General features: G+C 63.3%; 109 protein-coding genes and 1 pseudogene (1 of these 110 running past the window's edge). 50 read left to right on the top strand and 60 right to left on the bottom strand.

Annotated elements, in window-relative coordinates:
• A protein-coding gene (locus ACVWZA_RS11105) for an aldehyde dehydrogenase family protein (protein ID WP_457311261.1) crosses the window boundary here: on the top strand, nt 1-875 show its 3' portion. It extends 556 nt beyond the left edge of the window; only the last 875 of its 1,431 coding nucleotides appear in the window; its start codon lies off the left edge, out of view; its stop codon occupies nt 873-875.
• Nucleotides 876-954: 79 nt separating this feature from the next.
• On the opposite strand, the gene ACVWZA_RS11100 is transcribed toward ACVWZA_RS11105, so the two are convergent.
• Nucleotides 955-1,752, bottom strand: coding sequence for a sterol desaturase family protein (locus ACVWZA_RS11100; protein WP_457311260.1), 798 nt, complete (start codon nt 1,750-1,752; stop codon nt 955-957).
• Nucleotides 1,753-1,862: 110 nt separating this feature from the next.
• Nucleotides 1,863-2,966 (bottom strand): helix-turn-helix domain-containing protein, encoded by a 1,104-nt coding sequence (locus ACVWZA_RS11095; RefSeq protein ID WP_457311259.1) that lies wholly within the window; start codon nt 2,964-2,966, stop codon nt 1,863-1,865.
• A gap of 102 nt (nt 2,967-3,068) precedes the next feature.
• On the opposite strand from ACVWZA_RS11095, the gene ACVWZA_RS11090 reads away from it, so the two are divergent.
• The 10 genes from ACVWZA_RS11090 to alr all read left to right on the top strand — a co-directional run bounded on the left by ACVWZA_RS11090 (nt 3,069) and on the right by alr (nt 13,386).
• Entirely contained in the window at nt 3,069-3,620 is a 552-nt protein-coding gene (locus tag ACVWZA_RS11090; RefSeq protein WP_457311258.1) for a hypothetical protein, read from the top strand.
• Nucleotides 3,605-4,105: a hypothetical protein gene (locus ACVWZA_RS11085; RefSeq protein ID WP_457311257.1), complete on the top strand. Its 501-nt coding sequence runs from the start codon at nt 3,605-3,607 to the stop codon at nt 4,103-4,105. The genes ACVWZA_RS11090 and ACVWZA_RS11085 overlap by 16 nt, the downstream gene beginning before the upstream one ends.
• Before the next feature lie 64 nt (nt 4,106-4,169).
• Entirely contained in the window at nt 4,170-5,315 is a 1,146-nt protein-coding gene (locus ACVWZA_RS11080; protein ID WP_457311406.1) for an acyl-CoA dehydrogenase family protein, read from the top strand.
• Complete coding sequence (locus tag ACVWZA_RS11075) at nt 5,312-7,066, top strand: PHA/PHB synthase family protein (protein ID WP_457311256.1); 1,755 nt, start codon at nt 5,312-5,314, stop codon at nt 7,064-7,066. The genes ACVWZA_RS11080 and ACVWZA_RS11075 overlap by 4 nt, the downstream gene beginning before the upstream one ends.
• Before the next feature lie 23 nt (nt 7,067-7,089).
• The gene (locus ACVWZA_RS11070) at nt 7,090-8,160 is read left to right on the top strand and encodes an enoyl-CoA hydratase/isomerase family protein (RefSeq protein WP_457311255.1); all 1,071 of its coding nucleotides are present in this window, start codon (nt 7,090-7,092) and stop codon (nt 8,158-8,160) included.
• Between the two features lie 4 nt (nt 8,161-8,164).
• On the top strand, nt 8,165-8,941 hold the full coding sequence (locus ACVWZA_RS11065; protein ID WP_457311254.1) for an enoyl-CoA hydratase: 777 nt from the start codon (nt 8,165-8,167) through the stop codon (nt 8,939-8,941).
• A 130-nt stretch (nt 8,942-9,071) separates the two neighbouring features.
• Nucleotides 9,072-9,953 carry a 3-hydroxyisobutyrate dehydrogenase gene (mmsB, locus tag ACVWZA_RS11060; protein WP_457311253.1) on the top strand — a complete coding sequence of 294 codons (882 nt, stop codon included), beginning with the start codon at nt 9,072-9,074 and terminating at the stop codon, nt 9,951-9,953.
• An 87-nt stretch (nt 9,954-10,040) separates the two neighbouring features.
• The gene (locus ACVWZA_RS11055) at nt 10,041-10,595 is read left to right on the top strand and encodes a DUF1579 domain-containing protein (protein WP_457311252.1); all 555 of its coding nucleotides are present in this window, start codon (nt 10,041-10,043) and stop codon (nt 10,593-10,595) included.
• A 96-nt stretch (nt 10,596-10,691) separates the two neighbouring features.
• Nucleotides 10,692-12,314 carry an MFS transporter gene (locus ACVWZA_RS11050; RefSeq protein WP_457311251.1) on the top strand — a complete coding sequence of 541 codons (1,623 nt, stop codon included), beginning with the start codon at nt 10,692-10,694 and terminating at the stop codon, nt 12,312-12,314.
• A 40-nt stretch (nt 12,315-12,354) separates the two neighbouring features.
• On the top strand, nt 12,355-13,386 hold the full coding sequence (gene alr / locus ACVWZA_RS11045) for an alanine racemase (RefSeq protein WP_457311250.1): 1,032 nt from the start codon (nt 12,355-12,357) through the stop codon (nt 13,384-13,386).
• Nucleotides 13,387-13,427: 41 nt separating this feature from the next.
• Here alr and ACVWZA_RS11040 read toward each other — a convergent pair whose 3' ends face one another.
• Together ACVWZA_RS11040 and ACVWZA_RS11035 are read right to left on the bottom strand one after the other, a co-directional pair.
• The gene (locus ACVWZA_RS11040) at nt 13,428-14,600 is read right to left on the bottom strand and encodes an acetyl-CoA C-acetyltransferase (protein ID WP_457311249.1); all 1,173 of its coding nucleotides are present in this window, start codon (nt 14,598-14,600) and stop codon (nt 13,428-13,430) included.
• A 34-nt stretch (nt 14,601-14,634) separates the two neighbouring features.
• Complete coding sequence (locus ACVWZA_RS11035; RefSeq protein ID WP_457311405.1) at nt 14,635-15,714, bottom strand: alpha/beta fold hydrolase; 1,080 nt, start codon at nt 15,712-15,714, stop codon at nt 14,635-14,637.
• A 19-nt stretch (nt 15,715-15,733) separates the two neighbouring features.
• On the opposite strand from ACVWZA_RS11035, the gene phaR reads away from it, so the two are divergent.
• Together phaR and ACVWZA_RS11025 are read left to right on the top strand one after the other, a co-directional pair.
• A complete protein-coding gene (gene phaR / locus ACVWZA_RS11030; protein WP_457311248.1) occupies nt 15,734-16,324 on the top strand; it encodes a polyhydroxyalkanoate synthesis repressor PhaR in 591 nt (196 codons plus the stop codon).
• Between the two features lie 17 nt (nt 16,325-16,341).
• Entirely contained in the window at nt 16,342-16,530 is a 189-nt protein-coding gene (locus ACVWZA_RS11025; RefSeq protein WP_457311247.1) for a hypothetical protein, read from the top strand.
• On the opposite strand, the gene ACVWZA_RS11020 is transcribed toward ACVWZA_RS11025, so the two are convergent.
• From ACVWZA_RS11020 to ACVWZA_RS10980, 9 genes are all read right to left on the bottom strand, one after another.
• Complete coding sequence (locus tag ACVWZA_RS11020; protein ID WP_457311246.1) at nt 16,508-18,001, bottom strand: ArnT family glycosyltransferase; 1,494 nt, start codon at nt 17,999-18,001, stop codon at nt 16,508-16,510. The two genes, ACVWZA_RS11025 and ACVWZA_RS11020, sit on opposite strands and share 23 nt — an antisense overlap.
• 2 nt (nt 18,002-18,003) lie before the next feature.
• The gene (locus ACVWZA_RS11015) at nt 18,004-19,164 is read right to left on the bottom strand and encodes an aspartyl protease family protein (RefSeq protein ID WP_457311245.1); all 1,161 of its coding nucleotides are present in this window, start codon (nt 19,162-19,164) and stop codon (nt 18,004-18,006) included.
• A gap of 120 nt (nt 19,165-19,284) precedes the next feature.
• The gene (locus tag ACVWZA_RS11010) at nt 19,285-20,811 is read right to left on the bottom strand and encodes a CpaF family protein (RefSeq protein ID WP_457311244.1); all 1,527 of its coding nucleotides are present in this window, start codon (nt 20,809-20,811) and stop codon (nt 19,285-19,287) included.
• A gap of 53 nt (nt 20,812-20,864) precedes the next feature.
• A complete protein-coding gene (locus tag ACVWZA_RS11005; protein ID WP_457311243.1) occupies nt 20,865-21,770 on the bottom strand; it encodes a phosphatase PAP2 family protein in 906 nt (301 codons plus the stop codon).
• Nucleotides 21,771-22,210: 440 nt separating this feature from the next.
• Nucleotides 22,211-22,462: an ATP synthase F1 subunit epsilon gene (locus ACVWZA_RS11000; protein WP_457311242.1), complete on the bottom strand. Its 252-nt coding sequence runs from the start codon at nt 22,460-22,462 to the stop codon at nt 22,211-22,213.
• A gap of 131 nt (nt 22,463-22,593) precedes the next feature.
• Nucleotides 22,594-24,120, bottom strand: coding sequence for a F0F1 ATP synthase subunit beta (gene atpD / locus ACVWZA_RS10995; protein ID WP_457311241.1), 1,527 nt, complete (start codon nt 24,118-24,120; stop codon nt 22,594-22,596).
• Nucleotides 24,121-24,140: 20 nt separating this feature from the next.
• A complete protein-coding gene (locus tag ACVWZA_RS10990) occupies nt 24,141-25,022 on the bottom strand; it encodes a F0F1 ATP synthase subunit gamma (RefSeq protein ID WP_457311240.1) in 882 nt (293 codons plus the stop codon).
• Nucleotides 25,023-25,046: 24 nt separating this feature from the next.
• Nucleotides 25,047-26,576: a F0F1 ATP synthase subunit alpha gene (gene atpA, locus ACVWZA_RS10985; protein WP_457311239.1), complete on the bottom strand. Its 1,530-nt coding sequence runs from the start codon at nt 26,574-26,576 to the stop codon at nt 25,047-25,049.
• 33 nt (nt 26,577-26,609) lie between these two features.
• Nucleotides 26,610-27,179, bottom strand: coding sequence for a F0F1 ATP synthase subunit delta (locus tag ACVWZA_RS10980; RefSeq protein ID WP_457311238.1), 570 nt, complete (start codon nt 27,177-27,179; stop codon nt 26,610-26,612).
• 220 nt (nt 27,180-27,399) lie between these two features.
• On the opposite strand from ACVWZA_RS10980, the gene ACVWZA_RS10975 reads away from it, so the two are divergent.
• From ACVWZA_RS10975 to ACVWZA_RS10955, 5 genes are all read left to right on the top strand, one after another.
• On the top strand, nt 27,400-29,196 hold the full coding sequence (locus ACVWZA_RS10975) for a methyl-accepting chemotaxis protein (RefSeq protein ID WP_457311237.1): 1,797 nt from the start codon (nt 27,400-27,402) through the stop codon (nt 29,194-29,196).
• A 67-nt stretch (nt 29,197-29,263) separates the two neighbouring features.
• Entirely contained in the window at nt 29,264-29,941 is a 678-nt protein-coding gene (locus ACVWZA_RS10970; RefSeq protein ID WP_457311236.1) for a dienelactone hydrolase family protein, read from the top strand.
• Nucleotides 29,941-30,825, top strand: coding sequence for an alpha/beta hydrolase (locus ACVWZA_RS10965; protein WP_457311235.1), 885 nt, complete (start codon nt 29,941-29,943; stop codon nt 30,823-30,825). The genes ACVWZA_RS10970 and ACVWZA_RS10965 overlap by 1 nt, the downstream gene beginning before the upstream one ends.
• Nucleotides 30,826-30,843: 18 nt before the next feature.
• The gene (locus ACVWZA_RS10960; protein WP_457311234.1) at nt 30,844-31,707 is read left to right on the top strand and encodes a hypothetical protein; all 864 of its coding nucleotides are present in this window, start codon (nt 30,844-30,846) and stop codon (nt 31,705-31,707) included.
• 30 nt (nt 31,708-31,737) lie between these two features.
• A complete protein-coding gene (locus ACVWZA_RS10955; RefSeq protein ID WP_457311233.1) occupies nt 31,738-32,901 on the top strand; it encodes a serine hydrolase domain-containing protein in 1,164 nt (387 codons plus the stop codon).
• Nucleotides 32,902-32,974: 73 nt separating this feature from the next.
• On the opposite strand, the gene ACVWZA_RS10950 is transcribed toward ACVWZA_RS10955, so the two are convergent.
• Nucleotides 32,975-35,410, bottom strand: coding sequence for a TonB-dependent receptor domain-containing protein (locus ACVWZA_RS10950; protein ID WP_457311232.1), 2,436 nt, complete (start codon nt 35,408-35,410; stop codon nt 32,975-32,977).
• 238 nt (nt 35,411-35,648) lie between these two features.
• Here ACVWZA_RS10950 and ACVWZA_RS10945 point away from each other — a divergent pair, with 238 nt between their 5' ends.
• The gene (locus ACVWZA_RS10945) at nt 35,649-36,632 is read left to right on the top strand and encodes a LacI family DNA-binding transcriptional regulator (RefSeq protein WP_457311231.1); all 984 of its coding nucleotides are present in this window, start codon (nt 35,649-35,651) and stop codon (nt 36,630-36,632) included.
• Between the two features lie 703 nt (nt 36,633-37,335).
• Here ACVWZA_RS10945 and pgmB read toward each other — a convergent pair.
• Complete coding sequence (gene pgmB, locus ACVWZA_RS10940) at nt 37,336-37,986, bottom strand: beta-phosphoglucomutase (protein ID WP_457311230.1); 651 nt, start codon at nt 37,984-37,986, stop codon at nt 37,336-37,338.
• Complete coding sequence (locus tag ACVWZA_RS10935; RefSeq protein WP_457311229.1) at nt 37,983-40,193, bottom strand: glycoside hydrolase family 65 protein; 2,211 nt, start codon at nt 40,191-40,193, stop codon at nt 37,983-37,985. The genes pgmB and ACVWZA_RS10935 overlap by 4 nt, the downstream gene beginning before the upstream one ends.
• A 148-nt stretch (nt 40,194-40,341) precedes the next feature.
• Here ACVWZA_RS10935 and ACVWZA_RS10930 point away from each other — a divergent pair, with 148 nt between their 5' ends.
• The 4 genes from ACVWZA_RS10930 (at nt 40,342) to ACVWZA_RS10915 (ending at nt 44,481) form a co-directional block, all read left to right on the top strand.
• Nucleotides 40,342-41,613, top strand: a complete 1,272-nt coding sequence (locus ACVWZA_RS10930; protein ID WP_457311228.1) for an MFS transporter — start codon at nt 40,342-40,344, stop codon at nt 41,611-41,613.
• A gap of 397 nt (nt 41,614-42,010) precedes the next feature.
• Entirely contained in the window at nt 42,011-43,045 is a 1,035-nt protein-coding gene (ada, locus tag ACVWZA_RS10925) for a bifunctional DNA-binding transcriptional regulator/O6-methylguanine-DNA methyltransferase Ada (RefSeq protein ID WP_457311404.1), read from the top strand.
• A complete protein-coding gene (locus ACVWZA_RS10920; protein WP_457311227.1) occupies nt 43,045-43,512 on the top strand; it encodes a DUF1203 domain-containing protein in 468 nt (155 codons plus the stop codon). Before ada ends, ACVWZA_RS10920 begins: the two co-directional genes overlap by 1 nt.
• 60 nt (nt 43,513-43,572) lie before the next feature.
• Nucleotides 43,573-44,481, top strand: a complete 909-nt coding sequence (locus ACVWZA_RS10915) for a CPBP family intramembrane glutamic endopeptidase (RefSeq protein ID WP_457311226.1) — start codon at nt 43,573-43,575, stop codon at nt 44,479-44,481.
• Here ACVWZA_RS10915 and ACVWZA_RS10910 read toward each other — a convergent pair.
• From ACVWZA_RS10910 to ACVWZA_RS10900, 3 genes are all read right to left on the bottom strand, one after another.
• On the bottom strand, nt 44,457-45,965 hold the full coding sequence (locus ACVWZA_RS10910) for a S1C family serine protease (protein ID WP_457311225.1): 1,509 nt from the start codon (nt 45,963-45,965) through the stop codon (nt 44,457-44,459). The two genes, ACVWZA_RS10915 and ACVWZA_RS10910, sit on opposite strands and share 25 nt — an antisense overlap.
• Before the next feature lie 130 nt (nt 45,966-46,095).
• The gene (locus tag ACVWZA_RS10905; RefSeq protein ID WP_457311224.1) at nt 46,096-47,676 is read right to left on the bottom strand and encodes a hypothetical protein; all 1,581 of its coding nucleotides are present in this window, start codon (nt 47,674-47,676) and stop codon (nt 46,096-46,098) included.
• A 57-nt stretch (nt 47,677-47,733) separates the two neighbouring features.
• The gene (locus tag ACVWZA_RS10900; protein ID WP_457311223.1) at nt 47,734-49,905 is read right to left on the bottom strand and encodes a primosomal protein N'; all 2,172 of its coding nucleotides are present in this window, start codon (nt 49,903-49,905) and stop codon (nt 47,734-47,736) included.
• A gap of 69 nt (nt 49,906-49,974) precedes the next feature.
• Between ACVWZA_RS10900 and ACVWZA_RS10895 the strand changes: the two genes are divergently transcribed.
• The 3 genes from ACVWZA_RS10895 (at nt 49,975) to ACVWZA_RS10885 (ending at nt 52,002) form a co-directional block, all read left to right on the top strand.
• On the top strand, nt 49,975-50,466 hold the full coding sequence (locus tag ACVWZA_RS10895) for a hypothetical protein (RefSeq protein ID WP_457311222.1): 492 nt from the start codon (nt 49,975-49,977) through the stop codon (nt 50,464-50,466).
• Between the two features lie 77 nt (nt 50,467-50,543).
• Nucleotides 50,544-51,428: a tyrosine recombinase XerC gene (locus ACVWZA_RS10890; RefSeq protein WP_457311221.1), complete on the top strand. Its 885-nt coding sequence runs from the start codon at nt 50,544-50,546 to the stop codon at nt 51,426-51,428.
• 49 nt (nt 51,429-51,477) lie between these two features.
• Nucleotides 51,478-52,002, top strand: coding sequence for a GAF domain-containing protein (locus ACVWZA_RS10885; RefSeq protein WP_457311220.1), 525 nt, complete (start codon nt 51,478-51,480; stop codon nt 52,000-52,002).
• Between the two features lie 6 nt (nt 52,003-52,008).
• Here ACVWZA_RS10885 and ACVWZA_RS10880 read toward each other — a convergent pair whose 3' ends face one another.
• The 3 genes from ACVWZA_RS10880 to ACVWZA_RS10870 form a co-directional block, all read right to left on the bottom strand.
• Nucleotides 52,009-52,608, bottom strand: coding sequence for a DedA family protein (locus ACVWZA_RS10880; protein WP_457311219.1), 600 nt, complete (start codon nt 52,606-52,608; stop codon nt 52,009-52,011).
• A gap of 67 nt (nt 52,609-52,675) precedes the next feature.
• Nucleotides 52,676-53,632 carry a glutathione synthase gene (gshB, locus tag ACVWZA_RS10875; protein ID WP_457311218.1) on the bottom strand — a complete coding sequence of 319 codons (957 nt, stop codon included), beginning with the start codon at nt 53,630-53,632 and terminating at the stop codon, nt 52,676-52,678.
• Between the two features lie 97 nt (nt 53,633-53,729).
• Nucleotides 53,730-54,107: a YraN family protein gene (locus ACVWZA_RS10870; RefSeq protein ID WP_457311217.1), complete on the bottom strand. Its 378-nt coding sequence runs from the start codon at nt 54,105-54,107 to the stop codon at nt 53,730-53,732.
• Between the two features lie 78 nt (nt 54,108-54,185).
• Between ACVWZA_RS10870 and ACVWZA_RS10865 the strand changes: the two genes are divergently transcribed.
• Nucleotides 54,186-54,614, top strand: coding sequence for a hypothetical protein (locus tag ACVWZA_RS10865; protein WP_457311216.1), 429 nt, complete (start codon nt 54,186-54,188; stop codon nt 54,612-54,614).
• 40 nt (nt 54,615-54,654) lie between these two features.
• On the opposite strand, the pseudogene ACVWZA_RS10860 reads toward ACVWZA_RS10865, so the two are convergent.
• Both ACVWZA_RS10860 and rsmI read right to left on the bottom strand, forming a co-directional pair.
• Nucleotides 54,655-54,833: pseudogene (locus ACVWZA_RS10860) on the bottom strand (YraN family protein); the annotation flags it as partial.
• Between the two features lie 47 nt (nt 54,834-54,880).
• Nucleotides 54,881-55,714, bottom strand: coding sequence for a 16S rRNA (cytidine(1402)-2'-O)-methyltransferase (gene rsmI, locus ACVWZA_RS10855; RefSeq protein WP_457311215.1), 834 nt, complete (start codon nt 55,712-55,714; stop codon nt 54,881-54,883).
• Between the two features lie 11 nt (nt 55,715-55,725).
• Here rsmI and ACVWZA_RS10850 point away from each other — a divergent pair, with 11 nt between their 5' ends.
• Nucleotides 55,726-56,922, top strand: a complete 1,197-nt coding sequence (locus ACVWZA_RS10850; RefSeq protein WP_457311214.1) for a penicillin-binding protein activator — start codon at nt 55,726-55,728, stop codon at nt 56,920-56,922.
• A gap of 167 nt (nt 56,923-57,089) precedes the next feature.
• Here the strand turns inward: ACVWZA_RS10850 and hemW are convergent, their stop codons facing one another.
• Nucleotides 57,090-58,280 carry a radical SAM family heme chaperone HemW gene (gene hemW, locus ACVWZA_RS10845; protein WP_457311213.1) on the bottom strand — a complete coding sequence of 397 codons (1,191 nt, stop codon included), beginning with the start codon at nt 58,278-58,280 and terminating at the stop codon, nt 57,090-57,092.
• Between the two features lie 39 nt (nt 58,281-58,319).
• Here hemW and ACVWZA_RS10840 point away from each other — a divergent pair, with 39 nt between their 5' ends.
• Nucleotides 58,320-58,862, top strand: a complete 543-nt coding sequence (locus ACVWZA_RS10840; RefSeq protein ID WP_457311212.1) for a CAP domain-containing protein — start codon at nt 58,320-58,322, stop codon at nt 58,860-58,862.
• Nucleotides 58,863-59,013: 151 nt separating this feature from the next.
• On the opposite strand, the gene ACVWZA_RS10835 is transcribed toward ACVWZA_RS10840, so the two are convergent.
• Together ACVWZA_RS10835 and ACVWZA_RS10830 are read right to left on the bottom strand one after the other, a co-directional pair.
• The gene (locus ACVWZA_RS10835) at nt 59,014-59,409 is read right to left on the bottom strand and encodes a VOC family protein (RefSeq protein WP_457311211.1); all 396 of its coding nucleotides are present in this window, start codon (nt 59,407-59,409) and stop codon (nt 59,014-59,016) included.
• A 100-nt stretch (nt 59,410-59,509) separates the two neighbouring features.
• Entirely contained in the window at nt 59,510-60,880 is a 1,371-nt protein-coding gene (locus ACVWZA_RS10830) for an amidohydrolase (RefSeq protein ID WP_457311210.1), read from the bottom strand.
• Nucleotides 60,881-61,047: 167 nt separating this feature from the next.
• Here ACVWZA_RS10830 and uvrB point away from each other — a divergent pair, with 167 nt between their 5' ends.
• Genes uvrB through ACVWZA_RS10815 form a run of 3 tightly spaced genes read left to right on the top strand, consistent with a single transcriptional unit; the run spans nt 61,048 to nt 64,230 of the window.
• Entirely contained in the window at nt 61,048-63,237 is a 2,190-nt protein-coding gene (gene uvrB, locus ACVWZA_RS10825; protein ID WP_457311403.1) for an excinuclease ABC subunit UvrB, read from the top strand.
• Between the two features lie 30 nt (nt 63,238-63,267).
• Complete coding sequence (locus ACVWZA_RS10820; RefSeq protein WP_457311209.1) at nt 63,268-63,657, top strand: DUF4357 domain-containing protein; 390 nt, start codon at nt 63,268-63,270, stop codon at nt 63,655-63,657.
• On the top strand, nt 63,658-64,230 hold the full coding sequence (locus ACVWZA_RS10815; protein WP_457311208.1) for a HigA family addiction module antitoxin: 573 nt from the start codon (nt 63,658-63,660) through the stop codon (nt 64,228-64,230). It begins immediately after the preceding gene.
• Here ACVWZA_RS10815 and ACVWZA_RS10810 read toward each other — a convergent pair.
• Together ACVWZA_RS10810 and ACVWZA_RS10805 are read right to left on the bottom strand one after the other, a co-directional pair.
• The gene (locus tag ACVWZA_RS10810) at nt 64,201-64,605 is read right to left on the bottom strand and encodes a PRC-barrel domain-containing protein (protein WP_457311207.1); all 405 of its coding nucleotides are present in this window, start codon (nt 64,603-64,605) and stop codon (nt 64,201-64,203) included. The two genes, ACVWZA_RS10815 and ACVWZA_RS10810, sit on opposite strands and share 30 nt — an antisense overlap.
• A gap of 52 nt (nt 64,606-64,657) precedes the next feature.
• Complete coding sequence (locus tag ACVWZA_RS10805; RefSeq protein WP_457311206.1) at nt 64,658-65,932, bottom strand: MFS transporter; 1,275 nt, start codon at nt 65,930-65,932, stop codon at nt 64,658-64,660.
• Between the two features lie 107 nt (nt 65,933-66,039).
• Here ACVWZA_RS10805 and ACVWZA_RS10800 point away from each other — a divergent pair, with 107 nt between their 5' ends.
• The 4 genes from ACVWZA_RS10800 (at nt 66,040) to ACVWZA_RS10785 (ending at nt 69,319) form a co-directional block, all read left to right on the top strand.
• Nucleotides 66,040-66,573, top strand: coding sequence for a hypothetical protein (locus ACVWZA_RS10800; RefSeq protein WP_457311205.1), 534 nt, complete (start codon nt 66,040-66,042; stop codon nt 66,571-66,573).
• 65 nt (nt 66,574-66,638) lie between these two features.
• Nucleotides 66,639-66,788, top strand: coding sequence for a hypothetical protein (locus tag ACVWZA_RS10795; RefSeq protein WP_457311204.1), 150 nt, complete (start codon nt 66,639-66,641; stop codon nt 66,786-66,788).
• Nucleotides 66,789-67,212: 424 nt separating this feature from the next.
• Nucleotides 67,213-67,635 (top strand): hypothetical protein, encoded by a 423-nt coding sequence (locus ACVWZA_RS10790; RefSeq protein ID WP_457311203.1) that lies wholly within the window; start codon nt 67,213-67,215, stop codon nt 67,633-67,635.
• Nucleotides 67,636-67,735: 100 nt separating this feature from the next.
• Entirely contained in the window at nt 67,736-69,319 is a 1,584-nt protein-coding gene (locus tag ACVWZA_RS10785) for an amidase (RefSeq protein WP_457311202.1), read from the top strand.
• Nucleotides 69,320-69,345: 26 nt separating this feature from the next.
• On the opposite strand, the gene ACVWZA_RS10780 is transcribed toward ACVWZA_RS10785, so the two are convergent.
• Nucleotides 69,346-69,801 (bottom strand): DUF2721 domain-containing protein, encoded by a 456-nt coding sequence (locus ACVWZA_RS10780; RefSeq protein WP_183113454.1) that lies wholly within the window; start codon nt 69,799-69,801, stop codon nt 69,346-69,348.
• Between the two features lie 99 nt (nt 69,802-69,900).
• Here ACVWZA_RS10780 and ACVWZA_RS10775 point away from each other — a divergent pair, with 99 nt between their 5' ends.
• Complete coding sequence (locus ACVWZA_RS10775) at nt 69,901-71,016, top strand: GNAT family N-acetyltransferase (RefSeq protein WP_457311201.1); 1,116 nt, start codon at nt 69,901-69,903, stop codon at nt 71,014-71,016.
• Between the two features lie 104 nt (nt 71,017-71,120).
• Here the strand turns inward: ACVWZA_RS10775 and ACVWZA_RS10770 are convergent, their stop codons facing one another.
• From ACVWZA_RS10770 to trmB, 3 genes are all read right to left on the bottom strand, one after another.
• Nucleotides 71,121-71,588, bottom strand: a complete 468-nt coding sequence (locus ACVWZA_RS10770; RefSeq protein ID WP_457311200.1) for an SRPBCC family protein — start codon at nt 71,586-71,588, stop codon at nt 71,121-71,123.
• A gap of 64 nt (nt 71,589-71,652) precedes the next feature.
• Nucleotides 71,653-72,060, bottom strand: a complete 408-nt coding sequence (locus ACVWZA_RS10765) for a GFA family protein (protein ID WP_457311199.1) — start codon at nt 72,058-72,060, stop codon at nt 71,653-71,655.
• 181 nt (nt 72,061-72,241) lie between these two features.
• On the bottom strand, nt 72,242-72,922 hold the full coding sequence (gene trmB, locus ACVWZA_RS10760; protein WP_457311198.1) for a tRNA (guanine(46)-N(7))-methyltransferase TrmB: 681 nt from the start codon (nt 72,920-72,922) through the stop codon (nt 72,242-72,244).
• A 111-nt stretch (nt 72,923-73,033) separates the two neighbouring features.
• Here trmB and ACVWZA_RS10755 point away from each other — a divergent pair, with 111 nt between their 5' ends.
• Nucleotides 73,034-73,300 carry a hypothetical protein gene (locus ACVWZA_RS10755; RefSeq protein WP_457311197.1) on the top strand — a complete coding sequence of 89 codons (267 nt, stop codon included), beginning with the start codon at nt 73,034-73,036 and terminating at the stop codon, nt 73,298-73,300.
• Between the two features lie 39 nt (nt 73,301-73,339).
• Here ACVWZA_RS10755 and metK read toward each other — a convergent pair whose 3' ends face one another.
• Both metK and lnt read right to left on the bottom strand, forming a co-directional pair.
• The gene (gene metK / locus ACVWZA_RS10750; protein WP_457311196.1) at nt 73,340-74,557 is read right to left on the bottom strand and encodes a methionine adenosyltransferase; all 1,218 of its coding nucleotides are present in this window, start codon (nt 74,555-74,557) and stop codon (nt 73,340-73,342) included.
• Between the two features lie 72 nt (nt 74,558-74,629).
• Nucleotides 74,630-76,189 carry an apolipoprotein N-acyltransferase gene (gene lnt / locus ACVWZA_RS10745; RefSeq protein WP_457311195.1) on the bottom strand — a complete coding sequence of 520 codons (1,560 nt, stop codon included), beginning with the start codon at nt 76,187-76,189 and terminating at the stop codon, nt 74,630-74,632.
• A gap of 184 nt (nt 76,190-76,373) precedes the next feature.
• On the opposite strand from lnt, the gene ACVWZA_RS10740 reads away from it, so the two are divergent.
• Both ACVWZA_RS10740 and ACVWZA_RS10735 read left to right on the top strand, forming a co-directional pair.
• A complete protein-coding gene (locus ACVWZA_RS10740; protein WP_457311402.1) occupies nt 76,374-76,793 on the top strand; it encodes a VOC family protein in 420 nt (139 codons plus the stop codon).
• An 11-nt stretch (nt 76,794-76,804) separates the two neighbouring features.
• The gene (locus ACVWZA_RS10735; protein ID WP_457311194.1) at nt 76,805-77,107 is read left to right on the top strand and encodes a polyhydroxyalkanoic acid system family protein; all 303 of its coding nucleotides are present in this window, start codon (nt 76,805-76,807) and stop codon (nt 77,105-77,107) included.
• Nucleotides 77,108-77,217: 110 nt separating this feature from the next.
• Here the strand turns inward: ACVWZA_RS10735 and ACVWZA_RS10730 are convergent, their stop codons facing one another.
• The 17 genes from ACVWZA_RS10730 to ACVWZA_RS10650 form a co-directional block, all read right to left on the bottom strand.
• Nucleotides 77,218-77,703, bottom strand: a complete 486-nt coding sequence (locus tag ACVWZA_RS10730) for a hypothetical protein (RefSeq protein ID WP_457311193.1) — start codon at nt 77,701-77,703, stop codon at nt 77,218-77,220.
• Nucleotides 77,704-77,938: 235 nt separating this feature from the next.
• Nucleotides 77,939-79,267 (bottom strand): PQQ-dependent sugar dehydrogenase, encoded by a 1,329-nt coding sequence (locus tag ACVWZA_RS10725; protein WP_457311192.1) that lies wholly within the window; start codon nt 79,265-79,267, stop codon nt 77,939-77,941.
• Nucleotides 79,268-79,786: 519 nt separating this feature from the next.
• Nucleotides 79,787-82,015 (bottom strand): catalase/peroxidase HPI, encoded by a 2,229-nt coding sequence (gene katG, locus ACVWZA_RS10720; RefSeq protein ID WP_457311191.1) that lies wholly within the window; start codon nt 82,013-82,015, stop codon nt 79,787-79,789.
• Nucleotides 82,016-82,147: 132 nt separating this feature from the next.
• Nucleotides 82,148-83,065 carry a hemolysin family protein gene (locus ACVWZA_RS10715; RefSeq protein WP_457311190.1) on the bottom strand — a complete coding sequence of 306 codons (918 nt, stop codon included), beginning with the start codon at nt 83,063-83,065 and terminating at the stop codon, nt 82,148-82,150.
• Nucleotides 83,066-83,074: 9 nt separating this feature from the next.
• Nucleotides 83,075-83,587 carry an rRNA maturation RNase YbeY gene (ybeY, locus tag ACVWZA_RS10710; RefSeq protein ID WP_457311189.1) on the bottom strand — a complete coding sequence of 171 codons (513 nt, stop codon included), beginning with the start codon at nt 83,585-83,587 and terminating at the stop codon, nt 83,075-83,077.
• Nucleotides 83,584-83,979, bottom strand: coding sequence for a type II toxin-antitoxin system VapC family toxin (locus tag ACVWZA_RS10705; protein ID WP_457311188.1), 396 nt, complete (start codon nt 83,977-83,979; stop codon nt 83,584-83,586). Before ACVWZA_RS10705 ends, ybeY begins: the two co-directional genes overlap by 4 nt.
• Nucleotides 83,963-84,235 (bottom strand): type II toxin-antitoxin system VapB family antitoxin, encoded by a 273-nt coding sequence (locus ACVWZA_RS10700; RefSeq protein WP_457311187.1) that lies wholly within the window; start codon nt 84,233-84,235, stop codon nt 83,963-83,965. The genes ACVWZA_RS10705 and ACVWZA_RS10700 overlap by 17 nt, the downstream gene beginning before the upstream one ends.
• Nucleotides 84,236-84,286: 51 nt before the next feature.
• On the bottom strand, nt 84,287-85,285 hold the full coding sequence (locus ACVWZA_RS10695) for a PhoH family protein (RefSeq protein WP_457311186.1): 999 nt from the start codon (nt 85,283-85,285) through the stop codon (nt 84,287-84,289).
• 372 nt (nt 85,286-85,657) lie between these two features.
• Complete coding sequence (gene miaB, locus ACVWZA_RS10690; RefSeq protein WP_457311185.1) at nt 85,658-86,977, bottom strand: tRNA (N6-isopentenyl adenosine(37)-C2)-methylthiotransferase MiaB; 1,320 nt, start codon at nt 86,975-86,977, stop codon at nt 85,658-85,660.
• A 141-nt stretch (nt 86,978-87,118) separates the two neighbouring features.
• Nucleotides 87,119-88,009: a lysophospholipid acyltransferase family protein gene (locus tag ACVWZA_RS10685; RefSeq protein WP_457311184.1), complete on the bottom strand. Its 891-nt coding sequence runs from the start codon at nt 88,007-88,009 to the stop codon at nt 87,119-87,121.
• A gap of 3 nt (nt 88,010-88,012) precedes the next feature.
• Nucleotides 88,013-88,435 (bottom strand): Fur family transcriptional regulator, encoded by a 423-nt coding sequence (locus ACVWZA_RS10680; protein WP_187760115.1) that lies wholly within the window; start codon nt 88,433-88,435, stop codon nt 88,013-88,015.
• A gap of 176 nt (nt 88,436-88,611) precedes the next feature.
• Nucleotides 88,612-89,028 (bottom strand): MucR family transcriptional regulator, encoded by a 417-nt coding sequence (locus tag ACVWZA_RS10675; RefSeq protein ID WP_457311183.1) that lies wholly within the window; start codon nt 89,026-89,028, stop codon nt 88,612-88,614.
• Between the two features lie 109 nt (nt 89,029-89,137).
• Complete coding sequence (locus ACVWZA_RS10670) at nt 89,138-89,596, bottom strand: GNAT family N-acetyltransferase (protein WP_457311182.1); 459 nt, start codon at nt 89,594-89,596, stop codon at nt 89,138-89,140.
• Between the two features lie 14 nt (nt 89,597-89,610).
• Nucleotides 89,611-90,228, bottom strand: a complete 618-nt coding sequence (gene tsaB / locus ACVWZA_RS10665) for a tRNA (adenosine(37)-N6)-threonylcarbamoyltransferase complex dimerization subunit type 1 TsaB (protein ID WP_457311181.1) — start codon at nt 90,226-90,228, stop codon at nt 89,611-89,613.
• Nucleotides 90,229-90,259: 31 nt separating this feature from the next.
• A complete protein-coding gene (locus ACVWZA_RS10660) occupies nt 90,260-90,853 on the bottom strand; it encodes a malonic semialdehyde reductase (RefSeq protein ID WP_457311180.1) in 594 nt (197 codons plus the stop codon).
• Between the two features lie 32 nt (nt 90,854-90,885).
• Nucleotides 90,886-91,458 (bottom strand): NifU family protein, encoded by a 573-nt coding sequence (locus ACVWZA_RS10655; RefSeq protein ID WP_457311401.1) that lies wholly within the window; start codon nt 91,456-91,458, stop codon nt 90,886-90,888.
• A 101-nt stretch (nt 91,459-91,559) separates the two neighbouring features.
• Nucleotides 91,560-92,423 carry an aspartyl/asparaginyl beta-hydroxylase domain-containing protein gene (locus ACVWZA_RS10650; RefSeq protein WP_457311179.1) on the bottom strand — a complete coding sequence of 288 codons (864 nt, stop codon included), beginning with the start codon at nt 92,421-92,423 and terminating at the stop codon, nt 91,560-91,562.
• Nucleotides 92,424-92,633: 210 nt separating this feature from the next.
• On the opposite strand from ACVWZA_RS10650, the gene ACVWZA_RS10645 reads away from it, so the two are divergent.
• Nucleotides 92,634-95,609, top strand: a complete 2,976-nt coding sequence (locus ACVWZA_RS10645) for a M16 family metallopeptidase (RefSeq protein WP_457311178.1) — start codon at nt 92,634-92,636, stop codon at nt 95,607-95,609.
• Between the two features lie 33 nt (nt 95,610-95,642).
• Here the strand turns inward: ACVWZA_RS10645 and ACVWZA_RS10640 are convergent, their stop codons facing one another.
• The 3 genes from ACVWZA_RS10640 to ACVWZA_RS10630 form a co-directional block, all read right to left on the bottom strand.
• Nucleotides 95,643-97,433 carry an AMP-dependent synthetase/ligase gene (locus ACVWZA_RS10640; RefSeq protein WP_457311177.1) on the bottom strand — a complete coding sequence of 597 codons (1,791 nt, stop codon included), beginning with the start codon at nt 97,431-97,433 and terminating at the stop codon, nt 95,643-95,645.
• 40 nt (nt 97,434-97,473) lie between these two features.
• Nucleotides 97,474-99,141, bottom strand: a complete 1,668-nt coding sequence (ggt, locus tag ACVWZA_RS10635; protein ID WP_457311176.1) for a gamma-glutamyltransferase — start codon at nt 99,139-99,141, stop codon at nt 97,474-97,476.
• A 73-nt stretch (nt 99,142-99,214) separates the two neighbouring features.
• The gene (locus ACVWZA_RS10630; protein WP_457311175.1) at nt 99,215-100,246 is read right to left on the bottom strand and encodes a quinone-dependent dihydroorotate dehydrogenase; all 1,032 of its coding nucleotides are present in this window, start codon (nt 100,244-100,246) and stop codon (nt 99,215-99,217) included.
• A gap of 242 nt (nt 100,247-100,488) precedes the next feature.
• On the opposite strand from ACVWZA_RS10630, the gene ACVWZA_RS10625 reads away from it, so the two are divergent.
• The 9 genes from ACVWZA_RS10625 to ACVWZA_RS10585 all read left to right on the top strand — a co-directional run bounded on the left by ACVWZA_RS10625 (nt 100,489) and on the right by ACVWZA_RS10585 (nt 107,789).
• Complete coding sequence (locus tag ACVWZA_RS10625) at nt 100,489-101,346, top strand: helix-turn-helix domain-containing protein (protein WP_457311174.1); 858 nt, start codon at nt 100,489-100,491, stop codon at nt 101,344-101,346.
• A gap of 90 nt (nt 101,347-101,436) precedes the next feature.
• On the top strand, nt 101,437-101,907 hold the full coding sequence (locus ACVWZA_RS10620) for an SUF system Fe-S cluster assembly regulator (RefSeq protein ID WP_457311173.1): 471 nt from the start codon (nt 101,437-101,439) through the stop codon (nt 101,905-101,907).
• 1 nt (nt 101,908) lies between these two features.
• On the top strand, nt 101,909-103,372 hold the full coding sequence (sufB, locus tag ACVWZA_RS10615; protein ID WP_457311172.1) for a Fe-S cluster assembly protein SufB: 1,464 nt from the start codon (nt 101,909-101,911) through the stop codon (nt 103,370-103,372).
• Nucleotides 103,369-103,878 (top strand): endonuclease domain-containing protein, encoded by a 510-nt coding sequence (locus tag ACVWZA_RS10610; protein ID WP_457311171.1) that lies wholly within the window; start codon nt 103,369-103,371, stop codon nt 103,876-103,878. The genes sufB and ACVWZA_RS10610 overlap by 4 nt, the downstream gene beginning before the upstream one ends.
• Before the next feature lie 8 nt (nt 103,879-103,886).
• Nucleotides 103,887-104,630, top strand: coding sequence for a Fe-S cluster assembly ATPase SufC (sufC, locus tag ACVWZA_RS10605; protein ID WP_457311170.1), 744 nt, complete (start codon nt 103,887-103,889; stop codon nt 104,628-104,630).
• A 145-nt stretch (nt 104,631-104,775) separates the two neighbouring features.
• Nucleotides 104,776-105,525, top strand: a complete 750-nt coding sequence (locus ACVWZA_RS10600) for a SufD family Fe-S cluster assembly protein (protein WP_457311169.1) — start codon at nt 104,776-104,778, stop codon at nt 105,523-105,525.
• Between the two features lie 154 nt (nt 105,526-105,679).
• A complete protein-coding gene (locus tag ACVWZA_RS10595) occupies nt 105,680-106,894 on the top strand; it encodes a cysteine desulfurase (protein ID WP_457311168.1) in 1,215 nt (404 codons plus the stop codon).
• On the top strand, nt 106,891-107,355 hold the full coding sequence (locus tag ACVWZA_RS10590) for an SUF system Fe-S cluster assembly protein (RefSeq protein WP_457311167.1): 465 nt from the start codon (nt 106,891-106,893) through the stop codon (nt 107,353-107,355). Before ACVWZA_RS10595 ends, ACVWZA_RS10590 begins: the two co-directional genes overlap by 4 nt.
• A gap of 77 nt (nt 107,356-107,432) precedes the next feature.
• Nucleotides 107,433-107,789 carry a HesB/IscA family protein gene (locus ACVWZA_RS10585; protein ID WP_457311166.1) on the top strand — a complete coding sequence of 119 codons (357 nt, stop codon included), beginning with the start codon at nt 107,433-107,435 and terminating at the stop codon, nt 107,787-107,789.
• Between the two features lie 352 nt (nt 107,790-108,141).
• Here ACVWZA_RS10585 and ACVWZA_RS10580 read toward each other — a convergent pair whose 3' ends face one another.
• From ACVWZA_RS10580 to ACVWZA_RS10560, 5 genes are all read right to left on the bottom strand, one after another.
• Nucleotides 108,142-108,915: an SDR family oxidoreductase gene (locus tag ACVWZA_RS10580; protein WP_457311165.1), complete on the bottom strand. Its 774-nt coding sequence runs from the start codon at nt 108,913-108,915 to the stop codon at nt 108,142-108,144.
• Between the two features lie 25 nt (nt 108,916-108,940).
• Nucleotides 108,941-109,408, bottom strand: a complete 468-nt coding sequence (locus ACVWZA_RS10575) for an N-acetyltransferase family protein (protein ID WP_457311164.1) — start codon at nt 109,406-109,408, stop codon at nt 108,941-108,943.
• Nucleotides 109,409-109,505: 97 nt separating this feature from the next.
• A complete protein-coding gene (locus tag ACVWZA_RS10570; RefSeq protein WP_457311163.1) occupies nt 109,506-111,491 on the bottom strand; it encodes an acetyl/propionyl/methylcrotonyl-CoA carboxylase subunit alpha in 1,986 nt (661 codons plus the stop codon).
• A complete protein-coding gene (locus ACVWZA_RS10565) occupies nt 111,488-111,973 on the bottom strand; it encodes a nuclear transport factor 2 family protein (protein WP_457311162.1) in 486 nt (161 codons plus the stop codon). Before ACVWZA_RS10565 ends, ACVWZA_RS10570 begins: the two co-directional genes overlap by 4 nt.
• A gap of 61 nt (nt 111,974-112,034) precedes the next feature.
• Nucleotides 112,035-112,511 carry a nuclear transport factor 2 family protein gene (locus tag ACVWZA_RS10560; RefSeq protein ID WP_457311161.1) on the bottom strand — a complete coding sequence of 159 codons (477 nt, stop codon included), beginning with the start codon at nt 112,509-112,511 and terminating at the stop codon, nt 112,035-112,037.
• Nucleotides 112,512-112,676 lie beyond the last annotated feature (165 nt).

The raw sequence follows: 112,676 nt of genomic DNA, 5'->3' as shown, positions 1-112,676 counted from the left end.
CATCGGTCAACAAGACCAATGAACTGATGAAGCAGTGCGACCGCATCCTCGCCACCGGCGGCGGCGCGATGGTCACCGCGGCCTATTCCAGCGGCACGCCGGCGCTCGGCGTCGGTGTCGGCAATGCTGTGATCACGGTCGATGACACCGCCGATCTCGACGATGCGGCGGAGAAGATCCGCGTCTCCAAGACGCTCGATCTCGCCGCGTCCTGTTCGTCGGACAACAGCGTCATCCTGCTCGACGCAATCTATGACGAGATGCTCGCCAAGCTGGAGGCCAAGGGCGGTTTCATCCTCGATGCCGCAGCGAAGCAGAAGTTCGAGGACGTGCTCTGGGTCGACGGGCATATCAACGCCAAGGTGGTCGCGCAGACGCCGAAATTCATCGCCGATTTCGCCGGCTTCGAGATTCCGGACGGCACGCAGTTCTTCATCATCCCGGAGACCGGCTATGGCCCCGACCATCCGTTTTCAGGGGAGAAGATGACGGTGGCGATGGCGCTGTACCGAGCGAAGAACATCGACGACGCGATCCGCCTGACCAACGCGATCCAGTCCTATCAGGGGCAAGGACATAGCTGCGGCATCTATTCGCGTTCCGACGCGAACATCATGAAGCTCGCCAATGCGACGCGCACCAGCCGCGTGATGGTCAATCAGCCGCAATCGGCCTCGAACAGCGGCAATCTGTGGAACGGCATGCGCCAGACTTTTTCGCTCGGCTGCGGTTCCTGGGGTGGTAACGGCACCAACAACAACATCACTTGGCGCGACCTGATCAACGAGACCTGGGTGTCGAAGCCGCTCGCCACGCCCAAGGTACTGGCGTCGGACGAGGAACTGTTCGGCGATGTGATGGCCAAGCTGGCCTGATCCAGCTTGTGGAGGCAGCGGCGATCTGGATCATCGTGCTGGCATATGCGGGCACGATGACTCGTCGCTTGCCCACCCGTTACGCGGCTATCAGTTCGGGTGAAGCCTTCACGCGTGCCGCGACGGCCTCGAACTTCTCGTGGTAACGCGGATGTTCAGTGCCCATCATCCGGTCCCACCAGGTGAAATACAGCCCGAAATTATAACGACCTTCGCTGTGATGCAGGTCATGATGCGTGGTGGTGGTCAGCCATCCGGACCAGCGGCTTTTGGTGAAGCCGCTCCATGCCAGTTCGTGCCCGGAATGGCCGATCGCGTTGCGCGCGATCTGGTGGCCGAGAAAGATGAACACGGCGAGCGGCTGGATCGGCGCGACCTGCGACATGCCGATCAGCAACACCGGCACATAAAGCGACTCGGTCACCGATTCGATCGGCGCGAAGGCATAGGATGCCCAACTGGTCGGGGTGCGCGAGACGTGATGCGCGGCGTGGGCGCGACGGAACATCGCGCGCAGATGCAGGCCGCGGTGCATCCAGTAGAAATAGGCGTCGTGGGCGATGACCATGATGATCAACTGCACGGCCAGCATCGCCAGATCGGGCGTATGACCGATCCGAACGATACCAGCGCCAATCGCCGCGAAGGTGATCAAATTCACCACTCCGAAGATTGCAACCGTTTGCACCGAAAGGCGCAATTCGCGCCGGCGGTCGGCCATCGTCGCGCTTCGTTGCTGGATGCGCCGCGCCGCGGTCCAGCGCCGCAACAACCAATAGGTCAGCGCAACACCCGCCGCACCGATCAGGTAGCGGATCATCTCGATCTGGAAACTGTGCGCCCAGTGCAGGGAAATAGTTTTCAGGATCTCGATCATGGCACGGCTCCGTCGGGGCAGGTCTTCTCGACCGGCGCTACGCTATCGATCGATGGATGGCTGCGCGCGGCTGAAAATCTCCGATCGATTCCGCAATTGATCGGCATTTTTTACCCGGCGATGATTGCCGCACGACGGAATTCGCTCGGCGCCACGCCGGACTCTTCGCGAAACGCGCGATTGAACGGCGCGAGCGAGCCATACCCCAGATCCATCGCCATGGTCAGGATCGGCAGATCGACCCGCGCCGGATCGGCGAGCCACAGCTTTGCCTCGGCGATGCGGTGATGGTTCAGGAACGCCGAGAAGTTACGGTAGCCGAGCCGCTGGTTGATCAGTCCGCGCAGCCGGTGTTCGGGTACGCCGAGCCGTTCCGCGAGGGAACCGATCGACAGCCCCGGTTCGCGGTGGATCGCCCCGGCGATCACCGCATCGAGCTTCTGCCGCAGTACATGCTCGGCGGGACTGAGGTTCGGAACGGGAATCGGCGCTGGCCGGGCCGGATCGAACAGCAGCTCGGGATCGCTCTGCAGCAGGGCGACACCCATTGCGGTGGTCGCGGCGAGGATCGCAAAGGCCTGGCCGATTGCGATGCCCGGTCCCGCTCGCTCGAACCCGAACAGCATCTCCAGCACGACCACCATGAACGCGAGCACGCCGACCACCACCACAAAGCCGACGCGCAAGCGCCGGCGCTTCTCGATCAGATCGTCACCGCGTTCGCGCATCGCGATCAGGACCGCATGACCGATCAGCAACAGCGATACGCTGTGCTGAAGCAATTCGATCCACAAACGCGCTTCGGGCGCCCAGATCGCCGCGAAATAGAATCCGGCCCGACAGCCAATCAGCACTATGAAACCAGCGGTTGCGGCACGCCGGTCGATCGCGCGCTCGAACAGCAAATGCGCGAAGATCCACAACAGCAACGGCACGCTTTGCGCGGCAAGCTGGAGCAGCGCCCAGAATGGTCCACTGATCGGCCGGAACAGTGGCGTCGCAAGCGTCAGATAGCATGCGACACCGGTCAGCAGCAGCGCCGTCGCCACCCGCACCGGTCGCGGGGCGCGACCCCGGCAGATCACGATCGCGATCAGCAACAACTGGCCGATCGCCAGCAACCGCATCGCCGTATCGAGCAGGATCAGCTTGGTCATATCGCACGGGATATGACGTGCCCCGGTCTCGTCGTCCATCGCGACATGGATGGTCATGCGACGTGTGTTGGAGGGAGAGGTTTCGCGCCGGATGCGTTAACAGCCGATGCAATCGGGGCAAAGTTCGCCCTCTCGACATCTGGAGGCACCGTTTTCGCCATGACCAAGAAACTGATCATCCCCGTCGCGCTGGCCTGCATGCTCGCCGCTTGCGGAAAACCGACCACGTCGTCGAACGTCACGATCGATATCGGCGAGACCGACACCGCCAACCAGACCGGCACCGCCACCGCGCCCGATCAGATGACGAACGACAGCGTCGCGATCACCGGCAATGCGACCGCCGGCAATGCGAACGACGTGCCAAGCGCCATGCCGACACCCGTCACGAAAATCGCCAACGCCTTTCCCGCCGCCTATCAGGGTCGCTGGGGCATGAACGCCAATGACTGCGATCCGAAGCGCGATGATAACAAGGGCTTGCTAACGGTGTCCGCCGATGCGCTCAAATTCTACGAATCGCGCGCCAGGATCGCGTCGCTCAAGGCAATCTCGCCTACTCAGCTCATGGCCGATCTCGCCTTCAGCGGAGAAGGCCAGACCTGGAACAGCAAGACCGCGTTCGAACTGGCTGATGGCGGCAAGACGTTGCTTCGCACGGAAGAAGAGCCGGCATCTTCGTATCGCTACATCAAATGTCCGGCGGCATGATGCGCACGCGCTACGTCGCCCTCGCTGCCCTGGCGCTCGCCGGCTGTTCGTCGAATGTATCGGAAGACGCAAAGGAAGTGGCGGCGGCGGCCAATATCGAGGCGGTGGTCGAGCAAAACGAAACTCAGGCCGCGGCGATCGGCCTGCCCCGGAGCGCTACGCCCAGTCCGGCCAGGGCGGCGAAGATGCTGCCCCCGGCGTTCCTTGGTCGCTGGGGTATCACCCCGGCCGATTGCGATTTCAGCCGTACCGATACCAAGGGGCTGGTGACGGTCTTTGCCGACAAATTGAGCTTCTACGAATCGACCGCCAAGGTCGCGTCGCTGACCCCGGTGTCGCAGTACAAGGTGATCGCCGATCTGAACTATACAGGCGAAGGCCAGACCTGGCAGAAGCGCACCACGCTCGAGCTTGTCACGGCGGGCACGGCATTGCTGCGGACCGAACAATCGCCCGATACGACCTTCCGTTACGAGCGCTGCTAGGGCAATCGCGTAGATATGAAGAGGCCCTCTTGAGGGCAGTCGGACACGAGAGACAGTGGAAACCATGACCAACCAGTTCGACCTCACCGATGACCAGCGCGAGATCCAGGACCTGGCGCGCAAGTTCACCGCAGATCGCATCACGCCGTTCGCGGCAGAATGGGATGAGAAGCATATTTTTCCGCGCGACACGATCAAGCAAGCGGCCGAGCTCGGCTTCGCATCGATCTATGTCTCGGAGGAATCGGGCGGGATCAATCTCGGCCGGCTCGAATCCGCGCTGATCATGGAGGCGATGGCTTATGGCTGCGCCTCGACCAGCGCGTTCATCTCGATCCACAACATGGCAAGCTGGATGATCGATCGCTTCGGCGCGCAGGCGGTGAAGGAAAAGTTCCTGCCCAGCCTAGTCACAATGGACAAGATCGCCAGCTATTGCCTGACCGAACCCGGCTCCGGCTCCGACGCCGCCGCGCTGAAGACGCGCGCGGTGAAGGATGGCGACGACTGGCTGGTCACCGGTACCAAGCAGTTCATCTCCGGCGGCGGCGAGAACGAGATCTACGTCACGATGGTGCGCACCGGCGAGGACGGTCCGAAGGGGATCAGCTGCATGGTGATCGAAAAGGATACGCCTGGCGTCAGCTTCGGCGCGAACGAGCGCAAGCTTGGCTGGCATTCGCAGCCGACCGCACAGGTCATCTTCGACAATGTCCGCGTGCCCGGGGAAAATCTCGTCGGGGGGCTGGGTGAGGGGTTCCGCATCGCGATGATGGGCCTCGATGGTGGTCGCCTCAATATCGGTGCCTGTTCACTCGGTGGCGCACAGCGCTGCCTCGACGAGGCGGTGAATTATACCAGGGACCGCAAGCAGTTCGGCACCGCGATCGCCGACTTCCAGAACACGCAGTTCACTCTGGCCGACATGGCGACCGATCTCGAAGCGGCGCGGGCCTTGCTCTATATCGCTGCGGCCAAGGTCACCGCCAATGCGCCCGACAAGACCAAGTTCGCGGCGATGGCCAAGCGCCTGGCGACCGACACCGGATCGAGCGTGGCGGATCGCGCGCTGCAGCTGCACGGCGGCTATGGTTATCTGATGGATTATCCGATCGAGCGTTTCTGGCGCGACCTGCGCGTGCATTCGATCCTCGAGGGCACCAATCAGGTCATGCGCATGATCGTCGGCCGTGAGCTGACCCGCCAGTGACCGATCAGCCTGATACGCCGAGCGTCACCCGATTGTGGCAGGACGCGCTCGCCAACGTGTCGAGCGCGCTCGGTGCAGCCGCGCGCGCGCCGATCCGGACTGGGGCGAGCCAGCCCTATGACCCGCTGGCGCTGTTCCGATCCATCTCTGGCTTCGCCATAGGGCTGGGTTCGAACCCGCAGCAATTGTTCGATGTGCAGCTTCAGGCGGCGCGTGAATGGGGTGATTTCTGGACTCAGGCCTGGCTACCCAACCCCGATGCGGAAAAGCCGCGTGATCGTCGTTTCTCCGCGCCTGATTGGGAAGAGCAGCCCTATTTTCGCGCGCTGCGCGACGCTTATTTGCTCGCCTCCAAGCAGTTGCGCGCCGTAGTCGACGTCGCGGAGGGACCGCATAGTCTGGACAAGGCCGAAGATCGGGCGATGACCGCGTTCGTGCTTGACCAGTATCTCAATGCAATCGCGCCGACCAACTTTGCGATGACCAATCCGGAGGTGATTCAGCGCACGGTCGAAACCGGCGGCGCCAATCTCGCGGCGGGCTTCGCGCACCTCTTGGAGGATATGGCGTCGGGCAAGGGTATCGTGCGCCGCCGCACCGACGAGAATGCTTTCACAAAGGGCGGCAACATCGCCGCGACGCCGGGCAGCGTGGTGTTCCAGAACCATCTGTTCCAGCTGATCCAGTATGATCCCGTCACCCCCGACGTGCATGCCGAGCCGATGCTCTATGTGCCGCCGCTGGTGAACAAATTCTACATGATCGACCTGCAGGCGCGCTCCAGCATGGTGCGCTGGCTGGTCGAACAGGGTCGCACTGTGTTCGTCATCTCCTGGATCAATCCCGATGAGAGCCATCGCGACTGCGGCGTCGGACATTATGTCCTTGATGGCATCGTCACTGCGCTCGGCGAAGCGCGCAAAAAGACGGGTAAGGCCAAGGTCGATTTTTTCAGCTTCTGCCTGGGCGGCACCTTGGTCGCGATCACGCTGGCCTACCTCGCGGCCAAGAAGCGCGCCGATGAAGTTGGCAGCGCGACCTTGATCGGATCGATGGTCGATTTCGCCGATATGCGCGACTGGTCCGCCTTCGTGCATGAGGCGCATCTCGATGCGCTCGAAGAGCATCTCGAAAAGCGCGGTTTCATCGATTCGACCGAGCTGCAGCAATTGTTCGCGGCGGTGCGTTCGAACGACCTGATCTGGTCGTCAGTGATCAACCATTACCTGCTCGACCGCGCCGCGCCGCCGTCCGATCTGCTCTATTGGTTCGAGGATGGCGCACGCATTCCGCAAGCGTTCCTCAAATCCTATAATCGCGGCCTGCTCTTCTCCAATGCGCTGAAGGAAGGCGCTGGCTTCGAGGTTGGTGGCGTCGCGATCGACCTCTCCGCCGTGAAGACCCCAATCCTGCTCGTCGCGCTGAAGGACGATCATGTCTCGGCCTGGAGCGCGGTCTATGACGGCGCGAAACTGTTCGGCGGGCCGGTCACCTTCATCCTTGGAGGGTCGGGGCACAATGCCGGCGTGATCAACCCGCCCGCAGCCAACAAGCACGGCTATTGGACCGCCGACACGATGCCGCCGACCGCCGACGAATGGCTTGCGGATGCCGAGAAGCATCCCGGCTCATGGTGGCCGCTATGGGACGGCTGGCTCAGCGCTGCGGGCTCGGACAAGCGCGTCGCTCCGCGCAAGCCCGCCAACCCGATCGAGCCCGCCCCGGGCTCCTATGTCTCCATCACCCACTGAGTTTGCATGCACCGATGAATGATATGTCCACACTTACCGAAACGCTCGCCTATCGCGATAGGGCCGCCGGGCGTCTGCGCCTCAACCGGCCCAAGGCGCTCAACGCGCTCGACCTGCCCATGGTGCAGCAGATGACCCGCGCCCTGCTCGACTGGCGCGAGGACCGCAGTGTGCGCCTGGTCATGATCGACCATGCCGAGGGGCGCGGTTTCTGTGCCGGCGGCGACGTGGTGACGATCGCGCGCAGTGCTCAAGGGCACGGCGCGGCGGGCCATGCGTTCTTCTTCCAGGAATATCGCCTGAACCATCTGATGTACACTTATCCCAAGCCCGGTGTGGTGTTCATGGATGGGGTGACGATGGGCGGCGGGGTAGGCATTGCCTGTCCGTGCCGTTACCGCGTCGTCACCGAACGCACGATCTTCGCGATGCCCGAAACCGCGATCGGTCTATTCCCCGATGTCGGGGGCGGGCGGTATCTGTCGCGACTGCGTGGTCGCGCGGCGCAGTATCTCGCGTTGACCGGCGCGCGGCTCGACGGCGCGGACTGTATCGCACTTGGCCTCGCCAATTATTATGTGCCGTCCGAGAAACTCGAAGCGCTCAAGGCCGAACTTTGCGCGACGCCGGAAAAGGTCGAATCGATCCTCGCCGGTGCCGCGGCCGTCCCGCCGCCGGCGAAGATCATCGAATATCTGCCCGCGATCGACCGCCTGTTCGCCTCGGACGATTATGAAGAGATCCTCGCCGCGCTCGACGCCGACGGCTCCGACTGGGCAATCAAGCAGCACGAAACACTGCGTCCCAAATCGCCGACTGCATGCAAGGTGTCGCTGCGCATGCTCGTCGAAAGCCCGCGCCAACTGCATTTCGTCGATGAGATGCGGATGGAATTCGGCATCGCCGCGCGCATGTTCCGCCACCCCGATTTCGCCGAAGGCGTTCGCGCGCTGCTGATCGATAAGGACAATGCACCATCCTGGAACCCCGCCACGCCAGAAGGCGTGACCGAGGCGATGGTCGATGGTTTCTTCCAGCCGCTGCCCGCCAGCCAGGCCTGGACCCCGCTTCCTGCAAATGCCGACGGAGACTGATCCCATGGCCACCTATGAAACCCTGCTCGTCGAACGGCGCGACGCCGTCACGCTCATCACGCTCAATCGCCCCCACGCGCTCAACGCGCTCAACAATCAGGTGCTCGGTGAACTGATCGCAGCGATGACCGCCTATGATGCCGATGACAGCCAGCATTGCGCGGTGCTGACCGGCAGCGAAAAAGCCTTTGCCGCCGGCGCCGATATCAAGGAAATGGCCGACCAGTCCTTCGCCGACATGTTCGGCGGCAACTATTTTGCCGGATGGGAGCGTTTCACCGCGACGCGGAAACCCATCATCGCCGCCGTCGCCGGTTTCGCGCTTGGCGGCGGATGCGAGTTGGCGATGATGTGCGACTTCATCCTCGCCGCCGACACCGCCAGGTTCGGCCAGCCCGAGATCAAGCTCGGCGTCGCGCCCGGCATGGGTGGATCGCAGCGACTGACCCGTGCGGTCGGCAAGGCCAAAGCGATGGAGATGTGCCTGACCGGCCGAATGATGGGTGCCGAGGAAGCCGAACGCGCCGGCCTGGTCAGCCGCATCGTGCCCGCCGCCGAACTGCTCGACGAGGCGCTGAAGACCGCCGCCGCGATCTCCGGCATGGCGCCACTCGCCGCGCTTGCCAACAAGGAGATGGTCAACTCAGCGTTCGAGACCGGCCTGACCCAGGGCATCCAGTTCGAACGCCGCCTGTTCCACGCCTTGTTCGGCACTGCCGACCAGAAGGAAGGCATGGCCGCATTCGTCGAGAAACGTCCGGGTAACTGGACGGGGAAGTAACCTCACACCTCATCCCGCGAATAAGCGTCACCCCAGCGCAGGCTGGGGTCTCAACGGGGAGCGCACAACGTCAGCACCGCGGAGATCCCAGCCTTCGCTGGGATGACGATAGTGAATTTGGAGAGAAGAAATGGCACGCGTCGCATTCATCGGTCTCGGCAACATGGGCGGCGGCATGGCCGCCAATCTCGCGAAGAAGGGCCATGACGTCCGCGCCTTCGACCTTTCCGCCGACGCGCTGGTGCGGGCCAAAGAGGCCGGCTGCCTCCCCGCCGGGAGCGTCGAGGAAGCGCTCAATGGCGCCGATGCGGTCATTACCATGCTCCCCGCAGGCAAGCATGTGGAGGGTGTCTATACCGATGCCATTTTCACCGCCGCGCCGCAATCCGCGATCCTGATCGACTGCTCGACGATCGATGTCGCCACCGCGAAGCGCGTCGCTGAAACCGCGACCGCCAAGGGCTACACCGCGGTCGATGCGCCCGTCTCGGGCGGCATCGCCGCCGCCAATGGCGGCACGCTGACCTTCATGGTCGGCGGCAGCGACGCCGCGTTCGAACGCGCCCAGCCTTTCCTCGCCGATATGGGCAAAGCAGTGATCCATGCCGGCGCCAGCGGCACGGGTCAGGTCGCCAAGGTCGCCAACAATATGCTGCTCGGCATCACCATGGTCGGCACGTGCGAGGCGTTCCTGCTTGCGCGCAAACTCGGTCTCGATCCGCAGAAATTCTTCGACATCGCCAGCGTTTCGTCGGGTCAGAGCTGGTCGATGACCAGCTACGCGCCGCTGCCCGGCGTCGGCCCGGACACGCCGGCCGACCATGATTATCAGGGCGGCTTCGCCACCGCGCTGATGCTCAAGGATCTACGTCTCGCGATGGAAGCCGCCGGCATCGCGCATGCCGACACACCAATGGGCGCCAAAGCAGCCGAACTGTATGAGAAATTCAATGCCGAGGGGCAGGGTGGACTGGATTTCTCCGCCATCATCCGAATGCTCGACGGGGACTGACGGTAAATTGTGTAGCGGCGGAATATCCTGACATTCCGTGTCAGGATCAGGCGACTAAACAGGACGTCCACCAATTGAGGACGCCCGATGATCGACCGCCGCGACATGCTCAGCTTCACTGCCCTGGCCGATGCCGTCGCCGCGACCCCTGGCTTCGCCGCTGCCCTTGCCGACGGTGATCACGCGCATGATTTCGATTTCCTGATCGGGTCGTGGCGCGTGAAGCATCGCCGTCTCAAAGAACGGCTGACCGGCAGCGACGCGTGGCAGGACTTTAACGGCACATGCGTCATGCAGCCGACGATGGGCGGTGTCGGCAATGTCGACGACAATTGGCTCGATGTTCCCGCGGGCGCTTACCGCGCAGTCGGCCTGCGCTCCTATGATCCAAAGACCGGGCTCTGGGCGATCTGGTGGCTCGACGGACGCACGCCGCACACGCTCGACGTGCCGGTAAAGGGTAATTTTCAGGGCTGCGTCGGCACCTTCCTCGCCGATGACAGTTTGCGCGGCAAGCCGGTCAAGCTGCGCTTCGTATGGTCGGCGATCGCGGCCAACAGCGCGGAATGGCGTCAGGCTCTGTCGGCTGATGGCGGCAAGACCTGGGAAACCAACTGGGTCATGCACTTCACCCGCGCCTGACCGTTCCGCACATCGGCAGAGTCGATCGAGCCAACACGGGCGCTTGCCGCTCTCGACAATCCCGCTAAACCCTTTGTCGTCCAGGGGGAGAAGACAATGGCCATAACCACGGCAGCCGATATCGCGTCAGAGCCTGACATGACGTCCGAACCGTCGGTGAAGGACATCCGCCTGGTCATCACCGCGTCGTCGCTCGGCACCGTGTTCGAATGGTATGACTTCTTCATCTACGGCACGCTCGCTGCCTCGGGCATCATCGGACGCACCTTCTTCCCGGCGGGTAACGCGACCATGGAGACCTTGCTCGCATGGGCGGGCTTCGCGGTCGGCTTCGGCTTCCGGCCGCTCGGCGCGGTGTTGTTCGGATATCTCGGCGACAAGCTGGGCCGCAAATATACCTTCCTCGTCACCATTACGCTGATGGGTGTCGCGACCGCCGGCGTGGGGCTGATTCCTTCGTTTGCCGCAATCGGTTTTGCCGCGCCGATGCTCGTTCTCGGCCTGCGCATCCTGCAGGGACTGGCGCTGGGCGGCGAATATGGCGGGGCTGCGATTTATGTCGCGGAGCACTCGCCCAAGGGCAAATCGGGCTATTACACCAGCTTCATCCAGGCCAGCGTGGTTGGTGGTTTCATCCTCAGCCTCGCCGTGGTGCTCGGCACCAAATGGTCGATGTCGACCGAAATGTGGGAAAGCTGGGGCTGGCGTTTCCCGTTCCTTTTCTCGCTGTTGCTGCTCGCGGTTTCGTTGTGGATGCGGCTCAAATTGTCGGAAAGCCCGGTCTTCAAGAAGTTGAAGGCGGCTGGCGAAATGGCCAAGAATCCGTTCGTCGAAAGCTTCACTTATCCCGGCAATCTCAAACGGCTGTTCGTCGCGCTGTTCGGCATCGCCGCCGGCCTGACGGTGATCTGGTACACCGCGATGTTCAGCGTCCTGTCCTTTCTGCAGACGACGATGCGGGTCGAAGGAACCGCCGCACAGCTGATCGTCGGCGTTGGCTGCTGCATGGGACTGTTCTGGTTCATCCTGTTCGGCAAGCTGTCCGACAGGGTCGGGCGCAAGGCGCCGATCGTGATCGGTTATGCGCTGACCCTGGTTCTGCTCTTCCCGATCTTCTGGACAATCGGCAGCGCAGCTAATCCCGATCTCGCACGGGCGGCGAAGCGCGCGCCGGTGGTGGTTTCCGGTCCGGTCTGTTCGTACAGCCCGTTCGCGGCCAAACAGACCGACAAATGCGGTATACTGCTCGATTATTTCTCGAAAAAGGGCGTGCAATACACCAAAGCGCACAGCCCGGTGACGGTGGTGATGATCGGCGGCAACCCTATTCCCGACACCAGCCCGGCGGGCCTCGACAAGGCGCTGGCGGATGCGGGGTATAATCTCGACAAGGTCGTGCCATCGCCGCTCAACATCGCCGTGATCCTGTTTGCGATCCTGATCCTCGGCGCGCTGTCGGGGGTGACCTATGGGCCAGTCGCGGCGTTGCTGTCGGAGATGTTCCCACCGCGTATCCGCTATAGCTCGATGTCGATCCCTTATCATCTCGGCACCGGTTATTTCGGCGGTTTCCTGCCCTTCATCAGCCAGTTCATCGTTGCGCGCACAGGTGACCCCTATGCCGGCCTCTGGTACACCATGGCCGTGGTCGCCATGGCGCTGGTCGTGACGGTGTGGGGTCTGTCGGAAACCAGGCCGGGAATGGCGAGCGCCGACTAGGACCTAGCGCGCCCGATCAAGCGACGCTAACCGCAACGGCATGACCTACGCCCCCTTACGGCTCAACCTCGATCGTGCCGGCCTTGTCGACAATTGGCGCGCGCTCGCCGCCATGAGTGGTGGCGCGGCATGCGGCGCCGCGATCAAGGCGGACGGCTATGGGTTGGGCGCGGCACAGGTCGTGAAGCAACTCGCCACTGCCGGATGTCGCGATTTCTTTGTCGCAAACTGGGCCGAAGCAAATGCCATCGCGTCGCTGGATGTGCAGGTCTCGGTGCTGCACGGCGTTCGCGAGGAGGATATGGCACTGGCGCGGGCCGGGGTTGCCCGCCCGGTCCTCAATACCGCAAGCCAGGTCGCGCGCTGGAAACAAGCCGGCGGTGGACCGTGCGATATAATGGTCGATACCGGCATGAACCGCCTCGGCCTGGCGATCGGCGATGTGACGAACGGCCTGCTCGACGGCTTGCAGGTCGAGACGCTGATGAGCCATCTCGCCTGCGCCGACGAGGATCATGCGATGAACGAGCGCCAGCGCATCGCTTTCGCTGCGCTGGCCGGACGCACGCGGGCGAAGCGCCTGAGCCTGGCGAACTCTGCCGGGATCGGGCTCGGCGCAGATTATGCGTTCGACCTGACCCGCCCTGGTCTCGCCCTTTATGGTGGCGTACCGCGGCCTGAGTTCGACGGTATCATCCGTCAGGTGGTGACGCCGGCAGCGCAAATCCTTCAACGCCGCACCGTCCCGGCGGGCGGCACGGTCGGCTACAATGCGATCTTCACCGCGCTTGCCGAGACCGAGGTCGCGATCCTGAACCTTGGCTACGCCGATGGCTATTTCCGCGGCTTCTCGGGCAAAGGCGTGGCACTATCCGATGGACGGCGATTGCCGCTGCTCGGCCGCGTGTCGATGGACCTGATCGCGGTCGACGTATCGCGTACGCCGGACCTCAGCGAAGGCGACTGGCTGTCGCTCGACTATGCATTGCCGGAGGCCGCAGCGCTGTCTGGCATGTCGCAATATGAATTGCTGACCGGCCTGGGCAAACGCTTCGATCGGATATGGCGTTAAGCGCCTTCCTCTCCCTTTCCTTTCAGGGGAGGGGTATAAGACTACCGCTCGATGCACATGGCGATGCCCATGCCGCCACCGATGCACAGGGTCGCCAGGCCCTTCTTGGCATCCCGCTTCTGCATCTCGTAGATCAACGTGGTCAGCACGCGCGCGCCGCTCGCGCCGATCGGATGACCGATCGCGATCGCGCCGCCATTGACGTTGACCTTGCCCGCGTCCCAGCCAAGCTCCTTGCCCACCGACAGCGCCTGCGCGGCAAAGGCCTCATTGGCTTCGATCAGGTCGAGGTCGCCGATCGTCCAGCCGGCCTTTTCCAGCGCGCGTCGGGTCGCGGGGACCGGCCCGATACCCATGATCGAAGGATCGACGCCAGCCGATGCCCAGCTTTTGATCGTGGCGAGAATGGTTGAGCCGCGCTTCTCGGCTTCCTCGCGGCTCATCAGTACCAGCGCGGCAGCGCCGTCGTTCAATCCGCTGGCATTGGCGGCGGTCACCGTGCCGTCCTTTTTGAAGGCGGGTTTCACGGCCGACACGCTCTCCAGCGTCACACCACTGCGGATATATTCATCATCGGACACGATCGTGTCACCCTTGCGACCCTTGACCGTGACTGGCGCGATCTCGTCCTTGAAACGGCCCGACGAGCGCGCCGCATCGGCGAGGTTCTGCGAGCGGACCGAGAATTCGTCCTGCTGTCCGCGCGTCACCTGATATTGCTCGGCGAGATTCTCGGCGGTGATGCCCATGTGATAACCGTTGAACACATCGGTCAGCCCGTCGCTGACCATCGTGTCGACCAGCGCGAGATTGCCCATTTTCTGCCCGCCGCGCAGATTCTGCGCGTGTGCGCTTAGCGACATGGATTCCTGCCCGCCCGCAACGACGATCGTCGCATCGCCGGTCGCGATCGCCTGTGCTGCCAGCGCGACCGCGCGCAGGCCCGATCCGCATACCTGGTTGACGCCCCAGGCCGGGATCTCCTTGGGTACGCCGGCCGCCATCGACGCCTGGCGCGCCGGGTTCTGCCCCTGTGCCGCGGTCAATACCTGGCCGAGAATCACTTCCGAAACATCGGCGCCATCGACACCCGCCTGTTCCAGTGCCGCCTCGATCGCGATCCGGCCCAGTTCATGCGCCGGAACCGAGCCGAACGCGCCGAGAAAGCTGCCCACAGGAGTGCGCTTGGCGGCGGTGATGACGATATCGGTCATGGAGGTTCCTTGCCTTGTCTCTAGTCTGAGCGCGCTATCTAGGCGCGGGCAGGGCAGTAATCCAGTCCGCCAACGGCTCCCACAATTGGGCCCGTGCGCCGCGCCCTACGATCATCCCGACATGCCCCGCGCCCAGGTCGCGACGGTCGGGTAGGTCGGCCGCGCTCGCCGCGGGCACGATCCGGTCGCTGAGCGACACGAACTCGATCGCTGGGCACGTCAGCGCCTTAGGGTCGACGATGCCGCCGCCCACGCGCCACTCGCCGCGCCCGGTGACATTGCCGCCGATGAACTGCTCGAACGTCTGTTCGCCCGCCGCGAAGGGCAGGGGAGCGCCGGCATTGGCCCAATCCTCCATCGCGACGAACATCGACGCGCCGGCGCTGCCCGGCTCCATCGCCGCGAATGCCTCATATTTCGTGACTGTGCGCGCCGGATCGAGCCGCCAGAAGCCCGATTGCAGCACTTCCATCGGCACCATTCCCATCGCTTCACACGCGGGTCGCGCCGCTTTCCACAAATCCACCATGTCGGCGCGGGCCGTCTTGCTGAAGCCGTCGAAGTGCCATGGTGCCGCGATCAGCGCCAGCCCGGCCACAGGTACCGCGCACGCGGCGGCGAGCGCCATCGTTCCACCCAGGCAATAGCCGGCCAATATTGGTGGTTCGGCAAATTTGGCGATCAGCGGCAACAGTAACTGTTCGACATGCGCGGTCACATCCATCCCGCGCGCCTCCGGGCCCGGTGTTCCCCAGTCGAGCAAATAGGGGTGAAAGCCTTGTGCCGCGAGCCAGTGCAGCAGCGACATATCGGGTGCGAGATCGAGGATGAAGGGCGGATTGATCAGCGACGGCACGACGATGATCGGCCGTCCGCCGCTTTCGCTCTTGCCGTAATCCCGCAACCGCGAACGCCCTTTGCGAAAGCGCGCCGGCGCCGTCTTTCGCGCTTCCCCTCGATTCGCCGCCTGGTACGCGCGCAATCCAGCCAGTGCCGCTGCCCGTCGTGCCGGCGATGCTGCGGTTTCGCTGCGCAACATATCCAGAAACAAGGGTAACGGCCGTGGACCGTGTTGCGGTGCGGCATGAAATGGTGTTAGAGCCGAGCCAACCACTTGGGCGGGGACCTTTCCCATGAAGAAGCAGACACCGGGCGATGGCCCCGTCATCATCAAGAAATACGCGAACCGCCGACTCTATAACACCGAGACGTCGTCTTACATCACGCTCGAGCATCTTGCCGCGATGACGCGCGAAGGCCGCGATTTCAAGGTTGTCGACGCCAAGACCGACGAAGATATCACGCACAACGTGCTGACCCAGATCATCATGGAAGAGGAATCGCGCGGCCAGACGATGCTGCCGGTACCTTTTCTGCGTCAGCTGATCGCGATGTATGGTGATTCGATGCAAGCGATGGTGCCTGGTTATCTCGAGGCGTCGATGGACAGCTTCCGCCGCAACCACGAACAGTTCAAGACCGCGGTCGAGGGCGCGTTCGCCAATTCGCCCTTTGCCGAAATCGCCAAGCGCAACATGGCGATGTTCGAGGCCGCGACCACTGCGTTCAAGCCCGGTTCGGGGCCGGCACCGGGCCAGCCGACCAGCGATACGCCTGCCGCCGCCGCCGCCGCCGCCGCTGCGACCAGCAAGGATGACGAGATCGCCGCGCTGAAGGCCGAACTGACCCGGCTCAACGAGAAGATCGAAAAGCTCGACACCTGATCGGCGGTTTTTTCGATATGCCGGGCGCTCCGTTCTGGGTCGCTGCGACCATTGCCGTGTTGGCCGCCATATTGGCGGGCCTGGGCGACCATCGCCGCAAGCGTCGTGCCGATCTCGACCGGGTCGGCCTGATCAATTGGCCGACGCTTCAGATGCTCGCGCTGATCGCCGCCGCCATCTTCGTCATTCTGGCATTCCACGCCTGAACGCCCGGTCGCGGCGCAGATAGACGAGTGTCCGATAATTGCTGCGTGGCGTACTGAACACCAGGCGATAGTCGCTGGCGAGCGCGTTGCTGACCATGGTCGTGCTCTCTCGGTTCCAGATCTGCAGCGGGCGAGACGAGGCGACAATCACCGGCGGGCGATTGGCCAGAATGCGCCTCACCTCGGCCGCTTCATTGATGCCCGTCGCTCCATGTTCCGTGGAATAGACCAACAGATTGGGGAATATATAGGCTGTCGGCAGGCAGGACTCGGCAAGCCGATAGGTGATCGTGTCGCCGATCGCGATCCATGGGCATTCCCCCTTGTTGCTTGGGCCGCTGTTCGCTTTGACGATCCGCGCGACCTCGCGCGCGCCCTCGGCATCGCGCGATTGCATCGCCAGCTTGGTTATGAACAACAGTAATGCCAGGCCAAGCACGCCGATCAGAATGCGCGACGATCGTGCCAGCGCCGGTGCCGCGACGAGCGTCAGCGGCGCGATCAAAGGCAGGGCATAATGGTCGAAATAGGTGCCGATCGCCGCGAAAGCGATCAGCGCTGCGCCCAGCCAGCCCCACGCGATGATCGCACCCTCGCCGACCAGGCCGACCCGCCTGCGCCAACGCCAGGCGATACCGGCCGCCACGATCAGCGGCGACAATTGCGCGGCGATACCCAGCAGCCGCATCCCGATCTGCTCGATCGGATAGCCGGGCCGCAATGTGATCGATGCGAAATTGGCGAACCAGAAGGAATCGAGTGCGGCCGGCCCTTGCCAGGCGTAGCAACCGATCGCAGCAAGGGTCGGCGTCAGCCCCGCCAGTATCCAGATCAGCCCGGCACCGACGGTTATCGGTAGCGGCGCCCTTGCTCGGTGCAGGAACCAGAGATGGACCAGGCCGAAATAGGCGCCCTCGAACGCAGGCGTGTATTTCATCTGGATCGCGATCCCGCTGAGCAGGCACACGATCAGCCCGTTGATGACGATTGCGCGGATTTTCCTTTCTTCGGCCAACGCGGGCAATCGCAGGGTGAGCAGCGCCGCGCCGGTCACGAACAGATTGTAGAACACCGGCGATTGCCCGCCGCGACCATTGAGCAATGACAGCCAGATCAGATAGGCGATCGCCGCCGCCAGCGCGCCGGCACGCGCCGTGCCGAGCCGCATCGCGCCCCGATCCACCATCCAAGCCGTGCCCGCTGCGAACAGCGTCGCGACGATCTGATAGGCGAGGATACCGTCGCCAGGCAGCAGGCGAATGCCCGCGAACAGCAGGAACAGGCCGATCGGCTTGCGGTCCCATATGTCGATATAGGGTATATCGCCCTGCAACATGCGGTCACCGACCAGCAGGTAATATTGTTCATCGACATGGACGACGGGATTGCCGAAATCCCACATCCGCAGCGCCACCGTGACGATCAGCAGAAGGGCCGCCGCCTTCCAGCGCGATGACGGCGACAGGTCCATCGTCAGTAGAAATTCCGCAAAACCAGCGTTCTTCGAGTGCCGTCGCACAGATCGAGCGAAACGACGCGGCCGGGCGCGCCGATCGACCAGGTCGCGATCGGGTTCGACGAATAATTGTCGGGCACCGGCGTGCCGTCGATGACGCAGATCATGTCGCCCGCGCGCCATCCGGCGCGCTCTGCCGGGCCGCCGCGCATTACGTGCAACACGCGCAGCCGGTCGCTCTCGGCGGCGACGAGCAGCCCGCTAGTCGATCGCAGGGTCGGTTGGCGCGCCAACGCGCCGGGCGCCAGCACCATATGCCCGGCCTTGGGATCGAGCAGCACGCGGTATTTCTGCAGGAAACCCGATCCGATCCGTCCGGCCATGCCCATCGACTGTGAAAAGCCGCCTGCCTGTTCGATCTGGACATCGACATAGGGCGCGACCAGCGCACCGGTGCGCAATTCGGGCACGATGATCAGTTCGGTGACGATCGGCCCACCAAGCCCGAACGAGATGGTCGAGGTTCGTGCAGCGGGGATGATACCGGTCGTCGCCCAGGCTTCGGCCGACAGGGTGATGCTGTTGCCGTCACCGGTATCGACGATCATCGGCCGCAACCGCCGCCCGTTGAGCGTCGTTTCTCCGATATAGACGAGCCGCTCGCGCGATACGGAAAGCGGTGCGCTGTCACCCTTGAACGGCATCCGGCCCGAGCGCAGCAAGCGAAAGCGCCGCGCATCATAATCGATATCCAGCGCATAATCGGCGGTCAGGTCGCGACCGACCAGCATTTCGATCGGTTTCGCGCTGCCCGTGGCATTGGCTGGCAGCACCGCAACGCTGATGCTGCCGCCGGTGCGGGTCAATCCGCCGAGGGTGATCGATTGCGTATCGACCCAGCCGAGCGGCACCACGCCGCCGATCGCATTGGCGGTGCCGCCGCTCCGTACTTTCAGCTTCCCCTTGTCGACATAAGCGCGCGACAGCACCGAAAAACTCACCCCGGTGTCGAGGATCGCGCTGACCGGTTTGCCGTCGACATCGAGCGTGAAACGGATCTGGTTGCCCGGCGTCAGGTCGAACGGCACCCAGCGCGCCTCGGCATCGCGCGCCAGGCTGTCGGCCGGTGGCGTCGCGGCAGTGAGCAGCAACAGGAAGAGGGCGGCAATGAAACGCATGTCGTGCTGCCGTAGCCGCATCGGTGGCTTGGGGAAAAGGGTTTACATGCCGACCAGCCGCCACCCCGGAACATGCCCTGAGCGACGGTGCCTAATCGGGCAATTTCCTGATCGAACCTCTTACAGGCACGCCTCGAGAAACGCCTGATCGAAGCCGAACTGCCGCGCCTTTTCCAGCGTATAGGGTCGCAAGCCCATCGAGCGATACTCGCCGACGATCTTGCCGTCCGCGCTTTCGTCGAGATATTCGAACTTGAACAATTCCTGCGTCACGATGACCGGGCCTTCCATGCCGATCACCTCGGTGATGTTGGTCACGCGGCGCGACCCATCGCGCAGACGCTTCACCTGGATGATCAGCTCGACCGAATCGGCTATCTGCCGGCTGATCGCTTCCTTCGGCACCTTGATGTCCGACATCATCACCATGTTCTCCATACGCGCGAGAGCTTCGCGCGGAGAGTTGGCGTGGAGCGTGCACATCGATCCGTCATGGCCGGTGTTCATCGCCGCGAGCATGTCGAAACACTCGGAGCCACGAATTTCGCCCAGGATGATCCGGTCCGGGCGCATACGCAGCGCGTTCTTGACCAGGTCGCGGATCGAGATTTCGCCCTGGCCTTCAAGGTTGGCGGGCCGCGTTTCCAGCGGCAGCCAATGCGGCTGTTGCAGCCGAAGTTCGGCTGCGTCCTCGATCGTCAGCACGCGCTCGCCCGGGTCGATCATCTTCGACAGGGCGTTCAGCATCGTCGTCTTGCCCGAACCCGTACCGCCCGAGATGACCACGTTGAAGCGCGAGGCGCCGGCGATCTTCAGCGCAGTGGCCATTTTCGGGCTCATCGATCCGAAGCCGGCCATCATGTCGAGCGTGATCGGCTTGGCGGAGAATTTACGAATCGAGATCGCGGTACCACGCAAGCTGAGCGGCGGTACGATCACGTTGACGCGTGAACCGTCCTTCAACCGGGCATCGGCGAGCGGCGTGGTCTGGTCGACGCGGCGGCCGACCGAGTTGCAGATGCGCTGCGCGATCTGGAACAGATGCTCCTCGTCGCGGAACTGGATGTTGGCAAGGACCAGCTGGCCCTTGCGCTCGACATAGGTCTGCTCCGGGCCGTTGACCATGATGTCGGTGATCGTCGGATCGGCGAGCAGTTCCTCGAGCGGCCCGAGCCCGAGCAGTTCGTCGACCAGCACCTTTTCCAGCGCGAACTGCTCGCGGCGGTTGAGCGTCAGCTTCAGCTCGGCGAGCACTTCGCCGATGATCGGGCGAAATTCCTCGGCCAGTTCATCTTTGTCGAGCGTCGCGGCGGCTTCGGGATCGACGCGTTCGAGCAAGCGCGGCAGCACCTGTTCCTTGATCTTGTGGATCGAACTTTCGAAACCCTCGACGCGGCTGTTGCCAGCATCGCCCGATGCCGACTGGCGGTCGGCGAGGCGCTGCATCGCGTCCTGGTTGACGCCCGGCATATTGCCCATCGGCTGCGCGTCGGATTCGCCCGGCATTGGCAAGGGCGGGAATTGTTCGCCACCGCTTTCCGCATCGGCCGGACGTGCCGCGCCGCCCTGCATCGGGCGTGCAACACCGAACGCAGGCCGGTTACCGGATGCGGATCCTACCCCTGGACGACGCCCGAATGCGCTCATGCCGTGTCATTCCTCATGCTTGAACGAAATGCTTAACCGCCAAGCTTTGACAATTAGCTAATCGGAGCTGACGGTATGTCGCTTGCCATTCCGACCAGACCGTCAACCGCGGGCGCGGATGACCGGAAGCGCGGTTTCCAGGTACGATCGGGCGAAAAGACTAAAGTTGCCGACGCCACGCCGAATGTGGCGACAGCGGCGCCCGAGATCAGATCGACGATATAATGCGCGCCGAACAAGGGTGAGGCGGCCAGCATCAGGAGGTTGAGCAACAGCACGGGAACGCGCAGGCCACGCGTCGACCAGGCGGTCCAGATATAAAGGCACGCGACACAGGCATGGAAGCTCGGGAAGGTGATCAGCCCGGTCAGGGTTTGCGCGCTGACCTGTCGGAAACTTCCGTCGCGAAGGCCTTCGAGAAATTCGATGTGCTGCAACAGGATGGTGACGTGGGTGTCGCCCTCCGGGGGGTAGATGTTGGTGAGTTGCCGCGCGAGGTCGCCGAAATGGCCATAAGCGGAGACTGCCGGCATGAAAATGAAGATGATCGAGGTCGCCGCCAGCGCAACCGCCATTGCGAGCAGGAAAATCCGCAGTCTCGCGATCTGATTGGACACAACAAGGACCAGGAGCAACAGCAAGGGCTGCGCGTTGAACGAATTATACGCCAGCTCAAGGGTGCGGCAAGCCAGGGGGTAATTGTTGATCGTTCTCGCATAGGCGAGCCAGTCGAACCCCAGCGCCAGGCCGGCCGCCCGTAACTTCGTATCAGCATAAGGGAAGGGGTAGCTGGCCGCTCCGGCGGCATAGGTGATGAGCGTTCCCAGCGAGAATGTCGCCATGAGGATCGCCACCGCCTCGGCCGCCATCGCAAGCTTCGGCGCATCCGTGCGATTGCGATACGCCACCGCGATTCCCGTGCACACGACGATCGGCAGCAGGATCAGCGCAATGCTCACAAAATCTATTGTCAGACCGGTGGCGATATAAGAAAGGATGAGGACGGCTGCCTGAAGCGCAAGGGCGCCATGCAGGATCGGTCGCCCGCTGCGCCATAATTCTGTCCCGCCCATGCGGACATTTTGCAAAAATGATTTTAAGAATTAGTAAATTTGTTTCGCCTGCGTTCCGATATTTCGGATGCAGCTGCGCTCCGCTTCTCAAGCTCAGAACATTGGGAATTACGGCAGGTCGTCAGGCAGAAACGGTCCGACCGCGCGTTCACGGGCGGTGCGTGGCGCATGATTACCCACAGCGCATCCGCTATTGGCGCGAAGGCAAAATTCTCAATGCGAAAATCTCGCTGAGCTATGGCAGCAAGCGGATGCGCTGGAGTTACAGCGCCATGTAGCTGGGCTATCCAGCAAGCTCCGCTGCGTCGCGGGGAACGGCGGGCGCCTCAGGCGGCGCGTTCGGCGAGCACGGTCAGGCCATTGGCGTTGACCTCGGCGAAACCGCCCTCGATTGCGATCGTCTCGGGCTCGCCCTTTTCGGTGCGATAGATCGACAGCGCGCCATCGCGGATCGTCGACATGACCGGCGCATGCCCTTCGAGCACGCCGAAGTCGCCTTCGGTGCCGGGAACGACGACCATATACACGTCCTCGGAGCGGACGAGCTTTTCAGGCGTGACGAGTTCGAAGTGCAGCATCTTCTCTTCCTTCCCCCCTCCCGCTTGCGGGAGGGGCAGGGGGTGGGCTCGCGCTCACCATAATCGTCGCGCCCTGTTCGGGCCGGGCGCCCACCCCTCGATTCCCTCGCGCAAACGGGAGGGGAGGAAGATCAGGCGTCCTGCGCCATCTTCTCGGCCTTGGCGACGACCTCTTCGATGCCGCCGACCATGTAGAACGCGCTCTCCGGCAGGTGATCATACTCACCATCGACCACTGCCTTGAACGACTTCACCGTATCCTCGATCTGCACGAACTTGCCGGGGATGTTGGTGAACACCTCGGCGACGTGGAACGGCTGGCTGAGGAACTTCTGGATCTTCCGCGCGCGGCTCACGGTGCGCTTATCGTCTTCGCTCAGCTCGTCCATGCCGAGAATCGCGATGATGTCCTGCAGCGACTTGTAACGCTGCAGCGTCTCCTGAACGCGGCGTGCCGTGTCGTAATGCTCCTGACCGACGATCGCCGGAGTCAGCACGCGCGACGTGGAGTCGAGCGGATCGACCGCCGGGTAGATGCCCAGTTCGGAGATGGCGCGGTTGAGGTTGGTCGTCGCGTCCAGATGGGCGAACGACGTGGCCGGAGCCGGATCGGTCAAATCGTCGGCCGGCACGTAAATCGCCTGCACCGACGTGATCGACCCCTTGTTGGTCGAGGTGATGCGCTCCTGCAGCGCGCCCATGTCGGTCGACAGGGTCGGCTGATAGCCCACCGCAGACGGAATACGGCCAAGCAGAGCCGACACTTCCGAACCAGCCTGGGTAAAGCGGAAGATGTTGTCGACGAAGAACAGCACGTCCTGGCCTTCGACGTCGCGGAAATATTCCGCAATGGTCAGGCCCGACAGCGCGACGCGGGCGCGGGCGCCCGGCGGCTCGTTCATCTGGCCGAACACCAGCGCGACCTTCGAACCCTCAGGCGTAGGGTTGCCGTCGGCGTCCTTGGCGATAACGCCCGCGTCGAGGAATTCGTGATACAGATCGTTACCCTCGCGGGTACGCTCGCCGACCCCGGCGAACACCGATGTGCCGCCATGGCCCTTGGCGATGTTGTTGATCAGTTCCTGGATCAGCACGGTCTTGCCCACGCCGGCGCCGCCGAACAGGCCGATCTTGCCGCCTTTTGCGTAAGGCGCGAGCAGATCGATGACCTTGATGCCCGTCACCAGGATCGCGCTCTCGGTCGACTGATCGACGAACAACGGCGCCGGTGCGTGGATCGGCATGGTTTGGGTGTGGCCGACCGGGCCACGCTCGTCGATCGGCTCGCCGATCACGTTGAGGATACGGCCGAGCGTCATCGGGCCGACCGGCACACGGATCTGCGAACCCGTATCGGTCACGCGCTGGCCGCGAGTCAGACCTTCGGTCGAATCCATCGCGATCGCGCGTACCGTGTTCTCGCCGAGATGCTGGGCGACTTCGAGCACCAGACGGTTGCCGTTATTATCGGTCTCGAGCGCCGAAAGAATCGCCGGCAGTTTGTCCTGCTCGAACGTCACGTCGACGACGGCGCCGATCACCTGGCTGATACGGCCGACATTGTTGGTCGTCGCGACCGATGCGGTTGCTTCCGGGGTAGCGGCCTTGGTCGCGCGCGGCTTGCGGACGGGCTTTTCGGCGATAGGGGCGGTTGCCATCTTCTCTTCCTCGTATCGAATTACTTGAGCGCTTCCGCGCCGGAAATGATTTCCACCAGCTCGGTCGTGATCGCGGCCTGGCGGGTGCGGTTATACTGGATCGTGAGGCGATTGATCATGTCGCCGGCATTGCGCGTGGCGTTGTCCATCGCGGTCATGCGGCTGCCCTGTTCCGACGCGGCATTTTCAAGCAGCGCACCGAACACCTGAATCGCGACGTTGCGCGGCAGCAGGTCGGCAAGGATCGATTCCTCGTCCGGTTCGTAGGTCACGGCGGCGCCACCATCGTCGACCGGCGCGGCATTGGCGTCAATCGCAACGGGAATGATCTGGCGGCCGGCGGCTTCCTGCACCAGCGCGGACTGGAACTTGGCGTAGAACAAATGGGCGATGTCGAACTCGCCCGCCTCAAAGCGTGCGATCACGTCGTCGGCGACTGCTCGGGCATCCGAAAACGCGACATATTTGATCTGGCCCTGCTCATGATCGTGCAGGATCATTTCGGGGTAGAAGCGGCGCAACACGCGGCCCTTCTTGCCGGCGAGATAGAATTTCACCGTCTTGCCCTGCGCGATCAGTTCCTCGGCCTTGCGGCGCGCGGCGCGCACGATGTTCGAATTGAACGCGCCTGCCAGACCCCGTTCGGAGGTCGCGACGATCAGCAGGTGAACCTGGTCCTTGCCGGTGCCGACGAGCAGCTTGGGCGAGGACTCGCTCAACGCAATCTTCGACGCCAGGCTGGCCATCACGCGCTCCAGCCGTACGGCATAGGGGCGCGCGGCGACCGCCGCTTCCTGCGCACGGCGCAGTTTCGCGGCGGCGACCATCTTCATCGCCTTGGTGATCTTCTGCGTCGACTTCACCGAGCCGATGCGGATCTTGAGAGCTTTAAGGCTGGCCATCGGGCTTTCTGTCTACCGGCTGGGTTACGCGAACGTCTTCGAAAACGCGGCGAGCGCGCTCTTCAGCGCCTCGGTCGTTTCCTTGGACAGGTCGCGCTTCTCGCGGATGTCGGTCAGCAGGCCGGCATGGTTGGCGCGAAGATCGGCGAGCATTGCCTGCTCGTAGCGAACCACCGCATCTACGGCCACGGTATCGAGATAACCGTTGGTGCCCGCGAAGATCGATGCGGTCTGCTCCTCGAACGGCATCGGCTGATACTGGGCCTGCTTGAGCAGTTCGGTCAGGCGTGCGCCGCGGTTGAGCAGCTTCTGGGTCGATGCGTCGAGATCCGAACCGAACTGCGCGAACGCGGCCATTTCGCGATACTGGGCGAGTTCGAGCTTGATCGAGCCCGACACCTTCTTCATCGCCTTGGTCTGCGCGGCGGAACCGACGCGGCTGACCGAAAGCCCGACGTTGATCGCCGGGCGGATACCAGCGAAGAACAGGTCGGTTTCAAGGAAGATCTGGCCGTCGGTGATCGAGATCACGTTGGTCGGAATGTATGCCGAAACGTCGCCGGCCTGGGTTTCGATGATCGGCAGCGCGGTGAGCGAGCCCGAACCATTGTCGGCATTCATCTTCGCGGCGCGCTCGAGCAGGCGCGAGTGGAGATAGAACACGTCGCCGGGATAGGCTTCGCGGCCCGGCGGGCGGCGCAGCAGCAAAGACATCTGACGATAGGCGACGGCCTGCTTCGACAGATCGTCATACACGATCAGGGCGTGCATGCCGTTGTCGCGAAAATATTCGCCCATCGCGCAGCCGGTGTACGGTGCGAGGAACTGCAGCGGTGCGGGCTCCGATGCGGTCGCGGCAACGACGATGGTATATTCCATCGCGCCGGCTTCTTCGAGCGCACGGACGATCTGCGCGACAGTCGATCGCTTCTGGCCGACCGCGACATAGATGCAATAAAGCTTCTGGCTCTCGTCGGTGCCCTGATGCGCCGCCTTCTGGTTGATGAAGGTGTCGATCGCGACGGCGGTCTTGCCGGTCTGACGATCGCCGATGATCAGCTCACGCTGGCCACGGCCGACCGGCACGAGTGCGTCGATCGCCTTGAGGCCGGTCTGCACGGGCTCGTGGACCGATGTGCGCGGGATGATGCCCGGCGCCTTCACTTCGACGCGGCTGCGCTGATCGGTAACGATCGGCCCTTTGCCGTCGATCGGATTGCCAAGGCCATCGACGACGCGGCCGAGCAGGCCCTTGCCGACGGGCACGTCGACGATCGTGCCGGTACGCTTGACGACATCGCCTTCCTTGATCTCCGAATCGGTGCCGAAGATCACGACGCCGACATTGTCGGCCTCGAGGTTCAGGGCCATGCCCTGCACGCCATTGGAGAACTCGACCATTTCGCCCGCCTGGACGTTGTCGAGCCCGTGGATGCGCGCAATGCCATCGCCGACCGACAACACGCGGCCAGTTTCGGAAACTTGTGCCTCGGAGCCGAACGAAGCGATCTGGTCCTTGATGACCTTCGAAATTTCAGCGGCGCGAATATCCATTGTTAGCCTTTCCCACTGACAGCGCTTTCGCTGTCAGCCTTTCATTGCGTGCGCGAGAGTATTGAGACGAGTCTTGATCGACGAATCGATCATCTGCGAACCGATCTTCACGACCAGCCCGCCAAGCAGGGAGGAATCGACCGACAGGTCGATCGAAACGTCACGACCGATCCGGGTGCGCAGCTGAGACTTCAGCGCATCGACCTGGTCGTCGGTCAGTGGATGAGCGGAGACGACCTCGGCGGTCGTTTCGCCACGGTGATTCGCGGCGAGCGCGCGGAACGACCGGATGATCGCGGGCAGCTCGGCCAGGCGGCGATTCTGCGCCAGCACGCCGAGGAATTTCTTGGTCGTGTCGTCGACGTCGATCACGTCGGCAGCGGCAGCAACGCCTTTGCCGGCATTGGCGCGCGACAGCAGCGGATTGTTGGTCAGTGTGGCGAAGTCGGCCGACTGGTCGAGCGCGGCGCGCACGCGGGCAAGGCTTGCCTCGACCGCGTCGATCATCTTGCCGTCGCGGGCCAGTTCGAACAGCGCGGTCGCGTAGCGTCCGCTCAGGCTCGCCTGGATGCTACCGCCAGAAATACCGTTGGATGTCTCCACGGAGTCGAATTCCTCGTTTGCAACGGGTTTTACCCCATACGAAAAGAGGGCCGCAATCGGCCCCCTTAATGGGTCGCCGCGCGACTAGCATCGGGTTCCCTCGGATGCAAGTTCGACCTTAACTGCGGGAGCCTGAGGCAGGCCATGGACCAGACGTTTTCTTTAAACTGTAACATTTGCTTAACCATGTGTTTGCCTCTTGGCTCGCATAGCGCTGGCCATGACGCTCCCCCCGCTCCGCGCCCGAATCCTTTCCACCCGATTCTGGGTCATGACGATGCCGGCCAAGCTGTTGCTTGCCTGGAGCAGGGGCAAAGACAGCAGCATCCGCAGTCAGCTGCGCCGCATCGTCTGGGCCTTGCTCGCAATTCAGGGCGTGCTGGCAGTGGCGTTGATCGGTACCACCCTGATCACCAGCCACGGCGTCAGGTCGCTCGTGCTCGATCGGCTCTATCCGATGGGTGAGCTTCAACAGGTCAATGATTCCTATGCGGCGGCTTTGCTCACCGCGCACAAGGTGAACAGCGGCAACCTCTCGGCCCAAGGAGCGATCAGTGCGATCGACGAATCGCGGGCGGTGATCGACACCAGTTGGGCCAGTTTTCGCGCGCATCGGCTCGATCAGCGTCATGACGACGCCGTTGCGCGGATTTCGGCGGCGCGCGGCGATGCCGACCGCGCGATCGACCGGCTGGAAAAAATGCTCCGGGAGCGCCGGGCCGATCAGCTCGATTTCTTCATCAGCGGCGGACTCTATGCCGCGATCGATCCGCTGACGGTGGAAAGCAATGCGTTGATCGGCGGATTGCGCGCCGATGCGGCGTTGGAACGGACCGCGCTCGAACGGGGCTTCACCATGGTCTATTGTGTGGCGGCGATCGTCACGCTCCTGGCGATGCTCATCGGCGTGTGGGGCATGCGCATGCTGGCGTCGCGCATCGAAGTTCCGCTGGCGGAGATTGCTGCAACAACGCGGGAGATCACGCTCGACCGCGACGGTTCGCCGATTCCCGGGCTCGACCGCCGCGATGAGATCGGGGAGATTGCCCGCGCGCTCGATTTCGCGCGGCGGCGGTCGCGGGACGCGCGCCGCCTGCGCGACGAATCGCGCCACAGCGCTGATGCACTGCGCCGCTCGCAGACCAATGAAGTCGCCGCGCGGGCGCGGCGTGCCGCCGATCTCGATGCGCTGTTCGCCGCATTCGAAGTCGAGGCAGGCGCCATCGTCGGTCAGCTGGCGCTGGCCGGCCCCACGCTATGCGAGACGGCGAGCGCCATGTCCGTTGAAGCGGGGGCGACCGAGCATCATGCGCTCGCCACCGCAGCTCTGACTGAACAAAGCGCGGCGAGTGTGCGCACTATCGGCCATTCGGGTGCTGCGCTGGCCGAGGCGATCGAACGCATCAGCGATGCGGCAAACGCCTCGCGCACGGGCGCGCGCACGGCACGCGCACGCACGATAGAGGGGCGCACGCACGCCGAATCGCTCGGCATGCTGGTTGGCGAGATCGCCAGCGTGCTCGACGTCATTGCCGAAGTCGCGGGCCAGACCAATTTGCTGGCGCTCAACGCCACGATCGAGGCGGCCCGTGCCGGTGAAGCGGGGCGCGGCTTTGCGGTGGTCGCCGAAGAGGTCAAGGGTCTGGCGCGCCAGACCCAGGTCGCCGCCGGCCGGATCGAAGGGCGGCTTGCCGCGGTCAAGGCGGCGAGCGACACCGTGTTGTCGACGATCCAGTCGATCGATGGGCTGGTCGCCGATCTCGATCAATCCGCCGCCAATGTCGCCGATGCGGTGCAGGAACAGCGCGGCATGGCCCGCCTGATCGCGGTCGCCATCGCCGAGGTCGAAGGCGGCACGGCCGACGCCGCCGCCAACATGCAGGTGCTGCGCGAACGCGCCGAACATTCGCGCAAGACTGCCGATCGTGCGCTTTCGACAGCCGAAGGGGTGGCGGGCGGCGTGGATACCCTGCGCGGCCAGATCAACCGGCTGATCGTCAATGTCCGCGCCGCCTGACCGGAAGGGTTAGACAAGCGCGCGGTCCGCTTTAGTAGTTGCCGTCGATGATCGATGGAGCACGCGCATGACTGGCACGATGGAAAAGATGACGATGTCCGATGGCGCGGGGATCGGCGTCTATCAGGCGCAGCCCGCGGGAGAACGGCGCGGCGGGCTGGTGCTGGTACAGGAAATCTTCGGCGTCACCGACCATATCCGCGATCTGGCCGATGACTATGCCGCTGACGGTTATGAAGTCTTCGCACCCGCTCTGTTCGACCGCGAACACCCCGGCTTCGAGGCCGAATATGGCGGCGAGGGCCTCGCGCGCAGCATCGAACTGGCGCGTCAGCTCCACCCGTTCGACTTGTCGCTGGCCGATGTGCAGACCTGTGTCGATGCGCTTGCCGCAAAGGGGCCGGTGTTCGTTGTCGGTTATTGCTACGGCGGCTCGATCGCCTGGTTCGCCGCGACGCGGATGAACAACGTCGCCGCCGCCTCGGGTTATTATGGCAGCCTCATCCCCGGCGCTTCGGCCGAAATACCCAAGGCACCGGTGATCCTGCATTTCGGGCGCTTCGACACCGGCATCCCGATGGACGGCGTGGAAAAGGTCATGGCTGCCGATCATCCCAACGCGACGGTTCATATCTATGAGGCCGGGCATGGCTTCAACTCCGACCGGCGTAAGGATTATCATGAGCCGAGCGCCGATCTGGCCAAGGAACGGACACTCGAATTGTTCGAGGCGAACGCACGTTGATGCGCATCGGTGATACAATGCCATGGCTGCTGGGGAGCGTGTTGGCGCTCTATCTGGCCGCGCTGGGCGCATTTTATATCTTCCAGCGAATCTTCTATTATCCGGCGCCGGGCGGCGGGCTGACGCTCGCCGAGGGTCCCGGGCCCGGTTTCCAGGATATGTCGCTCACCACCAGCGATGGGTTGGTCCTGCGCGCTTTCTATCATCCTCCGCGGCCGGGCCGGCCGACCCTGGTCTTCTTTCACGGCAATGGCAGCGATGTGAACGGCAGCGAGGCGGCGACGCGCGCCTTTGCCGACCAGGGCTATGGCGTGCTGCTGCCGGAATATCGCGGCTATGGAGGCAATCCCGGCACCCCGAACGAACAGGATTTGTACCGCGACGGTGCGGCGGGCATCTACTGGCTGGAGAATAATCGCCTGCCGCTCAAGGACATCGTCCTGATCGGCAATTCGCTCGGCTCGGGCGTCGCCACCGAACTGGCCACGCGAAAGAAGGTCGGGGGCCTGATCCTCGTGTCCGGGTTCTCCAGTCTGGCGCGGGTGGTCGGACAGCATTACCCCTATATCCCGACTATTCTGGTTCGCGACCGGTTCGACAATCGCGCCAAGATCGGCCGGGTCACTGCGCCGATCCTGCTCTATCACGGCACCGCCGATACCGTGGTGACGGTCAGTAACGGCCGCACGCTTGCCAAGGCACAGCCGGCGGCGACCTTCGCGCTCGAACGCGGGGCGGGGCATGACCTGATGTACATGCCGGTAGCGACGCGGCTTATCTCCGCCTGGCTGCGGGATCACTTTCCGATACCCGAGCCGTTGCCGCCGGATTCCGGCGCGCCGCTTGACCATCGCGATGGATCGGTGTCGAACTCTTCAACCTAATAGCGCGGAGCGGGGGCGATGGACGTCGAACTGGCCGAAGAGCGGGTACTGGTCGTACGCGACCGCTTCTCGATGGACCATGCAGAAGGACGTGCCTGGACCAAGCGGGTTGAGGCGTTCGGGACAATGGCGAAGCTGACTGGCTTCCTCACGCGGCCGCGCGACGAAGAGTTCGAGATCGTCTATCGCGAACGGCGGCTGCAGCCCTTCTGGCGAATCTCCTGCACCGCGCTGCATGTCTATCAGCGCAATCGCGACTATCGCGTGGCGGTGGCGGCTAATGTTCAGGAAGTGATGCTGGAAGGGATGCTGCGGCCCGTCAGAGACGGTGCCTTCACTGTCTCGGGGGTCGAGCATTGCCGCGACGAGACGGAGCGAGACTATCTGTTCGACGCGATCCGCGGCACGCCCGATGCGGCGCTGTCGGCCCATCTCAAATTTGAAGCCGATGTGTCGGACGCCGGGACACTGGCGGCGGCGACCCTGGCCGGCACCGTGGTCGTGCCACCCGAAGCCAAGGCGTCGATGCTGGTGCGCGACGTGCTCGCCGGCTCGATCGTGCGGATCGAGGCCGATCGCGTGCAGGAGGAGAAACTGTCGCTCCATCTGATCGATCTCTATTACCGCCCGGTCTATGCCTTTCGCTATCGCTGGCAGGGCAAGGAGGCGGTGGTCGAATTCGACGGTGTCACCGGGGAGACGCGCATTGGCGGCTCCACCTTCGAGCAGCATGTCGGCAAGCTGGTCGATGCCGAATTTCTGCTCAATGCCGGGGTTGAGGCGGCCGGCCTGTTCATCCCGGGTGTACGCCTTGCCGAGATCGTCATCACCCGGTCGCTCGCCGCCAAGCGCGACAGCGGTAATCCGCGTGCCAAGCTTTAACCTCGACCTGCCGTGATATGGAGATGATGGATGCTGAGAACGTTGGGCATGGCCATGGCATTGACGATCGCTTCCACATCCCCCGCCATCGCGGAACCCGGTCACCCTGCACTCGACACGCTGGTCAAGGCCGGCATGGCGGAGACCGGCGCGAAGGGCATCGCGATCGCCTATATCGATCATGGCCAGGTCGTGTTCGCGCGCAGCTGGGGCGCGCGTAACGCGAACGGCGATCCGCTCACCCCCGACACGGTCATGTACGGCGCCTCGCTGACCAAGACGGTGTTCGGGAATTTCGTCATGCAACTGGTCGAAGAGGGGCGCATCGACCTCGACCGCTCGATCGCCGACTATCTGCCTAAGCCGCTGCCCGATTATGCCGGTCCGACGATCGAGAACCGTTATGCGCGGTGGAGCGATCTCGCTGGCGACGAACGCTGGCGCAAGCTGACCCCGCGCATCCTGCTCAACCATGGCTCGGGCTTCGCTAATTTCGGCTTTATGGAACCCGACGGCAAACTGCGTTTCCACTTCGATCCGGGCACGCGTTATTCCTATTCCGGCGACGGGATCATCCTGTTGCAGTTCGTGCTCGAAGCCGGGCTCGGCCTCGACATCGGTGCGGAGATGCAGAAGCGCATCTTCGACAAGGTCGGCGCGACCCACACCGGGATGATGTGGCGGCCCGATTTCGCCACCAACCTCGCCGATGGCTGGCAGGGCGACGGCAAGGTCGAGCCGCATGACGAACGCAGCAAACCGCGCGCGGCCGGATCGATGGACACGACGATCACCGACATGGCGAAGATCGCGGCGTCCTATATGCGCGGCGACGGACTCAAGCCGGCGTCACGCGCGGCGCTCGTCCGACCGCAATTGCCGATCAGGACGGCAAGCCAGTTCCCGATGCTCGCGCCCGATCTACCGGTGGCGCAACGCCATCCCGATCTCGCGGCGGGGCTCGGCGTGGTGACTTTCAAGGGGCCGCAAGGGCCGGGCTTCTACAAGGGCGGCCATAACGACAGCACCGGCAATATCTGGGTATGCGTCGAAAAGGCACGGCGCTGCGTCGTCATCCTGTCCAACGACGTCCGCGCCGAACCGCTCTTCCCGCGCCTGACCAGGGCATTGCTCGGCGATACCGGTGTGCCCTGGGCGTGGGAATATGGCGATCTGCCCTGGACGAAGCCTTAGCAGTGGTCGCTGTCTGTTGGCGCAGACAAATCCGTGAACCGGCATCCGGGCGCGAACCCGGATGCCGTACTTCTCAGAATTTGTACCCGATGCTGAAACGCGCCGAACGGCCAAGGATCGGACGCGCGAGAATGGCGCCGGCGCCGGGCGTGGCCAGGCTGCGCGGATTGCCTTCGGTCAACCCGATCGCGTTGGTGATATTATCGACTGTCGCCTGCAGCTTGACCCGGTCGTTGAGATCCAGCGCCACGCCCGCGTCCCATTTGATGTAATTGGGCAGCAACTGCGTGTTCTGGACGTCGGAGAAGCGATCGCCGATATACGATACCGTGGTGAACAGGCTGGCAATATGGTCGCCGAAATGCGCTTCATAGGACGGCGACACGTGCCACTGCCATTTCGGCTGGCGCTGGACATTATTGCCGGTCAGGTTGGTTGCGCCACCGTCGGTGAAGAAGTCCTGATACTTCGCCGCGAGATAGGTGCCACCAAAGCCGATCGAAACGCCCTTGGCCGGCCGGATCGCTCCTTCCAGCTCGAACCCGGTGGTCTTCGCGCCACCGACCGAGGCGATCGGCGCACCGGAAACGATCACCGTCGTGGTCAGGCCCTTGAAGTCGTTGTGGAACAACGTGCCGTACAAATTGAGCATGCCGGTCGAGATCTTGATCCCGCCTTCATAAGTGTCGACTTGCTGCGTCAGCGTCAGCCCATCGCGCAGATTGTCGAAGAACGGGAAGCTGTGGCCCCGGCTGTAACGCAGGAACGCGCCGATCTGGTCGGTCACGTCGTAATTGGCGCCCGCCGTCCAGGAGAATTCATCGCCGCGATATTTGATCGTCGAGAAAGTGCCGTTCAGCACCGCGGTGTTGTTGTCGTACAGGGTATTTAGGTTGCCGTCGGTGTTCACGCCGTTGCTATTATTCTCCAGCGTCCCGTCGACCTTGTGATTCTGCCAGCGGATGCCGCCATCGACGCGAAGCTTGTCGGTGACCTGGAATTCGTCGACCGCGTAGAATGCGATATCCTCACCGGTATAACCGGCGTTGACGTTGAAGAACGACCCGCCCGAAAATCCGTTGCGCGTCACCTGGCGTCCGTCGGCCAGGACCAGGTCGAGCCGGCGGGCATTGGGCTCGGCGGTCAGCAACTGGGCATTGCCCAGATTCCACTGATCGTTGGACGAATAGTTCGCATAATAACCGCCGACGGTCAGCGTGTTGCCGCCGGACTTATAAGCGACCGAGAAATCGTTGACGAAGGATTCGATCTGCTTGCGAACCGTCCATAGCCCGACCTCGATGACTTGCTGGTTTGCCGCATTGGGCACCAGCGCGCCACCGTTGGTATAACGCAGGCTGCCGATCGCGCCGCCGGAGAAGCCGGCGGCGTAGGACGCCGCGGTTTGTGGCGGCGCGCCGGCCGGCACCATCCCGGTCGTGTCGGCATCGCCGCTGAGATAGCTGATCCGGTCGCGCACGGTGAAATTGTCATTCAGGTCGTAATTGAAATTGACCCCGAAATTGACGATCCGCGCGCCGCGTCCATCGGCCAGATCGACCTTCGACCCGTCGTTGCGCGTGGCGAACCGCGTTTCGTTGCCGGCAAAGGTGCCGGTGCCCGCATCGAAGCCGGGGAATTCGGAGATCTTGTCGCCATTCTGGATCACCGGAATCGGCAACAGCCACTGGCCGCGATCGTTGAGATAACGCCCGAACACCAGCAGCGAACCGCGTCCGCCAAAGTCGTGGCGGATATTGGCGGTGATCTGGCCGCCGCGCTCGGCACGGAACTGCGCATCGCGCACGCCGCGCGAATTGGCGTAATAACCACCGACCATGAATGTCGTGTCGTCGTTGATCGGTCCCGACACATAACCATCGGCACGCACTTCACCGAAGGTGGTCGCGCTCAGCTTGCCATATCCGGCGAAATCCTGGCTGCCTTCACGCTGGACGAAGTTGATCGTCAGGCCCGGCTGGCCCGAGGAGAACAAGGCGCCGGTCCCGCCGCGCACCGCTTCGACCCGCTTCAGCGTCTCGTCGACCCGGATCAGCTGGGTGTTTTCCAGGAAGGACAAGGTCGACGGCGGAAAGAACGGCACGCCTTCGCTCTGGATCGTGACATATTCGGCATCGCCGCCCGACGGATAACCACGCACGAAGATGTTCGCGCCATTCTGCCCGCCCGAACTCTCCGCGCTGACGCCCGGAATGCCCTGGAACAATGCGGCGGTGCTCGGCGGGGCGAGCTTTTCGATTGCCGCGCTGTCGATCGTGGTCAGCGCGAACGCCGCATCCTGGCGGCGCGTGCCGGCACCGGCGGTACCGATCACGATGATGTCGCTGCTATCCGGCTCGGCGCCATCCGCTTGGGCGGCGGCCGCCTGATCGTCAGCGGCAGGGGTTTCCTGCGCGAAGGCGGGGGATGCGGCGGCAAGCGCGGCGATCAACGCCAGCGGAGCCAGTCCTGCCGACAAACGGGTAAGACGATGTTGAAACCGGGCCATGACTTGTCCTCCTCCTGCGTGGCGCCGTCATTGGTTGGCGGGCCTTTCGATGGATCGTGGTCTATGCGAGTCTGAAATGCATTTCAAGCATTCTTGCAACGGATCGGAAACGAACCGGCGTTTGTTGATCGCGGCAAGACCCGATATGGCATATCGATGAACAGCACGCCGGACACTCACCGTGAATGATATACCGAAGGGCCGGGGCGACCGGCAGCCTCGGTCGATGGCGGTGAACATGGGCGATATCGCCCGGCTCGCCAATGTCTCGAAGCCGACCGTTTCGCGTGTCCTCAACGGCAGTCCGCTGGTCACCGCGGCGACGCGCGACCGCGTGCTGGAGGTGGCACGGGCGCAGGGTTATGCGGTAAACCGCAACGCGCAGAAACTGCGTCAGCTGCGCACCGACACGATCGCGGTCGTGCTCGATTTCGGCTCGCACCGTGCCGGCCGCATTGCCGATCCCTTCATTTTCGAACTGCTCGCCGGCGTGTCCGAGGCGTTGTCGGTGCGCAATCAGGATCTGCTGCTCTCACCGCCCGGACTGGTCGATGCGAAAAGCTGCCTCGACTTGCTCAGCGCCCGTGCGACGGACGGCTTCATCTTTCTCGGTCAGGGCGGGCGCGATCCGCTGCTCAAGGAACTGGCGCGAAGCAAGGCGCCGTTCGTCGTCTGGGGCGCGGTCGAACCGGCCGATAATTACTGCGCGGTGGGTAGCGACAATCGCCTCGGTGGGACCTTTGCCGGCGAACTGTTTCTGAAACGCGGCGCAAAACGCTGGCTGTTCATCGGCAATACCGACCATGCCGAGATCCGCCTCCGTTTCGAAGGAATGCGCCAGGCCGCGCGCGATGCCGGGGCGGATGTGGTGATCGACCGCTTGCCGGTCGAACATATGGCCTATGCCTCGGCCCATTCGGAGGCCGCGGCGTGGCTGCGCGATCATCCCGTGCCGGATGCGGTGTTCACCTTTTCCGACACTGCGGCGATGGCGGTGATCAGCGCGTTCCGCGAAGCCGGCCTGGTCGCACCACGCGATTATTCGCTGGTCGGCTACAACAACATTCCGCCCGCCGCGCACTTCAACCCGGCGATCACCACGATCGAACAGGAAACGCATCTCGCCGGTGCGATCCTGGTCGAAAAACTGATGCAGCAAGTCGATGGCGGTCGCGCGCGCTCGACCGTGCTCCCGACCCGGATGATCATCCGCGAGACGTGATCGGCTGGGCCTTCCCGGTTCGCCCGTGCGTCTGTCCAAAAGCAAGGTCGTAGATTCATAAAAGCGGCCAGACCGCTTCCGACCAGTTGCGGACATAACGGCTCACTATACGACAACGTATTGCTGCGTTACGTTCATGGGCTAAAGGGCGCTTATGATCGTCGGACTGACTGCCCTTGCCTCATTCATCGCCGGAATGATCGCGAACAATTACGCGGCCAGCACGAGCATCGTAAGGGGCGATAGTATCTGGACCGGATGGCGGCGACGAGCGCTTTTCGGCACAGCCGCGATGATTGCGCCATGGGCGGTTTACTTTTTGGTCGGCGGGTTGATCGCTCTGACGTGGTCCACATGAAGACTGCTTCGCGACATGTCTGACCAAAGCGGTCGTTCCGCAATCCACCCAATGTCGGACATTCCATGGTCAAAATAGCTCCATCTAGCGGCATTAGTACCGCAAAAAAAATACACACCCTCAACGCCTGCTAAAAGGCAACTTGTGTGGCAAACCGAGGGCGGATTGAATCGACCCTCTGCATCGGAAACGATTAGGTTACCCTCACGGAGGCAAGCTGACCTCATCGCATTGGTAGTTTGGCTAGATAATGCCGCTCTTTTTGGACAGAAGCCGGACAGTATTTGGTTCAAGGTCGCCAGACTGCCAGCAAAACGGCGCTAGGGAGCCTGCTCGGTCAGCGCCTTAGCGCGCGAGCAACACCGCAAGATCGACCGCCGCAGTAGATGCAAATACCGCATCCGCATCGTGCAGCACGACCGGGTCGCCAATGCCCACCGCGACCATACCCGCCGCGCGAATCGCGGCAATCCCCGCCGCCGCATCCTCGAATCCCACAGCCTGCCCAGGTGCCACGCCAAGCGCGTCGCTGCACGCCAGGAAGATATCCGGCGCCGGCTTGGGATGTGCCACCGCTCCGGCATCGGCGACGAAGTCGAACCGCCCGGCGATACCAAGCCGGTCGAGCACCAGCGGCGCGTTGCGGCTCGCCGATGCGACTGCGCAGCGCAATCCCGCCGCGCGACATGCCGCGACCAGCGCTTCGGCGCCCGGCAACAGGTCGGCGGGCGACATTGTGGCAACCGCATCCAGATAATAACCGTTCTTGCGCGTCGCCGCCTCGGTCATTGCGGCGTCGTCCATCGCGACGTCGCCCAGCGCCAGGATATGACGCAGCGACCCGATCCGATCGACACCCTTCAGCGCTTCGTTATCGGCCTCGGTGAAACCGATGCCCAGTTCGTCCGCGATCCGTTTCCACGCCGCGAAATGCGCGGTCGCGCTGTCGGCGAGCACCCCGTCGAGATCGAAGATGGCGGCGGCGAAGCGGCTCATCGGATCAGCGCCACCGGGCTCGTCACCCCGGGCAGGAGATCGACCGGCACGTCGTTGTGAAAGATCGTCAGCGCCGCACCGGTATCGATCCGGTAACGCGCCTCGGTCCCATCGACCTCGACCATTACCCGGCGTCCGCGATACCGCACCGCAAAGCTGTAACGGCCGAGCGACGGCACCGCGATCGGCTCGAAACTCAGCCGCCCGTCATGGCTGCGCATGCCACCGAAACCCATGACCAGCGCATTCCAGGCGCCGGCCAGCGCCGCCATGTGCAATCCGTGGTCGCTGTTGGCGAACAAATTGGACAAGTCGGTCAGCGCCGACACGCGCCAGTAATGCGCGGCGCGATCGGCATCGCCGATGCCGGCCGCCGCCGCTGCGAACACGCTCGCCGACAGCGTCGAATCATGCACCGTCACCGCTTCATAGGCGCTCAGCATCGCGCGCCGCGTCTCGCGGTCGAACGCTTCGCGCAGCAAGACGATCGCAAGTACCGCATCGGCCTGTTTGGCGACCCGGTGCCGATAAATGGTCAGTGGATGATAATGGATCAGCAATGGATAGTCGCTGTCCGGCGTGGTCTCGAACGGCCAGGGTTGCTTGCCGAAAAACCCATCGTCCTGCGCCGGTATCTGTCGCTCCTCGTCGAACGGCAGGAACATCGTCTCGGCGGCCCGGATCATGCGCGCCGCCTCGTCGTCCGACAACAATGCGCGCGCCTCGGCAACTGCGAACCGCAGATGCTCGGCGGCAAGCAGGTTGGTGTAGAGATTATTGTCGACCAGCGCCGAATATTCGTCCGGCCCGGTCACCCGGTTGATCACGAACGCATCGTCTCGCGCCGGATCGTGATAACCGATCTCCAGCCAGATCCGCGCCGTCTCGGCGAGCATCTCGGCACCGCCCTCGGCCAGGATCGTGCGGTCGCCGCTCGCCTCGACATAGAGTTTCAGCGCATGGCCGATATCCGCGTTGATGTGATATTGCGCCGATCCAGCCGGGAAGAAGGATGAACATTCGCCCCCGCCGATCGTCCGCCAGGGGTAGAGCGCGCCGCGTTGTTGCCCCATCGCGCGCGCATTGGCACGCGCCGCGTCGAGCCCCGAGATTCGCCACGCCAGCATCGCCCGCGCGATCTCCGGTCGGGTATGGACGAACACCGGCAGGACATAGCTGTCGGCATCCCAAAACACATGACCCTCATAGCCCTCGCCGGTCTGGCCCTTGGCGGCGATCGAGGTCGCGCCGTCGCGCCCGACCGCCTGGACGAGCTGGAACAGGCCGTGCCGCAACGCCTGTTCGGCGACCGGACTGTCGGGAAAGCTGATCGCGGCATCGGCCCAGAAGGCGTCGAACCAGGCGTTCTGCTCGGTGGCAAGCGTGTCGAAGCCGGCATTCTGTGCGGCGTCCAGCGCCGCCCTTGCCGTTGCCAGTGCCGCGTCGGCGGCATCGGGACCGCGCTGCGCGGCATAGCTCGCGACGCAATCGATCGTGATCGTTGCGCCGCTCGCCAGCTCGACCGTCTCGCCGCCGGAGGCAAGCGCGGCGACAGCGAACCCGGTGCACCGCAGCCGATCGACCCTTCCGATGATCTCGCCCGCTGCGATCTCGTCGATGACCTCCCAGGGATTGTTGCCGAAGGCCGGGCCGACCCTCGGATCATAGGGGGCGTCGTTGTCCGACGATCCGCCGGCCAGCGGCGGCGGCGATACCGACGATCGCACCGCGACCCGCGTTGCGCCGTTTGCGGCGTGAATTTCCACCCGGCTTGCGACGATCCCGCGCCGTTCCATCGACACCAGCCGCTCGATCCTGATCGCGCAGCCTTTTGCCTCGATCGTCTCGATGCGCACGCCGCGACGGAAATCGAGTTCGACCCTTGTGAAATCGCCCGCCGGCACATCGCCGATCGCGATGTCGATCCTGGTCGCATCGGCGACGGGCAGGCGCGTATCGCTGTTCGCGGCATAGCCGTGCGCTGCCTCATGATAGGCGATCGGCATCGTCTCGAACACGCCGTTGAGATAGATGTCGGACGCGCCGGAGCCCTTTTCGGGTCCGCGCATGCCGATAAAGCCGTTACCAATCGCGAATACCGAAGGGGCATGTGCCAGCAACGCGGCCGCGCCTTCGGCAACGATACGCCATTGATCGCCCGTAAACGGCATTGCCGCCAGGGCGGCATCCGGTACCGCTCGTCCCACCTGCATCCTCCCAGTACCCTGCCTGTCCGCCGGATGCCGGCGGCTGATCCATTGCTTTGATATGCATTTCATAATAGCTTTGACCAAAGGTGCAAGCGTCCGATCCGAAGCGGCGCTGCGACCGACGATAGACCAGGGGGGATCGCGAGTGGCCACGACACGATTGAAGATCGCGATATTCCTCAGTTACGCGATTTTCGCGGTGATGTTGAACAGCGTCGGTACCGTCATCCTGCAGTCGATCGAGCATTTCCATATCGACAAGATCTCGGCGAGCACGCTCGAAGGGTTCAAGGATTTGCCGATCGCGATCACCAGCTTTCTGGTCGCTTCGTTCCTGCCCCGCTTCGGTTATCGCCGTGGCATGATGGTGGGATTGGCACTGGTCGCGCTCGCCTGTCTCGCCATGCCGCTCGTCGACAGTTTCTGGATGACGCGATTGCTTTTCCTCAGCACCGGCATCGGCTTCGCGTTGACTAAGGTCGGCGTCTATTCGCTGGTCGGGCTGCTCACCGACACGCCGCGCGGCCATGCCGGCCTGCTCAACACGATCGAGGGCATGTTCATGCTCGGCGTGCTCAGTGGCTATTGGATCTTCAGCGCCTTTATCGATGCGGGCAATCCGGGTTCGCCCGCCTGGCTTGGCGTTTATTGGTGGCTCGCCGGCGCTGCGGCATTGGCGATCGTCCTGCTTGCGACATCGCCGTTCGACGAAGCCGCCGCGAGCGAGGGCGCCGAAACGCGCACGGCGGCCGGCGATTTCCGCGCGATGCTGGCGCTGGCGACCAAGGCATTGACCCTGGTCTTCATCCTGTCGATCTTCCTCTATGTCCTGATCGAACAAGGCATCGGCACCTGGCTGCCGACTTTCAACCGCGAGATGCTGCATCTCTCGGCGCCGATGAGCGTGCAGGCCGCATCGATCTTCGCCGTCGGCCTCACCGTCGGCCGGCTCGGCGCGGGCGTGATCGTGCGGCGCACCGGCTGGTACCCGCTGCTCAATTTCTGCCTGGTCGCGATGGCGGTGCTGATCGTCGTTGCGCTGCCGCTGGCCAAGGCTACCCACGGCGTCGCGATCACGACCTGGGCGGCGGCGCCCGCTGCCGCCTTCGTCTTCCCGCTGATCGGCCTGTTCATGGCGCCGATCTACCCCGCGCTCAATTCGGCGATCCTCAGCGCGATGCCGCGCGCGGCGCAATCGGCGATGGTCGGTCTGATCGTGGTCTTCTCGGCGCTCGGCGGCACGACGGGCTCGCTGATCGTCGGTCGCGTGTTCGCGGCGGTCGGCGGTACCTCGGCGTTTTACCTCATGCTGATCCCGATCGCCGGCATCATCGCGACGATCGCGGTATTGCGCCCGCTGGTTGCGGCGGACAGCGGCGACCCGTTGCCGAAACCTCGGGATGATGTCGCAACCTGATCGCGACCAGGCTGCCGCCTGTCACATCTGGTTGCATTCATTGTATGCATTGTATGCAATGCAATCATCTCGACCCCGTATCGGTCCCGTCGTCAGGCGTCCGATAGTGATGAGTTAATGTGCTGAAATAAATGCATTATTTACCTAAACCGCTCAATTCGGTCGATTGCTGGGGCATCCGCAAGCGGAACATGGCGTGTACCGTATCAAGATACGGCACAATACGGTGTGTCATATCTCTGCAGTTGGATGTGCGGTTCGATTCAAGCGCGGTTCGACCCGCGCTATCGCCGCAAGCATGGAAACTCGAAGACGGTCTTGGCTTCCTGACATGCCTGCACAGTTTGATCGCAAGCGACGGGATGTAGCCTCCCCTTTACCCGCCTATATCGGCATCATGGAAACCGAGACGATCAATCCAGACACGGCATGGGCGGCTTTTTGCGCCCGCGACCGCAACTTTGACGGGCGCTTCGTCGGCGCGGTGACCAGCACGCGCATCTATTGCAAGCCGAGTTGCCCGGCGCGGCACCCGAAGCGCGAGAATGTGCTGTTCTACCGCAATGCGGCCGAGGCGCGCGCGGCCGGATTCCGCGCCTGCCTGCGCTGCAAGCCGGACGAAGTTGGCCGCGACCGCATCGCCGTCGCCCGCGCCGTCGCCCTGATCGAGGCAGCGGAGGATGTCGTCGCGCTCGACGATCTCGCCGCGCAGGTCGGGTATGCGCCGCATCATTTTCATCGCCTGTTCAAGCGCGCGACTGGGGTGACGCCCGCCGCTTATGCCCGTGGCCTGCGCGCTCAACGCGCCGCCCGCGCGCTGACCGAGGAGGCGACCGTGACCGAAGCGATCTACGAAGCCGGTTACTCCGCACCCAGCCGCTTCTACGAAGGCGGCGCCAAGCGGCTCGGCATGACGCCGAGCGCGTGGAAGCGCGGCGGGGCGGGGGTGACGATCCGCTGGACCATCGCCGATACCAGCCTCGGCGCGATGCTGATTGCCGCGACCGACAAGGGCCTGTGCCGCGTCTCGTTCGATGAGGGCGAGGCGGCGCTGCGGGAACGCTTCCCCAAGGCCGAGATCGTGCCCGGTGGCGCGGCGCTAGCCGATCTCGCCGCGCGGGTCGTCGCCAGCGTCGAATCGCCCGATCGCGACCAGGATCTGCCGCTCGACGTGCGGGGTACCGCGTTTCAGGAGGCGGTGTGGCAGGCACTCCGCCAGATCCCGGTCGGTGAGACGCGCACCTATACCGAACTTGCGACGATCGCCGGCAACCCGCGCGCGGTGCGCGCGGCGGGTACCGCGTGCGGCGCCAACCAGGTCGCTGTGGTCATCCCGTGCCACCGCGCCCAGCGCGCCGATGGCAGCATGGGCGGCTACGCTTATGGCATCGACCGCAAGGTCGTGCTGCGCAATCGTGAAGGAGTCGAATGATGACCTATCGTATTTCCGGCTTGCCGCTCGACGAGTTCGCGCCGCTGTTTGGGCGCAGCGATGCCGAGCTGGCCGAACAGGGCGTGGTTCGGGTCCGCGCCGACCATAAGCCCGGTTATCCGTGCCGTGTCACGCTCGAGGATGCCGAGCCGGGCGAGACCTTGCTGCTGCTCAATTATGAGGATCACAAGGCAGCGACGCCGTTCCGCAGCAGCTATGCGATCTATGTGCGCGAAAGCGCGCTTGCCCCGGCCGAGCTTCATGACAGCTTGCCGGCAGTGTTCGCCAATCGCCGGCTCGCCTTTCGTGCGTTCGACGCGGCGGGTATGCTGCGCGACGCGAACCTGGCGCTGGACGGTGATGCCGATGCGCGCATCCGCGAACTCTTCGCCAATCCCGACATCGCCTATCTTCAGGCGCATAACGCGGCCCCCGGCTGCTTCGCCGCGCGGATCAATCGCGGCTGACCGCGCCCCTTGCGCCGCCGCCGGGTCCGGCTAGGCTGGTGGCATAAAAAGGGGGACGCCATGGAACCGACACTACCCAATACGCCACCGAACAGCATGGTCTGGCGGATCGTGCATTTCCCGCTCGTCTTGCTGGGGATCGGCATCGCCTTCGTCTACGTTGCGATCCGCCTCTCGAATCTCATCAGCCGGTTCGTTCCTCACGCTAATAACGACCTTCTGGCGGTCGTGCTGGCGATCATCGTCGCGGCGATCTTCATCATCCTCTATTGCGTCTTTGTGCGGTTCGTCGAACGACGGCCGACCGTCGCGGATTTCGCTTTGTCGGGCTGGGCCCGTGAGTTGGGCGCCGGCATTTTGATGGGCGCGATCCTCTTCTCGATCGTCATCGGAATCATTGCGCTGTTCGGCGGCTATCGCGTGATCGGGACCAATCCGGCGAGCGTCATGCTGCCAGTCCTCGCAATATCGATCACCTCGGGCGTGACCGAGGAAATCGTGCTGCGAGGCATCATTTTTCGTATCCTCGAATCCTGGCTGGGCAGCTGGATTGCTCTGGCAATCTCGGCGTCCATCTTCGGCGCTGGGCACATCTTCAATCCCAATGCGACACTTGTCGCCAGCGTGGCGATCACGCTGGAGGCCGGCATCATGCTCGCTGCGCTCTATATGATTACCCGTCGACTATGGGCCGCGATTGGATTGCATTTCGCGTGGAATTTCACCCAGGGCGCCATCTACGGCATTCCGATCTCGGGTCTGCAAACGAAGGGCATGCTGGTGCCGTACAGTCCGGGCAGCGACATTCTCACCGGCGGAAAGTTCGGCGCCGAGCAGTCTTTGTCAGCAATGATCATCTGTACCGCGTTCGGTATCGCGCTGCTGGTCATCGCACACCGCCGCGGCCGTTTCGTCGCACCCTTCTGGATGCGTCCAAAGCCGATTCAACCGCCCGTCTTGCAGGAATAGACGATCTTCTCGTTGGGATAGGGCGGCAGTGCGGCGCGGATCGCCGCCTGCTGGCTCGACAGATTGGCGCGCGCGCCGATGTCGGGTGAGCACGCCTTGACCGTGACTTGCGAGCGGACTTTCCGCGCCGCATCCATCTGCCCGGCCGACAGGAGGTAACGCGTATTGGAATAAACCCGCCTGGCCGGGTCGAACTGCAGGATCGACACGGTCTGCTCCTCGGCGGGTACCAGGATGCGGTCCCATTTGCTGCCATTCTCGGCATATTGGGTGCGCCCGTTCATGCAGCCGCCGGCACCCCAGTCGAGCGTCACATCCTCGGTCGAGGACACGGTGACGCGACTCCGCTCGGGCACGACGGTGCATACCAGCTTGCCGATCGCGGCATCGCTGTTGACCGCCACCGGTTCCGCCGTCGCCACCGCGTCGGGCAAGGTGACCTCGCCCGACGGCCGCACCAGGAATATGATGACCGCGGCGACCAGCAGCACGCCGCCGCCGCCCGCTGCCCAGATCGCCCCACGTCGCTCGCCGCGCAGTTCGAGCATCCCCGCGCCGCCGATAACGAGCGCGCCAAGGACCAGCAGCACGGCCGCGATCGCCATGTAATTCTCGCTGCTCCGCGCAGCTTCGGTGCGCGCTTTGATCAGCGCCTGTTCACGTGTCGCCGCCACCTTGCCCGCCGCGTCGAGCTTCGCGCTCTGTGCATCGGCGACCGCGCGCGCATCGGCGTCGCTGTCCTGGCGCAGCCGGTCGGCGATGCTCGTGCACGGCACGCCGACCGCGGCATAGGGCTGATGGGCGGTATGCAGGAACGTCGCCAGCTCGGTATCGGCGATCGCGAAGCCGAAGCTCGAATCGCCTTCCTCGCTTTTGGTCAGCGCGGAATTCACGCCGACCACGCGCCCGCACGGATCGAGCAGCGGGCCGCCCGAATTGCCCCGCGCGATGCTCGCCGTGTGCAGCAGCACCTGGATATCGGTCAGCATCCGCCGCCCGGAGAACACGCCTTCCGACCGCACCGGCGAGAGCGGGCGGATATAGTCCGCGGCCGATCGCGCGGTCGCGATATCGACATTGCCGGGATAGCCCAGCGCGGTGACCGACCCGCCCTCGTCGACCGGCCCGGTATAGAGCGCGAGCGTCGGCAGGTTCACGCCCTTGAATTCGATCAGCGCGAGGTCGCGCGCCGCATCCAGCGCGATGACCTTGCCCTCATAGGATTTGTCGCCCTCCGACGGCACGATCCCGACCACGACATTGTCGGGATAACGCGCGGCGAGTTCGACGACATGCGCGTTGGTGACGACCCGGTTGGGCGCGACCGCAAAGCCGCTGCCATGGCCGAAATCGACCACCTTCTCATCGACCACCGCGATCGTCACGACCCGCACCACCCCCCGCGCCGAGGCGGAGATGTCGTCGGCGCGGGCGGGGGTCGGCATGACCATCAGCAACGCCAGAAATAGCATCAGTCGTGCCATGGGCCGTTCCGGATTAAAAGGTCTATTATTTCTTTCAGGAAATCCTGAAAGCTTCAAGCATGCGATCCTGGCTCCTTGGCGTCAACGAGCCGCAAATGCCGGTCCGCGGCTCGGTTCAGCCAGCCATCGACTAGCCCTTTGGGTCTTTCCCCTTCGGATCCTTGCTACCCTTCCCTTCCTTGGCTTCTCTTTCGGCCTTTTCCTGCTCAGCAGTCAAAACCGTCAGCCCGGCGGTTGCCCCACCCGTGTCGATGGCAGCGAGAATCTTGGTCGCCAGTTCACCGATCGGTCCCCCGTGCGGATTATAAGCGGCCGGTTTTAGCGCGATCTTGGCGTCCTGCACCTTGTCCTGTTCGAGAAGTAACTTGGCGGCGGTTATGCGCAAGCCCAGGTCGAAAGGGGCGAGTTGATAGGCATAAAGCAAGCCGGCACCCGCATTTGCCGTTGGCTTCTGTTTTGCGCTGATGAAACTCCGATAGAAAAGAATCAGCGGCTGTGGGTCATCCGGATCGATCTTGTTGGCAGCGAGATACAATTTCCTGATCGTCTGCCACTGCTTGGCGTCAGTCGAACCGGCCTTGGTCGCGATTTCGGTCAGTGCGAGCCCTTTGTAGAGTAATGCGTGGATAGATTGTGGATCGACGGCCAACGCCCGATCGCATGCTGCGATCGCTTCGGCGGGGTTTCCCGCATCCAACTCTGCTTCTGCGAGTACGTTCTGAGCGGCAGCGTCCGCCGGATATGCTCCGGTCGATTTTCTGGCGAGGCCGAGCACGACTTTTGCACCGGCCGTGTCGACACCGCGCTGCGATCTGATCCAGGCAGGAATCGTCGCGACCTCGCCGGGCGTCAACGCACGGACCTTTACCTCACCAATCTTCAACTGCTCAGCGGTCAGCGTGGCGGAAGGCAGGGAAGGCCGCTTCAAATAGGAATTGAGTTTCAGGTCTAGGTTCGACGGACTGCCCAACATCCCGCTGACTTCCTCAGGCGATTTTCCGTCATTGATCGCTGCGATATAGTCAGCGAGTGCCTTCCTCCGATTATCATCAAAGGTCATATAATGCGTCAGCAGCCAGGCGCGCGCATAGATTACACCGCGTTCCTCGTCGGACATCTTGCCGGGGTCGGGGCGCAGCATCTTGCTGGCTGGCATGGAGTTGGCCCGATCCACACCATAGGCCCGGTATAATGGCACCGCGCCGAACACGACGCTACCGTCGGGCTTGAACCGCGCAGTCGCGTGAAACTCCGCGAAGCCCTCGATGAACCAAAATGGAAATGCCGCCTGTCCCCAATTTGCGAACATGAAGTGATGGCTATATTCGTGCAGAAAAATGGACTGCGCATCGAGCGCGTAGATCGAATCCCCGTCCCCGCGCTGAGGCACGAAGGCGACCGATCCGCTCGCTCTGGGATCATAAAATCCGGCGATATTACGTCCTCCCTTGCCGAACAGGTCGCGCACCGCAGCGACATCCTTGACCACATACACAGTCACGCGACTGGATGGGCTCACCGCTCTATCGGGTACGCCGCGCAGGATGCGCAGAGCTTTGTCGAATTTTTCTAACCTCTGCGTATAGCTCGTCAGACTCTCGTTATTGTCGTCCGAATAGACCAGGAAATGCTTCGAACTCGCTACGTACCAATCCGCGTGTGCGACTGAAGGAATAAACAAGGCGGCAGTCAGCAACAGATTACGAAACATCGATAATCCCCTATTTTCTGGAAGGCTAGCGCCACGACTAGTCCGGCGCAAGCGCCGCTATACGAAGCTGTAAGGATCGATATCGACCGTTACGCGCACCTTGCTTGGCCAGTCGAGCTTTCCCAGCCAGCCGCGGATCACGTCCTGCACGTCGAGCGCGCGGCGGGCATGGACCAGGAGCCGCTGCCGATGCCGTCCGCGCAGCATGGCGAGCGGGGCGGGGGCGGGGCCATAGACTTCCATTCCCTCGATCTTGGGCGCGGTGCGGCCGATGAGCATGGCGATCTCGTGCGCTGCCGCCTTGTCCTCGCTCGACACGACGATGCCGGCGAAGCGCCCGAACGGTGGCGCGCCGGCCTCGCGGCGGGATTCGGTCTCCGCTTCGTAGAATGCCTCGGCATCGCCGGTGATCAGTGCGCGCATCACCGCCGCGCCGGGGCTGTGCGTCTGGATATAGACATGGCCCGGTTTTGCGCCGCGACCGGCGCGGCCCGACACCTGCATGATCTGCTGGAAGGTCCGTTCCGCCGCGCGCAGATCGCCGCCATTGAGGCCGAGATCGGCATCGATCACCCCGACCAGTGTCAGGTTGGGGAAGTGATAGCCCTTGGTTACCAGCTGGGTGCCGATAACGATATCGATGTCGTGCGCCTCCATGCGGTGGACGAACTCGGCAGCCTTGGCCGGCGACCAGATCGTGTCGGAGGTGACGACCGCGGTCTTCGCGTCGGGGAACAGCGCCGCGACCTCGTCGGCGATGCGTTCGACACCCGGACCGACTGCGACGAGCGTGTCCTCGTTGGCGCATTCGGGACAGGCGCGGGGCACCGGCTCGACATGGCCGCAATGGTGGCAGGCGAGGCGCCGGACCAGACGGTGTTCGACCATCCACGCGGTGCAATTTGGGCATTGGAAGCGGTGCCCGCAGGTCCGGCACAGGGTCAGCGGAGCGAAGCCGCGCCGGTTGAGGAACAGCAAGACCTGTTCACGCCGCTCGAGCGTCTCGTGCATCGCGCGCACCAGGCGCGGCGCGATCCAGCGGCCGCGCTCGGGCGGTTCGGCGATCAGGTCGATCGCCTCGATCGCCGGCATCTCCGCCGCGCCCCAGCGGCCAGGCAGCTTCAATTCGGCATAGCGGCCGAGTGCGACCTGCTGGCGCGTTTCGATCGCCGGCGTGGCGGAGGCGAGGATTACCGGGCATTGCTCGAACAGCCCGCGCATCACCGCCACGTCGCGCGCGTGATAGTGAACGCCCTCTTCCTGCTTGAAGCTCGTCTCGTGCGCTTCGTCGACGACGATCAGGCCGAGATTGGCATAGGGCAGGAACAGCGCCGACCGGGCACCGACCGTGACCAGCGCCTGACCGCTGGAAATCGCGCGCCAGGCGCGGCGCCGCTGCGAACTGCGCAGGCCGGAATGCCAGGCGACCGGTTCGCATCCGAAACGCGCGGTGAAGCGCTGCAGGAACGGTTCAGTCAGCGCGATCTCGGGCAGCAGGACCAAGGTTTGCCGCCCTTCGCGGATCGCGGCGGCGACCGCCTCGAAATAGACCTCGGTCTTGCCGGAGCCAGTGACCCCGTCGAGCAAGGTCGGCTGAAAGGCGCGGGCGCCGACGTTGGCGACCAGCACTTCGGACGCCGCACGCTGGTCGCCCGACAAGGCCGGTTGGCCGAAATCGGGATCGGGCAGCGGATAGGGGCTGTCGATGTCGACTTCGATCGCTTCGATCGCGCCGGTCTTGACCAGCCCGCGGATCACCGCGTCCGAGACATCGGCGGCGATCGCCAGTTCGCGCACCAGCCCCTGACGATCGCCGATCCGCTCCAGCGCCTGTTCACGCTGCGGCGTCATGCGATCGGGCACCAGCCCGGTCGCGCGATATTCGGTGACAGTGCGTGCGCCCTCCAGTGCGGACGAGGAAGGCATTGCCATGCGCACCACCGAAGCGGGTGGCGCGAGATAATAATCGGCGGTCCATTCGACCAGCCGCCGCAACGGATCGGTGAGCGGCGGCACATCGACCACGCCGACCAGATTGCGCAGCCGATTGTCGCCGACCTCGGCATCCGACGGCATCCGCTCCGGCTCCCACACCACGCCGAGCAACTGGCGCGGGCCGAGCGGGGCGACGACGATCGAGCCCGGTTCGACCTTCAGCCCATGCGGGACGCGGTAATCCAGCGGGCCAAGGGCGGAATTGAGCACAAGGACGCGGGCGCGGGACGACATACAGGTGCATATGGCTTTCAAGCGCGCTAGTGGAAAGGGACGACGCTCATTGTTCCTGGAGTTCCGCTCGTGCCGCTGCTCACTCTTCTTCTGCTCGCCCAGGCCGCCGCGGCGCCGCACACCATGCCGATGCCGGTGGAGAAGCCGGAGATCGTCTGCGTTCGCCAGGGCGATCTGCCGCCCGCATTCGCCCAATGGAACAATCCGCCGTCGAAGGATGCCAGGGAATTGACCGTCGGCACACCCTTCATCGCGGTCGCGGTCGATCCGGCGACGATGAAATGGGCCAGCGGCGGGCCATCGACGCGTCCCGGAAAATCGGCGATCGCCTATTTCGCGGTGAAGCAGCCGGCGACCTATAAAGTCGGCCTGAGCAGCGGCGCCCGGATCGATGTCGTGGTGCGCGGCAGGACGCTCCAGTCGATTGCGCACGGCCATGGCCCGATCTGCACCGGTATCCGCAAGATCGTCGATTTCAAGCTCGCCAAGGGACTCTATGCGCTGCAACTCGCAGGGATATCGGGCGAGAGTGTCAAGGTGATGATCGTGCCCGCGAAATAGGCGATACTGGCAGGAACTGCGGCGGCGTCACGGACCATCGCGGAGACGAAAGACGAGCAAACCGGGGATTGCGATAGATGCATACAGCGATTGCTGCCTGGTTCGGTCATCTGGAGCAGAATCGCCGGCGCTCGGCGCACACCGTCCGCGCCTATGTCGCGACGGCGCATCGGCTGGTCGCATTTCTGGCCGGCCATTGGGGCGAAGCCATCTCACCCGAACAACTGGCCAGGATCAGCGCCGCTGATTTGCGCGCCTATCTCGCCTTTCGGCGGGGCGAGGGACTGGGCAATGCCTCGGCCGCGCGCGAATTATCGGCGGTGCGTGGTTTTCTCGCCTTTGTCGGTGGGGAGGGGGCCACGCCGCGCTTGAAGGGGCCGCGCATCAAGAAAGGCATTCCGCGGCCGATCTCGCCCGATGAGGCGGTGTCGCTCGCCGAGGATGTGGCGGAGAATGCCGCCGAGCCGTGGATCGGCGCGCGCGACTGGGCGGTGCTGCTGCTGCTTTATGGCGCGGGCTTGCGCATCGGCGAGGCAGCGGCGCTGACCGGCGCGATCCTGCCGCTCGGCGCGACGCTCAGCGTCACGGGGAAGCGCGCCAAGACCCGTATAGTCCCCTTACTGCCGCAGGTGCGTGAGGCGATCGAGGCTTATGCGACCCTGTGCCCCTGGCCGATCGCGCGCGGCGAGGCGCTGTTTCGCGGCGCGCGCGGTGGGCCGCTCGACCCCGCACTGATCCGCCGCGCGGTACGTGCCGCGCGTGGACGGCTCGGCTTGTCCGACCGCACGACCCCGCACGCGCTGCGCCATAGCTTCGCCACGCACCTGCTCGGGCGCGGTGCCGACCTGCGCTCGCTGCAGGAATTGCTCGGCCATGCCAGCCTCAGTTCGACCCAGATCTACACCGCGGTCGATGCGGCGCATCTGCTCGATGTCTATCGCAACGCGCATCCGCGCGCCTGATAGCCGTCAATCAATTGACTTTATGTCGTTTTGATACAGAAACGATTCTGTGACGACCGGCTTTCCTCTTTCTCCCGATCTTGCTGCCGATGTCGCCGCAGTGCAGCGCATTGAAATCGTCGAGGCGATACTTGCCGATGTCTGCACGATCACCGGCATGGGCTTCGCCGCAGTCGCGCGTGTCACCGACAGCCGCTGGATCGCCTGCCAGGTACGGGACGATATCGGATTCGGCCTCGACGCCGGCGAGGAGCTGGAGGTTCGAACCACGATCTGCGACGAGATCAGGGGAAGCGGCGCCAGCGTCTATATCGATCATGTCCGCGACGAACCCGCATGGCGCACCCATCCCACGCCAGTCATGTACGGGTTCCAGAGCTATATTTCGGTCCCGATCATGCGCGCAGACGGCAGTTTCTTCGGTACCTTATGCGCGATCGACCCTGAGCCGCGGCCGATCAGTCTGATCACAATTGTCGCCGCGATCGAACAGTTCGCGGCGCGCATCGGCCGCGAACTCGACGCGATACCGGGTGGCCGCTCCTCTCCCGGTGCACCGACCGCCGCCGACTGAGGACGATCAGGCGCGCGGTTTCCAAGTCGCGACACGCCACAGATAGAATCCGGCGATCCCCACCATCGTCGCCACCGTGACCGGGCCGACATAATGGTCGAGTTCATGAAAATTGGCGCCGAGATAATAACCCGCACCAGCCAGGATCGTGTTCCAGATCGCGCTGCCCGCCGCCGTCCATATGACGAATCGCCAATGCGGCATGCGCGTCATGCCTGCGGGCAGTGAAATGATCGTACGTCCCGCCGGCATGAAGCGGAACACGAAGATCACCCATTGCCCATGACGCTGAAAAAAGGCGTGCAGCTTTTCGACATCATGCCACTCGAGCGTCAGCCAGCGGCCCCAGCGATCGACAAACGGCCGTAGCCTTTGATAGCCTAGGCGGCGCCCGATCTCGTACCAGAAATAATTGCCGATCACCGTGCCGACGGTGCCCCAAATGATCAGTGGCACCATGTGCATCTGCCCGCGCGCCACCGCCATGCCGCCCAGGCCCATGATCACTTCGGACGGGATCGGCGGAAACACATTCTCCGCCGCCATCAGGAGAAAGATGCCGATATAACCGCCCCACGCGATCATGTTGATGATGATGTCGGTCATTGATCCCGCTTATCAATCGTTCGTCGAGAGGCTCATGACGAACGGCGGTCCGTAAAAGGTCCGCAAGTCAGGCGCGCGCGGCCACCTTGCCCTCGATCGCCGACCAGATCAGCGCGGCGGTATCGGTCCCGTTGAACCGGTCGATCGCGACGATGCCGGTGGGCGAGGTGACGTTGATCTCGGTCAGCCATTTCCCGCCGATCACGTCGATGCCGACGAACAAAAGGCCGCGCTTCTTCAACTCCGGCCCCAGTTCGGCGCAGATCGCCAGTTCGGTGTCGGTCAACTCGGTCTTCACCGCCGACCCGCCAACCGCCAGGTTGGAGCGGATCTCGCCTGCTCCCGGCAAACGGTTGATCGCGCCGGCAATTTCGCCATCGACCAGTACGATGCGTTTGTCGCCCTGCGCCACGTCGGGAAGGAATGCCTGGATCATATGCGGCTCGCGCCAGGTCATGTTGAACACTTCGATCAGCGCGGACAGATTGGCGCCATCCGACCCGACCTTGAAGATCGCCTTGCCGCCATTGCCGTGCAGCGGCTTGACCACGATCTCGCCATGTTTCGCCAGGAATGCGCGCGCTTCGTCGAGCGACCGCGTGACGAGCGTCGGCGGCATGAAGTGCGCATAGTCGAGCACGAAAACCTTTTCCGGCGCGTTGCGCACGCTTGCCGGGTCGTTGACGATCAACGTCTTGTGCGCGATCCGCTCGAGTAGATGCGTCGCGGTGATATACCCCAGGTCGAATGGCGGGTCCTGCCGCATCAGCACCACATCCGCATCATCGCCCAGGTCGAGGGAGATCGCTTCGCCGAATTCGAAATGATTGCCCGCGACGGGCTGCACCGTCACCGGATGCGCCCTCGCCCAGACCCGGCCGTCGGCGTAATTCAGATCCTCGGCGGTATAATGGAACAGCCTGTGCCCGCGAGATTGCCCTGAAAGCATCAACGCGAAGGTCGAATCACCCGCGATATTGATGCTGTCGAGCGGGTCCATCTGGACGGCGACATTCAGGGTCATTCAAACACCTTCCGTTCGCCCCTAGCTTGTCGAAGGGCATGCGCAGGGCTTCGACAAGCTCAGCCCGAACGGCAGATAGGTGTGACGCGGGCAATTGTCACCCGATCCAGGCATTCTCGATATGGCGTGGCCGCGTGCCGGGCGCGATCAGGATGACATCGACGCGGATATCGTCGCCCGGCCCGGCATAACGCGGCATCAACACTTCCGCCGCGGCGGCGACGCGGGCGAGGCGGTGTTCATCGATCGCGAAATCGAGTTCGGCGGCGGTGGCGCGCATTTTCACTTCGACAAAAGCGATGAGGTTGCCGCGTTTTGCCACGATATCGACCTCGCCGGCGGGCGTACGGACGCGGCGGTCAAGGATGCGCCAGCCTTTGAGACGGAGCCACCAAGCCGCCAGTCGTTCGCCACGCCGACCTGCCGCCTCCGCTTTGCGGCGTGTCTCGGGGGTTTTGACGTGGGGTGGTCGCATGACCACAGCTTGCTCGGTTGCCCAATGGTCAGCAAGTGGCGATAGTTTGCGAGCGAGAGCGTCGCGGGGAGATCAGCGTTGAACGAGAAATTTGTAGGGAGCGTTCTTGCCATACCCACCAACGGGGGCGCCGTTCTTGCCAAGGTCATTTTTGCATCAAGTTATTTTGCCGACGTTGTCGCGATCAAACTCTATCCCGGGGCAATCGCCAATTCTGGGTCGATGGTCGGAGACACAGAAAGCCGGCCGTTCGAAGTCTATTTTACAAGCGGAAGTGCGCTACGATCCAAGCGATGGAAGGTGCTCGGCCAAGTCGAGATAACCGATGGCGAACGGAAATTGACCAAACGAACTGCGGGCGGCGAGGTATGGATTGAGGACAAGCATTTGGGAATTGCGGACGACAACCAGTTAGCGGAATTACCCAAGATGCTGGTTCATGGTCCAAAGCTTATCGAAAAATATGCCGCCCGAACAATAGAGTTTGGCTATCCACCGAATCGTTAATCACCGCAATCCGCCCTTTCAGCTGTTCGAGAAAGCGGGGTCTAATTCTCCCCTTCGCTAAGGCGATGAGGTTGCCGCGTCGTGCGACCAAGTCGACTTCACCGGCGGGAGTGCGGACGCGGCGGCAAGGATGCATCAGCCTTTGAGACGGAGCCACCAGCCGGCAAGTCGCTCGCCGCGCCGGCCGGCGGCTTCGGCTATGCGGCGGTCGCGACCCAAAGTCAGCCCCTCCCTTTCAAGGGAGGGGCTTAAGGACGAAGCACCGTTCACCCTTTCATCTCCAGCGCCCGCGCATAAAGCGCCTTGCGGTCCACGCCGAGCTTCTTCGCCACTTCGCTCACCGCCCTGGCCATCGGCAAGCGTTCGAGCGCCTCGATCAGCGCTGCCTCCGCTTCGTCCTGCGATGCGGGCGCGGCCTCGCCCGGCGGCGCGACGATGATGACGATTTCTCCACGCGGCGGCGAATCGGCATAACGCGCGGCCAGTTCGCCGAGCGTGCCCGTCACCGCTTCCTCGAATCGCTTGGTGATCTCGCGCGTGACTGCCGCTTCGCGTTCGCCCAGCCCTTCCGCGAGCGCCGCGAGCGTCACCGCCAGCCTTGGGCCCGATTCGTACAGCACGAGCGTCGCACGCACCGCCGCCACTTCGGCGATGGCGGTCGCGCGTGCCTGCGCCTTGGGCGGGAGGAATCCGAGATAGAGGAAGCGATCGGTCGGCAATCCCGCGAGGGTCAGCGCCGCGATCGCCGCGCATGGCCCGGGCACCGTCACGACATTATGCCCCGCCGCACGCGCGTCGCGTACCAGTTTGTAACCGGGATCGGAGATCAGCGGCGTGCCCGCGTCGGAGACCAGAGCGACCGCCTCGGTGCCCATGCGCGCGACAAGGCCTGGCCGCACCCCTTCGGCATTATGGTCATGATAGGGTGTCATTGGCCGTTTGACCCCGATATGACGGAGCAGCACCGCCGTCACACGGCTGTCCTCGACCGCGATTACGGCGGCGTTGGCCAGTACATGAGCGGCGCGCGGCGACAAATCGCCGAGATTGCCGATCGGTGTGGCGACGATATAGAGGCCGGGTGTAAGTTCCGTGTTCATTGGGAGTAGTCATGGCAGAGGGTGTATCGGTACCGCAACGGGGCGTTTCGTTCCTGAAGGCGGCAATCGTCGCCGGTGCGCTGATTCTCGGTGGCTGCCAGACGGTTGTCCCGCGTGGCCCCGGCACGGTGAAAGCGCCGCCGACGACGCGGCCAGCGCCCGATTCTCCAGTCATGCCGGACATCCCGGTCGATACCGCCCGCCACCGTGTCGCGCTGCTGGTGCCGTTGACCGGCGGCAATGCCGGGGTCGGACAGAGCCTCGCCAACGCGACTCAACTTGCCCTGCTCGACACCAGGAACGAGAAGGTCCGCATCACCACCTATGACACCTCGGCAGGCGCTGCCGCTGCTGCGCAGCGGGCGATCGCCGACGGTAACAAGCTTATTCTCGGGCCGCTGCTCGGTGAAGATATCCGTGCGATCGCGCCGATCGCGCGCCGCGCCGGCGTGCCGGTCGTCAGTTTCTCCAACGATGCCAGCGCGGCAGGCAATGGCGCCTATCTGATGGGATATGTGCCGGGGCAGTCGATCACGCGCGTGGTCGATTATGCGCGCGGGCAGGGTGTTGAGAGCTTTGCCGGCCTGGTGCCGAACGGCCTGTATGGCGAACGCGCCTCCACGTCCTTCCTGCGCGCGGTCGAGGGCGCGGGCGGGCAGGTCGTCACGTTGCAGACCTATGATCGCGTCGCCGGATCGATCGGTGCGGCGGTCAGCCGCATGGCGCGCAATTCGCCCTATCAGGCGGTGCTGATCGCCGATGGTGGCAATGGCGCGGCCGCCGCCGTGCCGCTGATCCGCAGGGGTGGCGGCGCGGGCGCGCGCGTGCTCGGTACGGAGTTGTGGAATTCCGAAAGCTCGATTGCGAGCAAGACCGCGCTTAATGGTGCCTGGTTCGCCAGCGTGCCGGATAATCTCTACCGCCAATATGCCGCCAAATACCGGGCGCGCTTCGGCGCTGCGCCGTTCCGCCTGTCGAGCCTTGGTTATGACGCGGTGCTGCTGACGGTCAGGATCGCGCGCGACTGGCCGGTCGGCGATAATTTCCCCGAGTCACGGCTGCACGACGCGGGTGGCTTTTCGGGTATCGACGGCGCCTTCCGCTTCGGCCGCGACAATATCGCGGAGCGGGCGCTGGAAGTGCAGGAGATCAGGGGCGGCACGACCGTCGTGGTCTCCGCCGCACCGACCGGGTTTGGCGGGAAGTAGTTCTGCGGTCCTGGGCGACGTGACCCCCTGCCCGTCGCCCCGGCGAAGGCCGAGGACGATAGAGGGTGAGGGACTGGACTCCCATTTCCGTTCGCCCTGAGCTTGTCGGCCCTTCGACAAGCTCAGGGCGAACGGGGAATAGTGGATCAAGCCTGCCCGAAGCAGCTTTAACCTTCGCTTTTCACTACCACCGGCAGAATCGCGTCGAGCAGCAGCATGCCGGCTTCGGTGACGTGCAAATGGTCGCCATCGCGCGTCGCCAGACCCTGTTCCTGCAATTTCGCCACAGCGGGCTCGTCGATCAGGTCGGCGATGCCGCACTGGCCGATCGTGGCAATACGATTCAGATCGACGCCTTCGCGCAGGCGCAGGCCCATCAACAGCGCTTCGGTAGATCGGGTTCGGGGGCCAAGTGCCTCTTCGATCTCGATCCCGTGCTGATTGCGTTCGACCGCCGCCATCCAGTTTTCCGGTTTTTTGCGTCGCACCGTGGCCAGGCCGCCGCGCCGGCCATGCGAGCCGGGGCCGATCCCGGCATAATCCTGATATCGCCAATAGACGAGGTTGTGACGGCTCTCCGCACCGGGCCGCGCATGATTGGAAATCTCATAGGCCGGCAAGCCCGCCGCGCCGGTCATCGCGCGGGTCGCCTCGAACAGATCGGCCGCCGCATCGCCATCGGGAATGACGATCCGTCCCGCTGCCGCCTCGGTCGCAAAGCGCGTGCCGGGCTCGATCGTCAGTTGATAGAGCGACAGATGCTCGGTCCCGAACGACAGCGCGCGCGCCAGTTCGGCTTCCCAATCGGCGAGTGGCTGATCGGGTCGCGCATAGATCAGGTCAAAACTGACTCGCTCGAACGCCGCCTGAGCCGTGGCCAGCGCCGCCAGTCCCTCATCCACGTCATGCGCCCGGCCGAGGAATTTGAGCGCATCATTGTCGAGCGCCTGCAGCCCGAGCGAGACGCGGTTCACGCCGACGCTGGCGATATCGGCGAAACGCGCCGCCTCGACCGATGATGGGTTCGCCTCTAGCGTGATCTCGATACCCTCGGCAAACCCCCAGGCACCCTCCGCCGCGCGCAGGATCGCCGCGACCGTTTCCGGCGGCATCAGTGAGGGAGTCCCGCCGCCGAAAAAGATCGATCCCAATTTCCGGTCTGGTGTCAGCGCCGCCTCATGCGCCAGATCGGCGAGCAGCGCCGCACGCCACGCCGCCTGATCGACACTCTCGCGAACATGGCTATTGAAGTCGCAATAGGGGCATTTCGATACGCAGAACGGCCAATGGACGTAGAGAGCCAGGTCCTGCGCGTTAACGAAGTCCTGCGCGTAGAGGGAAGTTTCGATGGGGTTCATGGTGGCGCGCTTATGGTCGCACGCGAGGAGCTAGGGAAGATGCGAGTTCTGGCGCTGAGTTTGATGCTGCTGACCGGCTGTTCCGCCGGCCCCGAGCGCGTGATCGACGAACGCAGCTTTGCGGGCAACGCGGCGCGGGGCGACGCACTGCTGCGTCAGGCGATGATCGCCGGGCATGACGACGCGCGGGGCAAAGCGGGGTTGGCGCCACTCGCCTGGAACGCGGCGCTTGCCGCCGACGCGCTGCGCTACGCCCGGGAGCTTGCGCGGAGCGGCCGGTTCGAACATTCGACGGAACCGCGCGGGCACACGCCGGAGGGCGAAAACCTGTGGACCGGCACGCGCGGAGCTTATCGCTATGACGAGATGATCGGCCATTGGGTCGCCGAGCAACGTTATTACCGCCGCGGGCCGACCCCGAATTTCTCGACCACCGGCAAATGGCAGGATGTCGGTCATTATACCCAGATCATCTGGGGCCGGACGACCGAGTTCGGTTGTGCGATCGCCAGTAACGACCGCGACGATTATCTCGTGTGCCGCTACACCCCGCCTGGCAACGTCGTCGGCCAATTGCCCTGAGATCTGTTTGGAATTCACGTAAGAGCGAATTTCATGGCGGTTCTGCCCCCCTGCCACCCACAGCATATCCTGAATGGGTGGCCGGGACGGGGGAGTGGGCCGGAACCGACAAATGCGCCTTCGGGCGCATTTTCAAACAGACTCTGAACCCCTATTCCTGCCCGGTGCGATAGGCGCAGAATTTGTTACCGTCAGGGTCGCGGAAATAGGCGCCGTAGAATGCCTGGTCGCCGACCCCGCCGCGCAGGCCGGGGGCACCCTCGTCGCTGCCACCGAGCTCGATCGCCTTGTGGTAGATCGCATCGACCTGGGCCCGGCTATCCGCCGCCAGCGCGACCATCGTGCCGTTACCGGCCGATGCGGTGCCGCCGTCATAGGGCCGGGTCACCGCGAGCATCGGCTTGTCGCGCCCCGCACCGTATAGCGTGAACCCGCGCGCGTCCGGCATGGTCAACAGCCGCTTGCCGCCCATCGCGCTGGCGAGACCGTCGTAAAAGACCAGCGCCCGGTCGAGGTCGTTGGTGCCGAGTGTCGCATAGCCGATCATAAAATCGCTCCCGTGATGGGCGACTTGCCATCGCCCGCTGCTTGTAATTACTGTGAAGAGGGCCCGCTACCTCATGGTGGGTGTGACGCGCCTTATCCCTTCATTTATTCGCGGCGGCGGCGGCCGGTTTCATCAGATCCAACGCCGCCGCGGCCATCGCCACGGCGCCGGTTATGATCGCGGGTTCGGGCGTGATCTTGAACAGTGGCGAGTGATGCGACGCCACTGCCGGGCCGCCGTTCGTTGCCGCGTCAAGTGCGGCCTGCGGCGTGCCGCCGACCGAAAAATAATAGCCCTTCACGTCGGTATCGGCCGCGACCAGATAAGCGAAATCCTCCGCGCCCATGCCTTTTTGCATGAAGGGACGGAACGCCGCGTCGCCCAGCGTTGCCTTCATGACGCGATTGAGGCGTCGTGCGAGGTCAGGGTAGTTGCTGGTCACGCCGGTTCCCTCGACCAGCTTCACCACGGGCATCTTGTCCTGCGGCATGCCGTTGAGCTCACCGATGCCGCGCGCAATGCGCTTGATGCCATCAAGCAATTGCTTGCGCTCGGCCTCGTCATTGGCGCGCACCGTTACTTGCAGCCGCGCCTCATCCGAGATGATGTTGTGCTTCAGGCCGGCATGGAACGAGCCGACGGTGATGACCCCCGGTTCCAGCGGTTGGCGCTCGCGGCTGATCAGGCCCTGCAGCGCAATCACCAGCTGCGACGCCATATAGACCGGATCCTTGCCCATATGCGGGCTGGCGCCGTGTGCGCCGATGCCGGGGACCGTGATATCGACCGAATCCGACGACGAATATTGGATGCTCTCCGACGCCGAGACCATACCAGTCGGCAGTTCGGCATCGACATGGAAGGCGAGCGCATAATCGGGCTTGGGAAAGCGGGTGTAGAGCCCGTCGGCGATCATCGCGCGTGCGCCGCCGATACGCTCTTCGGCGGGTTGGACGACGAATATGATCGTCCCGGCCCAGCGGTTGCGCAGCGCCGCGAGCCGTCGTGCGGTCGCGACCATCGCCGTGATATGCGTGTCGTGACCACAGGCATGCGCGACCGGCGCCTCGACCCCGTCCACCCCCACCTGGCGCACCTTCGACGCATTGGGCAGGCCGGATTTCTCCTCGACCGGTAAACCATCCATATCGGCGCGGATCAGCACGGTCGGCCCCGCGCCGTTCCTGAGCACACCGACCACGCCGGTACCGCCGACCTTCTCGGTCACGACCATGCCGGGAACCGCCCTCAGTTCGACGGCCATGCGCGCGGCGGTGTTTACTTCCTTGAACGACAGTTCGGGATTGCGGTGGAACCAGTCGAACAGCTTTGCGAGGTCGCGGTCGTAATCCGCTTTCACCGCCGCGGCATAATCGGGCGGTGTCGGCGCGATTGGGGTCGGCGCAGTTTGGGCAAGCGCCGGCTGAGCCAGCGCGCAGGCGGCAATGGCGGTGACGAACAGGCGACGCATGATTTTCTCCCCCGAGCAGGCGAGCAGCGTAGCGGATGCGGTTTGGGTGTCGAGTCGGTTGCGAAATGCTTTGAGGGAAATGCGGCGGCTCCATGCACGCGAAAGACCCGCACATCATCGATGACGTGCGCGTTGCCGAGTGGCGCTGGCGGCCCCATATTCGCGCCATGGCCATCCAGATTCGCACCAGCCTCGAAGAACCCGAAACCGGGCAGAATTTCATTCCGCATCGCCCCGCGCGCCCACCCAAGGTGGAGGGCGGCAAGGCGTTCAAGCTGGTCAGCGAATATACGCCGTCGGGTGATCAGCCGACCGCGATCGCAGAACTGGTCGAACAGACCCAGGCGGGCGAGCGCGACCAGGTGCTGCTCGGCGTTACAGGGTCGGGCAAGACCTTCACCATGGCCAAGGTGATCGAGGCGGTGCAGCGCCCCGCGCTGATCCTGGCGCCGAACAAGATTCTCGCCGCGCAGCTCTATGGCGAGTTCAAGTCGTTCTTCCCGGACAATGCGGTCGAATATTTCGTCAGCTACTACGACTATTACCAGCCCGAAGCTTATGTGGCGCGCTCGGACACGTACATCGAGAAGGAAAGCTCGACCAACGAAGCGATCGACCGGATGCGCCATGCCGCGACCCGGTCGCTGCTCGAACGCGACGATGTTATCATCGTCGCATCGGTGTCGTGCCTTTACGGCATCGGTTCGGTCGAGACGTATTCGGCGATGATCTTCGACCTCAAAAAAGGCCAGTCGGTCGACCAGCGCGAGATCGTGCGCAAGCTGGTCGCGCTGCAATACAAGCGCAACGATGCGGCGTTCCAGCGCGGCAATTTCCGCGTGAAGGGCGACAATCTCGAAATCTTCCCGTCGCATTATGACGATACCGCGTGGCGCGTGTCATTCTTCGGCGACGATATCGAGGAGATCGTCGAGTTCGACCCGCTGACCGGTAAGAAGGTCGCCAGCCTGGATTATGTCCGGGTCTATGCGAACTCCCACTATGTGACGCCGGGGCCGACGCTCAAACAGGCGATGGAAGCGATCAAGTTCGAGCTCGCCGAACGGCTCAAGGAACTGGTGCCTGAGGGCAAATTGCTCGAGGCACAGCGGCTGGAGCAGCGCACCAATTTCGATCTCGAAATGATCGCCGCCACCGGGTCGTGCGCGGGGATCGAGAATTATTCGCGCTTCCTGACCGGGCGGATGCCGGGTGAGCCTCCTCCCACATTGTTTGAATATCTGCCCGATAACGCCTTGTTATTCGTCGATGAAAGCCACGTCACCATCGGCCAGATCAACGGCATGTCGCGCGGCGATCATCGCCGCAAGCTGACGCTCGCCGAATATGGTTTTCGCCTGCCCAGCGCAATCGACAACCGCCCGCTTCGCTTCAACGAATGGGAGGCGATGCGCCCGCAGACCACTTATGTTTCGGCCACACCGGGTGGGTGGGAAATGGAACAGACCGGCGGCGTGTTCGCCGAACAGGTGATCCGTCCGACCGGGCTGATCGATCCGCCGATCGAGATCAAGCCGATCGAGGAGCAGGTCCAGGACCTGATCGTGGAGGCGAAGAAGACCGCCGAGGCGGGGTATCGCACCCTGGTCACCACGCTGACGAAACGCATGGCCGAGGATCTGACCGAGTTCATGCACGAGGCGGGGCTGAAGGTTCGCTATATGCATAGCGATGTCGAGACGTTGGAAAGAATCGAGCTGATCCGTGATCTTAGACTTGGTGTCTATGATGTTCTGGTAGGTATCAACCTGCTGCGCGAAGGTCTCGATATTCCCGAATGCGGGCTGGTCGCGATCCTCGATGCCGACAAGGAGGGCTTTTTGCGCTCGGAGACGTCGCTGATCCAGACCATCGGCCGCGCCGCGCGCAACGTCGATGGTCGCGTGATCCTCTATGCCGATCGCATCACCGGCTCGATGGAGCGGGCGATGAACGAGACCGGGCGCCGCCGCGAGAAGCAGCTCGCCTATAACGAAGAACATGGCATCACGCCGCAGACGATCCGCCGCAATATCGGTGACATCATCAAGGACGTGTCGCAGCGCGACCAGGTCACGATCGAGATCGACGACGACCGTCCGCACATGGTCGGCCACAATCTGCGCGCCTATATCGAGGATCTCGAAAAGCAGATGCGCGCCGCCGCCGCCGATCTGGAATTCGAGACCGCCGGGCGTTTGCGTGACGAGATCCGCCAGCTGGAGCAGGAAGAATTGGGATTGCCGGTCGATCAGCAGAAAGCGCCGATGATGGGGCGGTCCAACGAAGGCAAACCCGGCACACGCAAGACGCGCTACGGCAAGAGCCAGAAGTTCAAGAGCAGCCGACGCGCTTGACTATCTAATCTATCTGAGACAAAATAGAGAATGCAGATAGAGATCGATTTTGAAGTGTATAAGGCGTTGACCACGCTTCGCGAGAGCGAGACCGATTCGTACACCGGCGTCCTTCGAAGATTACTCAATATTCCCGCCAATGTTGACCAATTGCCCAATTCAGAAAGAGCCTCTCTTGGCGCTTGGTTTGGCAAAGTTCACTTCCCAGAGGGAACGCAGTTTAAGGCAGTTTATAAGGGGCGAGCATATTCCGCCGAGATTGGGAACGCCGGATGGGTGGATCAGGAAGGAATGCCGAGAAACAGCCCCTCAGAGGCTGCAAGCGCCGTTTGTGGCGGCACCAATGTTAACGGCTGGCGCTTCTGGCAGGCAAAGCGTCCCGGCGACGCGACTTGGCGTCGTATAGACGGGTTTAGATAGATGATTCGCGCTTTTGCCGATGTCGAAACAGAGCGCGTTTGGCAGGGCAAGCAAAGTCGTCGTCTGCCTTGTGACATTCAGAACAGCGCACGACGCAAGTTGCGCTACATAAATCGGGCAAAGGTATTGCAGGATTTGCGCGTACCGCCGGGGAATCGACTGGAGCAGTTGAAAGGCTTCACGCCTTTACGATATAGCGTTCGTATCAATGACCGAGGATCACCTTTCGCTGGTCGGACGGAGGCGCGAATGATGTCCGGATCGAGGACTATCACAAAGGATGAAGGCCGATTGGACAATGTCCACCCCGGCGACATTTTGCGTCATGACTTCCTGATCGGCAGCGAAATTTCCTTGGCAGACGTCGCGGGAGCGAGCGGAATCAATGCAGGGCGGCTGGCCGAATTGCTTGACGGCAAGGGGGTGGTTGACGCAGCGACTGACCTCCGTCTTTCTCGCTATTTCGGAATTTCCGAGGGCATTTTCCTGGCCTTGCAGAACGATTTCGATCTCGAAGAAGCCAAGCGCGCACTGAACGGCGAACTAGACCGGATCGTGCCCCGCGCTGCTTAAACCGCCCAGCGACAGATCTTCCCTCCCGACGCCGTAATAGCTCGCCACGCGGTCGGCATAGGCCTGGTCGAACACTGGCGGGTTCGATGCCCAGCTCGGGCCGCCCTCCAGCACACGGCGGTCGATTGTGACGATGTACGTGTCTGCGGCGGCGTCGAACGAGAGCAGACTGAAGGGCAGGGGGTAATAGGCCTTGCCCATGCCCAGGAAGCCGCCGATCGTCAGCACGGCATAGACCGCCTGGCCGGTGCGTTTGTTGACCATGAAGGCGTAAACCGAGCCGATCTTGTCGCCGTCGCGGCTGCGCACCGGCATCACATCGACCTTGTTCGACTGGATCAGCAATTGGGTCGGTTCGTCTGACGCTTTGGACATCGGGTTTCCCTTTTGGAGTCGGTGGCAAACAACTGCCGCGCGGTGCGGTTCCTTAGTCTTCCTCGATCAAGCTGGTGCGCTTGGTTTCCGGCAGCATCAGAAAGGCGATGGTCGCTGCGCCGATGATTGCCGTGACATACCAGTAAAAGCCGGATTCAAGGCCACCCTGCTTGAACCACAAGGCGACATATTCCGCCGTCCCACCGAATGCGGCGTTGCCGATCGCATAGGGCAGCGCGACGCCCAGCGCGCGGATATGGGCCGGGAACAACTCCGCCTTCACCAGCGCGCTGATCGAGGTATAGGCCGACAGCATCATCAACGGCACAAGGATGATCGCAAAGGCGATGACCGGATCGCGCGTCACCGCCAGGATGCTGAACACCGGCACCGAGACGATCATGCCACCAAAGCCGAACAGCAGCAGCATCGGCTTGCGTCCCAGCCAGTCGGCGAGCAGACCGAACACCGGCTGCGCCAGCATATAGACGATCAGCGCGGCGGTCATGATGAAGGTGCCGGTCTGCACCGTGAACCCGCTCGTATTGGTCAGGAACGTCTTCATATAGGTGGTATAGGCGTAGAAGGCGCAGCTACCGCCGGCGCTGATCACCGCGACGAGGACGAATTCGCGCGGATGCGCCTTCCATAGGGCGATCAGGCCGGACTTGGGCCGGTTCACGTCGAGTTTCCCGAACGCTTCGGTTTCGGCCAGGCGGCGGCGCAGGATATAGACGAACAACGCCAGCACCGCGCCGATGATGAAGGCGATGCGCCAGCCCCAATCGGCCATTTGTGCCTTGTTCAATGTCGCCTGGAGGATGCCCGCGACCGCTAGTGCGGTGAGCTGCCCGCCGATCAGCGTGACATATTGGAAACTCGACCAGAAACCGCGCCGGTCGCGCGTCGCCATTTCCGATAGATAGGTCGCGCTGGCACCATATTCGCCGCCGACCGACAGACCCTGGATCATTCGCGCGACCAGCAGGATTGCCGGCGCAGCGACTCCGATCGTGTCATATCCCGGCACGAACGCAATCATCAGCGAGCCCGCGCACATCAGCCCGACCGACAGAGCCAGGCCGGCCTTGCGGCCATGCGTGTCGGCATAACGGCCCATGACATAGGCGCCGATCGGCCGCATCAGAAAACCGACTGCGAACACCGCGGCGGTGCCGAGCAGCTGCGCGGTCAGGTCGCCCTTGGGGAAAAAGGTCGCGGCGAACACCAGCGACAGTGACGAATAGGCGTACCAGTCATACCATTCGACCAGATTGCCCGCCGATCCGCCGATGATCGATTTCAGCCGCTTCGAATCCAATGCCATATCTGGCCTCCCCTGGTCCGCTACGTCGTCCATCCCGCCGCATTCGCGCAAGGAAATTGTCGTCAGCACGGTTGAGCACACCGCAGGCTTCGCCCATAGGATGTCATATGCGTTCGCTTCCCATCCTCGCCCTGCTCGTCGTGCTGAGCAGCTGCGTGGGCCCGCCCACGCCGGCGCCGCGCCCGATTCCCCGCCCCGTGCCGGTCCAGACCCCTGCGCCGATGCCGACGCCCGTGCCGCTCGGCAGCGACTGGCGCGACTGGCCGGTGACTCCGGGCGACTGGACCTATCGTCAGGATGGGCGCGGTTCGATCGCGCTGTTTGGCGTGCCTGGTGCCGATGCGGTGCTGAGCCTGCGTTGCGACCGTGATGCCGCCGCGATCTATCTCTCGCGCGCCGGAATCGCGAACGGTGCGGTGCCGATGACCATCCGCACCTCGACGGTGATGCGCACGCTCGAAACGGTGCCGACGGGTGGCACGCCGGCCTGGCTCGCTGCGTCGCTTACGCCGCGTGATAGTCTGCTCGACGCGATTGGGTTCAGCCGCGGCCGCTTCGTCGTGCAGCAGGCCGGTTTTCCGACTTTGGTCGTGCCGGCCTGGGCTGAAATCCTCCGCGTGACCGAGGATTGTCGCCGCTAGGCTTTGTGCTCGGACGGGAAATGCTTTTCGCCTCGCGCGTTGTGGCGCGAGAGGAGGCGAGGCCCATGATCCGCAAGCTCAAGTCCGGCGAATATCGGCTTTATTCCAGAAAGACCGATGAGAAGACCGGCAAGCGCCGTAACCTTGGTACCTTCGACACGCGCGCGGCGGCGGAAAAGCACGAACGCGACGTGCAATATTTCAAGCGGCATTGATGATGGGAGCGGGCGCATTGCGATCGGCCCCGGCGAGACGCGTCCGGCCGATTTCGGCGACGAAAGAGATTCGTCTAAAACAGAATGAATTACAAGACTTGTATATGTGATTCGGATGATTCACATATAGGTCGTGCCCAAGCAGGGTGCGCCGTTTCAACAAGCGAAAGGAGGTGATCCGATGTCTCATGGTTCAGCAATGGGGTCGGTTCAGTTCGTTCGGGGGACGCGCCGCTAGGCTTTTTGGGATGACGGCGGGGGGTATTTTCCCCCAATCAACGTCGCCGTCTATCGGAGCTTAGCGGTTCGCATGGTCTCCCAAGCTGGAGCTTCCGGCCGCTGACCATGTCAGGAGGTTGCCGGGGTGCCGAACAGGCCCCCGGCAGCCTCTTTTCATGTCTGGCCTTTGTGATCCGGGGCAGTCATGTTCGTCTGCATGAAATTGCCGGTGCTCCTGATCGCCACATTCTGTCTTTCCGGTTGTGACGGGGCCGATCTATGCAGCAACACACTGGTCGAAAAGTTGCTCGATCCCACCGGTACCCATGTCGCCTATCATTATGTCCGCAACTGTGGCGCGACGACTGACTATGCCACCAGCGTCGCGATCGGCGCGCCGGGTGAAGATACGGCGAAGGCCGATGTGGTCTTTACCGCCGATTCCGGTCACGGCGCCGCTCGCACCGAAGGCGAAGGCATCTGGCTGAGGATGACATGGACCCGGCCCGGCATGTTGTTCGTGTCCCATGCGGAAAAGGCACGTATCTTCCGGCAGGAAAGCCAGGCGCGTGGCGTCGGAATCACATACCGCGCAAGCGATGGGCCGGTCGCTGTGCCGGTATCCTGATCCGCCGTGACTCCGCATCGGGCTTGCTGCCGTGCATCCCGTGCCGCACAGTTGCCGTATGAGTGAAGCCCGGTCGGGTTTGCATGAAGGGGGTAGCGCGATGCGGCATTTTCGACAGGCTTTTTTATTGGCAGCGGTGATCGCGGCACCGCTCTCGGCCCAGACCGCGCCGGTGGTGGAGGAGCGCTCGATTCCTGAGCTTCAGGCCATCATGGCCAAAGGCAAGGCGTCGAGCGAAGCGATCACCCGGGCCTATCTCGCGCGGATCGCGGCGATGGATCGTACCGGACCGACATTGCGCGCGGTGATTGCGCTCAATCCCGATGCGCTGGCTCAGGCCCGCGCGAGCGATGCGCGGCGCAAGGCGGGGAAGCGGCTCGGTCCGCTCGATGGCATTCCGATCCTGATCAAGGACAATATCGAGACGCTCGATCCGATCGCGACCACGGCGGGCAGCCTCGCGCTCAAGGATAATGTCACGCACCGCGACGCGCCGGTAGTGGCCGAATTGCGCAAGGGCGGCGCGGTGATCCTGGGCAAGACCAATCTCAGCGAATGGGCCAACATCCGCTCGTCCAGCTCGATCAGCGGGTGGAGCGCGGTCGGCGGGCTGGTCCGCAACCCCTATGCACTCGACCGCACATCGTGCGGGTCGTCGAGCGGATCAGGCGCCGCGATCGCGGCGAGCTTCGCGGCGGCGGCACTTGGGACTGAAACCGACGGGTCGGTCGTCTGCCCCGCGTCGATGAACGGCCTTGCCGGATTGAAGCCGACGGTCGGGCTGGTCAGCCGCACCCATGTCGTGCCGATCAGCCATAGCCAGGATACGCCGGGCCCGATGGCGCGCAGCGTGCGCGACGTGGCGATCCTGTTCTCCGCGATGGTCGCCGCCGACCCGGCCGATCCGGCGACCAGCGATGCGGGAAAATATGCCCGCGACTATGCCAAGGGACTTTCGGCCGATGGCCTGCAAGGCGTGCGGATCGCCGTATTGCGTCCCGACATGCCGGCGGCGCTCAAGACGAAATACGAGGCCGAGCTGCTGATCCTGAAAAAGGCCGGGGCGGTGCTGGTCGATGCCGAACAGCCCAAGCTCGACGGCATGGGCGAGGCCGAAGGCGATGTGCTTCACAGTGAACTCAAGGCCGATCTCGACGCCTATCTCGCATCGACGCCGGCGGGTGTGAAGACGCGAACGCTCGATCAGGTCATCGCCTTCAACGAGGCGAACAGATCGACCGAAATGCCGTTCTTCGCGCAGGAGACGTTCCTGATCGCGGCGAAGACACGTGGCCTGGCGGACGCGGAATATCTCGGCGCGCGCGCCAAGTCGCTACGGCTGGCCGGCGCGGAGGGGATCGATGCGATCCTCAAGACCGCAAGGGCGACGATCATCGTCGCGCCGACCTATGGCCTGCCCTGGCTGAGCGACAGCGTGTCGGGCGATAATTTCAGCGGGCCGAGCGCCAGCGAATTGCCCGCCGTCTCGGGGTATCCGCATCTCACCGTGCCTATGGGGCTGGTCAAGGGGTTGCCGGTCGGCATGTCGTTCATCGCGACGGGCTATGGCGACCAGGCGGTGCTGAATGCGGGTTATGCCTATGAGCAGGCGAGCAAGGCGCGTGTCGCGCCGAAATATCTGCCGGTGGCGGATGCCGGGCCGGGATTGGACGGGGTGCGATAGGACCCTCGCGGCGTGAGAGGCCGATGCTAATCCTTTTCGAGCAATTCCGGCCGGATATGGATCGCGGTCAGCGACATGCGCACCTCGATCAGGAACGAGATCAGCGCGGCGATCAGCAACGCCATCGCCAGGATGAACGAGATCGCGACCACCGTGCCGATGTGCAGCTTGACCAGTTCGGCGACGAACAGCCCGGCGACGACGAGGCAAGTCATCACCGCGCTCGACACCGCCAGCACCAATGCCCGGTTAATCACCGTCATACGCCGATCGAGCAGGCGCAATTCCCACACATGGCGGTCATGCTCCGGCCCGGTCGAACGCGGGTGGAGTTGCTCGATTGCGCGAGCCCGGTCGACCACGCGCGACAGCCGGCCGGCGAGCACGTTGAGCAATGCGCCGATGCCGGCAAGCATGAACACCGGGCTGAGTGACAGCTGGATCGTCTGTGCGATGGTGGTGACGGCAGGGGTCGAGAACATCACGGGGTTCTGACGCGCCTGCGCCCATGCGGTCAAGCGCGCTGACTTGCGGGTGCCATGCGAACCGCTTGGTAACGCCTCGCCGCTATAGCCACGGCCATGAACAAGCCGATGCTCCTCGACGATTTCGTCCGCTTGCCCGCCGCGGTGCGCGCCGTTGCGCTCGACGGACTGTCCGGGCTGCTCGACATGGTCGCCGAAGCCGCGCCGGAGACGCATCGTTTCCTGCGCTACCAATGGTTCGCCGCCGCCCTGCTCGCTTATGGCGGCGCGGCGCGCACGATCGTGGTCGAGGAGGACGGCAACCCGGTCATTGCGCTGCCGATGGTGCGGTTCGGTCCCGGTCCGGCGCGGCTCGCGGCGGTGCCCGGTTGTTATTGGCCGTTCCGCAGTTTCCCCACCAGCACCATTGCCGACCGGCCCCATTTCGAGGCGCTGGTCGACCGGCTCGGCGCCGAGGTCAACGCGCTGCGCATTGGCCCGGTCTATGACGGCGATCCGTCGCTCGAACCTTTGCTGAGGGTCGCGCGCGCCAAGAATTGGGTGGTGCTCGACCGCTTCGTCGCCGATTCGTATCTGCTCGACATGAATGCGGCGCGGGACGAAGGCACCTGGCCGCGCAACTCGACCTTGCGCAAGAACCGCTTCCACGAAAAGCATCTCGGCGATCATGGCGCGCTCGACTGGCGTTTCCTCAGCGGCGCGGACTGGGGGCAGGGCGGGTTCGACGCGCTCGCCATGGTCGAGGAAAAAAGCTGGATCGCCGCGCGTACCGACGGCAGCGATGCGAAATTCACCGGGAGCGGGCATGGCGCCTTCTGGCGCGCCGCTGCCGCCGATCCGGCGCTGGCGGACATGATGTGGGCGGCGTTGCTCACCGTCGATGGCGCGCCATCGGCGTTCTCGTTCGACATCAATGCCGGTGCGCTCAAATACGCTATCGCCAACAGCTATGATCCCGCCTTTGGCAAGCATTCGCCGGGCAAGCTGCTCTATTACCGCAACCTTGTCCGTGCGCTGGACGACGGCATCACCACGGTCGATTGGGGTGCCGGCGACAGCGGTTACAAGCGCGTCATCGGCGCCGACAAGGGACCGGCGATCCGTGACTGGCTGATCGTGCGGCCGGGGCTTCCCGCCATTTTCGGCCGCGCGCTGAAGAGTGTTTGGGAACGCAGCGGCAATGCCCCTGCGTCTGCCCCTGATCCGGTTTAAAAGAAGGACGACTAAGGCCTTCAGCGATCTATTGGTCGCGGCCTTGTCGTTAATTCCGCCGACCGCGCGGTGGGGTCGCACATCATCGTCGCGGTCGTTTCTGCTCAGTTGATGCCGGTTGTTGCTGCCGGACCCTGTGGCCGGTCGAGCGTCGCTTTCATGACTTGCAGACCCGCCGCGATCATGCCGTCGATCTGATCCGACGCAGCATCGGGCAACAGGTCGGCGGTCCAGATGACCCGGCTCGATCCACTTGAATCCGCGAAGACTTGCACCGACGCATTATAATGCGCGAGCGGCCCGCCGATCGCCCCCCATGCCAGTCGTCGCGTAGCGTCGTCACGGCTGATGATCGGTTCGACCACGTCCATGCCGTTGCCGAACTTTACTCTCCGGACGACCCCCGAGACCGATTCACCTCCATCGGCGATCTGTACCCCGTCGCGCTCCAGAACGGTGGCCGTGACGAACCCGGGCACCAGACGAGTGTGAAGCGCGCCGACATCCCTGATCGCCGCCCAGACATGTTCGATCGCATTATCGATCAGGATTTCGCGTATTACCGTTGCCATGCGAGCATTTCCCTTTGTCTGAACGTATCGTTCCGGAGGTCCGGGAATGTCGATGCGCGACGGGTCACAGGTGCGCCGTCACCAGTGGCTCGTTCATCCAATCGTCGTCGCGGCCGTTGGAATAGCGGACCTTCGCCGCCGCCAGCTCCTCGTCGCTGGCATTGTCGAGACACGCAAGGTTGATCGAATAGAAATCGCCGCCCAGGAGATCGAGATAACCCTTGCCGAACACTCGGATTCCGCAGCGGACGCAGAACAATATCTGCATGGTTTGCGAACCGAACCGGTATTCGGCGAGGTGGTTCTCACCCTCGATCGCCGCCACATCGTCAGGAGCGACGATCGCGCCCCAGTATCGCGACTTGCCGCAGATCGAACAATTGCACCGCCCGGTGCCGGCCCGAAGATCGAGGTCGGCTTCGATCGCGACTTGCCCGCAATGGCAGGTCGCCCGGTACAGGCGTTTTGCCATCAGAATTTTCCGCCGTTCGCCATCGCCATGATCGCCGTCTCATCGTCGCGGCGTCTTGCGTTGTGCCGGTGCCGTTTCGTGGATGATGGACAGTTGTCGCGTTGCCCGCGACGCTCGTTCGATCGAACGTTCGATAATCGCCGCCCAACGTAAAATCGCCGTGGTCGGTCGCGACCGCGCGCTATCGGCGGATATACCGGAAATACCAGACTTCGTGTCCCTGACGCCGCGCCTTGCGCTCGTAGCGCGTCTCCGGCCAGTCGGCGGGGCGTTCCAGGAAATCGCGCGGATGCTCCGCCTGCCATTCGAAATCGCGGCGGTCGTTCATCACCATCATCGACCAGCGGCAATAGGTCGGATCGTCGGTGCCGAGCCGGAACTCCGCGCCGGGTTTCAGCTTCGTGGCGATCAGGTCGAGTGGGCCGTGATTGACCATGCGGCGCTTGGCGTGCCGCGCCTTGCGCCATGGATCGGGGTGGAGAAGGAACAGCCGGTCGAGGCTGGCATCGGGCAGCCGTTCAAGCACTTCGAGCGCGTCGCCCATATGCAGGCGAACATTGGTCAGCCCTCGGTCGCGAATATGCCCGAGCGCGCCGACCATTCCGTTGAGGAACGGTTCGCAGCCGATAAAGCCGGTCGCGGGGTTCATCTCCGCTTGGCCTGCGAGATGCTCGCCAGCGCCGAAGCCGATCTCGAACGCCATGGGGCGGTCGGCACCGAACAGCGATGCAGCATCGACCGGGCCTTCGTCCGGCACGCTAAGCGCGGCTAGCGTGTCTTCGACCAGGGCCGCCTGTCCGAGACGAAGTTTATGGCCCTGCCGGCGGCCGTAAAGGCGGCGGATCGAGGCAGGATCGCTCATTCGATGCTCCGGTAATATAACAAAAATGTCATTATTTGGGTCATGGTTTAGCGCGTATTGTCGTGATATTGGGCTGCTGCAGCATGATTCGTTGTGCACTGCGGCAAGTTGATGTCGAAAAACTTCATTGTTGGCTTGGGGCAAGGGGATGCGGATCGCATCCTTCCACCTTCGGTTAGTGGAATCGAGCAACGTATGAAAATCGCGCTCATCATTCTCGCCCTAATCGCGCTCGCCGCGGTCGGGTATCTGACCATGCGCAGCCGTGCGCCGCGCAAACGGCGGTCGCAATTCTTTTCGCACACGTTCGACAATAGCGGCGCCGGAAAAGTGCGCGATGCGCCGCATGACGACGATATAGACCAGATCAAGCCATAGACTCCGACCCGTTTCGGGGGCCGGAGTCTTTGGTGCCGCTCAGGCGATTGCCGCTTTCAGGCGATCGACCAGGTCGGTCTTTTCCCACGTGAAATACTCGCCCTCGGGCGTGCGTCCGAAATGCCCGTATGCCGCAGTCTTTTGATAGATCGGCGCATTGAGCTTGAGGTGCTCGCGAATACCCTTGGGCGTCAGGCGGACGAGCTGGGGCAGCACCTCTTCGAGCTTCGCTTCGGAAACCTTGCCGGTACCGTGCGTGTCGACATAGACCGACAGCGGCTCGGCGATCCCGATCGCATAGCTCAGCTGGATCGTGCAACGCCGCGCCAGACCGGCCGCGACGACGTTCTTCGCCAGATAGCGCGCGACATAGGCAGCCGAGCGATCGACCTTGGTCGGATCCTTGCCCGAGAACGCGCCGCCGCCATGCGGTGCCGCGCCGCCATAGGTATCGACGATGATCTTGCGGCCGGTGACGCCGGCGTCGCCGTCCGGGCCGCCGATTTCGAAACGGCCGGTCGGGTTGACGTAGATCGCGGTCTCGTCGGTGATGAAGCCGTCGGGCAGCACATCGTTGAACACGCCGACCACATAGTCGCGCAGTTCCTTGTACTTGACCGGATCGCCCTCGTTATTGTGGAAGAAATAGCCGGGTGCATGCTGAGTCGAGACGACCAGCGCGGTTGCGCGAACCGGCACTTCATTTTCATATGCGAGCGTCACCTGGCTCTTCGCGTCGGGCTCGAGGAACGGCACGACCTTGTTGTGGCGGTCATAGGCGAGCTGCTCAAGGATGCGGTGCGAATAATAGAGCGTGGCGGGCAGCAGGTCGGGCGTCTCGTCGGTCGCGTAACCGAACATGATGCCCTGATCGCCGGCGCCTTCGTCCTTGTTGCCGCTTTCGTCCACGCCCATCGCGATATGTTCGGACTGTCCGTGGAGGCGGTTGATGAACTCGAACGTGTTCCAGTGGAACTGATCTTGCTCGTACCCAATGCGCTTGACCGTCGCGCGGACCGTAGCCTCGATCTCCTCGAGCGCGCCGGGCGCCCACGCACCATTCTCGTACACGCCCTTGCAGCGGATCTCACCGGCGAGCACGACCAGATTGGTGGTGGTCAGCGTCTCGCACGCGATACGCGCATAGGGGTCCTTGGACAGGAACAGATCGACGACCGAGTCCGAAATCTGATCCGCGACCTTGTCGGGATGACCTTCCGAAACCGATTCGGACGTGAAGAGAAACGAAGCGCGCATCAATCTACCCTCGGCTGAAGCGGGTTCAGGCAAACCGAAACCGCATATAAAGCTTTCCTTATATGGCGGGCACTAGCGAGACCATCGCCTTATGGCAACGGCCAACAGCAGCATTGCCGCAGCGACGAGGAACGCCATGAGGTTGCCGACCCGGGCGAAGACCGTCGGGGCATGGGCGGGGGGAATGGTCAGTTCGATCGCGCCCGCGGTCTCCGCGGGCACGCTGTCCAGGACGCGGCCTTCAGCATCGATGATCGCCGAAATACCGGTCGGCGTGGCGCGGATGATCGGCAGGCCTTCCTCGATTGCACGCAGTCGGGCCTGAGCGAGATGTTCGGGTGGGCCCCACGGGCCGTACCATGCATCGTTCGACGGGTTGAAGATCACCGCCGGACGATGTGCGCGATCGACGGTCTGGCCGGAAAAGATGATCTCGTAGCAAATCTGTATCCCGACCGAGCCGAAATGGGGCAGGTCGAGCGCACGCGGGCCCGGACCGTCGAGGAAATCGAAATCGCCGGGCACGAGCCGCGACAGGCCGATTCGAGAGAGGATCGGGCGTGCGGGCAGATATTCGCCATAAGGCACGAGATGCGCCTTGTCGTAACGCCCGTGCAAGCGCGCGTCGGCGCCGATCGCGAAGACCGAATTGGTCCCGCCGACGACCTCGTCCTTGTCGTCGAATCTTAGGGAATTGCCGCCGGTGAGTACGATATCATTGGGACCGAGCAGCGCCGCGATGCGCCGCCGGGTGAATTCTGCGCTGCCGCGCCAATAGGTATAGGATGGATAGCCGTCCTCGAGCATGAAGCGGATCGCGCCTTCGGGCCAGACGAGCAGGCGCGGGGCAGGGCCGGGCGCACCGCTGAGGGCGGCAAGCGCGCGGAAATTATTCTCCGCATAATTGGGGCCGGGCCGGTCTTCCTCGGGAAGGTTGGGTTGGATGACCCGAACGCGGGGGGTCGTCGCATCGCCGCGTGGGGCATCCGGTCCACCGATCCCGATCAGCGCGAACAGCAGCGTGGCACCGCCAAGCGGTGCCGCAAAACGCCACCGCCCAAAGGCAAGCAGCAGCGCTGCACCGGCTACCGCGACGGTCAGGCCTGACAAAGCATAAGTGCCGGTGATCGCGGCAACGCGAGCGACGCCGGCAAGCGGTACCCAGATCACGCCCAACGGATTCCACGGATAGCCGGTGAACATCGTGCCGCGCAGCCATTCGGCGACGATCCAGCTCGCGGCGAACACCAGGACGAATCCGGTGCTCGGCGTGGCGGTCGAATCGCCCACCGATCGCGGGCTGGCGAAGCGCCATGCAAGGCCCGCCGCGAGCATCGGATAGAGCGCCAGATACAGCGACATCAGGACCACAGCGCCATAGCCGAGCCAGTATGGCATCGCGTCCTGAAACTCGAAGGCGTGCTGGATCCAGTTATTGCCGACCGTGAAATGGGCGACCCCGAACAACCAGCCGTAGAGCAGCGCCTGTTTCAGACCAGGGGCATCATGGACCAGCCACATCCATGCGGCGATGCAGACAAGCGTGACGGGCCAGAACTGGAGTGGAGCGAAGCCGGTTGCGGCAAGCGCGCCCAGGGCAAGCGAACACAGGGCCGAGTAGCGCCTCGTCATGGGAGTTTTCTTATCCGACAATGGCCGTTCTCACCCGCCACGCCGGGCTTGCCCCGGCATCTACCAAGCCTCAAGGGCCACGATCACCGCCTATGCGGAACGGCGAACCCCGGAACAAGGCTCTTCCGGGCGACATCGTCGGTTCCGGGGTGACGAAAAGAGTTCAGCGGTGTATTATATGACGATGACGCTTCGCCCCTTTCATCTCGCCTTCCCTGTCCATGACCTCGCCGCCGCGCGACATTTCTATGGCGTGGTGTTGGGCTGCGCCGAGGGCCGCAGCAGCGATGCCTGGATCGATTTCGATCTTTTCGGGCATCAGATCGTCGCGCATCTCGATCCCGCGGCGAGGGCTGTGGCGGTCAGCAATCCGGTCGACGGACATGATGTGCCGGTGCCGCATTTTGGCGTCGTACTGACCATGCCCGACTGGGAAAAGCTCGCGACGCTCGTGGCGGCGGCGGGAATCACCTTCGGCATCGCGCCGCATATCCGCTTCAAGGGTCAGCCGGGTGAACAGGCGACGATGTTCTTTCTCGATCCGAGCGGCAACGCGCTGGAGTTCAAGGCGTTTGCCGACGACGGCATGATCTTCGCGACGTGAAGGACGTAAGTATGACTGAGCCCATTACCGTCGATATTCCGCATCAGCATGGTCGCGAGGCTGTGCGCGAGCGGCTCGAAAGCGGCATCGGCAAACTCGCCGGCATGTTCCCCGGTGGCGCGGTGGTCGATCATCGCTGGGAGGGCGAAACGATGCACTTCACCGTCCAGGCGCTGGGCCAGAAGGTCGCGAGCCGGCTCGAGCTGTTCGACACTCATGTCCATGCGACGATCGACCTGCCGCCCTTCCTGGCGCTGTTCGCCGAAAAGATCAGGGCGAAGCTGGCCAAGGAAGGGCCGAAGTTGCTGCAATAGAGCGGACGGCCGACTGTCTCTCCTTCAATCGGTGGGACGTCAGCATTGCCGTCGGGGGAAGAGGCAGACGATGCGAATTCCGTCACCGACCACCAGATGTCGGCAAGGCCTCAGTCGCTCTTGACCTCGATCGCGCCAATCCGAAGCAGCGTCTCTGCGGTGCGTGCGAATTCGGTGATCAACGCTTCCAGCAGCGGCTCCAGGCCAAGATCCTGGATCACGCCCTGCGGCAGCGTCACACCGCCGCGCTCGTCCTCGATCAGCAGGCCGGTTTCGATCATCCGCCCGACATGCCGGCGCACCGTCTCGCGGGGCAGGCCACTGGCCGAGGCGATGGCGTTGCGTGAGATCGGCACGACCCATTCGCGCGGCAATATCGCGGTCGCTGCGAACGCCTCGGGGATGATGCGTTCGCGCGTGAGCTTTTGCACATTGGCGACAGAGATCGTCAGATAGATGATCAATTCGGTCGGGTTGAGCGCCTTGGGCGCGGAATAGATGCGGTGCGCTGCCAGGAACTGATTGGAGATCGACGTCATCGCGATCCGCCAGTTTGCAGCCATCTTCGCAGGATTGGTGACGACCCGCTCGCTCAAGAGACTGACTTTCGAAATAGGGCCAATATGGCCACGATACCCGTAATGGGTAACGAACGCTTTACCGTAAACCATCGTTAGAAGGTCGGGAAGCTATACCGCTGTCGGGGATCGATGGACCGACAGCCGTCGGGAAGCGGGATCAACGAGTTACGCGGGAAAGTGTCGCGCCGTATCGGCGTGATAAAGGACGGGCTGCGCGCTTCGGGGGGAGCACGCAGCCCGTTTTCCGTTTCTACCGCCCTGCCGTCACGCGCCAGATCACATTGCCGACATCGTCCGCGACGAGCAGTGCGCCGGTCTTGTCGGTGATCACGCCGACCGGGCGGCCCTGCGCCTCGCCCTTGGCGTTGAGGAAGCCGCCGAGCACATCGACCGGCTTTGTGCCCTTCACCGGATAACCATTGTCGCCGAACGGGACGTAAATAACCTTGTAGCCCGATACCGGCGTGCGGTTCCACGACCCGTGCTGGCCGATGAACGCGCCGTTGGCGAAGCTGGCGCCGAGTTTCGCATCAGCCGCGAAGGTCAGGCCGAGCGACGCGGTGTGCGGCCCCAGCGCATAGTCTGGCCGCTTCGAATATTGTTGCAGCGCCGGGTTCGGCGGATCGACCCGTTTGTCGGGATATCCGCCCCAATAATACCAGGGCCAGCCGAAGTGATCGCCGAATTCGACCTGGCTCATATAATCGGGCGCAAGATCCGAACCGAGCATGTCGCGCTCGTTGACCGTGGTCCATAGCTGTTTGCTGTGCGGCTCGAACGCCAGGCCATTGGGATTGCGCAGGCCGGCGGCGAAGATGCGAAACGTCTTCGCGTCGGGAAAGACCTGTAAGATATTGGCGCGGAATTTCTCGGCGTCGATGCCGTTCTCGGCGATATTGCTCGACGATCCGACGGTCACGTACAGCGTCTTGCCGTCCTCCGCCGCGATCACGTTGCGCGCCCAGTGGTTGCCACCGCCCTGCAGCTTGATCACGGTTTCGGGCTTGGCAGTGATCTTGGTTTCGCCGACCTTGAACGGGAAGCGCACCAGCGCGTCAGTGTTGCCGACATAAAGCCAGTCACCCATCACCGTCATACCGAACGGCGAATTGAGCCCGGTCAGAAAGGCCGACCGGCTTTCCGCAACGCCGTCGCCATCGCTGTCGCGCAACAGGATTATGCGATTGGCGGAGGGCACACCGGCACCGGCCTTGCCCATCAGCCAGCCCATCACCGTTCCAGTGATGCCGCCACCCTTGCGCGGCGGCGAGTTGGTTTCGGCGACCAGCACATCGCCATTGGGCAGGCGATACAGCCAGCGCGGATGGTCGAGGCCGCTGGCGAATGCCGCGACGGTCAGTCCGGCAGCGGGCGTCGGCTTTGCGCCCTTGGGCCAGCCGACCGCATCGGCGACCGCGATGGTCGGCACCATCTGCGTACGCGGCGCGGTGATCTGGGGCCTTTCGCCACTGACCGCGGCGACCGGCAACCGAGCCTGATCGGGCCGGCTGATAAAGTACCAAAAGGCCAGCACCGCGAGGACGATCAGGCCGATGACGATAAGAATGTGTTTGCGCATGAGATAAGGTTACCCCGGACTGCGGGCCAAAGGAAGCCCAGTCCCGGGGAACGTCGAGCGTTATGTCAGACTCATGCGCAGGCGCTCTGGTCACGCGCGCGCAGCCCGCAGCAATCTCGTTTCGACGATAAGAAAGAGCAAGCCGGCATGGGTTCGGCAAGAGATGCCAGACCACATCTTGTGCCATGGTTTGAATCACTGCGGGCGATAGAGCTGAGAGGCGGGAGATATGGGACACCAATAATGTCCCGTTTCTCAGGCTGCCGCTTCATGATGAGGATAGTATAGCTAATTATTTCAGATACTTAATATAATATTGGCGATGTTGAGCGATGCCGAGGCTTGAGGAGATATGGGACATCGAGCCCAGCCTGAAGTCGATCGGGCTCACCTGCGCCTAACACAAAAGGCCGCCGGCGAGGGGGTCGCCGGCGGCCGGCCGAGCGAAATGCTCGGGGAACCTGTCATGTCGTCGGTACGACCCCCAGGAACTGTGGGGAATTAATTTCCCACAAATCCTCAGGCGAGGTCGAACCGGTCGGCGTTCATCACTTTGGTCCAGGCCGAAGCGAAGTCCTTGACGAACTTCACGCCCGCATCGGCCGAGGCATAGACCTCGGACAATGCGCGCAGCTGCGAATTTGCGCCGAACGCCAGATCGGTGCGCGTCGCGGTCCATTTCCGCTGGTCGGTCTTGCGACAAGAGCCAGCGAACTCCTCGTCGCCCGCTTCATCGATTTCCTTCCACGCCGTGCCCATGTCGAGCAGGTTGACGAAGAAATCGTTGGTCAGCTGACCCGGGCGGTCAGTCAGCACGCCGTGCTTCGAGCCGGCATGGTTGGCACCAAGTACACGCAGGCCGCCCAGCAGCACGGCCATTTCAGGTGCGCTCAGCCCAAGTAATTGCGATCGATCGACCAGCAGCTCCTCAGTCGGCACGCTGAAGCGGACCGAGAGGTAGTTGCGGAAACCGTCCGCTTTCGGTTCGAGTACCTCGAAGCCCTCGGCATCGGTCTGCGCGTCCGAAGCATCGGTGCGGCCGGGCGTGAAGGGCAGCTCGATCCGGTGGCCGGCATCGCTTGCGGCCTTCTCGACCGCCGCGGTGCCGCCGAGCACGATCAGGTCGGCGATGCTGACGCCCTTGCCGCCTGCGCCACCGTCGAAGTCGCTCTTGATGCCCTCATAGACTTTAAGCACTTTGGCGAGCTTTTCGGGCTCGTTCACCTTCCAGTCTTTCTGCGGCGCAAGCCTGATGCGGCCGCCATTCGCCCCGCCGCGATGGTCCGAGCCGCGATAGGTCGAGGCCGAGGCCCAGGCGACCGTCACTAGCTCGGCGATCGACAGGCCCGAAGCGAAGATCTTCGCCTTGAGCCCTGCCACATCGCCCGCATCGATCGCGGCTTGATCGGCCGTGGGGATCGGATCCTGCCAGATCAGGTCCTCCGCCGGCACTTCGGGGCCGAGATAACGTGCCTTAGGGCCCATATCGCGGTGGCACAGTTTGAACCAGGCGCGGGCAAAGGCATCGGCGAACTGATCAGGGTTATCGCGGAACCGCTCGCAGATCGCGCGGTACGCCGGGTCGACTTTCATCGCCATGTCGGCGGTGGTCATCATCGTCGGCACATGCCGGTCGGGGCTGTGTGCGCCCGGTGCCAGGGTTTCCGCCGGATTGCCGACCGGTTGCCACTGGTTCGCGCCTGCCGGGCTCTTCACCAGTTCATACTCATGGTCGAGCAGCATCGCGAAATAGCTCATGTCCCATTTGGTGGGCGTTGGCGTCCACGCACCTTCGATGCCGCTGGTGATCGTATGATCGCCCATGCCGCTCTCATGAGTCGAGAGCCAGCCGAGCCCCTGGGTGGCGATGTCAGCGCCCTCCGGCTCGATGCCGACCAAAGACGCATCGCCAGCGCCATGCGCCTTGCCGAAGGTATGGCCGCCGGCGGTGAGCGCTGCGGTTTCCTCGTCGTTCATCCCCATGCGCTTGAACGTCTCACGAATGTCGCGACCCGACTGCACCGGGTCGGGATTGCCGCCCGGTCCCTCGGGATTGACGTAGATCAGGCCCATCTGGATCGCCGCCAGCGGCTCCTCAAGTGCCATGCCGGCATGCTCGTCGATGCGGGTCTGGCCGACCCATTCTTCTTCGGTGCCCCAATAAATGTCTTTCTCCGGCTCGAACACGTCAGCGCGGCCGCCGCCGAAGCCGAACACCGGGCCGCCCATCGATTCGATCGCGACGTTGCCGGTAAGGATCATCAGATCGGCCCAGCTGAGCTTGCGGCCATATTTCTGCTTGATCGGCCAAAGCAGGCGACGTGCCTTGTCGAGATTGCCGTTATCCGGCCAGGAGTTGAGCGGCGCGAAGCGCTGCGAGCCGGACGATGCGCCGCCGCGGCCGTCGCCCGTGCGATAGGTGCCGGCGCTATGCCATGCCATGCGGATGAAGAAGGGACCGTAATGTCCGTAATCGGCCGGCCACCAGGACTGGCTGTCGGTCATCAATGCAGTCAGGTCGCGCTTGACAGCGGCATAGTCGAGCGACTTGAATTCCGTGGCATAGTCGAAATCGTCGCCCATCGGATCGCCCGACAGGCCATTCTGCTGGAGGATATCCAGCGAGAGCTGGTTCGGCCACCAGTCACGGCTGGTTCGACCTAGCAGTGTTCGGAGTGCGCGCGGTTCCTTCGCCTGATCACTTAGGGGGCTTCCGGTCATCGGGCAGCCGCTGGTCTTGCTATCCACTGTCTTCTCCTAAGTTTTTCGTTGATCGTGGTGACCGCACCGGGATAGCCGAGCAGCGGTGATCGGAGAAACGCTAAATAGTGAAGTCAGTGATCGGGCTGGACGATCACAGCCTGTGTCGCGGCGACCGGGTCACGCGTCGCGCTCCTCCGGCGAAGCCTGTGGTGGATGGAGCCTGAGCTTGGTCACGCGGCGCGTATCGGCCTCGACCACTTCGAGTTTCCAACCGCTGTCGTGCGACAGGCATTCGCCCGCCTGCGGGACATGGCCCGCGATCAGCGCGGCCAGGCCGGCGAGCGTGTCGATATCTTCATCGACCTCGGCCAAGCGCTTATCGATCGTCTCGCCGATATCCTCGAGTTCGGCGCGGCCATCGACGTCCCAGGCGCCGCCGTCGAGCGGCACGATCAGCGCTTCGGGCGCGTCGTCATGCTCGTCCTCGATATCGCCGACGATCTCTTCGATCAGATCCTCGATCGTCACCAGGCCTTCGGTGCCGAAATATTCGTCAAGCACGACGGCCAGATGCACACGGCTAGCGCGCATATCAGCGAGCAGATCGAGTACGCCGCGTGACATCGGCACGAACAAGGGCTGGCGGATCAGGCCTTCCAGCTTCTCCGGATGCGGCGCGCCGGTCGCGAGGATCGCGAAGACGTCCTTGATATGGACCATGCCGATGATCGTATCGAGCTTCTCGCGATATACCGGCAGGCGGCTATGGCCGGCCGCGGCAAAAATCTTGACCAGATCGTCGAATGGGGTCCGCTCCTCGATCGCAATGATGTCGGCGCGCGGCACGCCCACATCACCCGCATCGCGCTCGCCGAAATGGAGCAGGTTGCGCACCATGGTGCGCTCGAGCGGGGAAAGGTCGCCCTTGGCGTCGGGCGCGGGATCGTCCTCGTGCGCGTCGATCGCTTCTTCAAGCTGGTGGCGGAGCGAATCGTCGCCCGATTCGCCGAAGATCATGGCGCGCAGCGAGCGCCATATACTGCCCTCATTGGTACCGGCGTCCCCGGCGTCGGTGGTACTTTGGCCCTCGGGCATAGTAGCGTTTCAGTCCTCTTTTATCAGGTAGGGATCGGCCAGGCCGAGTGCGGCAAGCGTATCGATTTCGATACTCTCCATCGTGTCGGCCTCGTGATCCTCGATATGATCATAGCCCAACAAATGCAGCGTGCCATGCACGATCAGATGCGTGGCGTGATCTTCGGTCGAAATGCCCTTCTCCTCTGCCTCCGCCGCGCACACGCCATAAGCAAGCACGATATCGCCAAGCAATACTTCGCCATTGTCGGAATTCTGGCTGATCGTATCGAGCAGATCGGCCTGCACCATGGGAAAGCTCAGGACGTTGGTTGGCCTGTCCTTGTGGCGATATTGCGCGTTTAGCGTCTGCACTTCGTCATTGGTGGTCAGCCGGACCGAGATTTCGATTGTCGCGGCAGATGGGCAAAATTCGGCATAGGGGCTGTGCAGCACAGCCTCTTCCGCAGCCAATTGAGCTAACCCGTGCCAATCGACCCCGGCGTTCCATGCGCCTTCTGTCTGAAGTTCGACGACAATCATGCGAGGTCAGTCATCGCAAAGTCATTCCCTTTGTAAAGCAACTTCGCGTTGTTCGCTTTGGCGCACGCGTAAGCGAAGCAGTCGCCCATGTTGAGCGCCGCAGGATGACGGCCTTTGCCATATTGTTGATAGGCATCCAGTGCGAATTCAGCCTCAATGGTTCCAATGGTTATCAGTCGAAATGGGCGTGCAGCCGCTATGTCCGCCACTTCTCGTCGTGAATTCTCTATCGTATAGCTATAGGAGCGGCATAACGCGCTTACTGTTTCCCAAGCAGACATTGGTGACCAAATTGGATCGCTGTCATCGCGCACGAGCATAGCCAGCTCCAAGCCATCGGGTTCGCCAGTGATTATTGCAACGAGAGCCGATGCATCAACAAAAAGGGTCATCGACATCCTCTTCGCCCGACAACCAGTCAAAGAAAGCCTTGTCCGCTTTCAGGCCCGTCCGTGGCGGCAGCGGATGATCACGCCGATATTGATCCAACCATTGTATGAAGTCCTGTTTGGGCGGAAGGTCGCCCAATTCAGCCTTCCTGCGACGCAGAGAATCGCGAACGACGTCCGTTTTTGTCGTGCCAAGTCGAGCTGCCAATTCAGCCGCCAGCGCAGCGGTCTCGCTGTCTTTGATGAAAAGAGATGCCATGTTCCCTCCTCGAGGATATCCTGACATATGTAACGGGATATTCTTTTTCAATCAAGCATCGACGCCCTCATAGGCCTCGACGATGCGCCCGACGATCGGATGGCGCACGACATCGCCCGCGCCGAAGCGGCAGATCGACAGACCATCGACGCCTTCGAGCCGGCCGACCGCGTCGTTGAGCCCCGACGCGTTCATGCCACCGGGAAGATCGGTCTGCTTGGGATCGCCGCATACCACCATGCGGCTATTCTCGCCGAAGCGGGTGAGGAACATCTTCATTTGCGCCGGGGTGGTGTTCTGCGCCTCGTCGAGGATGATGAAGGCGTCAGCGAGCGTGCGGCCACGCATGAAAGCGATCGGTGCGATCTCGATCTCGCCCGAGGCGATGCGCCGTTCGACCTGCTCGGCGGGCAGGCAGTCGTTGAGCGCGTCATAGAGCGGACGGAGATAGGGATCGACCTTCTCCTTCATGTCGCCGGGCAGAAAGCCGAGCTTTTCGCCCGCCTCGACCGCGGGGCGCGACAGGATCAGGCGCTGGACGCTGCCGGTGATCAGCTGCGCCACCGCCTGCGCGACCGCGATATAGGTCTTGCCGGTGCCCGCTGGCCCGAGCGCGAAGATGATGTCGTGGTTGAGTAGTTCGCGCATATAATGCTGCTGCGCGATGGTGCGCGGCACGATCGTCTTCTTGCGCGTACGAATCATCACCTGCGGCGCGCCGCCGGCATCGGCCTGGATGATCCCGGCGAGCGTCGGTTCTGCCGACATGGCGATCACCGCGTCGACCAGGCCGGGATCGACCCGTTCGCCGCGCACGATGCGGTTGTAGAGTCCCTGCAATACATCGCGCGCCTCGGCCACCGCCTCGGCGCGGCCTTCCAGACCCACGCGATTGCCGCGCGCGGTGATGTAAACGCCGAGCCGGTTTTCCAGCAGCAGCAGGTTCTGGTCGAACTCCCCGAAGAGCTGGGCCATGAGTTGCGGCTTGTCGAACACGACCTCTGCGCGGCTGCGATCACCGGACTGGGCGGGGACAGGCTTGCGGCTCATGCGGTTCCTTCGGGTCGGAGGATGAGAAACGGATGCGCATCTGCGCCCGGATGCTGGCTGGATCGCTGGTCGAACGGGATGTCGGGGCGGTTCGTTCCGCCGGGGAGCTCAAAGGGGCGAGTCTGCTGCATCCGTCACGGAGTTTGGCAGAGCCGGGGCAGGGAGGACAGGGGAATCTTGGCCGGCCGCTCGCTATTCGGCGGGTGTGCGAAAGGAGCAACAGGGGGGGGCGTTGAGGAGCGACGTTATGCGGGGCGCCAACCTCGTTCGCTTCGAGCGAAGCCGAGAAACAGACCCCAGGCGCTGGACAAGGTTTCTCGATTCCGCTGGAAACAAACGGCAAGGAGATGAATCCGTTCAGCTCGAAGCGCCCTAGGCGACGACCCGTAGTCGCTCCACGCCGGCAACGGAGTTCGCGCCGGCGGAATCGATCTCGACCTCGACCAGATCGCCAATCGCTGCGTCGGTGACGAGGTGCACCGATTGCAGCCACGGACTCTTGCCGATCAACTGGCCGGGCAGTTTACCCTTGCGTTCGAGCAACAGGTCGCAGGTTCGCCCGACGGTCGCCTGGTTGAACGCCTCCTGGTCGCGGTTGATCGCCGCCTGCAGCCGCTGCAGCCGCTGGTCCATCACTTCAGCAGGGACCTGATCGCCCATGCTGGCGGCGGGGGTGCCGGGGCGGGGGCTGTATTTGAAACTGAAGGCTTGCGCGTAAGCAACGCTATCGACGAGGCTCAAGGTCTCAGCGAAGTCGGCTTCAGTCTCGCCCGGGAAGCCAACGATAAAGTCGCCCGACAGCGCGATGTCGGGACGCGCGGCTCGAACGCGGTCGAGCAGGCGCAGATAGGAATCACGCGTGTGGCTGCGGTTCATCGCTTTCAGGATGCGGTCGCTGCCCGCCTGCACCGGCAGATGCAGGAAGGGCATCAGCTTTTCAACCTCGGCATGCGCGCGGATCAGGCCTTCGCGCATGTCGTTGGGGTGGCTGGTCGTATAACGGATACGGGCCAGTCCTTCGATCCGGTCGAGCGCGATGATCAGGTCGTGGAGACCGCGGCCATCGTCTTCCCAGGCATTGACGTTCTGGCCGAGCAGGGTGATTTCGCGCGCGCCGGCGCCGACCAGCGCTTTCGCCTCGTCGATGATATGCGCCCAGGGGCGGCTGACTTCGGCGCCGCGCGTGTAAGGGACGACGCAATAAGTGCAGAATTTGTCGCACCCCTCCTGCACCGTCAGGAACGCCGATGGCGGCACGCGCCTGCGCGCGGGGAGGTGGCCGAATTTCATCTCGACCGGCATACCGGTGTCGAGCGCGCTTTCGCCGCGCGCGGCTTTCGCGACCAGGTCGGGGAGATTGTGATAGGCTTGCGGGCCGACCACCACATCGACCTTTGCGCGGCGCACGATTTCCTCGCCTTCGGCCTGCGCGACGCAGCCGGCAATGGCGATCATCGGGGTCTTGCCGTGTTTGGCCATGGCATGTTTGCGAATCCGGCCGATGTCCGAATACACCTTCTCGGTCGCGCGCTCGCGGATGTGGCAGGTGTTGAGCACGACCAGGTCGGCGGTGTCGGCGTCGGTCGCGATCAGGCCTTGCGCCGACATGAGTTCGCTCATGCGGTCGCCGTCATAGACGTTCATCTGGCAGCCGAATGATTTGACGGCAAAGGTCTTGGGGGCAGGTTTCATGTTGGTGGCGCCTATAGGCCGTGCAGCGTCTGAAACCAATCCTCCCCGGAACTGGGAGGGGATCGCGCGCTTTTTCAGCGCGTGGTGGAGGGGGCGTGCCAAGCAGCGCTACGGTGCCGGCCCACCCCCTCCACCACGCCGCTACGCGTCGCGGTCCCCCTCCCCGTTCCGGGGAGGATCGAGGTCCGGTACGAACTTCACCGCCTCGACCGCATAGGCGAACGGCCGGATCGGCTTACCCAGCAGCTCGACCAGGGCGGCCTCGATCCGGAGGCGGCTCTCCGCCGCGATCGCCTTGCGGCCGGGGAAATCGCGTGGATGGAACGGCTCGAGGAAATGTACCTTCATGCGGAAATTGCCGGCGCGCGACAGGATCCGTTTGGCGTTATTGACGCCGCTTTCCTCGCCGATCCAGCCAATCTCCTCGGCAAAGATACCATAGTCGAGCAGCACCGGCTGGACGAGCACGCCGGGTGGGGGCGGCTCCAGAACGCGTAGCATCGGGGTCTTGAACGGGAGCAGCGACTGGCCGTCGGTCGTCGTTCCTTCGGGGAAGACGGTGACCGACCAATTGTCGGTCAAGGCGTCGCGCAGCTGGTTGATCTGTTCGGCGACGCCGAGCCGGTTCTCGCGCTTGACGAAAACGGTGCGGTTGAGCGTCGAAAGCCAGCCGACCACGGGAGCGGCGCGGATCTCCTCCTTGGCGACGAAGGCGGTGCCGCTCTGGCCCGCAATGGCGAGGATATCGATCCAGCTGAGATGGTTGGAGACGTAGAAGACGTCACGCTTGAGCGGCACGCCGACGCGTTCGACCCGCGCGCCGGCAAGGCGCGCGGCCCAACCGAGGAAGATTTTCGGCCAGGGCGAGCCGATGCGCAGCAAGTGCCAGAGATAATGCAGCGGAACGGTGAGCAGCAGCGCCAGCACCAGCCCGGTCGCGCGCAAGGTGATGCGGGTATAACCCAGCGCGTCGATCGGCGGCGGCTTGCCTGCCGCTGCATCGGCCCGTGCCGCCGCTGTTATGCCCGGCAAGGCCTATACCTTGCGGTCGAGCGAGACGCCGTAGAGTTCCATGCGGTGATCGACCAGGCGGAAGCCGAGCCGTTCGGCGATCGCCTTTTGCAATTGTTCAAGCTCGGGATCGACGAATTCGATGACCTTGCCGCTCTCGACATCGATCAGGTGATCGTGATGCGCCTCAGGGGCGGGCTCGTAGCGCGCGCGGCCATCGCCGAAATCGTGGCGATCGAGAATGCCGGCCTCTTCGAACAGGCGCACGGTCCGATAGACCGTGGCGATCGAGATGCCCGGATCGATCTGCGACGCGCGTTCATAGACCTTCTCCACATCGGGATGGTCTTCAGCCTCCGACAGGACGCGCGCGATGACGCGCCGTTGTTCGGTAATGCGCAGGCCTTTTTCATTGCACAGCGCTTCGAGATCGATCTTGCGAGCCATGGCAGTAACGTAGGCGCTCCAGGCTTATTGATAAAGGGCGATCGACTCGCAACAAGCCGGGTTGATATTTCGGCCGACCCCCAGACTGAAACGACCCCCAAACCAAAACAGCGACGAAGGCCGGAGCCTCCGTCGCCGCGATGAAAAGGTCCTGCCGCAAGGGCCGACCGATATGATTACCTGGGCTTGCGTCGCTTGGTGCCGAGGCCGATCTTCTTGGCGAGTGTCCGGCGCTGCTCAGCATAGCTCGGTGCGACCATCGGATAGTCGGCAGCAAGATTCCACTTCGCGCGATACTGTTCCGGGGTCATCTGATAATGCGTCATCAGGTGGCGCTTGAGCATTTTCAGCTTTTTGCCGTCTTCGAGGCAGACGATATAGTCTGGCTTGATCGACGAACGAATCGAAACGGCCGGCTCCTGCTTGACTTCGGGTGTCGCGACCGGGGTGCCAAGGCCGGCGAGCGCGCCATGCACATTGGCGATGAGGACCGGCAGATCCGAAACCGCAACACTGTTGTTGCTCACATGTGCCGCGACAATATCAGCCGTCAGCGTGATCAGGGTTTCCTGCAGATCGTTGTTGATGTCCATTGTAGTCCTTCCGACCCATATTATGGCTGCATTACGACGCAACCAAATTGGGCCTATCGTCTTTTGTATGCTTGGGCGCAAGCAGTAATCGTGACCAAATCAAGTAAAATCAGGTCAATTCGCGGCGAAACGTGAAAGCATCAAAGGTCTGGCCGACATTACCGCGATAGTATGCACGACGTTCACCGACCTTGGTGAAGCCAGCAGTGCGATAAAGCTTGATCGCCTCATTACCCTCACGCACCTCAAGGTGCAGTTTTGAGGCGTTTTTTTCGCGCGCTTCAGTAACCACCGACCGAAGCAGTGCGGCCGCGACACCTTTGCGGCGACTGGCCGGCGCGGTCGCCAGCAACAACAGTTCCGCCTCGTCGACAATCTGCCGCGACAGCGCGAAGCCGACCGGCTTGCCGTCGACCGACGCGATCGTCAGCCAGACGCCAGACAACGCCATGATGCCGAGGCACTGGCCGTGCGTCCATGCTTCGCCGAACCGCGGATCGAACGCCTCGACCATGAGCGACTCGACCGTGGCAAGGTCGGCCGTGCCGCCGTTGCGCAGATCGATCATGGTCAGCACGCTGCTCATGCCGCCTGTGGTTTCGCGTCTGGCGCGCGACCATAGATCGGGCGCGGTGGAAGGTTGGCAAATTCCGTGGGCAACAGGATCGCGTCGGCCGCTTCGGGAAGGCTTTCGGTCACGTCGAGCGCGGGGTCGAGCGCGGTCAGCCGGCGTACGCCGTTGCCGATTGCCGGACGGTCCCCGAGTGCGACAAGCGCCGCTTCGGGCCGAAGCGAGCCGAAAGCACCGGCGGGCGCGAGCGGAGCATGAAAAAGCTGCATGAAGACCTCGCCATGCCCGCCTTCAAGGACGACCGCAAGCATGTCGCATTCGGGCCTTGCGACGAATCCGGCGGCGGCGATCAAGGGGAGCGAAGAGAAGCCATGAACCTCGGCCTGCCAGCCAAATGAGAGGCCGCGCGCGGCGGCAATGCCGACGCGGACGCCGGTGAAACTGCCCGGCCCGCAATCGACCAGAATGCGATCGGCGCGACCGCCATCGGGAAGCTCGGCGACCATCGGAATTAGCCGTTCGGCATGGCCGCGCCCGACCACCTCATGGCATGACGCGATCACCGCGCCGCCTTCGATCAGCGCGACCGAGCAGGCTGCGGTCGCGGTTTCGATGACTAACGTGCGCAAATGCCACCTTTTGTAAAAATCATCGAACCGCTCAGGCGATGGTGTTGAATTTCTCGAACGCCGGACGCGGCAGCCGGTCGAAGATCGAGGCCGGATCGCCGTGCCCGAGCGTCGAAATGAAGTTCGACCGGATGCTCGGCGTGCCGGCGAAGAAGGCCGCGTCGACCTTGCCATTGTCGAAGCCCGACATGGGGCCGGTATCCAGCCCCAGCGCGCGTGCGGCGATGATGAAATAGGCACCCTGCAACGTCGAATTGCGCATTGCCGATACCGCGCGCAGTTCCGCGTTGCCCTCGAACCATGATTTTGCGTCGGCATGCGGAAAGAATTCCGGCAGATATTCGTGGAAATTTTCGTCCATGCCGATCACGACGCTGACCGGAGCATTGAGGATTTTGGGGGCATTCTGCGCGGATGTGCAGGCGGCGAGCTTCGCCTTGGCCACATCGCTGACACACCAGACGAGGCGTGCGGGAAGCTGGTTGGCCGATGTCGGGCCCCATTTCATCAGATCCCAGATCGCATGCAGTTCGGCCTCGGCGACTGGCTGATCAGTATAGCCGTTATAAGAACGCGCGGTACGGAAGATCGTATCGAGCGCCGCGTTGGACAGCTTCTCGGTCATGCAGGAACCTCGTTTTAGGCAGAAGTGCGGTGTCAGACCGCGCGGACTTCGGTAACCTCGGGGACATAATATTTGAGCAATTGCTCGATGCCGTTTTTCAGTGTCGCGGTCGAGGACGGGCAGCCTGCGCAGGCGCCCTGCATCTTCAGGAAGACCTTACCCTGGTCGAAACCGCGATAGATGATGTCGCCGCCGTCATTGGCGACCGCCGGACGGACGCGGGTATCGATCAATTCCTTGATCTGCGCGACGATATCGGCGTCTTCGGGGTTCTCGGCGAAGCTTTCCTCGGCTGGCACGCTGATCCCGCCGGCGCTGCCAGGTCGGAACAGCGGCATCGCGGCGGAGAAATGGTCGAGCAACAGACCGAGCACGTCGGGCTTGAGATAGGACCAATCGACACCCGGCGCGGCGGTGACTGAAACGAAGTTGCTGCCGAAAAACACCCCGGTCACGTCGCCGAGATCGAACAGCGCCTCGGCGAGCGGCGACGCAACCGCCTCTTCTGGAGTGGCGAAGTCGCGCGTACCAGCTTCCATCACGGCCTGACCGGGAAGGAATTTGAGCGTCGCGGGGTTGGGCGTCGTTTCGGTTTCGATCAGCATCCCGTGCATGTGGCGTGCGCGAGGGGATGGATCAAGGCGGGAGTTGGAAAGACTGGGTTGAACAACCCTCGGCCCCTCCCTTCAAGGAGGGGCCGAGACGTTTACACATCCATCTTCTTCATTGCGTCGTTCCAGGTCGCGATATTGTCGCGGGCTTCCTGGACGAAGGCGGACTTGCGCACGACCTTGAGGAACGTGTCGGCGATCCAGCGGCCCGGCTGGCGCAACGGGCGCTCGAACTGGACAAGCAGGACGACGCGCGTGCCGATCGTGTCGTTCCACACCTCGTGTTGATACGTGTCGTCGAACACCAAAGTCTCACCCTCGGCCCAGCGCACGATGCGGTCGTCGACGCGCATCCGGACATCGCCATCCTGCGGCACGATCAAGCCGAGATGGCAGGTGATCAAACCCTTGGTGACGCCACGATGGTCGGGAATATGCGTGCCCGGCGCGAGGATCGAGAAGAACGCACTGTTCAGGCCGGGAATCCGCTCGACGATCGCTTGAGTCTTCGGGCAGCGCGCGAGATTGTCCTCGATCGGGAAACCATAGCCCCACAGGAAGAAGGAGCGCCACATATCGACCTGTGCAATCGACCGATGGTCGGGCGAGATGGTGGCGAGGCTCGGCGACGCCTGGCCCTGCAGCGCGACCTCGATCGCCTCGTCGCGGATCACCTCCCAATTGTCGCGCAGGATCGCCGTCCAGGCGAAATCGCGCACGTCGAGCACTGGATCGTTGGAGACGAGCGAAGAGGACGCGATCAGCCGGTCGAAGATGCCGCGCAGATGCTTGCCGAAACGGATGATCAGTGGCCGATTAGGATCCGCCTCGAGCTTGGCGCCTTGCACTGGAGCCCCTGAAATCACATTGAGATCAGGGACGCGAATGGTGCGCTGCTCGTCGGAATTGCCCGATTTAGGCCATAATCCGGTGGTGGCCGAAGTTGTTTTTACGCTCACTAACATACTCGCCTTTGTTCGGGTGGCTGCTCAACCGGCCCGGATTTCCTCATGTTGCACCGCAGCGGCGTATGCCCCCAACGCTTCGGTGAAGCGGACAGTTAGCGTGCCTCTTGGTCGAAAAAATGGCGCTTTGTGACACTTTGTGTCCTTAGTAATGCGCGGCGCGGCATCTGGCGGTCGCTTGGGAAGGGCGCTAGAGTCGCCGGCATGGTTGCTTCTTTGCGCGTCATGCGTCTTCCGTTGATCTCCGCTCTTCTGCTCGGATTGACCCTTCCCGCCAGCGGTCAGAACACCGCTCAACCGGTGGCTGTTCCGTCCCCGACACAAAATGTCGACCGGTCGGCCTGGCTTTACAAGGGCAGCGACATCGCGCCCGATCCGGAATGGCGATTCGGTACGCTGCCTAATGGTGTGCGCTACGCCGTGCGCCGCAATGGCGTGCCGCCGGGCCAGGTCGCGATCCGGGTGCGGATCGATGCCGGCTCGCTGATGGAAACCGAGAGCGAGCGCGGCTACGCGCATCTGATCGAGCATCTTTCGTTCCGCGGCTCGGTTTATGTGCCCGATGGCGAGGCGAAGCGGATCTGGCAGCGCTTCGGCGCGACCTTTGGTTCTGATACCAATGCGCAGACCACCCCGACCCAGACTGTGTTCAAGCTCGACCTGCCCAGCGCGACCGAAGCCGGCCTCGACGAGAGCCTGAAGGTGCTGGCCGGCATGGTCGACAAGCCCAATATCACCACCGCCGCGCTCAACGCCGAACGGCCCGCGGTGCTGGCGGAACAGCGCGAGGCCCCGGGCCCGCAGGTGCGCTTCGGTGATGCCCGGCTGGCGGCCTTTTTCGCCGGGCAGCCGCTCGCCAATCGCTCGCCGATCGGCACGATCAAGACGCTTGAGGCGGCAACCGCCGAGGGCGTCAAGACTTTCCACGACCGCTGGTATCGTCCCGAACGCGCGGTCGTCGTGATCTCGGGCGACCTCGATCCCGCACTGTTCGAACGATTGGTCGCGAAGAATTTCTCGGGCTGGCAGGGGACCGGCCCGAAGCCGGCCGAGCCCGATTTCGGCAAGCCGGATGGCGCCCGGCCGTCGACCGCGGTCGTGGTCGAACCAAGCCTGCCGCCGATCGTCGGCCTGGCGGTATTGCGTCCATGGAAATATCAGGACGACACGATCATCATGAACCAGAATCGGCTGGTCGATTCGGTTGCTGCTCGCGTTATCAGCCGCCGCCTCGAAACGCGCGCGCGCGCCGGGGGCAGCTTCATTCAGGCCGAAGTCAGCACCGACGACGTCTCCCGCTCGGCGAGCGGGACCTTCGTCAACATCCTGCCGATCGGCGACGATTGGGAAGCGGCATTGAAGGATGTGCGCGCGGTGATCGCGGATGCCCAGGCGGCGGCACCGAGTGCGGAAGAAGTGTCGCGCGAGCTGGCCGATTTCGACACCGTGCTGCGCACGCGCGTGGAGACGCAGGCGGCGGAAGCGGGCGCATCACAGGCGGACGATATGGTCGAGGCGGTCGACATCCGTGAAACGGTGACCGCGCCCAAGACGATCTATGCCGTACTCAAGGCGGCCGAGAAAAAGAAGATGTTCACACCGGCAACGGTGCTCGCATCGACCAAGCGCATCTTCACCGGCGATGCGACGCGCGCGTTGATCAATATCCGGACTCCCGATGAGAATGCGGCGACCAAATTGGCGGCGGCGCTCAAGGTGGACGTTGATGGCCTGGCCGGCAAGCGCAACGCACAGGCCAGGGTCGATTTCTCCAAGCTGCCCAAACTTGGCAAGCCCGGGACGGTGGTCAGCCGCAACAAGGTCGCCGATCTCGATATCGAAAAGGTCGTCTTTTCCAACGGCGTTCGGCTGATGCTGCGGACCAGTCCGGCGGAGGCGACGCGGGTCTATGTTCGGGTGCTTTTCGGTGGCGGCTACAATGCCTTGCCGGCGGATCGCGAAACACCGGCCTGGGCTGGTGAATTGTCGCTTGTTGCGGGCGGCGTGGGTACGCTCAAACAGGGCGATGTCGATCAGCTCACCGCAGGGCGCCGGATCGGGCTCGACTTCGACATCGGCGAAGACACATTCAGCTATGGCGCAATGACGTCGCCGACCGATCTTGCCGACCAGTTACGCTTGATGGCGGCGCGAATGGCGGCGCCGGGCTGGGATCCAAACCCTGTCGCACGCGCCAAATCGCTGATCCTTGCGGGTTATGACGGGTTCGACGCGTCACCGGACGGTGTGCTGTCGCGCGATCTGGAAGGATTGCTTCATGATGGCGATCCACGCTGGGGCACGCCAAGCCGTGCTCAGGTGGTCGGGACGACCGCCGCCGATGTGCGCAAATTGTGGGAGCCGTTGCTCGCCACCGGCCCGATCGAGGTGCAGGTGTTCGGCGACATCAGTGCCGACGCGGCAATCAAGGCGGTCGCGCAGACCATCGGCGCGCTGCCGCCACGTGCCGCATCGACCGAGGCAGCGCCACCGGTGCGCTTCCCCGCGCACAATGTGACGCCATTGATCCGCACTCATGGCGGCCCCGAAAACCAGGCCGCGGCAGTGATCGTCTGGCCGACCGGTGGCGGGATCGAGGCGGTGACCGAAAGCCGTTATCTCGACGTGCTCTCCGCGGTCATGAGCGACCGGCTGTTCGACCGGCTTCGTTCCGAAGCGGGCGCGAGCTATTCGCCCTCGGTGCAGAGCCAGTGGCCGGTCGGCATGGCCAGCGGCGGACGGTTGTTCGCGATTGGTCAGGTCGCGCCCGACAATGTTGCGTTGTTCTTCAAGATGTCGCGGGAGATCGCCGCAGACCTGGTCGCCAACCCGGTCAGCGACGACGAACTGCAACGCATCCTGACGCCGATGAAGCAATCGATCCTCCGCTCGTCGACCGGCAATCAGTTCTGGCTCAATTATCTGGCTGGCGCGTCCTATGACGAGCGGCGGATCACCGCGCTGCGTTCACTGTTCATCGATCTGGCGCGGGTTACGTCTGCCGACATTCAGGCGACGGCGCAGAAATACCTGCGGCCCGACAAGGATTGGACGATGGCGGTGGTACCCAAAGCATTGGGCGACAAGCCGCTGACAATGCCGGTCGCGGCGGCCGCTCCCGCGCCGCGGGCGGTGAAGGCACCGCCGGTGGTGAAGAAGCCGGTGACGATAGGGCGGTGAGACATCACCAGTCTCGAAGGGGACGAAGTGCTGCTACCCCTTGTACAACGCGTCGAGCCTCGGTCCGTAGACCTCCTTCAGTACATGCCGTCTGATCTTGAGTGATGGCGTCAGCTGTTCGTTCTCGATCGTGAAGGCCCCGTCCGCGATCACATAGCGCCGCACCCGCTCGATCACCGACAAATCCTTGTTCACCCGCTCTACCGCCGCGCTGAGCGCGGTGCGATAGCTGCTATTCTCGATCAGCTTGGCGAAATTGCAGCTATCGCCATTCTTCGCGCACCATTCCTGAGTCCATTCTGGGTCGGGCACCAGCACCGCGACCATATATGGCTTGCGGTCGCCGAAGATCATCGCCTGGACGATCTCGGGCTGCAGCGTGAGCATGCCCTCGACCTTTTGCGGTGCGACATTATCGCCCTTGTCGTTGACGATGATGTCCTTCTTGCGGTCGGTGATCTTGATCCGGCCCTTTTCGTCGATCAGGCCGATATCGCCAGTGTGCAGCCAGCCGTCCTGAAGCACGCGCGCCGTTTCAGCCTCGTTGCGCCAGTAACCGTGCATGACCAGCTCGCCGCGCACGAGGATTTCACCATCCTCGGCGATTCGCACCTCGGTATTGGGCAGTGGCGGACCGACCGTGTCCATCTTCAGCCCGGCACTTGGGCGATTGCACGAGATGACCGGTGCGGACTCGGTCTGACCATAACCCTGCAGGAAGGTCAGCCCCAATGACTGGAAAAAGATGCCGACCTCCGGCGTCAGCGGCGCGCCGCCCGACACCATCGCCTTCATCCGCCCGCCGAAGCGTTTGCTGATCTTGGGTTTGATCGTCGCCTTGACGACCAGGTCCATTGCCCGGTCCTTCAGGCTCATGCGGCCTTCGTACGACTTGGTGCCGACATCGAGCGCACGGTCGAGCAGGTAATTGGAGAATTTGCCCTGTTTCTCGATTGCCTTGGAGATGCGCGTGCGCAGCACTTCGAACAGGCGCGGAACGACGACCATGATCGTCGGGCGCGTCTCCTCGATATTGGAGGCAAGCTTGTCCAGCCCTTCGGAATAATAGATCTGCGCGCCGAGCCCGATCGGAAAATGCTGGCCGCCCGTATGTTCATAGGCGTGGCTGAGCGGCAGGAAGGACAGGAATACCTCGTCTTCCCAACCGAAATCCTCGGAGATCACGGTGCAGCAGCCATTGACGTTGTGCAGGATCGCGCCGTGATGCTGCATCACGCCGCGCGGCGCGCCGCCGGTGCCGCTGGTGTAGATGATACAGGCCAGATCATCGCGGGCGAAATTCGCCTCGGCCGCCACGTCCTTGGGGTCCGCGACATGGTCTTCGATCAGCTTCGCCCAATTGTGGAATTCGAGCGCGCCCGACTGCGCGACGCGAATGTCCTCAATGCCGATGACGATCTTTGCTGCGGAGGCGCGGACCGCAGCGGGGAGCAGGACCTTGGCGAGCTTGGCGGTCGAGACGATCACCGCCTTGGCCTCGCTATTCTCGATGATATGGGTGTGGTCGCGTTCGGTATTGGTGACATAGGTCGGCACGGTGACGCAGCCCGCCGCCATGATCGCCAGGTCGCTCAGGCACCATTCCGGCCGGTTCTCCGACACCAGCATCACCCGGTCGCCGCGTTCCAGTCCGACCGCTTTCAGCGCGCGAGCGAGGCTCGCAACCTTGACCGCCGACTCGCGCCAGCTGAGCGAGACCCAGCCGCTTTCTTCCTTGTGCCACAGGAACGGTTTGTCGCCCTGTTCCGCCGCGCGCGTGAAGAACATCGTCACGAGGTTGGGGAAATGTTCGAGCGTTCGCATCTGTCTCTCCCTGTACGCGCGCCGTGTTCGGCTGCGCGGATTATTCGGCCAGTGCCACGCCCACGCTGCGCGGATCGGCGGCGCCGACCCAGCCCGACGATGTCAGCTCGGCGGCATTGGCCTTCAGCCCGAGCTTGGCGATATCGACCTTGTGGCCGAGCTTCTCCAGCGCAGGTTTCAAGGCTTCGCGCCCGGTGCCCCGTTCCAGGACGATCGTGTCGCCATTGAAGTAGATAAGCCCCTCACCGATCGCGTCGCGCGCGGATTCGTTCCAGTCGAGATGCGCGATCAGTGCCTTTGCGACCTGCATGATGATTGTCTTGCCACCGGCCGCGCCAACCGTGAAGACCGGCTTGCCGCTCGCGTCATAGACGATCGTCGGCGCCATCGATGACAAGGGGCGCTTGCCCGGCTCGACCCGGTTGGCGACGGGCATGCCATCCTTTTCCGGTGCCATGGTGAAATCGGTCAGTTCGTTGTTGAGCACATAGCCATTGGCGAGCAACTGGCTGCCGAACGACCCCTCGACCGTTGAGGTCATGGTGACGATGTCGCCGTTCCGGTCGATCGCGACGAAGTGGGTGGTGCTCGGCACTTCGTTTTGAACCGCTGCGGTGCGTGGCTTGGCACCGGGTGGCATCCCTGCTTCATATTTGCCGAGCGACTTGCTCGCCGAGATCAGCTTCGAGCGTGACCGGATATAGGCCGGGTCGATCAATCCGGCGACCGGCACGTCGACGAAATCGCGATCGCCGAGATATTTTTCGCGATCGGCATAAGCGAGCAGCATCGCCTCGCCGATCACATGCCAGGCGACCGGCGAATCCCTGCCCAGTTTCTTCATGTCGAATCGCTCGACCATGCCGAGGATCTGCAACACAGTGGTCGCGCCGGAAGAAGGCGGACCCATGCCACAAATCCGGTAGGTTCGATATGTACCGCATACCGCCGGACGCGCCTTCGCCTGATAGGCGGTGAGGTCGGCAAGCGTCATGTCGCCGGCATTCTGCGATGCACCGGTCGTGACCCTGACGATCTCCCTGGCGTTGTCGCCGGCGTAAAAGGCCTCTGGACCTTGCTCGGCAAGCTTGCGCAGGATTTTGGCGAGGCGCGGGTTCTTGACCGTTGCGCCGACCGCGAGCGGTTTGCCGTCGGCGTCGAGATATTGTTTCGCGGTGTCCGGGAACTTGCCCCAGAACTGACTGACGAAGCCGATGCCATTGGCCATCGGCTGGGTCACCTGATAGCCGTTCTCGGCCAGTTTGATCGCGGGCGCGAACAAGGCCTTCCATGGCAGCTTGCCCCATTTCGCATGGGTCATCGCCATCAAACGGACATTACCCGGCACGCCGACCGACAGGCCGCCGGGAACCGCCTGGAAGAACGGCACCGGTTTGCCGTCGGAGCCGAGGAATCGCTGCGGGGTCGCGGCCATCGGTGCCTTTTCGCGCCCATCGATCGTGTCGAGCAGTCCGGTCTTGCCGTCATGATGGATCAGGAAGCCGCCGCCGCCGATGCCGCTTGATTGCGGCTCGACCACGGTCAGCGCGAGCATCATCGCCATCGCCGCATCGGCTGCGCTGCCGCCGTCGCGGAGGATTTTCTGGCCCGCGGCGGAGGCGCGCGGATCGGCGGAGGAAACGACTCCCTGGGCGTTGGCGGCGGTTGGACCGAGGAGAAGTGCGAGCGCTAGGATCAGGTTTTTCATTACCGAAAAGCGTAGCGGGGTTTTCGGGGCGAACAAGACGCTACGTTATTCTCAATGGCGGTCTGGTACCCAATCAGGGGCCGACTGCCTCGGCAACACTCGCGAAACCGTCGCGCTTCAACAGCTCGGCGAGCCCGGCCGTGATGCGACGCGCGAGCCCGGGGCCCTCATAGACCAGGGCGGTGTAGAGTTGCACGAGACTCGCCCCGGCACGGATTCGCGCATAGCTTTCTTCCGCGCTGCCGATTCCGCCGACCGATATCAGTGGCAGCGCGCCACCGGTTGCCCGGCGAAAATCGGCGAGCCGCTGCCGTGCAAGCTGTGCCAGCGGCGCGCCGGATAAGCCCCCCGTCTCGATCGCCCGCGCGGATTGCAGCGCCGGACGCGACAGGGTCGTGTTGCTAACGATCAGCGCGTCGATGCGGTGTTCCATCGCCGCGCGCGCGATTCCGTCGATTTCGCGCGCATTGAGATCGGGCGCGACCTTCAGGAAAAGTGGCGGGCGCTCGGCCGGAATGCGCCGCGCCTCATCGGCGGCGGCGAGCAGTTCGGCCAACGCCGACCCATGTTGCAGATCGCGCAGTCCCGGCGTGTTGGGCGAACTGATGTTGATCGTGACATAATCTGCGACCCGCGCGGCCTTTTCCACACCGGTGCGGTAATCGGCGATCCGGTCGGTCGCGTCCTTGTTCGCGCCGACATTGATGCCGAGCCTGCCGTGGCGCTGCGCCGCGACGGCATTGGGCAAAGCGGCATCTATGCCATCATTGTTGAACCCCATGCGATTGATTACCGCACGGTCTTCACGCAAGCGGAACACACGCGGGCGCGGATTACCGGGCTGGGGCAGGGGAGTCAGGGTGCCGATCTCAACGCTGCCAAAGCCAAGGGCGAAGAAGCCGTCGATCGCGCGGCCGTCCTTGTCGACCCCGGCGGCGAGACCCAGCGGATTGACGAAATCGAGCCCGGCGACGACCGTGCGCAGGATCGGATCGGACTGTAGCGGCCGACGTGCCGGCCATCGCGACAACAGGGCAAGGGTCAGGCCATGCGCGCGCTCGGCATCGATGGTGAAGAGGGCGGGGCGGATCAGCGGGTAGAGCATCGGCGCGACATGGCATCGGCGAGCCGCATGGTCAAAAAATCTCGTTACGGAAACTCACCAAATGGCGCTTTCGTCCAATACAGATCGGCGGGAATTTGCTCAAAGAGCGGTGCGACCCAAGGAGCCCTTTCGCAACAGGGGGTTCTTTCACTTACGGCCTGGGCGGTTCTCCGCCCAGGCCGCTTTTCTTTTTGGCGCCAAACGGTTACGTTCGCCCTTATAAAAACGTGGGGGCGCGGTCATTGTCGGATATTCAGCTGGACTATGCGGTCCCGGCAGCGGACCTGACCGATTACATCACGCTTTTCTACCATTTCCGGGCGGATGTTCCCGTTTTCGAGGACAGCGAACGCGCCGATCATGCGCAGTTCCGCATTCGATTGTCGCCCGGTGGCGCGGAATATCGATTCCCTGACGGATCGGTCCAGTCTGTTCCCGATTTTCACGTCATCGGCCCGACCAGCGGTGCGATGCATGTGCGCGCCAAAGGACCGGTGCTGGTGTTCGGCATGGGTGTGACAGCGGCGGGCTGGGCCGCGATGATCGGCAGCGAGGCGTCGTCGGTGCTCAACCGGGCGATCGACGCCAATGGCCTGTTCGGTGCCGCCCGGCTGCGCGCTGCGGCGGATGCGATGCGCGCGGTGCCCGATGTCGCGGCCCGAATCGCGATCGGCGAAGTGCTGGTGCGTGAACTGGTGTGCGGCGGGCACGAACAGGCATGTCAGTTCGTGCGCCAGGTCGATGGCTGGCTGGCGGCGAGCCTTTCGCCCGAGATGGACGACCTGGTTACGGCGACCGGCCTGTCGCGACGGCAGGTCGAACGCAAATGCAACGCGCTGTACGGCGCGCCGCCCAAGCTTCTCGCGCGCAAATATCGCGCGCTGCGCGCCGCGGTCGCGCTGGTTGCCGACAATGAAGACGTCGATGATATTATCGCGCGCGGTTTCTACGATCAGTCGCACCTGATCCGCGAGGTGAAGCAATTCACCGGGCTGACGCCACGCCAGATCAAGGCCGAACCCGGGGTGTTGCAGCGGCTGACCATGCGCCAGCGCACCGCGCTGGACGGGCAGGTGAGCCCGCTGATCAGCGGTACCTAAATCCTCCCACACCGGGGAGGATTAAGTGTTGACCCAACCCCCTCGCATCCCCACATGCTAATCGGAACGAATCAATCCGATTAGGAATTCATGCGCCTTTCCAGCCTTGCCGATTATGCTGTCGTGATGATGAGCGCGACCGCGCGTCATTGTGGTGGCGTGGCGCGGCTCAATGCGACTTTGCTCGCCGAGGAAACAGGCGTGCCGCTGCCGACCGCGCAGAAACTGGTCAGCCGCTTGTCGTCGGCGGGCCTGATCGAAAGCACGCGCGGCACCGGCGGCGGGTTCCGCCTCGCACGGCCGGCGGCGGCGATCAGTCTCGCCGACATCATCGAGGCGGTCGAAGGGCCGATCGCGATGACATCGTGCGTGGAGGCGGGAAAGCATGACTGTTTAATCGAGGGCAATTGCCGGGTGAAGCCGCACTGGAACACTGTCAACGACGCGGTGCGCGGGGCATTGGCTGGTGTCAGCCTCGCCACCTTGTCCAATTCGCCGCTCCGAACCAATCCGGCCGAACCCAGGGTCCATATGGCGCTTGGCGCCGAGGTGATGAATTAAGATGGCCACCAAGAACGCCGAAGCGCATGCCGCCGCCAACAAGACGTACGAATGGGGCTTCCATTCGGACATCGAACAGGAATTCGCGCCCAAGGGGCTGAGCGAGGATACGGTCCGCTTCATCTCGGCCAAAAAGAACGAGCCTGAATGGATGCTCGATTGGCGCCTCAAGGCTTACCGGTTGTGGCTGACCATGACGCCGCCCGACTGGGCCAAGCTCAACGTGCCGCCGATCGATTATCAGGACGCCTATTATTACGCCGAACCAAAGGCCAAGCCGAAACTCGGCAGTCTGGACGAGGTCGATCCCGAAATCCTGCGCGTCTATGAAAAGCTCGGCATCCCGATCGAGGAGCAGAAGATGCTCGCCGGGGTCGAAGGCGCACGCCGGGTCGCGGTCGATGCGGTGTTCGACAGCGTCTCGGTCGCGACGACCTTCCGCGCGGAGCTCGAAAGCGTTGGCGTGATCTTCCGTTCGATCAGCGAAGCGATCCGCGACTATCCCGACATGGTGCGCAAATGGCTCGGCAAAATCGTGCCGCAGCACGACAATTACTTCGCCGCGTTGAACTGCGCGGTCTTCAGCGACGGGACCTTCGTCTATATCCCGGAAGGCGTACGCTGTCCGATGGAGCTGAGCACTTATTTCCGCATCAATGCGGAGAATACCGGCCAGTTCGAACGCACGCTGATTATCGCCGACAAGGGCTCGTACGTTTCCTATCTCGAGGGCTGTACCGCGCCGATGCGTGATGAGAACCAGCTCCACGCCGCCGTGGTCGAGCTGGTTGCGCTGGACGATGCCGAGATCAAATATTCGACCGTGCAGAACTGGTATCCGGGTGACGAGAACGGCAAGGGCGGGATTTATAATTTCGTCACCAAGCGCGCGCTGTGCCAGGGCAGGAACTCAAAGGTCAGCTGGACTCAGGTCGAGACCGGCAGCGCGATCACCTGGAAATACCCCAGCTGCGTGCTGGCGGGGGAGAATAGCGTCGGCGAATTCTATTCGGTCGCGGTGACCAACAACCGGCAACAGGCCGATACCGGCACCAAGATGATCCATCTCGGCAAGAATACCCGATCGACCATCGTGTCGAAGGGCATTTCGGCCGGGCGCTCGGATAACACCTATCGCGGGCTGGTGCGTGTTGCGCCGACCGCGGAGGGCGTGCGTAACTTCACCCAGTGCGATTCATTGCTGCTCGGCGACCAGTGCGGCGCGCATACCGTGCCGTATATCGAAGTGCGCAATCCCTCGGCACAGATCGAGCACGAGGCGACCACGTCGAAGATCAGCGACGACCAGATGTTCTATGCCATGCAACGCGGGCTCGACAGCGAAGCGGCGGTGGCGCTGATCGTTAACGGCTTCGCGCGCGAAGTGTTGAAGCAGCTGCCGATGGAATTCGCGGTCGAGGCGCAGAAGCTGCTGGGGATCTCGCTTGAGGGGAGCGTGGGGTGATCTTGACGCCGCAAGATGATGCGAAGCGTCTCAACTCCCCTCCCCTTCAGGGGAGGGGTAGGGGGTGGGGCCTCTCCGCAAATCGCCTCGCGGAGTTGCACGCACGCGCCGCTGACATGCGCCGCAATCCGACGGAACCGGAAAAGCGGCTTTGGCGCATCCTGTCGAATAGCCAGTTGGAAGGCCAAAAGTTCCGCCGCCAGTCGGTTATCGGCTGTTACATCGCCGACTTCCTCTGCCCGCAACGCGCGCTGATCGTCGAAGTCGATGGCGACACGCATGACGCGCAAAAGGATCGGCTGCGTGATGATATGCTTGCCGAACATGGCTTTTGTGTCATGCGGCTGACCAACGCGGACGTGATGACAAACCTCGACGGCGTCGCAGCGGCGATCCGCAGCGCGCTTGAACGGTCTGCACCGCGCTGGGATAGGCCCCACCCCAACCCCTCCCCTGAAGGGGAGGGGCTTGAGAATTCTTCTTTGCCAGCCGTCAACGCGAAATGACAAAATTGATGCTCAAAATCGATAATCTCCACGCCGAAATCGACGGCAAGGAAATCCTCAAGGGCCTGACGCTCAGCGTCAATGCTGGCGAAGTGCATGCGATCATGGGCCCGAACGGTGCCGGCAAGTCGACTCTCGGCTATGTGCTCGGCGGTCGGCCCGGTTATGAAGTGACCGCCGGGTCGGTGACCTTTGGCGGCGAAGACCTGCTGGAAATGGCGCCGCACGAGCGGGCCGCCGCCGGCCTGTTCCTTGGCTTCCAGTATCCGGTCGAAATCCCCGGCGTGTCGAACGTGCAGTTTTTGCGCGAAGCGCTGAATGCTCAGCGCAAAGCCCGTGGCGAGGCGCCGCTGTCGGGCGGCGAATTCCTCAAGCTGGCGCGCGCCCAGGCCGACCTGCTGTCGATGGATCAGGAGATGCTCAAGCGTCCGGTCAATGTCGGTTTTTCGGGCGGCGAGAAGAAGCGCAACGAAATGGTCCAGATGGGCATTATCGGCCCGAAGCTGGCGATCCTCGATGAAACAGATTCCGGGCTCGACATCGATGCGTTGCGCGTCGTCGGCGACGGCATCAACCGCATCATGCGCAGCGCGGACAAGGCGGTGGTCCTGATCACGCATTATCAGCGGCTGCTCGATTATGTGAAGCCGGATTTCGTGCATGTGCTGAGCGGCGGGCGGATCATCCGCTCCGGCGGGGCGGAGCTGGCGCATGAACTCGAAGCCGAAGGCTATGGCGCGGTGGCAGCATGAGCGCGACGCAAATCCTCCCCGGTACGGGGAGGGGGACCGCGACGCGCAGCGGCGTGGTGGTGGGGGCGTGCCAAGCAGCGCTCCGTTTGTGGAGAGCCCCCTCCACCAGCTTCGCTGGTCCTCCTCCCCGTTCCGGGGAGGAGTTATGACTCTCGCTCTCCCCACGCGGCGCGATGAGACTTGGCGCTATTCGGATCTTGACGCAGTCGCCTCGGTCTGGCCGGTGCCGGCGCCCGAACTGATCGAGGTCGCCGCCAACGAGTCCGTGTCGCGCGTGATCGTGCAGGACGCAGGCCTCGACGCGGTCGCAATCCGCGATTTTCGCGTCGTGCTGCACAAGGGCGCGACCGCGACGTTTCATGTGCTGAATATCGGCGGCAAGCTCGGCCGCATCGCGATCGACGTGACCTGTCATGAAGGGTCGCATTTCGAACTTGGCGGCGCGATGCTCGGTGGTGGCCAGCAGACGCTCGAGATCGTCACTACGCTCAACCATATCGAGCCCAATGCAACGTCGAACCAGCTGGTGCGGTCGGTGCTCGGCGGCCGGGCGACCGGCAGCTATCTCGGCAAGGTCGCGGTCGCACGCGACGCGCAGAAGACCGACGCCAGCCAGTCGGTCAAGGCGATGCTGCTGACCCGCACCGCGACCGCCAATGCCAAGCCCGAGCTCGAAATCTTCGCCGACGATGTGAAATGCGCGCATGGCGCGACGGTCGGCGAGCTGGATGCGATGGCGCTATTCTATCTCGCGAGCCGTGGCATTGCCCCGGCTGAGGCGAAAGTGCTGTTGCTGCAGGCATTCGTGGCGAGCGCCTTTGCCGGTATCGAAGGTACGGATGAGCGCGCGCGCGTTGAGGCGGCAGCCCAGTCTGCGCTGGAGCGGATGCTGTGAGCGACAGCTCGCACCTTTTTCTCCCTCTCCCCTTGTGGGAGAGGGAAGGGGCCCGCGCCGAAGGCGTGGGAAGGGTGAGGGGGACGGTCAGTATCGACGGCCCCCCCTCATCCGGCGCTTCGCGCCACCTTCTCCCACAAGGGGAGAAGGGAGAATGACACTCCTTACCTCAACCCGCCCGCTCGACGTGCTCGCCGATTTCCCCGCCATCCCTGAGGGCTGGGCCTATCTCGACACCGCCGCGACCGCGCAGAAGCCGCAGGTCGTGATCGATGCGATTACGCGCGGCTACGACACGACCTACGCCACGGTGCACCGCGGCGTGTATCAGCGCTCGGCCGACATGACGCTCGCCTATGAAGCGGCACGCAAGCGCGTCGCGAATTTCATCGGCGCGACGTCCGCCGACGAGATCGTCTTCGTGCGCGGCGCGACCGAGGGGATCAACCTGGTCGCGCAATGCTGGGCCGGCGCTCAGCTCAAGGCCGGCGACCGCATCCTGCTCTCCACACTCGAACATCATTCCAACATCGTGCCGTGGCAGATGGTCGCAGAGCGTATTGGCGCATCGATCGACGTCGTCCCGCTGACCGCCGATCACCGCATCGATCTCGACGCGATGGCGGCGATGATCACGCCTGAGCACAAGCTGGTCGCGCTCGCCCATGTCTCCAATGTACTGGGCTCGGTGCTCGATGCGAAGCGCGCGGCGGACATCGCCCATTCGGTCGGTGCGAAGATCCTGCTCGACGGATGTCAGGCGGTGCCGCGCATGGCGGTCGATGTTGCCGCGCTCGATTGCGATTTCTACGTCTTCTCCGGGCACAAGCTCTACGGCCCGACCGGGATCGGTATCTTGTGGGGCAGGGCAGAGTTGCTCGACGCGATGCCACCATATCAGGGCGGCGGCGCGATGATCGACAAGGTGACGTTCGAACGCACCACCTATGCCCCGCCACCGGCGCGGTTCGAGGCGGGCACACCGCATATTGTCGGCGCGCTTGGGCTGCATGCGGCGATCGATTACGTCGAGGGCATCGGGCTCGACGCGATCCATGCCCATGAAACGGCATTGGTGGCAAAGACCCGCAATGCCCTGTCGCAGATCAACTCGGTTCGGCTCTACGGTCCGGAAGATTCGGCGGGAATCGTATCCTTCTCGATTGAGGGGGTGCATCCGCACGACATCGGCACCATCTTGGATGAAGCGAAGGTCGCGATCCGTGCCGGGCATCATTGCGCGCAGCCCTTGATGGAAGCGCTCGGTGTTCCGGCGACGGCACGGGCGAGCTTCGGGGTCTATAATGGTGCCGCGGACGTGGACGCGTTGATCAGAGGTATCGAACGAGTGACGAGGATCTTCGGATGAACGAAGAACGCAAGATTGCGGTCGAAGAGGTCGAAACGGTCGAGGCGCCGCCTCGCGCCCGGGTCGAAGCACCCGTAGAGACGCTTGAGCGCAAGCGTGACTATCTCGAGGGCTTCCTCGCTCAAAAGCCGCAAGGCCTCGCGGCCGGCGAGCCGGGCGGGCCACTGTATGAGGCGGTGGTCGATGCGTTGAAGGAAATCTTCGACCCGGAAATCCCGGTCAATATTTATGATCTCGGCCTGATCTACGGCGTTGACGTTACCGATGACGGCCATGCGGTGGTGACGATGACGCTCACCACGCCGCATTGTCCGGTCGCGGAATCGATGCCGATGGAAGTCGAGCTGCGCGTCGGCGCGGTGCCCGGAGTCGGCAGCGCCGAGGTCAATCTGGTCTGGGATCCACCCTGGGATCCGCAGAAGATGAGCGATGATGCGAAGCTCGAACTGGGCATGTTGTGATGCGGTTTGAGAAGCCAGGGCGGTCAAAGGGGACTTGGTTCCGCCCCGGCTTCTCGTTCGGGGGCATGGAGTAGACGATGTCAGACGTGAAAACCCGTAATCGCCCGGCGGCACTTTTATTGACGCCTTCTGCCGAGGCGCGGATTGCCGATTTAATGGCCAAGGCTCCAGCGGATGCGATCGGCGTGAAGCTGTCGACGCCGCGCCGCGGCTGTTCGGGTCTGGCCTATTCGGTCGATTATGTGACCGAGGCCAAGCCGTTCGATGAACGCATCGACACGCCCGGTGGCACATTGTTCGTCGATGGCGGGTCGATCCTGTATCTGATCGGATCGACCATGAACTGGGCCGAGGATGACTTTGCGGCCGGCTTCGTGTTCCAGAACCCCAACGCCAAGGGCGAGTGCGGGTGCGGGGAGAGCTTCACCGTCTAGGACTATTTCGCTACTCCGGAAAACAGGGCCGGCTGCGGCCGTCGCCCGATTCAACCTCGCTGGTTTTCATGACAGCGTAAGTCCGGGCACATTGCCAGGCGCTTTCCGTACCGCTCTTTCTCATCGTGGTTTATATCTGGCGGTCGCGCACGCGCTGTTCCGTCTAAAACAGCACGCTGTTCTGTGCTGTTAATCATGCTGTTATCGTGCTGTTATTCAGTAACAGCGGATTTTGGCGCAAGTATCTGGGGAGTATCCGGAATTTTCCCGCTAAAATCGCTCTTAACAGCGTGCGAAAATTTTTCGTCGAAATAACAGCAGGAGCAGCATGGATTTCGGGCTGCGAATCGCCTTAACCGACCGCCCCGAAACCCCGCCCGGCGGTCCAGCCCCCATCAGCCGGCAGCACGACGCCACTGACATAGCGCGCATAGTCCGATGCCAGGAACAGGCACACATCCGCCACGTCATCTACCGTGCCAAGCCGTCCCAGCGGCACCGCCCGCGCGGATGCCGCCTTGGCTTCGGCCGTTGGCGCAAGTCGTTCCATCCCTTCGGTTCCGTCGATCGGCCCCGGCGACACCGAATTGACCCGCACGCCTTCACGGCCCCATTCGATCGCGAGCGTCTTGGTGATCATGTCGACGCCGGCCTTGGCCGCGCAGACATGGATCTGCATCGCCATTGGAATCCAGGCTTGCGGTGCCGACACGTTGATCACGCTCGCGCCCGGCTTGGTCAGATGCTCGTAAGCGGCACGCATCACATGGAAGGTGCCGAGCGTGTCGATATCGGTGACGGTCTTGAACCCGTTGGGGCTGAGCATCGCCGCGGGGATCGGGAAATTGCCCGCCGCGCCCGATATCAGCACGTCGATCGTACCGCGCTTCTCGCGGAAATCGACGATCGCTTTCTGCACCGCATCGAAATCGCGCACATCGAGCGCATAACCGAGTGCCGGCGTGTCATGCGACAATGCCGCGACCGCGGCATCGACCTTGTCCTGGCTGCGGCTTGCCACCGCCAGTTTCGCGCCGGCACGCGCGAAGGATTTGGCAATGCCGAGATTGATGCCGCTGGTGCCGCCGAAGACCATCACGGTCTTGCCGGTGAAATCGAATGCCATCGCGTCTCTCCCCGATCAGGCTCGCTCAGTCGGCGAGCTTGTATTTGAACCCGTAGTGACTCTTGTCCCAGCCTAGCCGGTCGTAGAACCGATGCGCATCGGTGCGGGTGCGATGCGATGAGAGCTGCGCCATACGACAGCCGCGCGCGGCGAAGCGCGCATTGGCCCATAGGATCATTTGCGCGCCGATCCCCTGGCCGCGTAGCTCGCTCGAAACGCGCACGGCTTCGATCAGCCCGCGCCAGGCGCCGCGAAACGCGATGCCCGGAATGTAACTGAGCTGCATCGTGCCGACGATCCGGCCGTCCAGCTCGGCGACGATGCTTTCCTGGTTCGGATCGGCAGTGATCGTCTCGAACGCCGCGATATAACGCGGGTCGAGCGGCAAGCCTGGATCTTCGCGACCGCTACCGAGGTCGTCATCGGCGAGCAATGCGACGATCACGGGAAGGTCGGCGAGGGTCGCGGGGCGGAATGTAACAGACGCGGTCATATCCTACCCCCGTTTGTTTCGAGCGAAGTCGAGAAACGAGTTCCACTAACGGGCTTCTCGACGTCGCTCGAAGCGAACGGGGAAAGGCTTAGAACCATCACTCCGCCTTCTCGATCCGCGCCAACACGGCCCCTTCGCTGACCTGCCCACCAGTCTCGGCGTTCAATTCCGCCACCGTACCGTCGAACGGCGCGACAAGGCTGTGCTCCATCTTCATCGCCTCGAGCGTGACGAGCTTCTGTCCCTTGGCCACGACATCGCCCGCCGCGACTTCGACCGCGATGATCCGGCCGGGCATCGGCGACAGGATCGCGCCGTCGCCTGCAGCGCCGGCTGCACTGGCAGAATGTCGGCCGCCGAAATCGAAAATCTGGCTATCACCGCCTTCGAAAACACGAATTGGCCCTTCAAAAGGCTCCGAAGGGGATGGGCCAAATGTCGTCGGAAGATTACCCGAAGCTTCAAAAGGCGATCGACCATCGATGGTGATCGACCAAGTCCAGTCACCTCGCGACTTGAGAGGTTCGACCCTGATGTCTTGATCTCGTCCGTCCGTCCTCATCAAGATGCGGGCTGGCTGTACTGTACTATTCATACGGAATCCAAACAGTTTGCTCGGTGCGGGAGCCCAAGTGTCTGACGAACCTGGAGCGTAGTCAGCCTCCATGAACTGTTCCAATCGCCAGCCGAGTGCGGCCAGCAGAGGCGCATCGCTGAAATGCCGAGCGATCAGGCTTTCGCTATGGCGATCGATGAAACCGGTTGTCACTTCGCCGGAGCGGAATTCAGGCGCATTCGCACAGCGCGCGAGAAAAGCAGCGTTGGTGCGAACAGGTGAAATCTCGACCGCGCGGCACGCCGTTCCGAGCATCTCCGCCGCAGTTTCTCTGTTCGCCGCGTGCACCACGATTTTCGCGATCATCGGATCATAAAATGGCGAAACCGCGTCGTCCTGCGCTACGCCAGTTTCGATCCGCACATTACACGGCAGAACAAAATGTGTCAGCGGACCTGTAGAGGGCAAGAAACCGCTTGCCGGATCCTCCGCATACAACCGAGCCTCCATTGCCCAGCCATTGATCGCCAGTTCATCCTGCCGCTTCGGCAGCGGCTCGCCGCTTGCGACGCGCAGCTGCCATTCGACCAGATCCTGCCCGGTGATCTCCTCGGTCACCGGATGTTCGACCTGCAGCCGCGTGTTCATTTCCATGAACCAGATACGGTCGGCGCGCAGGCCTTCGCTCGCGTCGGCGATGAACTCGATCGTGCCCGCGCCGACATAATCGACCGCCTTCGCCGCCTTGACTGCCGCCTCGCAAATCGACGCCCGGGTCGCTTCGTCCATGCCGGGGGCGGGGGCTTCCTCGATCACCTTCTGGTGACGGCGCTGCAGCGAGCAGTCGCGCTCGAACAGATGCACGACATTGCCATGGCTATCGCCGAACACCTGCACCTCGATATGGCGCGGGCTGAGGATGTATTTCTCGATCAGCACCTGGGTGTTGCCGAAGCTTGAAGCCGCCTCGCGCTGGCACGATTGCAGCGCGTCGGCGAAGTCGGCGGGGTCATCGACCCGCCGCATGCCCTTGCCACCACCGCCCGCGACCGCCTTGATCAGCACCGGGTAACCGACCTTGGCCGCCTCATCGGCAAGCCGCTCGGGCGACTGGTCCTCGCCGAGATAGCCCGGCGTGACCGGCACGCCGGCCGCGATCATGCGTTGCTTGGCGGCGTCCTTCAGGCCCATCGCGCGGATGCTGTCGGGATCGGGGCCGACCCAGATGATACCGGCATCGATCACGCTCTGTGCGAAGTCGGCATTCTCGGACAGGAAGCCATAACCAGGATGGATCGCCTCCGCGCCGGTCGCCTTGGCGGCGGCGATGATCTTCTCACCGACCAGATAGCTTTCGCGCGCCGGGCTCGGGCCGATATGCACCGCCTCGTCCGCTTGCCGCACATGCAGTGCCCTGGCATCGGCATCGGAATAGACCGCCACCGTACGCACACCCATTTCCCGCGCGGTGCGGATGATGCGGCAGGCGATCTCGCCGCGATTGGCGATGAGCAGCGATTTTATCATTGGCCCGGGCATCCCGTCTTGCGCTGCGTCCAGGTGACGTTATGTACTTTCCACGCGCCCTGCACGCGGATCAGGTCGAAATGATTGATCCCGCAATGCGAGAATTTGTCGTCCAGCGTGACGACATAGGGCGTCCAGACCATCGCGATGTCGCCATCGACATGGACATGCGGATCAATGTTGCGTTCGACCGGCTTGCCGGGAATCTTGGCGACGCGCGCAGCGAAGCCGGCCCAGTCGCTCGATGTCACCCGGTGCTCGCCCGTGTCGGTCACCGTTGTGCCGGTCGCGCGGCCTTCGGGTATGGTGACGGCAGTAATCCCCGCCGAGTCCTTGGCGGTCAGCGCCTTGAACATCGTGTCGATCGTCGCGAGCACCGCGGCGGCATCCTCCCTGGAGCCATGGTCCGCCGCCGGCGCCTGTTGCGCGGCGGCTGGCGTGGCGAAGAGAAAGGCGGTCGCGAGAAGGCGTGCGTGCTTCATGTCATGCTCCGTGCTGCCTCGGCGGCAATGATTCAAACAGGCGGCTGTTCGGGCGAGTGGCTTAGCCCGCGCAGCCGGTGGTCCGTACCGACCAGGTGACGTTCTGGATCTTCCAGCTTTCCGCTTCGCGCACGAGATCGAAATGCTGGAAGCCGCAATGTCTGACGACGCCGTCGATCGAGAAGCTGTACGGCCCCCAGACCATCGCCATCGCCCCGTCGACCTCGATCGCCGGATCGATCATGCGTTCCTCGTACCGCTCCGGGCCGGGTGACGCCTCGGCATAGGCGGCCAGTTCGACATTCTTGACGGTTCGCGTGCCGTCGGGTTTTTCCATGATCACCGTAGCGTTGCCGCTCGGTCGCAACTGCGCGCGGATCGCCGCACTGTCGCGCGCGGTGATCCCGGCAAAGGCCGCCAGGATCGGCGCCATGACCGCACCCTCGTCCGTCCCGGGAGGGGGCAGGCCGGTGCCCTTGGGCAAGGGCTGCACTGGTGTGGTCTGAGCGGCGAGGAGGAGTGCGGTCAGCAATGACATAGCAGGCTTCCGATGCGATGATGCGCGACGCAAATCCTCCCCGGAACGGGGAGGGGGACCGCGCGAAGCGTGGTGGAGCGACTATCTGGATTGTCAAACTGCATGCGCGAGGTGCGCGCGCGTTTCGCGTGCCTTTGCGTTGAGCCTGACGAGGAGTTTGCGGGC

The organism is Sphingomonas sp. UYAg733 (genome assembly GCF_054057355.1).
This window is presented reverse-complemented; position numbering and strand designations above follow the sequence as displayed.

What these genes read in the sequence shown, in the direction of transcription:
- ACVWZA_RS11100 (WP_457311260.1), bottom strand. Translation starts at nt 1,752, where the DNA reads ATGATCGAGATCCTGAAAACTATTTCCCTGCACTGGGCGCACAGTTTC.
- ACVWZA_RS11095 (WP_457311259.1), bottom strand. Translation starts at nt 2,966, where the DNA reads ATGACCATCCATGTCGCGATGGACGACGAGACCGGGGCACGTCATATC.
- ACVWZA_RS11090 (WP_457311258.1), top strand. Translation starts at nt 3,069, where the DNA reads ATGACCAAGAAACTGATCATCCCCGTCGCGCTGGCCTGCATGCTCGCC.
- ACVWZA_RS11085 (WP_457311257.1), top strand. Translation starts at nt 3,605, where the DNA reads ATGTCCGGCGGCATGATGCGCACGCGCTACGTCGCCCTCGCTGCCCTG.
- ACVWZA_RS11080 (WP_457311406.1), top strand. Translation starts at nt 4,170, where the DNA reads ATGACCAACCAGTTCGACCTCACCGATGACCAGCGCGAGATCCAGGAC.
- ACVWZA_RS11070 (WP_457311255.1), top strand. Translation starts at nt 7,090, where the DNA reads ATGTCCACACTTACCGAAACGCTCGCCTATCGCGATAGGGCCGCCGGG.
- ACVWZA_RS11065 (WP_457311254.1), top strand. Translation starts at nt 8,165, where the DNA reads ATGGCCACCTATGAAACCCTGCTCGTCGAACGGCGCGACGCCGTCACG.
- mmsB (WP_457311253.1), top strand. Translation starts at nt 9,072, where the DNA reads ATGGCACGCGTCGCATTCATCGGTCTCGGCAACATGGGCGGCGGCATG.
- ACVWZA_RS11055 (WP_457311252.1), top strand. Translation starts at nt 10,041, where the DNA reads ATGATCGACCGCCGCGACATGCTCAGCTTCACTGCCCTGGCCGATGCC.
- ACVWZA_RS11050 (WP_457311251.1), top strand. Translation starts at nt 10,692, where the DNA reads ATGGCCATAACCACGGCAGCCGATATCGCGTCAGAGCCTGACATGACG.
- alr (WP_457311250.1), top strand. Translation starts at nt 12,355, where the DNA reads ATGACCTACGCCCCCTTACGGCTCAACCTCGATCGTGCCGGCCTTGTC.
- ACVWZA_RS11040 (WP_457311249.1), bottom strand. Translation starts at nt 14,600, where the DNA reads ATGACCGATATCGTCATCACCGCCGCCAAGCGCACTCCTGTGGGCAGC.
- phaR (WP_457311248.1), top strand. Translation starts at nt 15,734, where the DNA reads ATGAAGAAGCAGACACCGGGCGATGGCCCCGTCATCATCAAGAAATAC.
- ACVWZA_RS11025 (WP_457311247.1), top strand. Translation starts at nt 16,342, where the DNA reads ATGCCGGGCGCTCCGTTCTGGGTCGCTGCGACCATTGCCGTGTTGGCC.
- ACVWZA_RS11020 (WP_457311246.1), bottom strand. Translation starts at nt 18,001, where the DNA reads ATGGACCTGTCGCCGTCATCGCGCTGGAAGGCGGCGGCCCTTCTGCTG.
- ACVWZA_RS11015 (WP_457311245.1), bottom strand. Translation starts at nt 19,164, where the DNA reads ATGCGTTTCATTGCCGCCCTCTTCCTGTTGCTGCTCACTGCCGCGACG.
- ACVWZA_RS11010 (WP_457311244.1), bottom strand. Translation starts at nt 20,811, where the DNA reads ATGAGCGCATTCGGGCGTCGTCCAGGGGTAGGATCCGCATCCGGTAAC.
- ACVWZA_RS11000 (WP_457311242.1), bottom strand. Translation starts at nt 22,462, where the DNA reads ATGCTGCACTTCGAACTCGTCACGCCTGAAAAGCTCGTCCGCTCCGAG.
- atpD (WP_457311241.1), bottom strand. Translation starts at nt 24,120, where the DNA reads ATGGCAACCGCCCCTATCGCCGAAAAGCCCGTCCGCAAGCCGCGCGCG.
- ACVWZA_RS10990 (WP_457311240.1), bottom strand. Translation starts at nt 25,022, where the DNA reads ATGGCCAGCCTTAAAGCTCTCAAGATCCGCATCGGCTCGGTGAAGTCG.
- atpA (WP_457311239.1), bottom strand. Translation starts at nt 26,576, where the DNA reads ATGGATATTCGCGCCGCTGAAATTTCGAAGGTCATCAAGGACCAGATC.
- ACVWZA_RS10975 (WP_457311237.1), top strand. Translation starts at nt 27,400, where the DNA reads ATGACGCTCCCCCCGCTCCGCGCCCGAATCCTTTCCACCCGATTCTGG.
- ACVWZA_RS10970 (WP_457311236.1), top strand. Translation starts at nt 29,264, where the DNA reads ATGACTGGCACGATGGAAAAGATGACGATGTCCGATGGCGCGGGGATC.
- ACVWZA_RS10965 (WP_457311235.1), top strand. Translation starts at nt 29,941, where the DNA reads ATGCGCATCGGTGATACAATGCCATGGCTGCTGGGGAGCGTGTTGGCG.
- ACVWZA_RS10960 (WP_457311234.1), top strand. Translation starts at nt 30,844, where the DNA reads ATGGACGTCGAACTGGCCGAAGAGCGGGTACTGGTCGTACGCGACCGC.
- ACVWZA_RS10955 (WP_457311233.1), top strand. Translation starts at nt 31,738, where the DNA reads ATGCTGAGAACGTTGGGCATGGCCATGGCATTGACGATCGCTTCCACA.
- ACVWZA_RS10950 (WP_457311232.1), bottom strand. Translation starts at nt 35,410, where the DNA reads ATGGCCCGGTTTCAACATCGTCTTACCCGTTTGTCGGCAGGACTGGCT.
- ACVWZA_RS10945 (WP_457311231.1), top strand. Translation starts at nt 35,649, where the DNA reads ATGGGCGATATCGCCCGGCTCGCCAATGTCTCGAAGCCGACCGTTTCG.
- pgmB (WP_457311230.1), bottom strand. Translation starts at nt 37,986, where the DNA reads ATGAGCCGCTTCGCCGCCGCCATCTTCGATCTCGACGGGGTGCTCGCC.
- ada (WP_457311404.1), top strand. Translation starts at nt 42,011, where the DNA reads ATGGAAACCGAGACGATCAATCCAGACACGGCATGGGCGGCTTTTTGC.
- ACVWZA_RS10920 (WP_457311227.1), top strand. Translation starts at nt 43,045, where the DNA reads ATGACCTATCGTATTTCCGGCTTGCCGCTCGACGAGTTCGCGCCGCTG.
- ACVWZA_RS10915 (WP_457311226.1), top strand. Translation starts at nt 43,573, where the DNA reads ATGGAACCGACACTACCCAATACGCCACCGAACAGCATGGTCTGGCGG.
- ACVWZA_RS10910 (WP_457311225.1), bottom strand. Translation starts at nt 45,965, where the DNA reads ATGGCACGACTGATGCTATTTCTGGCGTTGCTGATGGTCATGCCGACC.
- ACVWZA_RS10905 (WP_457311224.1), bottom strand. Translation starts at nt 47,676, where the DNA reads ATGTTTCGTAATCTGTTGCTGACTGCCGCCTTGTTTATTCCTTCAGTC.
- ACVWZA_RS10900 (WP_457311223.1), bottom strand. Translation starts at nt 49,905, where the DNA reads ATGTCGTCCCGCGCCCGCGTCCTTGTGCTCAATTCCGCCCTTGGCCCG.
- ACVWZA_RS10890 (WP_457311221.1), top strand. Translation starts at nt 50,544, where the DNA reads ATGCATACAGCGATTGCTGCCTGGTTCGGTCATCTGGAGCAGAATCGC.
- ACVWZA_RS10880 (WP_457311219.1), bottom strand. Translation starts at nt 52,608, where the DNA reads ATGACCGACATCATCATCAACATGATCGCGTGGGGCGGTTATATCGGC.
- gshB (WP_457311218.1), bottom strand. Translation starts at nt 53,632, where the DNA reads ATGACCCTGAATGTCGCCGTCCAGATGGACCCGCTCGACAGCATCAAT.
- ACVWZA_RS10870 (WP_457311217.1), bottom strand. Translation starts at nt 54,107, where the DNA reads ATGCGACCACCCCACGTCAAAACCCCCGAGACACGCCGCAAAGCGGAG.
- rsmI (WP_457311215.1), bottom strand. Translation starts at nt 55,714, where the DNA reads ATGAACACGGAACTTACACCCGGCCTCTATATCGTCGCCACACCGATC.
- ACVWZA_RS10850 (WP_457311214.1), top strand. Translation starts at nt 55,726, where the DNA reads ATGGCAGAGGGTGTATCGGTACCGCAACGGGGCGTTTCGTTCCTGAAG.
- hemW (WP_457311213.1), bottom strand. Translation starts at nt 58,280, where the DNA reads ATGAACCCCATCGAAACTTCCCTCTACGCGCAGGACTTCGTTAACGCG.
- ACVWZA_RS10840 (WP_457311212.1), top strand. Translation starts at nt 58,320, where the DNA reads ATGCGAGTTCTGGCGCTGAGTTTGATGCTGCTGACCGGCTGTTCCGCC.
- ACVWZA_RS10835 (WP_457311211.1), bottom strand. Translation starts at nt 59,409, where the DNA reads ATGATCGGCTATGCGACACTCGGCACCAACGACCTCGACCGGGCGCTG.
- ACVWZA_RS10830 (WP_457311210.1), bottom strand. Translation starts at nt 60,880, where the DNA reads ATGCGTCGCCTGTTCGTCACCGCCATTGCCGCCTGCGCGCTGGCTCAG.
- uvrB (WP_457311403.1), top strand. Translation starts at nt 61,048, where the DNA reads ATGGCCATCCAGATTCGCACCAGCCTCGAAGAACCCGAAACCGGGCAG.
- ACVWZA_RS10820 (WP_457311209.1), top strand. Translation starts at nt 63,268, where the DNA reads ATGCAGATAGAGATCGATTTTGAAGTGTATAAGGCGTTGACCACGCTT.
- ACVWZA_RS10815 (WP_457311208.1), top strand. Translation starts at nt 63,658, where the DNA reads ATGATTCGCGCTTTTGCCGATGTCGAAACAGAGCGCGTTTGGCAGGGC.
- ACVWZA_RS10810 (WP_457311207.1), bottom strand. Translation starts at nt 64,605, where the DNA reads ATGTCCAAAGCGTCAGACGAACCGACCCAATTGCTGATCCAGTCGAAC.
- ACVWZA_RS10805 (WP_457311206.1), bottom strand. Translation starts at nt 65,932, where the DNA reads ATGGCATTGGATTCGAAGCGGCTGAAATCGATCATCGGCGGATCGGCG.
- ACVWZA_RS10800 (WP_457311205.1), top strand. Translation starts at nt 66,040, where the DNA reads ATGCGTTCGCTTCCCATCCTCGCCCTGCTCGTCGTGCTGAGCAGCTGC.
- ACVWZA_RS10795 (WP_457311204.1), top strand. Translation starts at nt 66,639, where the DNA reads ATGATCCGCAAGCTCAAGTCCGGCGAATATCGGCTTTATTCCAGAAAG.
- ACVWZA_RS10790 (WP_457311203.1), top strand. Translation starts at nt 67,213, where the DNA reads ATGTTCGTCTGCATGAAATTGCCGGTGCTCCTGATCGCCACATTCTGT.
- ACVWZA_RS10785 (WP_457311202.1), top strand. Translation starts at nt 67,736, where the DNA reads ATGCGGCATTTTCGACAGGCTTTTTTATTGGCAGCGGTGATCGCGGCA.
- ACVWZA_RS10780 (WP_183113454.1), bottom strand. Translation starts at nt 69,801, where the DNA reads ATGTTCTCGACCCCTGCCGTCACCACCATCGCACAGACGATCCAGCTG.
- ACVWZA_RS10775 (WP_457311201.1), top strand. Translation starts at nt 69,901, where the DNA reads ATGAACAAGCCGATGCTCCTCGACGATTTCGTCCGCTTGCCCGCCGCG.
- ACVWZA_RS10770 (WP_457311200.1), bottom strand. Translation starts at nt 71,588, where the DNA reads ATGGCAACGGTAATACGCGAAATCCTGATCGATAATGCGATCGAACAT.
- ACVWZA_RS10765 (WP_457311199.1), bottom strand. Translation starts at nt 72,060, where the DNA reads ATGGCAAAACGCCTGTACCGGGCGACCTGCCATTGCGGGCAAGTCGCG.
- trmB (WP_457311198.1), bottom strand. Translation starts at nt 72,922, where the DNA reads ATGAGCGATCCTGCCTCGATCCGCCGCCTTTACGGCCGCCGGCAGGGC.
- ACVWZA_RS10755 (WP_457311197.1), top strand. Translation starts at nt 73,034, where the DNA reads ATGTCGAAAAACTTCATTGTTGGCTTGGGGCAAGGGGATGCGGATCGC.
- metK (WP_457311196.1), bottom strand. Translation starts at nt 74,557, where the DNA reads ATGCGCGCTTCGTTTCTCTTCACGTCCGAATCGGTTTCGGAAGGTCAT.
- lnt (WP_457311195.1), bottom strand. Translation starts at nt 76,189, where the DNA reads ATGACGAGGCGCTACTCGGCCCTGTGTTCGCTTGCCCTGGGCGCGCTT.
- ACVWZA_RS10740 (WP_457311402.1), top strand. Translation starts at nt 76,374, where the DNA reads ATGACGCTTCGCCCCTTTCATCTCGCCTTCCCTGTCCATGACCTCGCC.
- ACVWZA_RS10735 (WP_457311194.1), top strand. Translation starts at nt 76,805, where the DNA reads ATGACTGAGCCCATTACCGTCGATATTCCGCATCAGCATGGTCGCGAG.
- ACVWZA_RS10725 (WP_457311192.1), bottom strand. Translation starts at nt 79,267, where the DNA reads ATGCGCAAACACATTCTTATCGTCATCGGCCTGATCGTCCTCGCGGTG.
- ACVWZA_RS10715 (WP_457311190.1), bottom strand. Translation starts at nt 83,065, where the DNA reads ATGCCCGAGGGCCAAAGTACCACCGACGCCGGGGACGCCGGTACCAAT.
- ybeY (WP_457311189.1), bottom strand. Translation starts at nt 83,587, where the DNA reads ATGATTGTCGTCGAACTTCAGACAGAAGGCGCATGGAACGCCGGGGTC.
- ACVWZA_RS10705 (WP_457311188.1), bottom strand. Translation starts at nt 83,979, where the DNA reads ATGACCCTTTTTGTTGATGCATCGGCTCTCGTTGCAATAATCACTGGC.
- ACVWZA_RS10700 (WP_457311187.1), bottom strand. Translation starts at nt 84,235, where the DNA reads ATGGCATCTCTTTTCATCAAAGACAGCGAGACCGCTGCGCTGGCGGCT.
- ACVWZA_RS10695 (WP_457311186.1), bottom strand. Translation starts at nt 85,285, where the DNA reads ATGAGCCGCAAGCCTGTCCCCGCCCAGTCCGGTGATCGCAGCCGCGCA.
- miaB (WP_457311185.1), bottom strand. Translation starts at nt 86,977, where the DNA reads ATGAAACCTGCCCCCAAGACCTTTGCCGTCAAATCATTCGGCTGCCAG.
- ACVWZA_RS10680 (WP_187760115.1), bottom strand. Translation starts at nt 88,435, where the DNA reads ATGGCTCGCAAGATCGATCTCGAAGCGCTGTGCAATGAAAAAGGCCTG.
- ACVWZA_RS10675 (WP_457311183.1), bottom strand. Translation starts at nt 89,028, where the DNA reads ATGGACATCAACAACGATCTGCAGGAAACCCTGATCACGCTGACGGCT.
- ACVWZA_RS10670 (WP_457311182.1), bottom strand. Translation starts at nt 89,596, where the DNA reads ATGATCGATCTGCGCAACGGCGGCACGGCCGACCTTGCCACGGTCGAG.
- ACVWZA_RS10660 (WP_457311180.1), bottom strand. Translation starts at nt 90,853, where the DNA reads ATGACCGAGAAGCTGTCCAACGCGGCGCTCGATACGATCTTCCGTACC.
- ACVWZA_RS10655 (WP_457311401.1), bottom strand. Translation starts at nt 91,458, where the DNA reads ATGCTGATCGAAACCGAAACGACGCCCAACCCCGCGACGCTCAAATTC.
- ACVWZA_RS10645 (WP_457311178.1), top strand. Translation starts at nt 92,634, where the DNA reads ATGGTTGCTTCTTTGCGCGTCATGCGTCTTCCGTTGATCTCCGCTCTT.
- ACVWZA_RS10640 (WP_457311177.1), bottom strand. Translation starts at nt 97,433, where the DNA reads ATGCGAACGCTCGAACATTTCCCCAACCTCGTGACGATGTTCTTCACG.
- ggt (WP_457311176.1), bottom strand. Translation starts at nt 99,141, where the DNA reads ATGAAAAACCTGATCCTAGCGCTCGCACTTCTCCTCGGTCCAACCGCC.
- ACVWZA_RS10630 (WP_457311175.1), bottom strand. Translation starts at nt 100,246, where the DNA reads ATGCTCTACCCGCTGATCCGCCCCGCCCTCTTCACCATCGATGCCGAG.
- ACVWZA_RS10620 (WP_457311173.1), top strand. Translation starts at nt 101,437, where the DNA reads ATGCGCCTTTCCAGCCTTGCCGATTATGCTGTCGTGATGATGAGCGCG.
- sufB (WP_457311172.1), top strand. Translation starts at nt 101,909, where the DNA reads ATGGCCACCAAGAACGCCGAAGCGCATGCCGCCGCCAACAAGACGTAC.
- sufC (WP_457311170.1), top strand. Translation starts at nt 103,887, where the DNA reads ATGCTCAAAATCGATAATCTCCACGCCGAAATCGACGGCAAGGAAATC.
- ACVWZA_RS10600 (WP_457311169.1), top strand. Translation starts at nt 104,776, where the DNA reads ATGACTCTCGCTCTCCCCACGCGGCGCGATGAGACTTGGCGCTATTCG.
- ACVWZA_RS10595 (WP_457311168.1), top strand. Translation starts at nt 105,680, where the DNA reads ATGACACTCCTTACCTCAACCCGCCCGCTCGACGTGCTCGCCGATTTC.
- ACVWZA_RS10590 (WP_457311167.1), top strand. Translation starts at nt 106,891, where the DNA reads ATGAACGAAGAACGCAAGATTGCGGTCGAAGAGGTCGAAACGGTCGAG.
- ACVWZA_RS10585 (WP_457311166.1), top strand. Translation starts at nt 107,433, where the DNA reads ATGTCAGACGTGAAAACCCGTAATCGCCCGGCGGCACTTTTATTGACG.
- ACVWZA_RS10580 (WP_457311165.1), bottom strand. Translation starts at nt 108,915, where the DNA reads ATGGCATTCGATTTCACCGGCAAGACCGTGATGGTCTTCGGCGGCACC.
- ACVWZA_RS10575 (WP_457311164.1), bottom strand. Translation starts at nt 109,408, where the DNA reads ATGACCGCGTCTGTTACATTCCGCCCCGCGACCCTCGCCGACCTTCCC.
- ACVWZA_RS10570 (WP_457311163.1), bottom strand. Translation starts at nt 111,491, where the DNA reads ATGATAAAATCGCTGCTCATCGCCAATCGCGGCGAGATCGCCTGCCGC.
- ACVWZA_RS10565 (WP_457311162.1), bottom strand. Translation starts at nt 111,973, where the DNA reads ATGAAGCACGCACGCCTTCTCGCGACCGCCTTTCTCTTCGCCACGCCA.
- ACVWZA_RS10560 (WP_457311161.1), bottom strand. Translation starts at nt 112,511, where the DNA reads ATGTCATTGCTGACCGCACTCCTCCTCGCCGCTCAGACCACACCAGTG.